Below are 92438 nucleotides of genomic sequence, written 5' to 3' on the forward strand. Positions count from 1 at the left end.
TTACACAGGTGCGCTGATATGGCTCAGTTGGTAGAGCGCACCCTTGGTAAGGGTGAGGTCCCCAGTTCGACTCTGGGTATCAGCACCAGTTATTTGGGTTAATGTTCGGCTTAAAAAAGAATTTACCTGGCGGCGATAGCGCGGTGGTCCCACCTGACCCCATGCCGAACTCAGAAGTGAAACGCCGTAGCGCCGATGGTAGTGTGGGGTTTCCCCATGTGAGAGTAGGGAACTGCCAGGTTTCAATTAAGACAAAAGGCCATCCTTAACAGGATGGCCTTTTGTTTATTTCTATTTCAGGATATTAGCCCTTTCCTTTTACTTGAATAGACTCTGCTTATCTTCTTATTAACTCTCCTCATAATAACGTTTTGTTTATATCTGCTTTATTTATCCCGGTTTCATTTAAGGATAATTAAAAGCACTGCCCGTGTTGTTACATTAATAAATTATTACAATCAGGAACTTTTTGCCTCAGGGTTTAAGTGCTGCTTTACTATAGCGGGCATCGTTTTATGCCCGGAAAAACAGGAGAATAAAATAGGATGACTGATCTAACGGAAAATGCGAAAGATACGCGCCAGCGTATCCGGGCTATAGTTGGCGCTTCATCGGGTAATTTGGTTGAGTGGTTTGATTTTTATGTGTATTCCTTTTGCTCAATCTATTTCGCCCATATCTTTTTCCCTTCGGGAAATACCACCACTCAATTACTACAAACAGCAGGGGTTTTTGCAGCAGGCTTTTTAATGAGACCGATTGGCGGTTGGCTTTTCGGTTACATTGCTGACAAGCATGGTCGTAAAAATTCAATGCTCATTTCGGTTTGCATGATGTGTTTTGGATCTCTGGTTATTGCATGTTTGCCGGGATATGAAACTATTGGCACCTGGGCCCCCTTTTTATTGTTATTAGCCCGCTTATTTCAGGGACTTTCCGTCGGTGGAGAATACGGTACCAGTGCAACATATATGAGTGAGGTTGCCGTTGAAGGAAGAAAGGGATTTTATGCTTCTTTTCAATATGTCACGCTGATTGGCGGACAACTGCTGGCACTGTTAGTTGTTGTGATATTGCAGCAGATTCTGAGTGATGAAGATTTGCATGCCTGGGGATGGCGTATTCCTTTTGCTCTCGGTGCTATTTTGGCGATTGTTGCGCTTTATTTACGCCGCTCTCTGAATGAAACGTCTGATAAAACAACTCGCGAACATAAAGATGCCGGTTCGCTTGCGGGGTTGTGGAAACATCGTCGCGCCTTTATTACCGTACTGGGTTTTACAGCCGGTGGTTCCTTAGCCTTTTATACGTTTACCACTTACATGCAAAAGTATTTGGTGAATACGGCAGGAATGCATGCGAAAACCGCGAGCGGGTTAATGACCCTCGCACTATTTATCTTTATGCTGCTGCAGCCGTTCTTTGGTGCATTGTCGGATAAGATTGGCCGTCGTAGCTCAATGCTCTGTTTCGGCGGACTTGCGGCACTGCTGACGGTGCCTATTCTGACAATCCTACAAAGTGTGACGAGCCCTGTTATTGCCTTCTCGTTGGTGATGCTTTCACTGATTATTGTCAGTTTCTACACGTCCATCAGCGGTATTTTAAAAGCGGAAATGTTCCCGCCTGAAGTCCGTGCGTTAGGCGTTGGCTTATCTTATGCCGTGGCTAATGCCTTGTTTGGTGGTTCGGCGGAGTATGTGGCGCTTTCGCTGAAATCCTTTGGCATGGAAACGACGTTCTTCTGGTATGTCTCGGCGATGGGGGCGATTGCATTTATTGTGTCATTAACGCTGCATCGTAAAGGCAGAGGGATGAAGCTTTAGTGTTCAGATAATTGCCATAGCGCATAGCCGGTGGTTGCACCGGCTACATCCCAAACGAGATCCTGCCAGCTCCATCCTGTTCCGCCTTCCCGACTGTCGTAAAGCTCTTTTGCCATGCCGAGGCTGATTGACAACATAATGCCGAATCCGCCGCTACGATCTGAACTCCAGCGCTGATGCGTGCCATATTCATATCCGGCGGCGCTGATGGCGGCTGAGGCGAGAAAATGTTGGGCTTTATCCTGGCCTGTCCAGCGATCTTGCGCGATGTGGCTACATCCAGAGCAGCACATTATTGCGGCGATGCACAGTAAGCGCATAGAGCTTCCCCATAGATAATAAAAAACCCCGGAAGCCGAGGTTTTTCAAAGTATAGCGTGAGTCTTAGAGAATGCGACTGATGAGCCGATCGATACGAATACGGCGCAGGCGTCGTATTAGCTTACGGACTTTCACTGGGTATTGCGCGATGCTCTCCAGTTCCATATAGCTTTTTACGATGTGGGTGTGCGTCCTGATTTTATCCAGCTCGTCCAGACGTTGCTGCAATAGAACCTGCTGAGGATCGTGAATCAGGATGGCGTTTTCCAGATCCAGACGCCATGCGCGGGGGTTAAGGTTGTTCCCCGTCAGCAGTTGCCATTTGTCATCGATCCACATGCCTTTGAGGTGGAAGCTGTTGTCGCCGTCTTTCCACAGCCTAACAACAAGCTGTTGATTCTCAATGTAGCGCTCCAAACGACTCAGGAAGCGACGCAGGTTGATCTCATAGAGATACGGCAACGCACCGATGATCTTAAAAGGCTGATCTTCTGGAATATAGAAATCGTTAGCGGTCTTATCGCCAATAATAATTTCTACTTTCTTGCCGTCCCGTAATAGCCGGATGATGTTTCTGACCAGCAGCGCGGGCAGGTTGAAATACGGGGTACAGATGACCAGATGCTCGTCGGCGCAATACATCAGATGATGTATGGTCTTATTCAGCGGGCTTTGTTTTCCTAACCCGACCAGCGGCGTGACGGTTAATTCGTTCGCATCCGCGCTGTGTTCCGGAGCCCGATAGCTAGCGGTACGCAACGTTTGGCGGAACTGTTTGATATCATTTTTGATTTCCAGGCTCTTCGGGCGATCGGTATGATCCAACCGCTGCACTGCCGGGGCTGACAGCATTGTCTGGATGTATTGCACCATCGTATCAGCCAACACCGGATTATGAATCAGCTGATAGCGGTCATAGCGGTACTTCTGATGCTGATGCAGATAAACATCATTCAGGCTGGCTCCACTATAGATGACGGTGTCATCGACAATGAACCCTTTCAGATGCAGCACGCCCAAGGCTTCGCGTGTATTGACGGGAATACCATAGATAGGGAAATGCGTGTCTGGATGTTTTTTCGCCATATCGCAATACCAATCGGCATTGGTATTCTCTGCCGCTGCGCCGATCCTGCCACGCTGAGCACGATGCCAGTCTACCAGAACGCGGACATCCAGTTCTGGACACTGCCGTTTGGCTTCATAAATTGCGGACAGAATCCCCATGCCGCCGTCATCACGTTCAAGATACAACGCCACGATATAGATGCGCTTTTTAGCACTCAAAATGGCGTTAATCAGCGTCGTGCGGAAAAGCTCAGGCGAATGCAACGTCTGAACATCGTCTGCGTTCTGAGGGATTCTGGGCAGTTGTGCAAGGTGCTGTTGGTATTTATTGCGTTTAAAATTTGACAGCATCACAGTGCGTTTCTTCTCTCATCAGTTTATACCCACCATACTTCGAGCTGCACTAGGGTATATGACCTTCTGGTCATTATCAAAAGTTAAGGAGTAGCCGAATGGGCGATAATACCATTACTTTCCGGCTGTTGTGACCCTGTTTTGCTATAACAATTCCCGTTGCAAGAGCCATGTCACGTCGTGCGATCAGTCTTTCAGCGGCAACTCCAGCGTCACAATACCCTCTTCTAATTGTACGTCGATGTGAAAACCGAGCTTTTTGGACAGCTGGATCATGCCTTGATTATGCGGCATGGTGATGCCGGTTAAGCGGGAAAGACCGTGCGCCCGAGTGTAATCAATCAGCTTTTCCAGCAACCGTCTGCCAAGGCCCAGCCCTTTTAGATCGGATCGTACCAGCACGGCAAATTCCGCATCCGTATTATCCGGATCGGAAATCGCGCGCGTCACGCCAATGATCTCTGTTTCCTCACCGAGCTGGCGTACGGCAACGAATGCCATCTCACGATCGTAGTCAATTTGCGTCATATTGGCTAAGTCTTCGTGAGTAAATTCATTAATTTCGCTGAAATAACGGTAATACAGGTCTTCTTTCGTCACCCTTGCGATGAACGAACTGAGCAGCGGTTCGTCTTCCGGCAAAATCGGTCTGAACAGGCAATGGTCACCATTTTTGAGGATGACGGTTTCTTCTAGCTCATGGGGATAGGGGCGGATTGACAGCCTTGACTGGGGGTCGCCACTGAACGGCGCCAGATGTAGCGTAACATCCAGCAGCGTAAACGCATCCCCAGATGCCAGCAGGGGATGAATGTCTAGTCGGGAAATTTCAGGGCAGTCGAGAATCAGGTTGGAAACCTGAACCAGCAAGCGGCTGAGCGCGGGAATATCCAGCGGACGCAACGCGCTGTATTCGCGAATCTTGCCACCTTTCACCGCTTGTAGCACCAGATAGCGCGCCAGCGTCATATTCAGTGGAGGCAGTGCGACGGCGGCCTGCTTTTCTCGCCACTCAACGCCACCTTCTCCTAGCATAATCAGCGGGCCGAAAACGGGATCCTGCTCGACGGCAATTCTGAGTTCCTGCGCACCGGCGCGATTTGCCATGCTCTGTACCAGCAGGCCGTAAATGCGTGCCTGCGGGTAGGTGCGTTTTACCCGGTCGAGAATGGCGTCTGCCGCTTGCTGTACCTCTCTGGCAGTTCGCAGGTATAGCATGACACCCTGAACTTCCGACTTATGCGGAATATCTGGCGATCTCAGTTTAATCGCGACCGGATAGCCAATCTGCTCGGCAATGTGGACGGCTTCTGCACTGTCGCCAGCAATCCAGGTGGGTAAGGTATTCAAACCATAGGCTTGCAGGATGGGTTGAACTTCATGCGTATCGAGCTGAGTGACACCATCGGACAGTGCCTGATGAATCAGCGCATGTGCCTGACTGGCGTTGATGCCTAAATCCTGCGGTAGCGCTGGCGTTTCCTTTAACTGTTTCTGATTACGCCGATATTCGACAATATGCATAAATGCTGTTACCGCACCTTCTGGCGTGCGATAGGTTGGGATGCCGGCGTCATTAAACAAACGCCGCGCCTCCTGCGAGGAGAATTCGCCACACCAGTTGGTCAGTAGCGTAATTCTCTTCCCACGCGGATGTTGTTGAAAGAGCGCAATCAACTGCGCCGCGCAATCGGTACTAGGAGCGGCGGCGCTGGGGGCGTGAATGATCAAGAGTGCATCGACGTCGTCGCTGTCCAGCAAGACAGAAACTGCGGCCAGATAGCGGGCGGCCGTCGCATCATCCCGCAGGTCGAGCGGATTACCGATAGTGACGGTCTGCGGTAACGCATCCTGTAGCGCGTGTCGAGTCGCATCGCTAAGCTGTGCGAGCTTGCCCTGTCGGCTAAGAAGCTGATCCAGCGCCTGTGCGGCCGGCGACGCACCGTTGCTCACCAGCATCAAGCGCTCGCCGCGCAGTGGTCGCAGGTGGCTTAAGGTTTCCACCGCAGAAAAAAGCTCGTGCGTATCCCGTACCCGCAGTAAACCTGCACGTTGAATGGCTGCATCGTAGGCGGCATCCAGGCCGTGGCGCTGATCGTTCAGCAGTTGCTGTGCCTGCTGGCTGCGCCCGCTCTTTATCACCAGTATCGGTTTATTTCGGGAGGCACTACGGGAGGCGGAAAGAAAACGGCGTGCATCGCTGATGTGTTCCAGATGCAGCAGAATCGCACTGGTTTTGCCATCACGTGCCAGAAAATCTAACAGGTCGTCGACATCAATATCCAGGCTGTCGCCCAAGGCGATAAAATAGGAAAAGCCAATACCGCGCTGCTGCGCCCAGTCCAGAATGGTGTTGGACACGGCGGCCGACTGCGAGATAAATGCCAGTTTGCCTTTCATAATCGGGACTGGGGAGAAACTGGCATTCAGGCCTTGCCAGGGCGCAAGCAATCCGAGGCTGTTGGGGCCAAGCAAGCGCATGTGGTAGCGCACGGCGCAGGCTTTTAATTCGCTGAACTGGGCTGGTGGCGCGGAGAGAATGATGGCGGTTTTACAGCCTTTTTGCCCCAGATCCTCTAACAGCGTCAGATTACGGCTGGCGTTGGTGCAAATCACGGCAAGGTCGGGCGTCATCGGCAAGCTGGCGACCGTCGGATAGGCGAGCACGCCGCAAACGGCACGATATTTCGGCGTAACTGGCAGCACAGGGCCGCTGAAATGGCCGTCCAGCAGGTTTTTCATCATCAGGAAACCGGCTCGTCCCGGTTTTTCGGATGCGCCGAGAACGGCGATAGACTTAGGGCGTAACAGTGCTTCCAATCCACGTTGGCTCATGCGTCACTCCTTACACATCAATCCCCTTTGATACTAAACGCTTTCTGCCGGTTGTGCTGTGACGAGGGGTAAATTTTCCTGCACGCTGTGGTGCGATTTCCCTGCCAGATAGTGTCGCCGAAAACGGTCGAAATGCTGCGATAGCGCGTCAGCCGCGGCCGTATCGCCTGCCTGAGCGAGCAGAGCGATGGCAATCTCGGCGGTGCAGTGTTGTCCTGCGCAGCTGGCTTCACGCAGTTGATAGCGGGAAAGTGCCTCTACATTCAGCGACAGGATTGGCAGATTGTCCAGATAGGGGCTTTTGCGGAACATCTTGCGCGCTTCCGGCCAGGTGCCATCAAGCAAGACAAACAGGGCGGGCTTTTCCGTTGCGGGGAACTGCTGAAATACCTGACGTCCTTCTTCTGCCGCATCGGCAAGGAAAACCAGATAGGGCTGAACATCCGGATCTTGCAGAGCCGCAAGCAACTGAGGATCGGGATCGGTACGTGACCAGAGAAACGCCTGTGTCTCTGGCAGGATATCGGCGATGAGGCGTCCGGTATTGCTCGGTTTTAGCGGTTCGGTATCAAACATCACCAGGCAGAAGCGGCTACGGGATTGCTGCGCCTGAATGGTGTGGCACAGACAGTTGGTTGCGGGCAGCAAGCACTGCTGGCAGCGTACGACGCGGCAGCCACGGGCGCGGAACGGCTTGGTTGACTGCTCAAGACGCTGCTGGCGCAGGCGGAGTACGGCATTGTCCATGGTAGGACGGTTGACCATTAAAGGATGGTTGATCATGAAATAGGTGACGCCATGAGATTCTGCAACGAACCTGCTTCGTTTTAATGCTTAGGAAGCAGGTTCAGAAAGGCGACATTCTAATCGACAGGCGAGTTGACCAAAAGAGGAGGAGGCAATAATGCCTCACGATCCTATCCCAATTCTCTACAGCGATTCGTCCAGCCAGCTCTCAAACGGTGCTTTTGGCAATGCGCCGTTGAGGATATCGACCATCTGGCCCTGTTTGAAGATCATAAGGGTTGGAATGCTGCGGATGCGGAAACGTGCGCTGAGTGCTGGTTCGGCTTCGGTATTGACCTTAATAAAGCGGATTTTCCCATTACGCTCCTGCGCGACGTTTTCAAACACGGGGGCGAAGTTGACGCAGGGGCCGCACCAGGGTGCCCAGAAGTCGACCACGACGGGAAGATCGTCCTGCAACAGTTTATCGAGCGTTGCCTCTGTGGCATTGATGACGTCACCGCTGAATAAGGTTTCTCCGCAACGACCACATTTTGCATGGTCATCAACACGCTCTTCTGGCAGGCGATTGGTTGTTTGGCAAGATCCACATACCGTATTCATAACAGGGCCTCAGATAAAAGGGCTAAAATAAAGATGTCGCTGATAAAATGCGCGTAATGCGGCATTAGAAAGTCAACGGCATGTTGCTTAAGCGTGAATAAATTATGGTGGGGAGACATTATGGCAACAACGTGGTTTGCCCAATAGCTACAATAGCTTCTGACTGTTAGCGCTCTTTTACCACAAGCGTGTGGCTAAGCGGGTGTACATAAGGTAATCTTCGCGCCCAGCGCGTAGGTGGAGAAAACAATGAGCGATTCATTCAATAGTAAAAGCGGCAAAGTCCGTGTGATGTACGTCCGCAGTGATGATGAGGGCGAGAAAGAGAATAAAAACAAGCGCCCTGCTGACAAAGATCGCCGTGGCGATCGACGTGATGGCGGCGGCTCACGGGATCAGCGTGAAAAGCCGAAGCATCCGCGCGACGTTAACCCGCGCTATGCCCGTGAAAATCCGTCCCGCGACGGCGATAGCAATGCGAAAACGCCGTGGGGCAATAAAGATCGTAACGAACGCAGTGGCGATCGTCCTCGGCGTCCGCGCGGTGAAGAGACGGGCGGTTATGAATCCCCGTGGAAAACCGTGTCTCGTGCGCCGGGCGACAGCGAAACGCCGGATCACGGCGGTATTACGGGCAAAAGCCAGATCGATCCTGAGCAACTGCGTCGCCAGCGTCAGGAAGAAACTCGGGTTTACGGCGAAAACGCCTGTCAGGCGCTGTTTAAAAACCGTTCTGAAGTGATTGTTCGTGCCTGGTTCCTGCAAGAAGTGACGCCGCGTTTCCGCGATGCACTGCGTTGGATGGCGGCAAACCGCAAGGCTTACCACGTTGTGGAAGAGGAAGAGCTGATTAAGGCTTCCGGTACTGAACACCACGGCGGCGTCTGCTTCCTGATTAAAAAGCGTCAGGGAATGGATGTGCGTGAGTACCTGAAAACGGCGGGTGAGCACGACTGTGTACTGGCGCTGGAAGATGTGGGTAACCCGCACAACCTCGGCGGCATTATGCGCAGCTGCGCGCATTTCGGCGTGAAAGGTATTCTGGTGCAGGATGCAGCGCTGCTGGAATCCGGCGCGGCCGTGCGTACGGCGGAAGGTGGGGCGGAACACGTTAAGGCGATTAACGCTGACGATTTCCTGTCCGTGCTGGCAGAATTCCGCCGCGCTGGCTACACCATCGTGACCACGTCGAGCCATAAAGGCACGGCATTGTCGCAAGCGACGCTTCCGGCGAAAACCGTGATCGTGCTAGGCCAGGAAGGGGATGGCCTGTCAGATAGCGCCTGGCAACAAGGGGATGTAAAAGTCTCTATCGGCGGTACTGGTAAGGTTGAAAGTCTGAATATTTCGGTCGCAACGGGCATTTTGCTGTCCGAGTGGTGGCGACAGAATCAGGCTTGATAGTGCGCGTCGGCTCTCAGGGGGAATTCTCTCCCTGAGAAAGCATAACCATGGATGAGAGAACGAGTAATGAAGCAGAAAGTTATCGCGGTATCGTTGCTGTTGGGCGCACTACTGGCAAGCGGTTGCAGTTCGCTACCGCGTTCATCCACTGCTGTTGCCGCTGCACCGGCTACTGAGGCGTGTCAGATTGGCGACAAGCAGGTACAGACCACGCTTTATTTTGGTTTGAATCGTCCTGCTGGCCCGGTGATTTCCGAGGCTGAGTGGAAAGCGTTTCTGGACGGTGAGGTGACGCCGCGCTTTAACGAAGGGTTAACGGTGTTCGATGCCAAAGGCCAATGGCTGGGGAACGATGGAGTGGTTGCTCGGGAGAACAGCAAGGCGCTGATGTTGATTCATGGCGCTGATAAAGAGCGCGATATTGAAGCGCTGCGCACCACCTACAAATCACGTTTCGCGCAGGAATCCGTCATGCGGATTGATGCGCCCGTCTGCGTCGCATTCTGATCCTGAATCAGCCCCTTTTCAGGGGCCGATGATATTGTCAAAAATCATCGCGATGAGATCGAGATACTCGGGGCTACCACGAGGTGAGGCATCCCTGCGGGAACCTCATCCCCGTGTTTCCCCTAATATGTGACTCTGTCATTAGTATGATGGTTTTTAACCCATCTATTTATGATAAAGGACTATAGCACCAGTCCTGCCACTGCCGCAGACAGTAAACTCACCAGCGTAGAGCCATAAACCAGCTTCAGGCCGAAGCGCGATACCACGTTGCCCTGTGCTTCATTCAGCCCTTTGATGGCGCCCGCGATAATGCCAATTGACGCGAAGTTGGCGAAAGAGATCAGGAATACGGACAAAATGCCCAGTCCGCGTGGTGACATCTCTGCCGCGATCTTCTTCAGTTCAATCATGGCAACGAATTCATTCGCCACCAGCTTGGTAGCCATGATGCTGCCCGCGTTCAGGATATCGGAAGAGGGAATGCCGATCAGCCAGGCCAGCGGTGAAAAGACATAGCCCATGATCGCCTGGAAGCTAACGCCGAAGACGGTGCTGAACAGCGCGTTCACGGCAGCAATCAAGGCTACGAAGCCGATCAGCATTGCCATAATAATCATCGCCACTTTAAAACCGGCAAGAATGTATTCTCCCAGCATTTCAAAGAAGCTTTGGTCTTCGTGCAGCTTTTCCAGCTTCAGTTCTGGTTCGTCGTCAGGCTGGTAAGGGTTGATGATCGACAGAACGATAAAGGTGCTGAACATATTCAGAATCAGCGCCGCAACGACGTATTTGGCGTCCAGCATGGTCATGTAGGCGCTGATGATCGACATAGAAACGGTCGACATCGCCGTCGCGGCCATCGTGTACATCCGCCGTGGCGACATGTCAGCGATGATGCCTTTATAGACGATAAAGTTCTCCGACTGCCCGAGCATCAGCGTACTCACGGCGTTAAACGACTCCAGTTTCCCCATCCCGTTGACCTTGGACAACAACGTACCAATCCCTTTGATAATCAAAGGTAAAATTCGCCAGTGCTGCAAAATACCGATCAGTGCGGAAATAAAGACGATAGGGCAGAGCACATTGAGGAAGATAAAAGAAAGCCCTTGTGCGTTCATGCCGCCAAACACAAAGTCGGTGCCTTGATTGGCGAAAGATAAGAGCTTTTCAAACAAACCGGCAAAGGAACTAATCGCGTTAAGCCCAATGCTGGAATGCAAAAGGAAATAGGCCAGCAAAACCTCAATGACCAGCAACTGCACAATAAAGCGCAGTCGAATACGCTTTCTGTCGTGGCTGACGAGTAACGCCAGCAAAAAAATTGCCGCCGTTGCCAAAATGAAATGTAAAACCTGTGACATAGCAGAACCACCATTCCCCGAATAAAAAGAGGCGCATTGTAATCGGAATGTGAAAATATGTTTATCCCGAATCTGTAAATCGTTATTCGCTACAGCGCTATCAGGAGTGTGGCGGGAGGCGCCTGATTAATCAGGGAAGGGGGAGGGTAAAAGAAGGTTCCCCTTCTGCCTGCTGCTGGCGGAAGGGGAAAGACCGTTTGCGAAGTGCTAGTGCGCGCCACCACCGCCACCGCCGGTAGTAAAGGGCGGTTTAGCGAACCAGACCAGCACCAGCAGTATCAGGAATACGGCTGCGGCGGCCCAGAAAATCTCGTTGGCGGAGATAATCAGCCCCTGTGCGGTGATCTGTTCTGCGATGTAGGCCGAGGCCTGTGTTTGGTTCATTCCCATCGCCTGAAGCTGCTGGTACGTTTCCTGCGCGATCGGGTTATACGGCGTGATTGATTCCGTCAGGTGCGCATGGTGCAGCGATTCGCGCTGTGTCCAGAGCGTGGTGGTTATTGATGTTCCGATCGATCCCGCCAGCGTTCGGGCAAAGTTCGACAGGCTCGACGCTGCCGCCAGCCGCTCCGGCGGAAGCCCAGACAGCGTGATGGTGGTCAGAGGCATGAAGAAGCAGGCCACGGCAAACCCCTGAACGAACTGCGGCCAGGCCGAGGCACCGAAATCCATGCCCGGCTCGAAGGTGTAAGCACGCCAATAGAAGCAGACGGCATACATAATAAAGCTGAACGTCACGAGCTTGCGCATGTCCAGACGCGGTGCGAAGCGACCGATAATCGGCGACAGCACCACCGGCATCAGCCCAACGGGTGCAGATGCCAGCCCAGCCCAGGTGGCGGTATAGCCATACACCTCCTGCAACAGCTGCGGCAAGAGTACGATCGCCCCAAAGTAGAACATGTAGGCGAGGCTGATACACAGACAGCCAATGGTGAAGTTGCGCGATTTAAACAGCGACAAATCCACCACCGGGTGATCGTCCGTGAGTTCCCAGACAATCAGGAACGCTATCGCGACCACGGCCACCACGGTCAGGGTGATGATTTCCGTCGAGTTAAACCAGTCCAGCTCTTTCCCGCGGTCAAGCATCATCTGCAGGCTACCGATGCCGACGATCAACAGCGCCAGCCCGATAGTATCGATGGGCTTGATCTCGGTTTTGGTTTCTCGCCCGCGCAGCGTTTGCATGGCAATAAACACCACGGCGATGCCCAGCGGAACGTTGATGAAGAATATCCAGCCCCAGTGATAGTTGTCGCTAATCCAGCCGCCCAGAATCGGGCCACAGATCGGTGCGACGACCACGGTCATTGACCACAACGCCAAGGCGATGCTGCGTTTCGCGGGGGGATAGTTGCTGAGCAACAGACTCTGTGACAGCGGGATCAGCGGCCCGGCGACAATCCCCTGCAACACGCGGGCGAAAATCAGCATTTCCAGGCTGGTGGATACCCCACACAGCCAGGACGTCAGGGCGAAGAGCGCCGTTGACCACAGAAACAGGCGGACTTCACCAAACCGTTTGGCCAGCCAGCCGGTGATAGGGATGGAGATGGCGTTAGCGACCCCGAACGAGGTGATGACCCATGTTCCCTGCGAGTTAGACGCACCCAGATTACCGGCGATGGTCGGAATAGCGACGTTGGCGATGGTGGAATCCAGCACCTGCATAAACGTTGCCAGCGACAGAGCAACGGTCATCCAGGCCAGACTGGCACCTTTAAGCGGTTCTCTCTGCACGTTTCTCTCCTGCCCGATTAACCGGCGTTCGCCTGAATAATGGCGCTGATATCCTGGTTAACTGGGGTGAGATCCAGCGTCAGCGCATCGCTTTGGTAAGCTGGCGTGGTGCGTGAGGTTTCTGATAGCGCGCTGCCTTCGGTATTGGCCGTATCGACATTAACCAGCGCGGACAGGCCGATACGCAACGGATGTTCGGCGACCTGCTGTGGATCGAGTTCAATACGGACGGGCAGACGCTGAACGACTTTGATCCAGTTGCCGGTGGCGTTCTGGGCGGGCAGCAGCGAGAACGCGCTACCGGTTCCCATATCGAGGCCGACCACTTTTCCCTGATACACCACATCATCACCGTAGATATCCGCGACGACGGTAGCGGGTTGACCGATACGCATATTGGCTAACTGCGTCTCTTTGAAGTTAGCATCGACCCACAGGTGATTGGCGGGAACGACGGCCATCAGCGCTGACGTTGAAGAGATACGCGCACCAATCTGCACGCTGCGGCGTGAGACATAGCCGTCGATCGGGCTGACGATTTTGGTACGCTGCAACGCCAGCCAGGCATCGCGCATTTCTACCGAGGCTTGTTGTATGGCAGGCTGCTTCTCAAGCGGCGTATCCAGAATCATTGCCTGATTCGCCTGATATTGCTGTCTGGCGACTTCCAGCGCGGCTTTGGCGGTCGCGACGGCATCACGAGCATGCTGCACTTCTTCACGCCCGATGGCATTGGCGCTGCCCAATGCTTCCCGGCGGCTCAAGTCGCTTTGCGCCTTGTTCAACTCGGTTTGGCGCAGTTCAATATTGGCCTGGTACTGCTTGCTGTTAATAATCAGCTGATGCGTCTGGCGCACGCTGTTGGCCAGACCGGTTTTCGCACGTTCAAATGTCTGCTGAGCATCGGTAGGATCAAGCTCCACCAATACCTGTCCCTGCTTAACAAAATCGGTATTGTCGACGTTAACATGGGTGACGCTGCCGCTGACCTGCGCCATGATCTGAATCTGATTACCTGCGACGTAGGCATCGTCGGTGCTTTGGTGGTGTCTGAGTACCAGGAACCAGTAAACCAGCCAGGCGCAGCCCAGCACGACGCAAATAAACGTCAACAGCGATAACACACGTTTACGCTGCTGTTTCTTGTTTCTTTTGGGCGTCTGCGGCACCTGATTTTCCACACTTTCACTCATGCTGTTCTCTCTCTTTTTATTCTCTTTGTATCGGCTAGTGCACCAGACTGTGCAACCTGGCGATAGTCGCAATGAATTCATCTTGCTGTGCAGCTTCGGGGGAGCTTTCAGATCGCCGCGCCCGGAGCGTGAGATTGCCGTTTTGCCAGGTCGCATGTTGCGACTGCGGGCTGGTCATGCGTATTTTTCGCAGCAAAACCCACCTGCCCGATACATACGCATCGGGTCATTCCGGGTGAAAAAGGTGCCGACTATGATTCTTTGTTGTTGTTTTTCTGTTGCTATTGACTGTCGATGCTATTGGCTATCGACGTTATAGGTTATCGAGATCGTCCATTTCATCGAGCCGGACCAGAAGTTTTCTCATCAGGGTTTCGAGCTGCTTTTGCTCGCCGGATTCAAGGGATGAACAAAGTACATGCAGGCTGCTGTGCTGTGGTGGAAGCAGTTGACCGAGAAACGCTTTCCCTTCTTCCGTCAGGTGCAGGTGCAGGCAGCGTCTATCGCTGTTGCTTTCACGTCGCTCTATCCAGCCTCTTTTCTCCAGATCGTCAGCGATGCGCGTTGCATTCGTACGTGAAGATCCCAGTGCGGCGCTGAGCTCGGAAGGTTGAATACTGTAAGATTCCTGAGATTCCAGCGTCAGCAATGCCATGAAGAGGGTTTCGTTGATTCCCTGATCTTTCAGCATTCTGTTTCTGTGTTCCAAAATTTTGCCCTGAACGTGCATGAATAGACGTAGTAGCAAAACTTCCTGACGTGGAAATCCGGGTTTACGTGAAGCACGTAGGTCGAGCATTTGTTCTATAGGAGTGAATGAACTGTCCATTTTTTATATAAACCTCATTAATCACGGTATGCATAGTAACTAATGTTACTAAATGGGTAAACGGCATTCAGGTGGGAAATTGTGCTTATTTCTGTGACAGAAAGTAAGCGGAGAATCGCATGATGTGGAAATAATTCACCGTTTACTTTATTTAAATCAAAATCTTATTTGATAATCCAGGCTGCGGATTCAAAGCAGCTTAAAAGCAATTCCGTAGCAAAGTGCTCCCAGTAATGTCGATAAGACGATACTGCGGGTTTTATAAAAACAGGCCGTCAACGTAATAAAGCCTACCAGCGTTGGCAGCAGTTTTTCGTGATGCGCGAGAATATCCGGTACGCTGGAAACGATCAGCAGCGCACAGATAGAGGCAATGCCGATGCTGTCCAGTATCAGTGCTTTTTTACCGCGCTGCAGTGAGCCGGAAGCGCGCGAAGCGCTCAGCCGGAGAGGCAGATAGCGGAAGAGGTAGTTCACCAACCCCACAATCAGTCCGATAAGAATGACTTCCGTACTCATGTGTTCACCTGTGACGTACCGTGGTTAACCAGCGACGCCAGACAGCCGCTGAGAATGCCGAGCAGTATTGCGGCTGGAATGGAGGAAAGCAGTAATCCCAGTAGCGCGCCGCCTAGCGCGCAGGCCACGACCAGACTTTGTTTGCGCTTGAAAGAGGCGAGTAAAAAGCTCAGGAAAAGCGCGGGTAACATGAAAGACAGCGCGGCTTCGACAGCCGGGTAGCCATCCAATGGGCCGTTGCCGAATACGGCGCCGATCACCGTGCCGAGCACCCATGAGAGCCAGGCGAGTAGTGATACGCCCATCATCCAGTTTTCTGACCAGCGTCGGTTATCTTTCGCCAGCCGGGTCGCGGCGGCGGCAAAGACTTCGTCCGTCAGGCCGAACGCCCAGAGCGCAGTCTTTCGGGTTGGCAGCCGTTGTGCAATGCGATGCCGTAACGCAGGCCCGTACAGTACATGGCGGACATCCATCGCCATGACGGTCAAGGCCGCCACCCAGATGGACATGCCTGCGCTGAGAAGGGCGGTGATGACGAACTGACTGGCGCCAGCGTAAATGATGCAGGAGAGAAAAATGCCTTCCAGCGGCGTAAATCCTAACTTGACGGCGTTCATGCCAAACGCGAATGCCACAGGCATGTAGCCGATAACTATCGGCAGACTGTCAAAGACGCCTTCGCGAAAAGACGCAGATTTTGTCGGTACCGATGATGCGGGTGTGGTTAATGTCTTCACTGGCCTGATATTTTTTGTACTTAAAGGAAATTAATCGATAACACTAGCAAAGCGTTACCGGAATTTCACGCTATTGCGAAACGGACGTGATGATTTTTGGTGTAATGGTCTCGGGCGGAACTTTCCCGGAGGAAACTTTCTGGAATGAGAAGGTTTCGACCGGGAGAGTGAGCAATGAGAAGGGCTACAGCGCCGCCATGGCTTCCTGTGTCTCGTGATGATGGCTGCGCCACCACACCAGCAGGTTCAACAGGCTGATAATGCCGCCTGCGGCACAGACGCCCAGCCAGCCCCATTGCTGGTAAGCCGAGGCAGAGAGAAGTGAGCCCAATGCGCCGCCGATGAAGTAGCTGGTCATATAGCCAGCCGTCAGGCGATTACGTGCTTCGGGCATCATTCGGTAGATTACGCTTTGATTGGTTACGTGCACGCCCTGAACCGCCAGATCCAGCACGATAATACCAATGAGCAGCGCCGCCACGGACTGAATACCGAGCGCGATAAAGCCCCATGAAAGCAAAAGCAGGATAATCCCCACGCTGGTGGTCGGCTTGGCTTTACCCTGATCGACCAGACGCCCGGCGCGGGAGGCCGCTAGTGCGCCCGCTGCGCCAACCAGCCCGAACAGGCCGATAACGCCTTCGGAGTAACCGTAGGGCGGTGAAGCCAGCAGGAATGCCATCGACGTCCACAGAATGCTGAAATTGGCAAAGGACAGACAGCCCAGAATAGCGCGCGTGCGCAGCAGCGGGGTAGTGGAGAACAGGCGGAAGATTGAGATCAGCAACTGTGGGTAGTTCAGCGTGCTTTGCTGAGGAATGCGCGGCAATGCCCGCCACAGAATCAGCGCCATGATAACCATCAGCGTGCTGGCAACCCAGTACACGGTGCGCCAGTCGCCGAGTGAAGCCAGCGCACCCGCGACGGTGCGCGCCAGTAGAATCCCCAGCAGAAGGCCACTCATAATCGTGCCGACCACTTTACCGCGCGTTTCTGGCGTCGCCAGCGTCGCGGCGAGAGGTACCAGCAACTGGGCGACAACGGAGAACAGCCCGGTTAACGCCGTACCGGCAATCATGATCCAGAGCGTGGGCGCGGAGGCGGTGAGCAGCATTCCGCCTGCGGCGAGTAACGTCATGCCGACGATCAGCGTTCGGCGTTCAAACATGTCCCCCAGCGGAACCAAAAACAGCAGGCCGACGGCGTAACCCAACTGTGCGGCGGTGACAATGAACCCCGCCTGATTGACGGAAAGCTCAAACACTCTGGCAATGGTTTCCAGCAGCGGCTGAGCATAATAGTTACTGGCGACGGCGAGGCCGGTCGCGACAGACATAATCAGAGTCAAAGATAGACTGAGCCCCGGTTGCGGCTGGGGTGATACAGCGTGTTGCGGAAGAGACATAGTGTAAACGTTAATATGATGTTAAAAGCAGAGGCTATAGTATCCGGCAGAGCCTAATGAGATACCAGAATATCTTTACGCTTCTTAAGTTTGTTTTGTTTTTAATGAGATTGATTTAGCTTATCGCCAACGTTATACGACTATCGACAGGGGACAGTATGTTTAAACATTATCGGGTGTTTAAGAAAAAAAGCGTCGCGGTATTAATGGGATGTGCACTTTTCCCAGCCGCCGCGCTGTGGTCGATGGGGGCACAGGCGGTAACTGCCGTCTACGTCTCTGCGGCCACTGACGGCGCAATCGACGCCTACACGCTCAATACCCAAAGCGGCGAATTGACCGCTACCGGGAAAGTGGCCGCAGGGGCGAAAGTGATGCCGATGGCCGTTAGCCCGGATAAATCGTTCCTCTATGCGGCCACGCGCGGCATTCCTTACTCGGCAGTGAGTTATAAAATCAATCCTAAAAGCGGGGCGCTAAGCCCGTTAGGTAAAGCGGAACTGCCGGACAGCATGGCTTACCTCTCGACGGATTTCACGGGCAAGTGGCTGTTCAGCGCCTCGTACGGCGGTAATAAAGTCGCGGTTAACGGCATTGATAACGATGGCAAGGTGAACGCGAGCGTGGTCACGGTGGTGCCAACGGGGGAAAAGGCACATAGCATTATTGCCGACCACAAAAATAAATTCGTCTTTGCCAGCAATCTGGGCAGCGATCAAATCGTACAGTTCCGGTTTGATGCGAAGACGGGCACGTTGACGCCGAATGAACCAGCGGAAATTAAACTGCCTGAAGGTAACGGGCCGCGCCATCTGGTGTTATCGCCAGATAATAAAACGCTCTATGTGAGTAATGAACTGTCTGGCAAAGTTGCGCGTCTGGCACTGGATGAAAAGACGGGGCAGCTTACGTTACTGGATTATACCGACACTATTCCGGCCGATGCAGGAATGCGAGCGGGAACGATGACGCCGGATAAAAATAGCACCGACAGTCGGCCGCAGATATGGAGCGCCGATTTACGTCTGACGCCAAATGGAAAATTCCTGTACGTATCTGAACGCACTAAAAGCACGATTACGCTGCTGCGGGTAGAGCCGAAAACCGGCCAGTTGAAATACATTACGCGCTACCCGACGGAAACCCAGCCGCGCGGTATGCAGATCGATCCGAGCGGGACATTCCTGATTGCCAGCGGTGAAAAATCGACGTCGCTGTCGGTGTATCGCATCAATCAGGATAACGGAGATTTAGTACGAGTCGGGCAATATCCGACCGGAAAAGGCGCGAACTGGGTCGAAATCGTTAACCTGCCGTAATTATCTCCCATCAATGAAAAACGCCCCTTTTCGCGAAAGGGGCGCTCGTCTACCGGTGATTATTTCGCGGCGTCAGCGGCGGTTTTCACCCAGCCATCAAACAGCTGCTGGTGGACTTTGATCCAGCCATCAACATGACGTTCGATATCCTGCTGTGAACCCTGGCCTTCATGCATACGCAGGTTCTGCGCATTCACGTCGGCAATCGGCAATTTCATGATGGCGAATAGCTTCGCCGCCGCCGGGTTTTTCTCTGCCCATGCCTTATTCGCGGCAATTCTCATGTTGTTAACCGGGAAGCCGTAGTCAGCCCCGTTGGGCAGTTTGGTGCTGATGCCCTTCATTTCTCCCGGTTGGGAAGAGAAAGGCACCTGCAACCAGACCACGTCCCGTCCCGGCACCAGCACATCACTCACCCAGTACGGCGTCCAGGTGTAGTACAGAATCGGCTTACCTTCCTTATAACGGGTGATGGTGTCGGCGATCATCGCCGCATAGTTACCTTGGTTATGCTCTACCGTGTTGGTTAAGCCATAGGCGGGAAGGTGGTGATTGATGGCCGCTTCACATCCCCAGCCTGGCGTACAGCCCGTCAGGTCGGCTTTGCCGTCGCCGTTGGTATCAAACAGCTTGGCGATTTTCGGATCTTTTAACTGCGCAATATTGGTAATTTTGTATTTTTCAGCCGTTTTCTTATCGATCAGGTAACCCTGAGCAGCACCGGAGACATATTCACCCTGACGGTAGAACTTCGCGTCCCCGCCTGCGGCTTTATATTGGTCGGCGTGTAGCGGATCCCAGTTCACGGCAATAAATGTCGCATCGCCGGAGGCGATTGAAGTGTAGGCCACGTTGTAGTCCACTTCACGCGGGGGTTGCACGTCATAGCCCAGCTTTTCCAACGCGCGACTGACTAGCAGCGTCTGGAACGTTTCCTCGGAAATAGTGCTTTGCACCGGAATAACGGAAATGCCTTTCCCAGGTTGTGCAGTGTCAGCGGCGTAAACTTGCGTGCTCAACAGTGTGGTCGTCAGGGCGGCAGCCCAAAGTGTGGTGTTACGCATCATGATTCCCTCTGTTTTTATCGTGCGTTACTGCTTGATGAAAGGACGGGTCAGCAGGCCAATCGGGCCGCTGGCGTACCAGCTCTTGTTGCCTTTGCTGCGGCGATCGCGTCCCAGAGATTGAGTCAGGCGGTCAAGAATAATCGCCAGAATAACAATCCCGACGCCGCCGACGGCAGCCAGACCCATATCCAGACGACCAATACCGCGCAGTACCATCTGACCCAGACCGCCCACGGCGATCATCGAGGCGATAACCACCATCGACAGTGCCAGCATCAGCGTCTGGTTAACCCCGGCCATGATGGTCGGCATAGCCAGCGGGAGCTGAACCTTAAACAACATCTGGCGCGGACTGGCGCCGAATGATTCTGCGGCTTCAATCAAATCGGCCGGCACCTGACGAATACCCAGAATCGTTAAGCGAATAATCGGCGGCAGGGCAAAGATAATCGTCACCACGACACCCGGCACGTTCCCGATACCGAACAGCATGACGATAGGCACCAGATAGACGAACGCGGGCGTGGTCTGCATGGCATCCAATAGCGGCCGGATAAACTTCGCGGCCCGTTCGCTACGCGCCAGCCAGATCCCCATGGGGAGCCCGATGAGCACGCAGAAGAACAGCGCGGTCAGCACCAGCGCTAAGGTGATCATGGCCTGTGACCAGGCACCAATCGCACCGATGGCGATCAATGACAGCAGCGTGGCGACACCCATTCCGAGGCTGGACATCTGCCAGGCAAGCAGTGAAAACACCAGAATGGCAATGGGGGCCGGCATCCCCAGCAGAAACTGCTGGAAGCCGCTCAGAATAAAATCGACCGGGACACGAACGCCCTGAAAAACCGGTCTGAAGTGCAGCACAACCCAGTCGATACCGTGAGTAACCCAGCTGTCCAGTGGGATCAGCGTGTCTTTAAACGGATCGAGCAGGTTGAAATGCTCGGGTGTCGCGGGAGCCGCACTGTTTAACCAGTCACTGCCGGACTGGGCAGCCTGATGGGCGGCATCGGCGGAACCATCAGGCGCTGGCGCGCTGCTCCAGGCATCACTGCCGTTAGTCGGTGCATTCTGTGCGGGCGCGCCGGTGGACCAGGGATCGCTCTGCGGTGCGCCGTCTGGCGTCGCGCTGTGTTGGGCTGGAGCTGAATCGGCAGGCGCGTTCTGTGTGCTGGTTGCCCACGGATCGTTCTGCTGCGCGCCATTGGCCTGCTCAGGCGCTGCGCTCTGGTCAGCCGGGTGAGATTGTGCCGTGGTGTTGTCCCACGGGCTGGATGTTGATTTACTCATGGGTCACTCCTTCCTTATCCAGTGCCTGTAGCAACATTCCTTTGGAAATGATGCCAATGTACTCATGGTTTTCGCCGACGACAGGAACGGCACAAGGAGCCTGTGCGACCTGAGAAATCAGCTCGTTGAGTGACATATCTGCGGGCACGGGAGCAGGTTCGGGCAGTAACGCCTGTTCCAGCGGCTGCTGTTCTTTCAGCGCCTGCTTCAGTGAATCAATCGACACGACGCCAATGAAGCGTTTTCCGCCTTCCAGCACATAGCCGTAATCACGGTCTTCGTCCTGAAGGATTTTCAGCGCAGAACGTGGGCCTACGCCGGGTGTTTTACGGATTAGGGTGACCGGGCGACGACGGGCGATATCTTTGGCGCTAAACACGTGGCTGATATCGACACCGCGGAAAAAGGTGCGCACATAGTCATTGGCCGGGTTATTCAGGATCTCATCGGGCGTACCGACCTGAATCACTTCACCGCCGTGCATGATGGCAATCCGGTCACCGATGCGCATCGCTTCATCCAGATCGTGCGAGATAAAGACGATAGTGCGTTGATGACGTGACTGGAGTTTGATCAGCTCATCCTGCATTTCAGTACGGATCAGCGGATCGAGTGCGGAGAACGCCTCATCCATCAGCAGGATATCGGGGTCGTTCGCCAGGGCGCGAGCCAGACCGACACGCTGCCGCATCCCGCCGGATAACTCATCCGGGTAAGACGCGGCGTAGGCTTCGAGGCCGACCTGCTGCAACGCATCCAGCGCTTTTTGCTCACGTTCCGCTTTCGGCACGCCAGCGAGTTCCATACCAAACGCGGTATTGCTGAGAATGTTCAGGTGTGGCATTAGCGCAAAGGACTGGAACACCATACTGATCTTCTTGCGGCGCACGTCGCGCAGCGCGGTATCGGATATCTGGGAAATATCCTCACCGTCGATCAGCACCTGACCCCGAGTGGGTTCTATCAGACGATTGAGAAGGCGTACCATGGTGGATTTGCCGGAACCGGATAATCCCATGATGACAAATATCTCGCCTTCTTCAATGGCCAGACTGGCATCTTTTACCCCGACAGTAAGCCCTGTTTTTTCAAATACCTGATCTTTGCTCAGGCCTTTATCAATCAGTTTAAATGCTCTGTCTGGGTGCTCGCCAAATATCTTATAAAGATTCTTTACTTCAAGTTTAATTGCCATGAAATTATTGTTTTCCTGTGTCGTTTATAATTCTATAACGTAGCCCTGATAATGATTAAACATAATCTACCCTACCATACTCAGATTCTGAGACAACCCTTTATTGCCTTTGCAAGGTTTCTCGTCAGGACAATATTAGTGATATCGGCAACGCTATTATTGCTGTCTTATCTTCATGATTTACGTGATTTTTATGTTTTTCGTTTTGAAGGGTAATTCTTTTTATAACAGTACGTTATCTGTTGGTTTTTACGTGGTTTATTCGCGGGTGATATAACCTTTTCTGATTATGAATAAACCGAGATTTATAGTGAATTTCACTAATGGAATAATATGATAAATAAGTCACAATTTTTGGCTTATAGACACCAAAATAGACCGACGTAAGTACATTTTTTACTTATGCTATCTGTCGGTATTTTATACAGTATAGCAAAGATATAATGGGTGAAATGAGAGTGTTAATTCTCATCAATAAATGGGAGTGTTCTGAATAATATATCTGTCATATTTAGGGAGTAACAACCATCGGTAAGTGGGGATTTTGAGTGTTTTTAAAAATTGCGAAGCAAAACCAGAAATAGAAATAAGGACATTGTCACAAGAAAGGTATTTTGGTTATCTGCTCATCTGATTTCTGCTAAGGAAAAGCTAAACGTGGTCACTTGGGAATACCATGATTTCGAAGACTATACAGGGAATGGTGAGTTGCTTATGCGTCAGTTTATCGTTGGTGGCATGGTATATGCCATTGGTTTCCAGAAACTCCAGTCAGCGGACGAATTGCTTAATAAAGGGATTGATGAGAAACATAACATCCCTGGTTTTCAAATGCCCCAGTCGGGTCTTTGGACGGTTGCTTTTGATAAAGTTGAGAATCAAGAGCGTTTGGAAGCTTATCAGCATGTTGAGCTCAATTCTGGGCAAATTCTAAAGGTGATTACGTCGGTTGCCAGAGCGATTTTTGACCACTACAATGTTTCCCGATCGGGGGCTTACTATTGGTGCGCAGCTCCCGACCTTTCAGGGAAAAGGAAAATCGATCTCGCGGATTTATATGATGGTTTACTGGGGTTAGCAGGGAAAAGCAGATTTAACATTCGTATCCCTGGTATGCAGTCATTTAATCGACTTGGTTCAGATAGGAGAAGCTATGTCATCCTCACACGATATTACGACGTTAAGTCTTCAGGAACAGGCATTTTTCGCCTTGGGGAAAAAGCTGCAAATGGCAGCGCGTGATGTGATAAAGCGTAAGCTGGCTTCTGGTGAATATGTGCTTATTGATGGCAAATATTATCTGGCCTCAGATGCTCCTAATTTGGCGGATAAGTAGATTAGTGGGAACTGAAACAAGCGCATAGATATTGCGCTTGTTTTCTTCATTGTTACTAACTCATCAGGCTGACGTGGGCGGCGACAATGCGCCAGCCTTCCGGCATTTTTACCCAGGTCTGCATTTGGCGGCCGATCTTCGTACTGCCTGCGCGGGTGAACTCCGTACTGGCGACGGCCATATCGTGGCCGTAAGTGGTGATGACCGTATTACGCAGCGTTCTGTCCAGACCGGCTGAAGGGCGAGCGAGGCGAAAAGCACGGATTTCCTCGATCCCGTACAGGTTTTCTCCCGCGCCGTAGCGCACCGTTTTTTCATCGTGCCAGAACAGCTCATCCAGCACCGCAATGTCATTTCCCGTTAGGGCTTTCTCGTAGCGATAGAACGCGTCGGTCACGTCGGCCAACACATCCGGCTGGTTAATATCGTCAGGCAACATATTTTCTTTCCTCATGAAGTATGACGGGTATAAGTTATGTTCTGCTGCTCAAGCGCCCACGCCGTCCGCAAGCAGAGGTCCTCGCGCCACGGTGCGGCAATAATCTGCACGCCTATCGGTAAGCCGTTGGCGGTCGCCACCGGCACCGTTACGACGGGCAGCCCGACGAAAGAGATCGGCTGTGTCAGCATGCCCATACTGGCGCGCACGGGCAGGTCGGTATCATTAATACGCAGGGTTTCCTGCCCGATGAGCGTGGCGGAGCAGGGGGTTGCAGGGGCGATCAGCAGGTCAGTATGTTCAAACAACGCCAGTGTCTGTTGGCGGAAATAGTTACGGAAGCGCTGTGCCTGCACATACCAGGCGGCGGGGATCATCGCGCCAGCCAGTAGCCGCTCACGCGACAGGGGCTCGAAGCGCTCGGGCTGAGTACGCAAGTCAGGCAGATACTGGTTCCCGCCTTCGCTGGCTGACAGAATAAAGGCAGCGCTGCGTGCCAGTGCGGCATCGGTTAGCGTCAGGCTCTCCTGTGCGCCCAGCGCCCGTGCGATCTGGCGCACGGCGGCGTTGGCTTCCTCGCTGGCCCAGGTAGAGAAATAGCCATCCAGCACCGCGTAGCGCAATCCCTCGCTGCCGATTTCCAACTGTGCTGCGGTATGCCGCGTTTCCTGATTAGCCTGAAAACGATCGTGCTCATCGCGACCTTGTAATGCATCGAACACTAATGCCAGATCGTCCGCACGCCGCGCCAGCGGGCCGATGTGATCGAGGCTGGCGACAAACGGGTGGCTACCGTGGCGTGATAAACGGCCAAACGTCGGCTTCAGCCCGAAAATACCGCACAGCGACGACGGCACGCGGATCGAGCCGTTGGTGTCGCTGCCGAGTGTGAAGTTAACCAGTCCGGCCGCGACCGCCGCTGCCGACCCGCCAGACGATCCGCCAGCGATGCGCTGTGTGTCGAGCGGGTTACGCGTGGGGCCGTAATGGCTGTTTTCGGTGGTAAAGCCATAGGCATAGGCGTCCATATTCAACATGCCGGACAGCAGTGCCCCCTGGTTGGCAAGTTGGCGGATGGCAAAAGCATCCTGCGTAGCGGGTGGGCGCTGGCTGAAAAGCTCGGCACCTGCCAGCGTGGTTTCACCGCTGACATCAAACAGGTTCTTGACGGCGTAAGGCACACCGGCCAGCGGCGGTAACGTTTCTCCACGTTGGCGGCGCGTGTCGATACATTCAGCCTCTGCCAGCATGCGTTCGCCGGTGACATGGGTGTAGGCATTGATGGTGGGATTGGCTTGCTCAATCGCGTCCAGCGTCTGCTGTGCCAGTTCTCTCGCAGAGAACGTGCCAACCTGCAAACCTTGTTGTATTTGCCGGATCGAGAGCGATGAGGACGCGCTTCTGGCGTATAAACTCATAACGTATACACCCCGGCAATCTCCTGATGCTCATCAAGAGGAAAAGCCATCAGCGGCTGCGCCATAGTATGAATACGGCTGAACTGCACAAGCAGCTCCTGACGCCGCTCCTGACTGAGTTGCAGCGCCAGTAGCGTTTCCATCTGTTGCAGATAGGCTGCCAGCGCATCGTGTTCGATCATCGTCATCCTGTTTTCTCCCGGTTAAATAAAAAACTAGAAACCTGCCGCGCTGCCGTTGCTGCGTGGATCGAACGCCCCTTCCAGCATGCCGTTGGTGTGTCGCACAATGGCACCGGCGTGGCCGACCGTTTCACTAAAACTGCCCAGCAGCTCGACGTCGTGACCTAACTGACGCAGGGCATCCACCGTGGCGGGCTTAAAGCGATCTTCGATCTTTAGCGTATCGGAGGCCTGTCCCCAGGTTCTGCCCAGCAGCCAGCGCGGAGCGGTAATCGCCTGTTGCAGCGGCATGCCTTGCTGGACGTGGCGGATGAAGAGCGCCGCCTGCGTCTGCGGTTGCCCATCACCGCCCATCGATCCGTAGACCATCGTCCGTCCGTCGGACAGGCGCGCGGCGGCGGGATTTAACGTATGAAAAGGCTGCTTACCCGGTTCTAACGCCAGCAGGTGCTCGGGATCGAGGCTGAACGAGGCACCGCGGTTCTGCCAGAGCACGCCGGTTCCCGGTAATACGACGCCGCTACCAAACTCATGGTAGATACTTTGAATGAAAGAAACGCACAGGCCACTGCTGTCGCAAACGCCCATCCAGACGGTGTCGCCGGGGCCTTTTCCTTCTCCCCACGGTAAGGCTTTGCGAGTATCGACCTGACGCGCCAGCGCGCCGAGCGCATCGCTTTCCAGCAGCGCCTGCACATCCTGTGTCATCAGACGAGGGTCGGTAATAAAGCGGTCGCGCAGGCCAAACGCCAGCTTGGTTGACTCGACAATGCGGTGAATTGTCTGGCTATCGTTCAGATCTTCCATTTCCAGACGATCGGTCAGGCCGAGAATGGCGAGCGACACCAGACCTTGCGTCGGCGGTGCGAGGTTATAGATGTCGCCCTTGCTGTGCTTGAGCACCAGCGGTGCTGTCCGTTTGGCGCGGTAATTCGCCAGATCGTCAGCCGTCAGCGGCATACCGATCAGCGCCATCTGTTTCGATAGCCGGGCGGCGACGGAGCCGCGATAAAAACTGTCCAGCCCTTCAATGCTGAGTGTCGTCAGGGTATCGGCTAGATCCGGCTGCGTGAAACGGCTGCCTGCGCGCGGGACATTCCCCTGCGGCATAAAGAGCTGGCTAAAGGCAGCGAAATCGCTCAGTTCGTGATAGCGCTGGGTAAGCGCGTCTTCCTGCGATTGCGTGACGGGAATACCGTCCGCCGCATAGCGGATCGCGTCAGATAACAGGCGGGCCAGCGGCATCGGGGGGCTGTCTGTTTCTTGTGAATAGGCCAACTCTTGTGAGTACGCCAGCGCTTCCTGCCAGCCGCCTACGGTGCCCGCGACGGTCAGCGCTGCTTTAGGGCCGCGATGCGGAATGTGGCTGTCGCCCTGATAGTATTCACGACAGGCCAGCGACCCGGCGGCACCGCTGGCATCAATGGCGACAGGGTCGCCGTGCGGTGGAACAATCAGCCAGAAACCGTCGCCGCCGATTCCATTCATGTGCGGGTACACCACGGCAATGGTTGCTGCCGCGGCGACCATGGCTTCAATGGCGTTCCCGCCTTCACGCAGAATGGCTAAGGCGCTGGCACTGGCTAAATGATGAGGGGCCACCGCCATGCCCAACGGGGCGGTATTGCTTTGCATCATGCCGGAATTCCTTTTTTAAATGTTATGTAGGGTGAGTGTTATTAACCTTAGCTTTAAGCAAACGGCGTTCCAGTTTTTTACTGCTGTGGAAAGTCCGTCTGCAGGACCGGAAGGGGTATCTGTATCATCCCGACAATCTTGTGCTATGTTCTGCGACATGAAACAAACGTTACAGCAAGCGCAATGGGTGAGAGACGATGATGCAAATAGATGAACGATTACGGGATCGCTACGGCGAACTTTCCCCGCAGGAACAGCGCGTCGCGGATTTCATCTTTGATCACTTTGACGATCTGATTAGCTACAACAGCGCCGAGCTGGCGCGGTTGAGCGGTGTTTCCAAGGCGACCGTCAGCCGGTTGTTCAAACGATTGGGTTACCCCAGCTACCGCGACATGCGCGATGAGCTCAGAACGCTGCGCCAGAGCGGGATGCCGCTGGCGGATAATCGCGATGCCGTGCAGGGCAATACGCTGCTGGCGCGGCACTACAAACAGGAAATGGCGAACCTGACGCAGTGGATAAACCAGATTGACCCTGTGCAGTTTGGCGCGGTGATTCAGGCGTTGATGCAGGGGCAGCGCCTGTGCCTGATTGGGCTACGCAATAGCTATCCGGTGGCGCTACACCTGCGCCAACAACTGCTCCAGATTCGCCAACAGGTCACGCTGCTGGCGCAGCCGGGGCAGACGCTCTCCGAAGAATTGGTTGATCTCACGGCGCAGGATGTCGTGATTGTGGTGGCCTTTCGCCGCCGTCCGCGCCTGATTCAGCCGCTGCTGGCGCAACTGCAAAAACGTGGCGTGCCCGTGCTGCTGCTGTGTGAACCGCAGGCCAGTGCGCTGATGTCGCTGGCAACCTGGTCATTGTGCGTTCCGCTGGACAGCGTCTCGGCGTTTGACAGCTATTCATCCGCCATGAGTTTGGTGAACGTCATCAGTAACGCGCTACTGCATGAAATGCTGCGTGACGGACGCCAGCGCATCCACCAGATCGCGGATCTTTATAGTGAACTGGATGAGCTTGAACAACGCTAATGGGGCGTTAACTTGGTGCTTTCGCACCTTAATGATGCGTTTTTAGGTTGGGTTTGTCTTCTGTTTCTTATTTTATACGAGCACTAACTATTCCTGCTGTTATCTGTTCATAGGCGTAAAAAATTATGATGAGAAATGTGGGGCATCCCGAATGAGCAGCATGGACGCTGCGAAAGCCTGTGCCGCGCCGGGAGCGCGTCACAGGCGGTTCGACAGGATGACACGCGTTTCGAATGTACCGCGTAGCGGCATAATTCACGCCGAAAGCCAGGGTTCGTAGGGCTGCGGCGATTGAGCAGCCCTACGTCGGGCGTGGTGCATGAGTTGCATAAATTATCTTTCTACAATCACGCCCGAAATTTTTCACCGATATCGCATACCTATACCCATATCCACAGCTATGCCATATTTCAGCACGATTCTCTGACCTTCTACGTTGTTCCTTATCGTCAAGGGTAACCACGTAATCTGGCATGCTCCTTGCTTAATATTTGTAACGATAGTTTCAGTATTTGTTTTTAAAGAATCTTTCGTTTCAATTACACTAACCGGGGGCAGAGACGATGTTGATCAATAAACTGGGCATCAAAAAAGGGTTACTGGCGGTGATGGGCGCGGCAATGTTACTGGTTCAGGCCGGTAGCGCGATGGCCGATCAGTTGCAGGATATCGAGAAGCGCGGTGTGCTGCGTGTCGCTGTGCCGCAGGATTTCCCACCGTTTGGATCGGTAGGGACGGATCTGCAACCGCAGGGATATGACATCGATATCGCCCGCTATCTGGCGAAAGAGATGAAACTAAAGTTGCAGCTGGTTCCGGTAACCAGCGCCAACCGCGTGCCTTACCTGCAAACCAACAAAGTTGACCTGGTGATCTCCAGCCTGGGTAAAAACGCCGAGCGTGAAAAAGTGATCGATTTCAGCCGCGCTTATGCGCCGTTTTTCCTCGGCGTATTTGGGCCGAAAGACAGCTCGCTGACATCGTCAGACGCGCTGGAAGGCAAAAGCATCGGCGTTACGCGCGGTGCGGTAGAAGACATGGTGCTGACGGATATCGCGCCGAAGGCCGCGCAGATTAAGCGCTACGAAGACAACAACACCACGCTGTCGGCGTACCTGTCTGGGCAGGTGGAGTATGTCGCCACCGGCAACCTGGTTGTCGCGGCTATCGCCGAGCAGAACCCGACGAAAGCACCGGTGGCTAAATTTATGCTGAAAGATTCGCCGTGCTACATCGGTCTGAAAAAGGATGAACCCGCGCTGAAAGCGAAAGTCGATGCGTTAATTGAGCAGGCGCTGAAAGACAATACGCTCAATACCCTGTCGGAAAAATGGCTGAAAGCGCCGCTGCCGGCCAGCATCAAGGCTTAACGGGAGCATGCCATGACCTATCAGCTTAATTTTTCCGCGCTGTTTCCGTTCTGGCCTGAGCTGCTGGCGGGGTTGTGGGTCACCATTGAGCTGACGGTCATGGCCACCCTCGGCGGTATTGCTATCGGTATCTGCGGGGCGGCCTTGCGCAGCGGTAAACCCACCCTGCTGAGTCGGCTGTGGGGAATCTACGTCGAGCTGATCCGCAATACGCCGTTTGTGGTGCAGCTGTTCTTCATCGTTTTCGGTTTGCCGAGTCTGGGCTGGAAACTCACCGCTGGGCAGGCCGCGCTGTTGGCGATGCTGATTAACCTGGGAGCGTACAGTACCGAGATCATCCGCGCGGGGATTCAGGTGACGCCGAAAGGCCAGTGGGAAGCCGCCCGTGTGCTGGGGCTGACGCGTGTGCAGACCTTTTTGCGTGTGATTCTGCCGCCCGCACTCCAGCGGATTTATCCGGCGCTGGTTAGCCAGTGCATCATCGTCATGCTGGGGTCGTCGGTGGTGTCGCAGGTGTCTTATGAAGAACTGACCTTTGCCGCCAACCTGATTCAGTCCCGTACGTTTCTGAGTTTTGAGGTGTATCTGGCGACCACGCTGTGTTATCTGGCGCTGTCTGTCCTGATGCGGCAACTCTTACTGCTGGCGGGACGGCGTTTCTTAGGGAGTCAGTCATAATGGCATTTACCGACTGGGATATTGTGCGCAACCTGCTGCTGGCGGCGCGCTGGACACTGCTGCTGTCGCTGACGGCCTTCATCGGCGGTGCGCTGGTGACGTTCCCGCTGATGCTGCTGCGGTTGACCAAGCGCAAATGGCCGACGCGCTTTGTCCATCTGTATTCCGAGCTGTTTCAGGGGACGCCGCTGCTGATGCAGCTGTTTCTCGCGTTTTTCGGGCTGGCGCTGTTCGGCATCGATGTGAGCCCGTGGACGGCGGCGGCACTGGCGCTGACGCTGTTTACCAGCGCCTTTCTGGTGGATATCTGGTGCGGCAGTGTGGAAGCCTTGCCGAAAGGGCAGTGGGAAGCCTCGCGCTGTCTCGGTCTGGATTTCGGCCAGACGCTCTATCGGGTGATTGCGCCGCAGGCGATGCGTATCGCCATCGCGCCCACGGTGGGGTTTTCCGTTCAGGTCATTAAAGGCACCGCGCTGGCGTCAATCATCGGATTTGTCGAGCTGACCAAAGCGGGAACCATGCTGAATAACGTGACCTATCAGCCGTTTAAAGTGTTCGGATTGGTGGCGCTGGGCTATTTCCTGATGTGCTATCCGCTCTCTTACTACAGCCGCTATCTGGAGAAGAAATTCAATGCCGCTCATCACCATTAATCAGGTTCAAAAATATTACGGCCAGAACCATGTCCTGAAAGGGGTGGATCTGGATATCGAAATGGGTGAAGTCATTTCGATCATTGGGCGCAGCGGCTCCGGTAAGAGCACGCTCCTGCGCTGCATGAACGGTCTGGAAGGCTATCAGGACGGCAGCATCAAGCTGGGCGGGATGACGGTTACCGACCGAGATTCGCAGGCGCGGGAAATCAGCCGCTCGGTCGGGATGGTGTTCCAGAATTTCAATCTGTTCCCGCATATGACGGCGCTGGAAAACGTGATGCTGGCACCGCGCCGCGTACTGGGGAAAAGCGCGGCGGAATGCCGTGAGCTGGGTGAACAGATGCTCAATAAAGTCGGACTGGGTGAACGCCTTCACTACTATCCTGCCAACCTGTCGGGCGGCCAGCAGCAGCGCGTCGCGATTGCCCGCGCGCTGGCGATGAACCCGAAAGTCTTGCTGTGCGATGAAATTACCTCGGCGCTCGATCCTGAATTAGTCGGCGAAGTGTTGAAAGTGCTGGAACAGTTGGCCGCAGAAGGGATGACGCTGATTCTGGTGACGCATGAAATGAATTTTGCCCGTGAAGTGGGTGACCGCGTGGTGTTTATGCATCAGGGCACCGTCTGGGAGCAGGGCGACAGCAAAACGCTGTTCGCTAACCCGCAGACCCGTGAATTAAAACAGTTTATCGCCTCGGTGCGAGGACTATCAGAAGCGTAATGACGCTTGCCGAATGTGTAAGTCGAAACAAAAGTGTGGAGCATATAACCATGAGCAGCGAACTGTACGCGCAAATTAATCCACCTCATCGCTTACTGATGGGGCCGGGGCCGATCAACGCCGATCCGCGCGTATTAAGGGCAATGGCCAGCCAACTGGTTGGACAGTATGACCCCGCGATGACGAACTACATGAATCAGGTCATGACGCTCTATCGTCAGCTTTTCCGCACGGAAAACCGCTGGACGATGCTGGTAGACGGCACCTCGCGCGCGGGGATCGAAGCGATTCTGCTGTCATCAATCCGGCCTGGCGACAAGGTGCTGGTGCCGGTATTTGGTCGTTTTGGTCATCTACTGTGTGAGATTGCCCGCCGCTGTCGTGCCGAGGTTCATACCATTGAAGTACCGTGGGGCGAGGTGTTCTCGCCTGACCAAATCGAAGACGCGATCAAGGCGGTACGTCCACGCCTGCTGCTGACGGTACAGGGCGACACCTCCACCACCATGCTGCAACCGCTGGAAGCGTTGGGCGAGATTTGCCGCCGTCACGACGTACTGTTCTATACCGATGCGACGGCGTCTTTTGGCGGGAACCCGTTGGAAACGGACAAATGGGGACTGGATGCGGTTTCCGCCGGATTACAGAAGTGTCTCGGCGGGCCGTCTGGCAGCTCACCGATCACGCTCAGCCCGCAGATGGAAACGGTGATCCGCCGTCGTAAATGCGTAGAGCAGGGGATCCGAACGGACGCGCATCAGGATGGCGATGACGAGATGATCTATTCCAACTATTTCGATCTGGGCATGGTGATGGATTACTGGGGGCCGGAGCGTCTGAACCACCACACCGAGGCGACGAGCATGCTGTTTGCCGCCCGTGAATGTGCCCGAACGATCCTCGAAGAAGGCCTGGATCGCAGCATTGCCCGCCATGCGTTGCACGGTAATGCGCTGGTGGCGGGGATTCAGGGGATGGGGCTGGAAACCTTTGGTTCGTTGCCTCACAAAATGAATAACGTACTGGGCGTGGTCATTCCTGACGGTGTGCACGGTGAGCAGGTGCGTAAGTTATTGCTGGAAGATTTCGCCATTGAGATCGGCACCTCGTTTGGCCCGCTTCAGGGCAAGATCTGGCGCATTGGCACGATGGGCTACAACGCGCGTAAAGACTGTGTGATGCAAACGCTGACAGCGCTGGAGGCCGTATTAAATCGGCTGGGTTTCCGCACGGTGCAGGGTGAAGCGTTGCAGGCTGCCTGGAATTGTTACGTGACGGACGAGGGACGTGCATGAGTGAAAGGTTGATGTCGCCCGCTGCGGCACGCGTTGCCGCTGAGCAGATTATGTCGCGTTGCGATGCGCTGGCAGAAATCAGCGAAACGCCCGGCCAGTTGACTCGCGTTTATCTGTCGCTGGAGCACCTGCGCGCCAATGCGCGGGTGGGGGAATGGATGCGCGAGGCGGGGATGAGTGTCTGGCAGGATAGCGTTGGCAACATTTGCGGTCGCTATGAAGGATTAACGCCGGATGCACCCGCGCTGTTGCTCGGTTCGCATCTGGACACGGTGCGCAATGCCGGACGCTATGACGGGATGTTGGGCGTATTGACGGCGATTGAAGTGGTGCGCGCATTTCATCAGCAGGGTACGCGTTTGCCCGTGGCGTTGGAAATTATCGGCTTCGGCGATGAGGAGGGGACACGCTTTGGTATTACGCTGCTCGGTAGTCGAGGGCTAACAGGCACCTGGCCGGAGAGCTGGCTGGAGTGTCAGGATGCCGAAGGCACCAGTGTAGCGCAGGCGCTGACCATTGCGGGGCTGGATCCACTTGAGGTGGCGCTGGCCACGCGTCCGGTCAGCGACATCGCTGCCTATCTGGAATTGCATATCGAACAGGGACCGTGTCTGGAACAGCAGGATCTGGCGCTGGGCGTGGTCACGGCGATCAACGGGGCGCGGCGGCTCAATTGCACGTTCCTTGGGTTGGCGGGACATGCGGGCACCGTACCGATGACGCAACGGCAGGATGCGCTGGCGGCGGCGGCGGACTGGATGGCGCAGGCTGAGCGGACTACGCGTGAAAGCGATCCCCATCTGGTCGCCACGTTTGGTACGTTGCAGTGTTTGCCGGGCGCGGCGAACGTCATTCCCGGTGAAGTGAAGATGACGCTGGATATTCGCGGACCGGAGGATGCACCGCTGGATGCGCTGTTAGAGAAACTCCTGACGCTAGGGCAGGACATCGCGCACCAGCGCGGCTGCCAGTTTAGTGCCGAAGAGTATTACCGTATTGCGGCAACCCGCTGCGATCCCACCTTGCAGTCGATATTAAACGAGGCGGTGACGCAGGTGCAGGGGAAAACGCTGATGCTGCCAAGCGGCGCGGGACACGATGCGATTGCCATCGCCGAACGCTGGCCGGTAGCGATGCTGTTTGTTCGCTGTCGTGGCGGCATCAGCCACCACCCTGACGAATCTGTGACCACCGCGGATGTGGCGCTGGCGCTACAGGCATTTTATCAGGCGGTGTTCTACCACGCCTCTGCACAGTAACGACAGCTACAGCAATGACAGCTACAGCGTAAAACGATCGGCGTCGCGCCAGGCGGGGAAGGATTCCCGATAGCTTTGCAGCGCTTCCAGCGACAGTTCCGCGTCCAGACGGGCAGGCTGGTTGGGGGCGGCAGAAGCCAGGATTTCCCCCTGTGCATTAATAATCAGGCTATCGCCACGGTAGCTGTGACCGTTGCCGTCGGTGCCAACGCGGTTACAGCCTGCAACGTAGGCCTGATTCTCAATGGCGCGCGCTGCTAACAGCGTCTGCCAGTGTGCTGCGCGAGGCGCAGGCCAGTTGGCGACATACAGCGCCAGATCGTAGTCCTGCCGATTGCGCGACCATACCGGGAAACGCAGGTCGTAGCAGATCATCGGACAGATACGCCAGCCGCGCCACTCAAGGGTGACGCGTTCCGTGCCTGCCTGATAATGGTGGTGTTCGTCCGCCATGCGAAACAGGTGGCGTTTGTCGTAGCGATGCACCTCACCGTGCGGATCGACCAGCAGAAAACGGTTCACTGCGCCTTTTGGCGTGTTCACCGCGACGCTACCGCCGATCAGGGCGTTCGTCTTCTGCGCCCACTGGTGCAGCCACGCTTCTACAACCGATTGATCCAGACTGCCTTTGGCGGCTTCCATCGCAAAGCCGGTGGTGAACATCTCCGGCAGCACAATCACATCGCGTCCGCTCATCTCTGCCAATAAGGTATCGAAATGGCGCAGATTGGCTTCCCCATCGCGCCAGACCAGCGGCTGTTGCAGTAATGAAATCTTTAAAGTCGACATAAACGCTCCGCAGCGGCATCCAACGTTGCTTCCTGTTTAGCAAAGCATAGTCGAATCAACGTATGTGGGAACGGATCGGCGCAAAAGACGGACAGCGGAATGGCGGCAACGCCAACGTGTTCGGTCAGCCAGCGGCAGAAGCTGACGTCGTCCAGAGCGGAAATCGCCCGATAGTCCGCCAGCAGGAAGTAGGTGCCTTCGCAAGGCAAAATCTCGAAACGGCTGTTCGCCAGTGCATTGATGAAGCGATCGCGCTTGGCACGGTAAAAATCGGGCAGTTCACGCCAGTGTTGCGGTTGTTCACGCAGCATATCGGCAATAGCAAACTGGGCGGGCGTGTTCACGGAGAACGTCAGATACTGGTGAACTTTACGCACTTCCGCACTTAATACCGCGGGGGCGACGCAGTAGCCGACTTTCCAGCCGGTCATATGGAACGTTTTACCAAACGATGAGACGGCGATGGCGCGTTGGCGCAGCGACGGGTGTGCCAGCACGCTGGCGTGCCCTTCGCTGTCGAAACAGATGTGCTCGTAGACTTCATCGCTCAGCACAAAGATGTTACGCGCGGCAATCGCCTGCCACAGCTGTTCGAAATCTGCCTTCTGCCAGACGGTAGCAGACGGATTGTGTGGGGTATTCAGGATGACCAAACGAGTACGATCGCTCAGCAGGTCAGCAAAATGCGACCAGTCCACGCGAAACGCGGGCGGCTGCAAGGCGATGCGTTTGAGTACGCCGCCAGCCAGCGTAACGGCAGGCGCATAGCTGTCATAGCTGGGATCGAAACAAATGACTTCGTCGCCGGGGCGCACCAGCGCCGCAATAGCGGCAAACAGCGCTTCGGTCGCCCCTGCCGTGACGGTGACTTCACTATCGGCATCCGGCCGCCAGCCGTACAGCGCTTCTGTTTTTTCAGCAATCGCCTGACGCAGCGGCGCGACACCGGTCATCGGCGCATATTGGTTGGCACCCTGACTGACGTGATACGCCAGTCGCTGCTGTAAATAGTCCGGGCCGTCAAAATCAGGGAAACCTTGTGATAGATTGATGGCCTGATGCTGTTGGGCCAGCGCACTCATCTGAGTAAAGATGGTGGTGCCCAGCGAAGGCAGTTTACTGTCGGGGATTAACGCGGCGCTCATAGCGGGTAGGACTCCTGCAAGCCTGTATTGCCTCGTAATATAACATGCTGTTAGTATTTGGCAATCAAGACGCTTGGACGTTTAAACGGCTAAATGCCTTTGCGTGCTAAGACATAATGAAAAGATCTAAACCTGCAACTGCATGCTTTGAAACAGAAAGACCAAAAACGGGAAGCCTCATGACTGAAAATCAACAATTGACGGCGCTGCTTGCGGCCTGCCACTGGATCGGCGAGAAAGGCTGGTGTCCGGCGACGGGCGGCAATATGTCCGTACGCCTTGATGACGCGCAGTGCCTGATTACTGAATCGGGTAAAGACAAAGGCAGCCTTCAGGCAGAGGATTTCCTGCTGGTGGAGATTGCCACTAACCATGTGCCGAGCGGCCGCACGCCGTCGGCGGAAACGGGGCTGCATACGCTGCTGTATCGTCGCGAGCCGACGATTGGCGCGGTGCTGCACACGCACTCGGTGAACGCCACGGTGCTGTCTCGGGTAGAGAAGGGCGCTGAACTGGTGCTGCACGGCTACGAAATGCAAAAGTCGTTGGCGGGGCAAACCTCCCATTTGGATCGCGTGGCGATCCCGATTTTCGATAACGATCAGGATATTCCGGCGCTGGCGCAGCGGGTAACCGAGTACGCCAGCCACACGCCGCTACGCTACGGCTTTCTGGTGCGCGGCCACGGTCTTTACTGCTGGGGCGCGACGGTGAAAGAAGCGCGTCGCCATCTGGAAGGGCTGGAGTTCCTGTTCCAGTGCGAATTGCAACGGCGACTGCTGGAGGCGAAAGCATGATTAAGGCCATTGTGACGGATATTGAAGGCACCACCAGCGACATCCGTTTTGTCCATAGCGTGTTGTTTCCCTATGCCCGCGAGCGCCTGGCTGACACAGTGCGGCAGCACGGTAACGATCCGGAGATCGCGCAGGCGCTGGACGCGCTGCGTCAGGAGCTAGGTCAGCCCGATGCGGATAGCGAGACGCTGATTGCCGCGCTGAACCAGTTTATGGATGAAGATCGTAAATCTACCGCGCTGAAGCTGCTGCAAGGCATTATCTGGCGGTCGGGCTACCGTAACGGCGATTTTCAGGGGCATCTGTACCCTGAAGTGGCGGCGCAGCTCGCCGCATGGCAGCAGCAGGGCCTGCGCCTGTATGTGTACTCGTCAGGCTCGATAGAAGCGCAGCAACTGCTGTTCGGGTATAGCAACGCGGGTGACCTGCGTCCGCTATTCAGCGACTATTTTGATACCCGCGTCGGCGCGAAGCGCGAGACCGATTCTTATCGCACGATTGCGCAAGCCATTGGGCTACCTGCCGAACAACTTCTGTTCCTATCGGATATTCGTCAGGAGCTGGATGCCGCGCAGGAGGCCGGTTGGCACACCTGCCAGCTTATTCGTGATGATGCGGATAGCGTAAGCCGTCACCGTCAGGTGGCACGTTTTGACCAGATCGACTTACCGGAGTACGCCCAATGAGTGGATTAACCATTTTTAGCGACAGCGATGCAAGCCAGCCGATTTGGCAAAGTCAGGATGCCGAGGCGATTCAGAAACAGCTGAACGAAATCGGTGTACGTTTTGAACGCTGGGAAGCCAGCCAGAAGCTGAGCGATGCGCCGTCGTCTGAAGAAGTGCTGGCGGCCTATCAGCATGAGATTGATAAGCTGGTGGCAGAAAAAGGCTATCAGAGCTGGGACGTCATCAGTATGCGTTCCGATAATCCGCAACGTGCGGAGCTGCGCACCAAGTTTTTATCCGAGCATGTGCATCACGAAGATGAAGTGCGCTTTTTCGTCGAAGGCGCGGGGCTGTTCTGCCTGCACCTGAACGGCAAGATTTACCAGATCCTGTGTGAGAAGAACGATCTGCTGTCCGTACCCGCGGGCACCGCGCACTGGTTTGATATGGGGCCGGAACCGCACTTCACCGCCATCCGCCTGTTCGATAACCCGGAAGGCTGGATCGCGCATTTTACCGGCGATAAGATCGCCGATTCGTATCCGAAATTGGAGCGCTAACTTGTTTGTTGTAAAACCTCTTATCAACCTCCACCTATCTCTTAGTCACATTTTTTATGCAGACTAAGAGACGGTTTCGTGCGCGATAATGGCGTTATTTTCATACTACCTTGTAGCACGCGCCCGACCCAGGGCGGCTCAATCGCCGTCGCCCTGGGAACCCTGGCTTTCGGCGGGAAATTATGCCGCTGACGCGGTACCTTCGTCGATATCAGGCTTTAACGGACCGCTTGCGACACGTTCCCGACGTGGCGCAAGCTTGAGCCGCGTCCATGCGGCTCATCCTAAGCCTGCTATCTCCTCAGCATAATTTTTTACGCCGGGTAACGGCAAAATACGAGATACCTCTGTATTGGTGTATTAAGAGGATTTCTTCATAGGGAAGTGCCAAGGTGGTTCTTTACCCCAAAAATATCAGCATTGTTTATCGTCACTTTAACACCGTCTGAAATATCCCTTCTTTCACATCCTGTGGCGTTACCACGCCGGTATCGAGTACCCAACCGCTGATTAATTCGGCGGGGGTGACGTCAAACGCCGGGTTGTAGACTGCCGCGTTCTGCGGTGCCCATTGGCAGTGGCCGAAGCTGCCGGAAACGCCGGTAACTTCAGCGGCGGCGCGCTGTTCGATGGGAATGGCTCGACCGTCCGGGCACGCGGGATCGTGCGTGGTGTGCGGTGCCGCGACGTAAAACGGAATCTGGTGATAGTGTGCCAGCACCGCGAGGCTGTAAGTGCCGATCTTATTGGCGACGTCGCCGTTAGCGGCAATGCGGTCAGCGCCGACCCAAATCGCATCCACCTGGCCCTGTGCCATCAGGCTGGCGGCCATCGAATCACAGATCAACTGATAAGGAATGCCCAGCTCGCCGAGTTCCCAGGCCGTGAGGCGTCCGCCCTGCAAGAGCGGACGCGTTTCATCGACCCATACCTGCGCGACTTTTCCCTGCTGGTGCGCACGTAGCAGCACGCCGATGGCGGTGCCGATGCCGGCTGTTGCCAGTCCGCCGGTGTTGCAGTGGGTTAGCAAGCGGCTGTTGGGTTTCACCAGCGCTGCGCCGTGATCGGCAATGCGCTCACACAGCGCGCGATCTTCTTCTACCAGTCGCAGAGCTTCCTGCACCAGCGCATCGACAAACTGCGGCTGCGCCAGTGCCAGCTTCATGCGATCCAGATTGTTCATCAGGTTCACGGCGGTAGGACGCGATGCCCGCAGCGTCTCCAGCGCCTGCGCCAGTTCGGCCTGCGATAGCCCTCTCTCCGCCAGTAGTGCGAGCAGCAGGCTGGCGGACAGGCCAATCAGCGGGGCGCCGCGTACGCGTAGCGTCTGAATATGTTCAACCAGTGACGCGACATCTGGGCACGGGCTCCAGCGTTTTTCTTGCGGTAGCGCCTGCTGGTCGAGGATCCACAGTTGGTTATCAACGATTTTTAGGCTGGTTGTGTTAAGTGTCTGCATAGGTCGTTAAATCCATGTTGCATCGATATTCTTATTCTGCCAAGATGCCTGATAGATGTATAGACGTCCGAACGTTTTTATGTCCGTATCTTGAATTTAAGCATAGCGAGGAGTTGGAATGTCACTTTACCGCACTTTTACGGCGGATGACGCTGTTGAATATGCCCGCCAGTACGGCGGTGTCAGTCAGCCGCAAACGCTGGTAGCCGCAGAAGAGATCGGCGATGGCAATCTGAATCTGGTGTTTAAAATTAAAGATGAAGCGGGCGTTAGTCGGGTCATCGTCAAACAGGCGCTGCCCTATGTACGGTGTGTGGGAGAATCCTGGCCCCTGACGCTTGACCGCGCCCGGATTGAGGCCGAAACGTTGCTGACGCACGCGCGGTTTTGTCCACAGCATACTGTAACCGTGCTCTATCACGATCCCGAACTGGCGGTGATGGTGCAGGAAGATCTCTCCGATCATCGCATCTGGCGCAGCGAGCTGGTTAACGGCGCGGATTATCCTCAGGCGGCGGCACAGCTGGGAGAATATCTGGCGCAGACGTTATTCCACACCTCTGATTTTCATCAGCACCCGCATGAGAAGAAAGCGGCGGTTAGCCAGTTCACTAACCCTGAACTGTGTCAGATTACCGAAGACCTTTTCTTTACCGATCCTTATATCGATCATGAAAGAAACCAGTTTGACGCGGCGTTGACGCCGGATGTACAGGCGCTACGTGACGATAAGGCATTGAAGCTGGCGGTTGCTGGGCTGAAGCATGGCTTTCTGAGCAAAGCCGAAGCGTTACTGCACGGCGATATCCATAGCGGTTCGATTTTTGTCGCAGAAGGGCGTTTAAAGGCGATTGATGCTGAATTTGGTTTCTACGGGCCGATTGGCTTTGATGTCGGTACGGCAATCGGCAACCTGCTGCTGAATTATTGTGGCCTGCCGGGGCTGCTGGCACCGCGTGAGGCTGCGGCAGGGCGTGAACGACGTCTGGAAGATATCCGTACGCTGTGGCAGACCTTTTCCGCTCGTTTTCTGGCGTTGAGCGACAATGAAAGCCGCGATCCGGCGTTGGCGGAACCGGGCTATGCTGCGCTGTTTTTACAGCAAGTGTGGCGGGATGCCGTTGGCTACTGTGGTACCGAACTGATTCGCCGCACGATTGGGCTGGCGCACGTCGCCGATCTGGACAGCATTCAGGAAACGGAAGCGCGTTTAGCATGCCAGCGTCATGCTATTTCGCTGGGCAGAACCTTAGTACTGGCGGCTCCGCATATTGCGGATGTGGATGCGCTGCTGGCGCGTGTACGGCAGAGTGGTGCCTGATTCGCGTAACGGCGTTATGTCAGTCCTCGCTCCCATCGTGAATCGGATGGGAGCGGTAAACAAACCTATTTCTTCCCTTTATTCATCATCGCTTTTAAATCCGCGAAAGGGTTGTGCGTGGCAACGCCAACATCCTTCTGCGCATCCTCACCCGCGACGACAGTCGAACCGTACATATCCGCATCAGTATATTTTGAATGCTCATTGTCGTGGCAGTAGAGGCACAGCATTTCCCAGTTACTGCCGTCTTCCGGGTTATTGCTGTGATCGTGATCGATGTGGTGAACGGTTAATTCACGCAGGTTGGAATAGACGAATTCGCGTGAACAGCGACCACATACCCACGGGAAAAGTTTGAGCGCTTTTTCGCGGTAGCCGCTTTCAAGTCTGGCGTAGTTCTTGGGGATGTAAGCCATGTGTCGGATTTCATTCAGAAGGAAAGAGGATGTGGATTTTACAACTGATGTGCCTTTAAAGGAAAGAACAGGCCGCCCTATTGGCGGCCTGTTGTTGTTTATGCTGCTTCGGTTTTTCTTTCTGACTGCGAGACCGGTTTAGGTTTGTTGGCGGCCAGTGCGTCGAACGCAAAGTCATCCACGTTGATTGAGCGTAAGCGGCTGGCTTCGGCTTTGGTCAGAATAGCCGCTTCTTCTGCGGTAATCTGACCTTCCACCAGCGCCTGTTCTGCTAACTGATCCAGTCGCATGAACGGCAGCGCTTTGTCGCTGGCTTTTGCCAGACGTTGGTAAATCGGCTCGGCGGCGATGATATCCAGTAAAGCCTCTTCCAGCAGCCCGACCGGGTTGTGTTCGCTGGCAACCAGATATTGGCCGCGTCCCAGACGATTACGCGTTTCTGACGGCGTTTGCAGAATTTTCGCGACCTCATGGTCGAGGCGGTCAGACGGTGCCGGGCAGCGCAGACCCAGTGGGAAGATAATAAAGGTCAGCAGCCCTGCAACAACACGATTCGGGAAGTTACGCAGCAGATCGTCCAGCGCCTGCTCGGCCTGATGCAGGCTATCCTGCACGCCCCAGTGCACCAGCGGTAAATCCGCTTTCTGACGCCCTTCGTCCTCATAGCGTTTCAGCGTCGCGGAAGCCAGATAGAGCTGGCTGAGAATATCCCCCAGACGCGCCGAGATACGTTCACGACGCTTCAGGCTGCCGCCCAGTACCGCCATTGACACATCCGCCAGCAGGGCCAGGTTCGCGCTGAGCCGGTTGAGCTGCTGATAGTAGCGGCGTGTTTTGTCGTTCACTGGCGCACGGCTTAGAAGGCCGTTGGTCAACCCAAGCCAGAAGCTGCGCACCTTGTTGCTGCCAACGTGGCCGATGTGTCCAACCAGCGCACGGTCAAAGCGTGAGACGTCGTTCTCCTGCGCCGCTGCCATCTCTTCCAGCACATAAGGGTGACAGCGGATGGCGCCTTGCCCGAAGATGATCATACTGCGCGTCAGGATATTCGCCCCTTCCACGGTGATCGCAATCGGCGCGCCCTGATAGCTGCGCGCCAGGAAGTTGGTCGGGCCGAGACAGATACCTTTACCACCAGCGATATCCATCGCATCCATCACGCTGCGCTGACCGCGGTGGGTACAGTGATATTTGACGATAGCGGAGAGCACTGCCGGTTTTTCACCCTGCATGATGCCGCTGGTAATCAGTGTTGCGGCGGCGTCCATCACATAAGCGTTACCCGCGATGCGTGCCAGCGGCTCTTCGATACCTTCCATCTTACCGATGGAGATCTTGAACTGGCGGCGAATGTGCGCGTAAGCACCGATGCCGAGAGCAATGGACTTCAGCCCGCCGGTAGAGTTGGACGGCAGCGTAATGCCGCGACCGACTGACAGACATTCCATCAGCATACGCCAGCCCTGACCCGCCATCTTCGCACCGCCAATAATGTAGTCCAGCGGGACAAAAATGTTCTCACCCTGTGTCGGTCCGTTCTGGAACGGCACGTTCAGCGGGAAATGGCGGCGGCCGATTTTAACGCCGTCGGTATCTGTCGGAATCAACGCACAGGTAATGCCGACGTCGTCTTCATCGCCTAAAAGATGATCGGGATCGTACAGCTTAAAGGCCAGCCCCAGCACGGTAGCGACCGGCGCGAGTGTGATATAGCGTTTATTCCAGGTCAGGCGCATACCTAAAACCTGTTCGCCGTGCCAGTTGCCGTAGCAGACAATCCCGGTATCGGGAATTGAACCTGCATCCGAGCCCGCTTCCGGGCTGGTCAGCGCAAAGCAGGGCACTTCCTGACCGCGTGCCAGACGTGGCAGGTAGTGATCTTTTTGTGTTTCCGTTCCGTAGTGTTGCAGCAGTTCGCCGGGGCCGAGTGAGTTAGGCACGCCGACGGTGATTGCCACAATACTGGAGACGCCGGCCAGTTTTTGCAGCACCTGCGCCTGTGCGTAAGCCGAGAATTCCAGCCCGCCGTATTGCTTCTTGATGATCATGGCAAAGAAGCGGTGCTCTTTTAAAAACGCCCACAGTTCTGGCGGGATATCGGCGCGTTCGTGGGTGATTTCAAAGTCGTTTGCCATCCGGCAGGCTTCAGCAACCGGCCCATCGATAAACGCCTGCTCTTCGGCGGTCAACTGCGGACGCGGGTAGTTATGCAGCTTTTTCCAGTCCGGTGCGCCGCGAAACAGATCGCCTTCCCACCAGGTTGTTCCAGCATCAATTGCTTCTTTTTCCGTGTTCGACATCGGTGGCATGACTTTCTGGAACATGCGCAGCGCGGAAGCGGAAACCAACTTTTGGCGCAGAGAGGGAACCGTAATCGGAATCAGCAGGATCACGAGCGGAATCATCAGCCAGACGGGCCACAGCAACATGGCGGACATGGCTGCGAAGTAGGCCAGCAGGATAGCGCTGCCGAGCAGCAGGCTGAGCCGATGATAAAACATCGCTCCGATGATAATCAGTAGGAGGAGGATACTGACAGCAACCATAACGTGTCTCCAGCATTGTGATCGAATGGAGGGTTTTCATTCTTCCCCGAGCGTTGTGTGACGGGAGAAAGCGAGAACCATTTTCATCAGTGAAATAAGGCGTAATAGGTCAATGTTGTAAGAGGTCTGACCTGTTGCTTATATTCGTTGTAGTTTATCTGATTATTTTTATCAATTCGTTTACATCATAATTACAACTCACTTCACAAACCGAACGGCAGTCGTGCGTTTTCTGACGCGTGTCAGCGATCCTCTCGATCCCGTGATTACGCGCTTCTCGCTGTTAGTACGATCCGCTACACTGCATGGCAGAAGATGATACTGTCACCAGACAAAATGAGAGGATTCCATGTATCAGGATTTAATCCGTAGTGAACTGAAAGAAGCGGCAGAAACACTGAATAATTTCTTGAGTGATGATGCGAACATTCAGTCGATTCAAAACGCTGCGGTGCTGTTGGCTAACGCTTTTAAAGCGGGCGGTAAAGTGATTTCCTGCGGTAACGGTGGTTCACACTGTGACGCCATGCACTTTGCTGAAGAGCTGACGGGGCGCTATCGCGAGAACCGTCCTGGCTATCCGGCCATTGCGATTTCCGATCCGAGCCACCTGTCCTGCGTCAGTAATGACTTTGGCTATGATTTTGTCTTCTCCCGCTATGTCGAGTCACTGGGGCGTGAAGGTGATGTGCTGCTGGGGATTTCCACGTCTGGTAATTCCGGCAACATTATTAAAGCGATTGCCGCAGCAAAAGCGAAAGGCATGAAGGTCATTACGCTGACTGGGAAAGACGGCGGCAAAATGGCAGGTTCTGCCGACGTGGAAATCCGTGTTCCGCACTTTGGCTATGCCGACCGCATTCAGGAAATCCATATCAAAGCGATCCACATCCTGATTCAACTGATTGAAAAAGAGATGGCGGATCAGTAAGCCGCATTAATACGCTCTAAAAGGGCAAGAAGGGAAGGGTAGAAAGTCAGATGTGTGAACTGCTGGGGATGAGCGCGAATGTACCGACGGATATCTGCTTTAGCTTTACCGGGCTGATACAACGCGGTGGAAACACCGGTCCGCACCGGGATGGCTGGGGAATCACCTTCTATGAAGGGAACGGTTGTCGTACGTTCAAAGATCCGCTGCCAAGCTATAACTCGCCGATTGCCCGGCTGGTGCAGGATTATCCGATCAAATCGTGTGCGGTGGTTTCACATATCCGGCAGGCGAATCGTGGCGCGGTGTCGCTGGAAAATACCCATCCCTTTACCCGCGAACTGTGGGGGCGGAATTGGACGTACGCCCACAACGGGCAACTGAAAGGTTATAGCACCCTGAAAACGGGGATGTTTCGCCCTGTCGGCCAGACGGATAGCGAATTTGCTTTCTGCTGGCTGCTGTCCCAACTGTCTGAGCGTTACCCGCGCACGCCGGGTAACTGGCCTGCGGTATTCCGCTATATCGCCAAACAGGCGGATGTCCTGCGGGAGAAAGGCGTGTTTAACATGCTGCTGTCGGACGGGCGCTTTGTGATGGGGTACTGCTCAACCAAACTCTACTGGATCACCCGCCGTGCGCCGTTTGGTAAAGCGACGCTGTTGGATCAGGATGTGGAGATTGATTTTCAGCAGCAGACGACACCGAATGATGTCGTCACGGTATTAGCGACGCAGCCGCTAACGGGCAACGAAACCTGGCATCAGATCATGCCAGGTGAATTCGTGCTATTTTGTTTCGGCGAGCGCGTACTTTAAGGTCGGCTGACTGGTCATCAACGGTGGGTTAACGACGTATTGCCCGTTAAATACCGTGATGGCTGGGGGCTGATTGTGCTGATTAAAATAGGCGTACCCCGGCTGAAGCTGTTTCCAGAAGCTGGCGTAGGTGGAATTACGGTGGCGCTGCATGTTCTGTTCCGTCATGCGGAACGGGTAGATAGCGATATCAATCTTCGGCTGACCGTTGCGTAGCGCCGCTTCGGCATAGCGATAAATCTCATCCATGTAGGTGTTGGTCATGGCATAGCAGCCAACCGACACACATTCGCCGTGAATCATCAAATAGCGGCCGGAATATCCCTGTGATTTATCATAGTCGTTGGGGAAACCGATATTGATCGCACGGTAATATTGGCTGTCTGGTTTTAGCTGACGCAGATCGACCTGATAGAAACCTTCCGGGCTTTTTAAATCGCCTTCAACGCGTTTTGGCCCTAATCCGCCTGAATATTTACAGATCGGATATTGTTCCAATAAACGGTATTCGTTGCCGACTTTCGCATACAGTTCGAATATTCGCTCTTCTTTAAAGATCTGAATATAGATCGGAGAGCCTAATAATTGCTGTTTTAATTCTTTTGCTATCGGCGCTAGCGGCGGTGCGGTCTCGCTGGCTGCGCTGGTAACAACAAGAGAAGGCAAAAAAAACAACATCGCAAATGACAGCGCGATTTTTTGCATTATGGTTCCTGATAATAAAATTGCCTGCTACACGCGGCATCCGCGTCGCGCTACTGGTGTTTTAGCAAAAGCGTGGGGACAGCCGTTATCGGTATATATTTCGTCGGCGAATAGATAACGACGAAACCGAAATCACATTATCATTGGTTTCATATTAATCAAGCGTTGAAAAGCGCTAAAAAATAACATTTACAAAAAACAGCCCGAATGGATACGAGCTGCTCAATGTAAGGTTGTTAATAGCAGGGGAAAGCGGCTCAGGCGCGGGTGGCTTCTATCATCATAATGTCGGTGACAAAGGAACCGTCTGTCTGTACGTCAAAATGCTGTACCACCTCGTCCGGCAGCGTTTTTTGCAGTTCACGAATCGCGACCGCGAAATGTTCTGGTGTGCGCATACGGGCGATCCAACTGCTGAACTCCAGCGTCAACCTATCGCTGGTGACGTTACGCACGATAAACCCTGCGTCGGTAAACAGGCTCAGCCATTCGCCCGGCGCGTAATTGCGCACGTGTGAGGTATCGCGCAGCTTCTCTACCGTCTGTAAATAGCTGTCCAACAGCGGATGACCGGGAGACACGACATCCATCATGATCACGCGGCCACCCGGTTTCAGAACGCGCCGCATTTCACGCAGCGCCTGCCCGACATCACGCCAGTGATGCGCAGAGTAACGGCTGATGATGACGTCTGCGCTGCTATCCTCGAACGGTAAAGACTCGGCTACGCCTTGCTGAACGCGGATATTATTCAGCCCTTTCTGCGCCGCAGCCTGACTCACCACGTCCAACATTTGGGAAGACAAATCGTAGGCGACAACCTCCGCGACGGCCTGTGCGGCAACGAAGCTGGCGTGTCCGGCACCGCAGCCAACGTCGATCACGCACGCCTGCGGGAAGGGCGCTAATAACGTGGCCAGTTGGGTTAAATCTTTGCCCTGCGCATGCACCGCGCTGGTCAGGTAGTTCTGCGCCTGTGAGCCGAACTGATGTTCGACGCGATGATTATGGTTCTGTTTTTCTTCCATCATTGCTCTCGCTTTATCTGAATTGCTTTCGTTTCATCATGGGTTAAACGGCGGCGCGCCAGCCACTAAAGAAGACGTCGGTCTGAGAACACTATAGTGAGGGAAAAATACGGGTACAATATGAGCATTTATACGGGTATAAAATACTCCCTGTTTGATTAACACCTCTTTCACTCATACTGTTGTCGTCTTGAGCTTGCCTTGACGAGCGGGATGAAAAGGACACCTGGTTATGTCTGCAAATTCATTTATGTCTGCCAGCTCTCTGAGCGGCCCAAAGGCGCTGGGAGCTTTCTTACGGGCGCTGCGTGAGCGGACCTCGCCGGAAAGGGTCGGCCTGCCCGCGTCCGGTCGGCGGCGCACCAGTGGATTACGCCGCGAAGAGTTGGCGCAAATCGCTCGCATTAGCACCACCTGGTATACCTGGCTTGAGCAGGGGCGTGATGTGTCCGCTTCCGCCTCGGCGCTGACTCGCTTGTCTCAGGCGTTAAAGCTGGAACCCGCAGAGCATGACTATCTTTTTAGTCTGGCTGGCGTACAGGATCCTCAGAAGCAGGGTAGGGCAATGTCGCTCGATGCGCGGGTTGCCGCCAGCCTGCACCATATTACCTGCCCTGCGTATCTTCTGGATGGCAACTGGAACATGCTGGCGTGGAATGCGCCGTCGGAGCAGTTGTTTGCCGGATGGCTGGGAAGCGATCCCGAACCGAATCTGCTGCGCTTTATGTTTCTTAATCCGCTGGCGCGATCGCTGGTGGTCGATTGGCCAGAACGCGCCAGACGGGTGGTGGCGGAGTTTCGGGCGGAGTCCAGTCATTATGCGTCTGTCGAATCTGTCCGACACGTTGTGATGGCGCTGTGTGAAGAAAGTCGCGAGTTCAATCTCTGGTGGTCTCAGCAGGCGGTCACCGCCCGTGAAGGTGGCGAGCGACGCTTCCACCATCCTATGCTGGGAGAGGTAACCTATCATCAACAGACTTTCCATCCTGCCGGACAGGGGGAATTTAAGTTGGTGATGCTGATCGCGCAGTAAACGCGGGCATTATTGCGCTGCTTGTCTATACTGACTTTGATCTGTATATTTATACAGTGTTGTCAGAGGGCCAGTATGCGCAAAATCATTCATGTTGATATGGACTGCTTCTACGCAGCAATTGAGATGCGTGATAACCCGCGCCTGCGCGATATTCCTCTGGCGATTGGTGGAAGTGCCGATCGCCGTGGCGTCATCAGCACCGCTAACTATCCTGCTCGGCGCTACGGCGTCCACAGCGCGATGGCGACGGCAACTGCTTTGCGTCTGTGTCCACACCTCACCTTGTTGCCCGGCCGCATGGAGGTGTATAAATCCACCTCGCGCCAAATCCGTGAGATCTTCGCCCGCTACACCTCGCTGATCGAACCGCTTTCTCTGGATGAGGCTTATCTGGATGTCACCGACAGTCCGCACTGCAACGGCTCGGCGACGCGCATCGCCGAAGAAATCCGTCGAACCATCGCGGATGAACTCAATCTGACGGCATCGGCGGGGATTGCGCCGATCAAATTTCTGGCAAAGATCGCGTCTGAGTTAAATAAGCCGAATGGACAATATGTCATTACACCCGAGCAGGTGGATGATTTCCTGTTGGCGCTGCCGCTGGAGAAAATCCCCGGCGTTGGGAAAGTGACGGCGAAACGGCTGGAAGAACGCGGCCTGCATACCTGTGCGGATGTACGGGGGTATGCGCTGGCGGATCTACTTAAAGAATTCGGCAAGTTTGGTCGTGTCCTGTGGGAGCGATGTCAGGGAATCGATGAACGACGGATTTCGCCGGATAGGCTGAGGAAGTCGGTCGGTGTGGAGAAGACGCTGGCGCAGGATATCCACGACTGGGGACAGTGTGAACATCTGATTGAACAGCTTTATCAAGAGCTGGAAGTTCGCCTGAAACGGGTAAAACCCGATCTGCATATTGCGCGTCAGGGCGTCAAACTCAAGTTTGATGATTTTCAGCAAACCACGCAGGAGCATGTGTGGCCGATGTTGAATAAACAGGATCTGTTGAAGCTGGCACAGCAAACCTGGCAGGAGCGGCGTAAATCCAGAGGCGTTCGGCTGGTTGGGCTACATGTGACGCTGCTCGACCCGCAAATTGAGCGACAGCTGGTGTTTGATTGGGGATAAGGCTGTGTAGTTGAGGATAAAAAAGGGCGACGTTTATGCGCCGCCCTGATTTTTACTCGTGTACGTTTTATTCGTGGGCGATTAAGCGCGTGGCGGAATCGCTTTCAGCAGCGCTGTCAGCAATTTCCAGTACAGATCGACGCTGCCGATATGCACTTGTTCATCCGGCGAATGCGGCCCGGTGATGGTTGGCCCGATGGAAACCATGTCCATGTCCGGGTATGGCTTCTTGAACAGACCACATTCCAGACCAGCGTGAATCACCATGATGTTCGGCGTCTTGTTGAACAGCTTCTGATAGGTTTCGCGAACCAGCGCCATGACCGGTGAATGCGCATCTGGCTGCCAGCCTGGGTAGCCGCCTTTCGGTGACGTTTTCGCGCCAGCCAACTGACCCAGCGCCGTCAGCGTACCAACGACGGCGTCTTTACCGCTGTCGATCAGTGAACGAATCAGGCAGATAATTTCCGCGTGGTCGTCTTCCATCGTCACAACGCCGACGTTCAGCGACGTTTCTACCACGCCTTTGACTTCGTCGCTCATGCGGATCACGCCGTTTGGCGTGGCATTGAGCAGCGCCAGCAGACGATCGCGGCTGTCCTGCGTCAGCGGGTGCTCATTGCTGTCGCTGGCTTCCACCAGCACGGTCAGGTTTTTCTCAACGGCGGACAGTTCATTTTTCAGCACCGCCAGATACTCCTGGCTCAGCGCTTTTAACGACTCGACGTTAGCAGCAGGCAGTGACAGCGTGGCGAAGGCTTCACGCGGAATAGCGTTACGCAATGTCCCGCCGTTCAGATCGAGAATGCGGATATCCAGTGCTTTCGCCTGTTCGAACAGGAAACGTGCCAGCAGCTTGTTGGCGTTGCCCAGCCCCAGATGAATATCGCCGCCGGAGTGGCCGCCTTTCAGCCCTTTAATCGTCAGCTTCAGCGTGTGGTAACCAGCCGGCGGCACTTCTCGCGTCAGCGGCAGACGGGTAATGAAATCAATACCGCCCGCGCAACCCATGTAGATCTCGCCTTCTTCTTCCGAATCGGTATTGATCAGGATTTCGCCCTGAAGCCAGTTTGGTTGCAGGCCAAACGCGCCATCCATACCCGCTTCTTCCGTCATGGTCAGCAGCACTTCCAGCGGGCCGTGCTCGACGCTTGGATCGGCCAGCACCGCCAGCGCAGACGCCATACCGATGCCATTATCTGCACCCAGCGTGGTACCGCGTGCTTTCAGCCACTCACCGTCAACATAAGGCTGGATAGGATCGGTAGTGAAATCGTGTACGGTATCGTTGTTTTTCTGCGGCACCATGTCCAGATGCGCCTGCAATACGACAGGTTTGCGATTTTCCATACCTGCGGTTGCCGCTTTGCGCAGCAGAATATTGCCGACCTGATCGCGCTCGGCATGAATGCCTTTCTCTTTAGCCCATTCCAGAATATGTGCGGCCAGCGCTTCTTCATGATAAGACGGATGTGGAATGGAACAGATTTTGGCGAAAATATCCCACAGCGGCTGGGGGGAAAGTTGAGACAATTCAGACACTATTTCAGTCTCCTTGTTAGCGGCCAGCCTTCGCATCTGGCGGGCAGGGCTATAGGTTAAAAGTTAATCGCAGTTAGCCACATAACATGGCGTGTCGTAACAGAATATCATTTTCCATCAAAGCAGGGGAATTGCCGTCGGCCCTGACTTATTTTTCCTGCTGCAATATGAATCAGCGTGTTTGGCAGAGCGCAGGTTGGCGGGAAAAACTCGGTTCTCACGTTGAGAAAAACTGGTTTTTATGTTGTCGGCTATCTATAATCTCGCGCAACCTTTTTCCCCCCTCAGACTCAAATTAAGCCGGTTTTTATTCGGCTGGGATATATTTTATGAGCGAAAAGTACGTCGTAACCTGGGATATGTTGCAAATTCATGCCCGCAAACTGGCACAGCGTTTACTGCCTGCCGATCAATGGAAAGGCATCATTGCCGTCAGCCGCGGTGGTCTGGTTCCAAGCGCGCTGCTGGCGCGTGAGCTGGGTATTCGTCACGTTGATACCGTTTGCATCTCCAGTTATGACCACGACAACCAGCGCGAAATGAAAGTGCTGAAGCGTGCCGAGGGAGATGGCGAAGGGTTTATCGTGATTGACGATCTGGTCGACACGGGCGGTACGGCGAAAGCAATCCGTGATATGTACCCGAAAGCGCATTTTGTGACCATTTTCGCTAAGCCTGCTGGTAAACCGCTGGTTGACGACTACGTCATTGATATTCCGCAGGACACCTGGATTGAACAGCCGTGGGATATGGGCGTGGTGTTTGTGCCGCCTTTGTCTGGCCGTTAATCGCCTGAGCGAATATTCGTTTCCAACAATGCCCGGTTTAGCCGGGCATTGTTGTTTATGAACTGTGGTAATTTCTAGCGCAGGCTTTGATCCGATCGTGTGTTTCTGCCGTTGGTATTTGTCTTCTCTGGCCTGAGTTCGTTACACTTTAACGGGTGACGAAGAAGTCGTCTGATGTCCGCTAACAGCGGTTTACATTAATGGAGGCTGCTGTGGCGCAAGCTAACCTGTCTGAAACGCTATTCAAACCATCCTTTAAACATCCAGAAACCTCGACGTTGGTCCGGCGTACGCGGAATAGTCAGGATGTGCAGGGGCTGCATTCTACGCTGGAAGGGGAAAAGACCCGCAGCTGGTATCGCATGATTAACCGGCTGATGTGGATTTGGCGTGGCGTCGACCCGTGGGAAATCGAAGACGTGCTGTCGCGTATCGCGGCCAGCAAGGCGGACAGAAGCAACGAGCAACTGCTTGATACGGTGATCGGCTACCGCGGCGGTAACTGGATTTATGAATGGGCGAAGCAGGGCGCAGGCTGGCAGCAGCGAGCAACAGAAAGCGGCGATGACGCGCAAACCGGACAGTTCTGGCTGAACGCCGCCAACCTCTACAGCATTGCTGCCTATCCGCATATTAAAGGCGATGAGCTGGCGGAGCAGGCGCAAACGCTGGCAAATCGCGCCTATGAAGAGGCCGCCAACTACCTGCCTTATGAACTCAAAGAACTGACGTTCCCCATTGCGGGCGGCGGCACGCTGACCGGTTTTCTGCATATGCCATCGCAGGCGAAAGCGCCTTTCCCTACTGTGCTTATGTGCGGCAGTCTGGAAATGTTGCAGAGCGATTATCATCGCCTGTTTCAGGACTATTTTGCGCCGGCAGGCATGGCGATGCTGACGATTGATGTTCCCTCCGTTGGATTTTCTTCCCGCTGGAAGTTGACTCAGGATTCCAGTTTCCTGCATCAGCAGGTTTTGCGCGCGCTGCCGGATGTCCCGTGGGTCGATCACTCCCGCGTTGTCGCGTTTGGTTTCCGCTTTGGTGCCAACATTGCCGTTCGGCTGGCGTATCTGGAATCGCAGCGCTTACGCGGTGTGGCCTGCCTCGGCCCCGTGGTACATCATCTGTTAAGCGATCCGACTCGCCAGCAGCAGGTGCCGGATATGTTTATGGATGTGCTGGCGAGTCGTCTGGGTATGCCCTTCTCGACGGATACCTCGCTGAAAACCGAGCTGGGACGTTATTCGCTGAAAACGCAGGGGCTGTTAGGACGCCGTTGCCCGACGCCGATGCTGGCAGGCTACTGGGATAACGATCCGCTGTGCCCGAAAGAAGAGGCGAGCCTGATAGTGAACTCATCCGCACAAGGGAAACTGCTGCCGGTTAACTTCTCGCCGGTGTACCAGAATTTCGATCGCGCGCTACAGCAAATCAGCGGGTGGTTGCAGGACAAAGTGTGTTGAACATGATGTATCGATGGCAGGCATAGAACCTGCCACTTTTTACCCATTTTGGGATCGTTGAGGGATGCAATGATGTGGGGAATATTATCTCGTCAGCAGCAAAGCCTGTATGACATCTGTTGTTCAGACCTACCGCTGGAAAAGAAAAAACGACAAATCGATTGCTTTCTGGCAAAGGGCGGTAACATCAATGAAAGGCAGACCCATACTGCGAATGTACTCGGTCCGCTAACGATGGATGAAGAAGTACCCGATACGGAATTGGTGCGTTACCTGCTGGATAAAGGGGCTTTTATTGAACAGCCTGGAGGATTTAGCTCATTGCATAGAGCGATCGAGTTCTTCCATCTGGAATTGGCCGAGCTCTATCTTCAGTACGGCGCGGATGTGCACTACCTCAATTTTTTCAGCAATTCATGGCTGAATTATCTGTACTGTCCTCAGGAGCGCTATACCTACACCGACGAGCAGCGTCAGCAAATGCTCGATCTATTGTTACGCTACGGTTTGGATCTTAATCGTGAAACTATTTTCTGGACATCACTGGAAACCAGCTTTCCGATCGAGATCGTGATGTATCAGAAAGATGTCAGTCTGCTGGAGCACATATTTCGACTCGACATTCCGATCCATTTCGCTGAAACCGGCATTTTTGAACGCCTCTTTAACTATAAAAGCGAGTGGCTGCCACTGCCGCTCTTTCAGCAAATCGTGAAACGGGCGGGCGGGTCGGCTTATCGCGAACCTGGTGTCATTCTTTCCGAAGACAAGAAGATCCGTACCGATGGATCGCTATTGGAAATGGCCATTTTTTACGCTGCGGACGAACGGCTCTGTGAATGTTTGCTCGATACCTACCCTGATATCCGCTGCGATTTAAGCAACTACAGCTTTGTTCTGGATGCCTTGCTTAACCGCTATTCGCTTGAATTGGTGGAGCGGATTGTGCAAAAAACGGCGGATATCGATCGTCCTTATTCCTTGTTCATTCCTGCTGGTCGAAAAAAACAGGATGGATGGGAAGCCAATGCCTATCCTGATGTCGGCAGCTCGGCGATGACGCAGTTTGTGGACATCCGCCTCGAAAAGGCGCTGAATGAGCCTGATTATTATCCTTATTTTTACGATGCCATTAGCTTGTTGCTGCAATACGGCGCGTCGCCTCTGGTTGATAAAATGACGGGGGGACGTAGCTATGAAATGCGGAACTGGTCATTGCTTTATCTCGTCTGCGTGGAAATGGTGTTTCAGAATCATTTTCGTCCTGACCTGCTGGATTTACTGGTGGCGCATGGTGCGAATTTCAACGTGAAGAAAAGTGCGGTCAGCGAACCACTCTGCATTACGCTGCTTCAGCGCGGCTATCGTTCGACACATGAAGATGTGCTGCTTCAGGTGATGAACTACCTGTACGAACACGGCATGGATTTGCAGGCGACCAATGCTTACCTGATCAACACGGCAGCCGCGGCGGGAATAGGCTTACGACCACAGGTCTTACAGTGGCTTATTGCGCGCGGTGTAGATATTCACACTCTAAGTGGGTTCGACAATTCTCCCGTTTTGCATAAAACCATCAGCCTGTATAGCGATGAAGCGCTCACGCCGGAGCGGCGTGCGGAAACCGTCGCGGTACTGTTGGATAACGGCGCGAATATTGATGAGTTCTCGATTGATGAGCAGTTCACGCCGCTGATGTGCGCGGCTTACTATGGTGAAGCGAAGTGTGCCGAGGTGTTGCTGGTGCGAGGAGCCAACCCACATGCCCGCAGTGCCAACGGGATGACGCCTCTGCGCTGTGCGCTACACCGCGCCGATGCGGGAGCAGCGCGTATTGTGACCTTGCTTCATCAATATGGCGTGACGATCGCACGGGTGGACGAAGAGGGGAACGATCTGCTGGTCGGCTGTATTCGCAATAAACATGAAGCGATGTTTAAAGCGCTACTGGAGATACTGTCCCCTACTCTGGATGAGACGCATCGGCTTCTGGATTGGCTGGCGCGAGGCAACCGCTACTGCTATTTCTCCGATCAGTTACGCCAACAGATTGCGCGACTAAGCGCAGGCGAGCCGTCTTCTTCTCATCATTCGTTACCGCTATAAGGACGTAGTGTATGTTTGGTTCAACTTCCAAAACGGATACGTTAGAGACGATTTGCTTCTCTGATGCCCCTACTAGCAAGAAACGTAAACTGATCGATCGCTATCTGGCGGCGAAAGGCGACATCAACGCACTGAGCGATGGGCAAACGGTTTTGCATCAATTGAGCCAGGATCGCGACACGGAGATCGATCTTGTCCGCTATTTGTTGGAAAAAGGGGCGAATATCGAAACACCTGAAGGTGAAAGTGCGCTCTTCGCGGCTATCACGTCCTACTCTCCTGAACTTGCTGCGCTGCTTTTACAGCACGGTGCTCGGCTGGATTTTCAGGATAATCAGGGACGCGGTTGGCTACACTGCTTTTTTGATCTGCCCGAAAGCCCGGTCTATACCCATGCTCAGCGCAGTACGATGCTGGGGGTATTACTGGCAAACGGGTTGGATATCAATCAGCCAATCCTGTTTCACCCCGAGGCAGAGAAATGCCACCCGGTCGATGTTCTGCTGGAAAAGCAGGATCGTTTCTTGTTAATGCGGCTGTTCCAGGTCGATAGCACGGTACGCCTGACGGGGACGTCGATACTGGAAGCGGTATTTCGGCACGCCGGATCGTGGATAACGCTGGAGGTCTTCCAGCCGATCGTTGCACAGGCCGAGCGGGAAGGGGGGCGGGAATCGGGTTTTACTCTGTTGTTTAATCAGGAACAGAAAACCCCGGTGACCTGGCTGGAAATGGCGCTGCATTGTGGCCTGTCTGCGCCGTGCTGTGCGTTCTTACTGGATACCTTTCCAGATATGCGCTGCGATGTGCCTTCGCACAGCGTCTTGTTGGACGCGCTGGAAAGGTCGTTTCCTCCTGCGCTGGTACGGCGTATTGCGGAACGGACCGCCGAGCTCGATCGCCGTTATCCGCTGCGTTTTGAACAACACGAATCTGACGATGATGACGCAGAGTATGAACGCGATACTGAGCGGGAAAATGATGTCAATCAGGGGACGGTGCTGGCGCAATATCTTGTGCTGCGAGCCAAAGCAGCGGTAACGGATAGCCGCGTCCATCGCGTGTTTTCTTCCTCTCTCGCACACCTACTGGAATCAGGCGCTTCTCCCAATATTGGCTATACGATGTGGGAGGACGACGACACGCCGACGACGTGGCCAGCGCTTTATGCGCTCTGTGAGGCGATGATTGCCACCGGACAATATCATGCTGACTTGCTCGATCTGCTGATAGCACACGGCGCTGATTTCAATCAACAGCAGGTACTGCAAGAAAGCGGTGCGCTTCCGCTGGGGATGGCGTTACTGCTGTATTTGCAGTCCGGCCCGCACGAAAGCGTACTGCTTGATATTTTCCGGCATCTGAATTCCTGTGGGATGAACCTGCATAGCACGGTACCCGACGGGATGAACATGGTTTATGCCGCTGCGGCAGGGTGTCGTCCGCTGGTGCTGAACTGGTTGATTCAACAAGGCGTTAGTCTGAATGTGGAAACGGCGAGTACCCTTGCACCGCCGCTGCATCGCGTGATTAATAATGTGAGTGTGACGCCCGAACGGCGTAAAGCAACGCTTGAGGTTCTGCTGCAACAGGGGATAGAGAAGGACGTCGCGTGGGGTGAGCCCGCGATGACGCCGCTAATGCTGGCAGCGAAACAGGGCGCACAGCATTGCCTTGAGGTGCTGCTGCACTATGGTGCCAATCCGAATGCACGTGCCACAGGCGGCATGACCCCCGCGCTGTGTGCGATAACAAGTCGCCGCTCTGTTGACTTCCCGCCTCGTCCTGAGTCGGTATCCGCCCGCATGCTGGCGATACTGCATGCCTATAATGCGGATCTCTGCCAAAGCAATGATGACTGCATAACGCCGCTGTTGCTCAGCGTGCAGGAAGAACGGAAAGAGGTCTTTGAAGCACTGCTCAGGCTGACGTCATTTACAGAAGAACAGCTGCGAAGCGTGCTGGACGGCAAACGCCCGATTCACGCTTATTTTGCTGAACGCCTGCAAGCGCTGCTGGCATTGCCTGCGCCACATACTGAAACAGGGCTTTCGCGCTTTGCCGTGCAGCGTCAACCCGCCGCATAGGAACACGTCGGTGTAAAGGCTGAAAAGCCGGGCGTCGGGCAGTAACCTGATGCCAGGTGGTTGATAAATTGCCATTCTCTGCTAAAAAGAAAGTTCAACCAGAGGAGATCGCAGATGATGTTACCGAGTGGACACTCCAAAAGCCGACTGATGAAAAATTTTGCGGCGTTGGGGCCTTATATACGTGAAGCGCAGTGCGAGAATACCGCGTTCTTCTTTGATTGCCTGGCGGTTTGCGTCAACATCAAGCCTGCGCCTGAAAATCGCGAGTTCTGGGGGTGGTGGCTGAATCTGGAAGATACTGGCCAGGCCTTTGCCTATGACTATCACTACGGATTGTTTGATAAACAGGGCAACTGGCGTGAGGAAAAAATCAAGGACAAAGCCGTGATGGAACAGGTGGAAAATGCCAAACAAGCTTTCCATGTCCGACTGGAGAAACTGCTGCACTCGCTCGAACCCGCTACGACCCTCGCTGCACGACCGTGATGCTTCCCTGACGATCCCCCGATTTATTCGCAGGTTTTCGCGTTATGCCTGTTGGCATAACGCGTCTGTCCTGCTACAACGTTTTCCTTATTCTTATTTTTTGACATCCAACGGCAGAGAAATTATGAGCGGCAGCCAGACTTTGGTTGTGAAACTGGGCACTAGCGTGCTAACCGGCGGTTCGCGCCGTCTTAACCGCGCCCACATTGTTGAACTGGTGCGCCAGTGCGCGCAGCAACATGCGGCAGGGCATCGGATTGTTATTGTCACCTCAGGGGCGATTGCTGCCGGGCGTGAACATTTGGGTTACCCCGAACTCCCCGCCACGATTGCGACCAAACAACTGCTGGCCGCCGTGGGTCAAAGCCGCCTGATTCAGCTGTGGGAACAGCTGTTTTCCATCTACGGTATCCACGTTGGGCAAATGCTGCTGACGCGTGCGGATATGGAAGATCGTGAGCGTTTCCTCAACGCGCGTGACACCATGCGGGCGCTGCTGGATAACAATATTGTTCCGGTCATTAATGAAAACGACGCCGTCGCGACCGCCGAAATCAAGGTGGGTGACAACGACAACCTGTCTGCGCTGGCGGCGATTCTGGCCGATGCGGATAAGCTGCTGCTGCTGACCGATCAGGCTGGTCTGTTTACCGCCGATCCGCGCAATAACCCTGATGCGGAGCTGATCCGTGAAGTGACCGGCATCAACGATGCGCTGCGCAGCATTGCGGGTGATAGCGTGTCAGGCCTCGGAACAGGCGGTATGTCGACCAAATTACAGGCTGCCGATGTGGCCTGCCGTGCCGGTATTGACGTGGTGATCGCCGCAGGCAGCAAGCCGGGGGTGATTGGTGATGTGATTGCAGATATCTCCGTCGGAACGCGTTTTCATGCACTGGATGTGCCGCTGGAAAGCCGTAAACACTGGATTTTCGGTGCACCGCCAGCGGGTGAAATCACCGTCGACGACGGCGCGCTTTCGGCGATCCTCGAACGCGGCAGCTCACTGCTGCCGAAGGGCATTCGCAGCGTGGAAGGGAATTTCTCTCGCGGTGAAGTGATCCGCGTGCGTAGTCTGGCAGGCCGCGATGTGGCGCATGCCGTGACGCGCTATAACAGCGATGCGCTGCGTATGATTGCCGGACACCACTCTCAACAAATTGCCGAGATTCTCGGCTACGAATATGGTCCGGTGGCTATCCATCGCGACGATATGATTATCAATTAAGGAGTTCGCGATGCTTGAACAAATGGGTAAAGCGGCAAAAGCGGCCTCTTATCAGTTGGCGGTCCTGAGCACGGCTCAGAAAGATCGCGCGTTGCTGACGATTGCGGATTTGCTGGAAGCTGAGAGCGCGACGATTCTGGCGGCTAACGCGCTGGATTTAGCCGATGCGCGCCAAAATGGCATGAGTGACGCATTGCAGGATCGTCTGCTGTTGACGCAGGAACGACTGAGCGCGATCGCCAGCGATGTGCGTCAGGTATGCCGCCTGACCGATCCTGTAGGGCAGGTGATTGACGGCAGTATGCTGGATAACGGCCTGAAGCTGGAACGTCGCCGCGTGCCGCTGGGCGTGGTCGGTGTGATTTATGAAGCGCGTCCGAACGTCACCATTGATGTGGCCTCCCTGTGCCTGAAAACCGGCAACGCGGTGATTTTGCGCGGTGGAAAAGAGACGTACCGCACCAATGCGGCGACGGTAAAAGTGATTCAGCAGGCATTATCGCAATGCGGTCTGCCAGCCGCTGCGGTGCAGGCGATTGAAAGCCCGGATCGTGAGCTGGTTAATCAACTGCTGAAGCTGGATCGCTACGTGGATATGCTGATTCCACGCGGTGGCGCTGGCCTGCACAAGCTGTGCCGTGAGCAATCGACGATCCCGGTCATTACCGGGGGTATCGGCGTTTGTCACATCTATGCTGACGACAGTATCGATTTCGACAAGGCGCTGACCGTCATTGAAAGCGCCAAGGTGCAACGCCCTAGCGCTTGCAACAGCCTGGAAACACTGCTGGTCAACCAACGTATTGCCGATCGCTTCCTGCCAGAGCTGAGCAAGAAAATGGCGGCGGCAGGCGTTACGCTCCATGCCAGTCCTTCCGCGATGCCTTATCTGACCGATGGCCCGGCAAGCGTCGTTGCCGTGGAAGAAGCCAACTACAACGATGAATGGCTTTCTAACGACCTGAACGTTACGCTGGTTGACTCTCTGGATGCGGCAGTTGCCCATATTCGCGAACATGGTACACAGCACTCTGATGCGATTCTGACGCGCTCGTTGACCAACGCGGAACGCTTCGTGCGTGAAGTGGATTCCTCTGCGGTATATGTCAATGCCAGTACGCGCTTCACCGACGGCGGCCAGTTTGGTCTGGGCGCGGAAGTGGCGGTCAGTACCCAGAAACTGCATGCGCGTGGCCCAATGGGGCTGGAAGCGCTGACCACTTATAAGTGGATCGGTTATGGCGACGATTTGATTCGCGCCTAATCAATGCATTGCTGCGTATATCGAGAGATATGCGCAGCAATATTTTTATTCCGTTTTTTACTTTTCTCTTTTTGTCTACATAAGACATCTCATTCCAACTGTAATTTTTTTCTATGTTGCATTTATTTAAATTAAAATTTAATACAGCAATAGAAACGCAATAAGGTAACCGCATCAGAGAAATATCCTCCAATAGTAACAGACTATGCTTTGTGCGACGTTTCACAAATACATAGCCTGTTTTGCTATCGGAGGATAAAGGGTAATAATTATTTATCCTCTATTACAATAATGCGTTATTTCATATTAACGCTGATGCTTCTCTGCGGCATTGTGGACTGACCGTGCGGTTTCACGAGCCTGTTTTTCCGCACGGCTGTTAAAATTATCCGCCTTGGCTTTGGCATCCGCCCAGCCTTTTTCGGCGTCTTTTCTGGCTTCGGATTCTCTGGCTTTCACATCCGCTTTGACTTTTGCTTCCCTGTTTTTGTTTTCTGATTCTCTTGCCTTTATATCGGCTTTGATGGCATCGGTTTTATCACGGAAATGAGATTCACTGTTGCTTGCCTTCTGCGGTTCACCCACAGTACCGGCATGAGCGCTAGCACCGACGTGGCTGGGCCCTTGACCAGATGATGATTCAGTTTTGGTTACGCGCTCAGTTTTGCCATCATGAGTCGACTGAGCACTGGCGGTTGCTGAGGCAAAGCTATCCGCTGCAGCCATGCCGATATAGCTCGTACCCAATAACAAGCCTAAAAATAGTGTTTTCATCTTCATTATTCACACCCTCTCACGGTACTTTCTGGTCATGCCGAAAATAATATTTTTGATGGTGAAGTATTATTTTGGCATCAACGTATAGACAGTATCCTTATTGCCTTGGCAGTAGTAGAGCAAAATAATAAATAAAAAGAATAGGGATTTCTCCTAAAACAAAATGACCGTTTGGTTGAGACCTATTTCATTTTTATCATAAAGGTAAAAAGTTATTTTTATTGTAACGTTCCTACTCTACGGCGAAATATATTGATTAAAAATGAGCGGTGTTTGTATCGTCAGATATTATCTGTCTGGAACCGACTCCCGAAGCAAGGTGATATAGAAGCCTGAGCCTGGCTTCTCCGTTAAGCCCAAAAGCTATAGCATGCGACATTATTAGTACGGAAAATTATCAGAACCGTATCATCTTCAACAGGATGATGATAAAACCAGCAGACGATCGTCAAACGCTTGACTTGACGTACCATTATCACTAATTTGTCACCCCGTAGTTCACGTCTGGCTCTCGCCACGACGATCCCAAAGCCGATATAGCTCAGTTGGTAGAGCAGCGCATTCGTAATGCGAAGGTCGTAGGTTCGACTCCTATTATCGGCACCATAAAATCAATAAGTTACAGAAACACTCCTCTCTAAAATCTTCATTTCTTGCTCTTGGGTACACTCCGGGGTACACAAGTTACAATGTATAGATCATCTCAGATGTGTTTTTACTAAATTTCCGCCATCTCACTTTGCGATGCTTGCTGGTTTTGTCGAGCAAATCGAACTTTCATCGGCTGATAGGATCAGATCACTCTCTTTCCTGATAGCGCATGGAGGACCGTGGTAAAGCAGAAGTTCAACATCACCCATTGGAAATGCTATAACGATGCGCTCCTACAACGGAGGAAGCTGATGTTTTGGATTAGCGCTGCCGCCTCCGCATGGCAGGATAAGGACGTTCAAGTTTGGCAAACGGATCGCGAGCGTCAACGTTAATATCAAGATGCCAATACGCGGTGAGTATGGCTTTATGCTGCTGTTCAGCAGATATTGTTATTTTATATATTAGTGTTCAAGGTACAGTCATGTGATGATTAAATTTTTTATATTTACAATGCTTTGTAATATCGATAAATTTAAATGATTGATAATCACGCATTGGGGATTTTAATGAAGAAATTTTGCGCTATATCAGAAATTATTAGTCAGTATGATATAGATATCGAATTTATTATTAGTGAATGGATGATGGAGAAATTTTGCATCTTTACTCGTTTTGATGGTGAGTTATGTACAATGAGACATGCTCTGGATTATGAGAGGGAAAATAAAAACTTTAAATCTTATTTGAACCATAAAACTGATCCTTTTCAAAGTAAAGAATACTCAATTCATGAATATCTTTTATTTTCCCCTGAACAACCATTAGATGATCATTTTAGGTCTGAGTATAAGGCGGATTGGTCCGGTCCTTTTTTTAAAGGATATGATGAGATCATGTATGATGGAAGGGCTTATGGATATTGGTATTTAAAACCAACCAAAACTACACATTTTGGTCGAGACTATTATATCTTATCAGATGAAAAAAACTATAATGATTTGAAAAATAAATCTGGAGCGATGTTTGTTTCTGCACTCAAAAAAAATCCATATAACTATTTGGTTTTTCATGATTCTATAAAAATTGATGCAAGTGATTTATTTGTTGAAAAGGAAATGGTTGGCTTTATTGTTGGGTTATATAAGTCATCAAATAATATTGAATGCATGGATAATGGCTTAAGAGATTCTTTAGTTGAAAAGGGAGTTTCCTCACCACCAACTAATAAAATTGCGATATATGTATTAGTGGCTGAAATTTTCTCTCGGAATGGAGGTATTATTCCTAATAAGATATCTGTTTTTTTTGATGATAGAGGGATTTCGATTAATCAAACTACCATAAAAGGGTGGTTAGATAATCGACCAGAGGAAAGAAGTAAACCTTTTAGGGACTCACCAAGGAATAATAAGATAATTAATCTATTGCTGAGGGAATATTTTGAAGGAAAAGACGGTATGAAAAATCATCAAGCAATCGCTGATAAGTTAACATCAATCGCCAACGCTCCCCCTTACAATTTCAACATAAAATTCACTTCGGAAGTTGTTTCTAAATGGTTGAAATTTAAAAAATAAAAGTATTTTTTTTCACCTCTTACTAAGAGCTTAATAAGCTCTTAGTAAGAGGTCGTCTTCTTTTTTTCCATCTTATCCTGGTTCATTCTTCTTCAACCGAAACGAAGGAGGCAAAATGAACACATTATTTACCCCACCGACCCCCATACAGCGATCAAAAATCTTGCAGGACTACGGCGAGCCTTGTGATCGATTGGTTCGTGAAAGAGAGCGTCAGCATATCACATCGGTATCTCGCTCCACGGCTTGGAAACTGGAGAGAGTTGGTCTTTTCCCACAACGAAAGTCAATAGGTTTGAAATCCTGCGCTTGGTTGTTAAGCGATCTTCTTTGTTGGATAAATGAACGTTAATAAATTTTATTACTGAGTGCTCATCTTGCTATTTCTGCTAAAAATAGCGGAATAGCCACTAAGGGCGGGCATTTTCAACGTTAAACTGATTATGAGGTGCTTTATGTTCGATGAACATCCTTTCCCTGTGCAGGTGTTTCCACCCGTCATTAGAAATGTAATTCATGAAGTTGGGCAACATACACAGGCACCGCTGTCTTTGATTGCTGCATCTGTTCTCGGAGCGATTTCTCTTGCTTGTCAGAACAGGATTGATGTGTGCAGACCTCGCGATTTACGTGGTCCGGCATCTCTTTTTCTACTGACGCTGGCAGAATCAGGGGAACGAAAAAGTACAGTGGATAAATTACTGATGAAGCCACTGTACCAATTGGAAGAGAAACTGTTTGTAAAATATACGCAGGAGTTTGAGACTTGGCGAAATGATGAAGTCGTTTTTAATGCGGAAAAAAAAGCTTTGATATCAAAACTGAAATCTGATGTTCGCCTTAATAAAGATTCTTCCGTAACGAATGAACGGTTAAAAGAGCTATTGGCGACTCATCCGACTGGGCCAACCAGGTATAAGCTAATGTTCAATGATGCCACTCCAGCGGCGCTTAAAGACTATCTCTGTGGAGACTGGCGAGCAGTTGGTATCATGTCTGATGAGGCTGGCACTATATTTAATGGCTACACGCTGAATGAATTGCCATTTATTAACAAAATGTGGGATGGCTCAACGTTCTCAGTGGAAAGAAAAAGCTCACCAGAGCGGTTGATTAAAGATGCCAGACTAACCTTGTCTTTGATGGTACAGCCAGATATTTTTAAGGGATATCTGGAGCGGAAAGGTGATACGGCAAAAGGCATCGGATTTTTCGCTCGTTGCCTAATTTGCCAGCCAGATTCAACACAGGGTTCCAGAAAAATTACTAGCCCTGTTAGCTCAAGTGAACATCTTCCGGTATTCCATCATCGATTACTGGAGATTGTTCACGATAGCATCGATAGACATGTGGAAAATGAAAGAATCTGCCTGCATTTTACTCCCGATGCAGAGCAACGATGGATTAAATTTTATAATGATGTTGAATCCGACATGGGGTGGTTCGGGAGCTTATCTGATTTTAAGGATTATGCCTCCAAAGTGGCAGAAAACACGGCGAGAATTGCTGCACTCATACACTATTTCAATGGTGATAAAGAGAATATTTCTCTTGCCGCAACAAACGCTGCTGTGAAGATAAATTTATGGTTCATAGATGAATATGTGAGATTGTTTTCTAAACCTCAGGAACTGACTCTACTGGGTTCAGATGCCGATGAACTTTACTGGTGGATAAAGGAATATTGTGTCAAATGTTTTGTTCCATACATAAGGAAAACAACTATTCTGCAATATGGTCCGAACCGGTTCAGGAATCGAAGTAAAGCGAATGAACTACTGAGTACGCTTTACTCACAAAAAAGAATAGACACAGAAAAAAGAGGGAAAACCCTTTTTATAAAGCCTATAGATAATCTTACGTTATAAACTTATCATGGCTAACTAAAGAATAATCGCTTTGTTAAGTCGTAATTATTTAAACTAATTATAGAGTTTATTTAAATCAGTCATCGCAGGATGGGGCTATTCTTTTCCCGAAATAGAATGTCGGATAGTTATTATATCTTTCCTCATTAAGAGGATATATGAATCTATCACACTAATAAACCATATCCAGTAATTTGGTGACTGCTATCCATTGAGGAGAAAATCATTATGAACATCTACCATAGCGAATATGGGAGCCATGTTAAATTATACAAAAATAAGATCATCGGTGTTATTAATAATGCCGTTAAAGAATACCCTAGAACACTGGTTTTACGGATGGATCTTCATGACCCTGTTATTCTGGACAATGGTGATAGCATTTCCTGTTTCGCTAATACTGATTCAGGTGCTATATCAAGATTTACTAACTCCCTAAAAGCCAAACTGGCAGCAGATGAACAGCGCAAACGCAAAGAGGGTAAACGGGTACATCCTAATACGCTTAGGTATGTATGGGTACGGGAATTTACCCAGAATGGTAAACGTCATTTTCATGTACTCCTGTTTCTGAACAAGGACGCTTATTTCCATCTGGGGGATTTTAATCTGGATGAAGATACACTCAGAACCATGATCACCTCGGCATGGTGTAGTGCATTAAACCTGACCCCCGAAGAGGGACAGCACTTGGTGCAATACCCTACTAATGGTAAATATATCCTGAATCGTGATGATATTCTTAACGACATTTATCCTGGCGATTTGCTGAATCGGATTGACTATCTCACCAAAGTGAAAAGTAAGATTTTTGGTGAGGGCGATCGTAATTTTGGTTGCAGTCTAAGCTAATTTATTTCTACAGCATTGGCCTTTCTTATACGAGAAAGGCCAAACTAAAGTGGATATCGATTTAGCCAACTAATTCATCTGTTGAGGTTTTCCTCTCAGAAGAAAAAATAGCATCCATAACTTCAGTAGAGTGCAATAATGTCTCAAGGGCTGCTCGAAGCGGAGAAAACACTTCATGTTCCACAGGAAATTCACCATAATCCTGCCAGCACTCAGTAAGTAAATGAGGTTCAATCGTGACAGGTAGGAAATAGTTACCTTTCCCCTGGTCCAAGAACCCTAAATAGCTTCGCATATTACCGTTCCACTTTAGCCAGACTGACCTGCTCCCCATTGATTAACACACGACGATGTTAGTAATGTCTTCATCAGCAACATGAGGACAACTCCATGAAGAAGCGTTTTTCCGACGAACAGATCATCAATATTCTTCGCGAAGCCGAGGCGGGTGTTTCCGCCCGCGAACTTTGCCGTAAGTACGCCATCTCCGACGCCACGTTTTATACGTGGCGTAAGAAGTTTGGTGGCATGGAAGTACCTGAAGTAAAAAGGCTTAAGTCACTTGAAGAAGAGAACGCCCGCCTCAAGAAGCTGCTCGCCGAAGCCATGCTGGATAAAGAGGCACTACAGGTGGCTCTGGGCCGAAAGTACTGACGACAGACCAGAAGCGGGAAGCCGTGACAGTGATGTGCAAAGCAATAGGTCTGTCGCAACGGCGTGCCTGCAGGCTGACAGGTTTGTCCCTGTCGACCTGCTGTTATGATGCGCACCGTCCGGCTACTGATGCGTATCTGTCTGCACGTATCACCGAACTGGCAATGGAACGCCGACGTTTCGGTTACCGGCGTATCTGGCAGCTTCTGCGTCGTGAAGGCCTTTGCGTTAACCACAAACGGGTCTACCGCATTTATCATCTCAATGGCCTGGGCGTAAAACGCAGACGGCGCCGTAAGGGGCTGGCAACTGAGCGGATTCCGCTGTTGCGTCCGGCAGGTCCCAACCTGACGTGGTCAATGGATTTTGTCATGGATGCGCTGGCCAGTGGTCGCCGGATTAAATGCCTGACCTGCGTTGATGATTTCACGAAGGAGTGTCTGACGATCAGCGTTGCTTTCGGGATTACAGGCGTTCAGGTATCACGCATTCTGGACAGCGTTGCGCTGTTTCGTGGCTATCCGGCGACGATAAGAACAGATCAGGGGCCTGAGTTTACCTGCCGTGCGCTGGATCAGTGGGCCTTTGAACATAATGTTGAGCTGCGGCTTATTCAGCCGGGCAAGCCGACACAGAATGGCTTTATCGAGAGTTTTAATGGTCGTTTTCGCGATGAATGCCTGAATGAGCACTGGTTCCACGATGTTGTTCATGCAAAAGAAATTATAAGCGCATGGCGGCAGGACTATAACGAATGTCGGCCTCATTCTTCGTTGAATTATCAGACCCCTTCAGAGTTTGCAGCGGGATGGCGAAACGGAGAATACGGGAGTAAATCAACCGACATTACTAACTGATTATTGTGTTTAATACTGGGGGCAGGTCAAGACCATGCTGATTACCAGGGAACGGCGAAGCGGCATTCATAAATAGCTTTACCCGTTCCAGTAACTGCTACATATACCGGCACTGATGGTTACGCGTTATGGTCTCGTGTAACGACAACCACAGCAACTCGATTGGATTCAGCCACGGCGAATACGTAGGCAGGAACAACAAACGGAACTTCGTATTTTTTTCCAGCCACTGTTCCACCTTGCGGCTTTTATGAATGATGTCGTTATCAACGACCAGCGTAATGGTTTTCGCTCGCCGATATGTCCTCCGTAATACCTCTAACAGATTGATAAATAAATCAGAACACTTTTTACTGCCGCCGACGTAATGGACTCGTCCCGTATCCGAATGCAGTGCCCCTGCCAGATAATACTTTTGGTTATGTCCCGGCGTAGTGATACGTTTCTGCTGCCCTTTGGGCATCCAGTCCGCGCCGATTTTCGGGTTCAGGTCGATATCCACTTCATCCTGATAAAATACCGGATGGGTCGGCTGCTTCCGGACGACCGCCTGCTCGTCTCAGGTAGCGGTGCAACGTGGCAGGATGAAGCGCTACGTTAAAAAGCCGATTAACGATAAGTGCCAACAACTCGGTGCTCCAGCGGGAGCGCAGCCAGCCAAAATCCTGAGGAGAACGCTGAACCAGAAGCGGTAGAGTATGCAGGATATCCTCGACCGGCCAGCGTGGTGTTCGTCCATACTTGAGGCTCTTTAGTCCTTCAATATCCTGTAAAGTAAACCAATTTATCCATCTTCCAACGGATGAGCGAGCCGCACAGAGCAGTCTGGCGACATCGGTGACGGTCATTCCCTTATGTAACATCAATATGGCGATGAGTCGTCTGGAATGGTTTTTATCGCGAGTCTGTTGGGCTTCCTTACGCATTAGTCGTCGTTCTTCATCAGGGATTGCTGCTAGGATCGGCATCACTCAGTCCGGTTAGTGATATTGGTTGGTTTGGCGATTGATCAGTTCGCACAATTCGGGCTGAGTTCCCTCAAAGTGATGTGATGGACGTCCCTCCTCAACATAATCCTGCCACACTTATGTTGAGCCGTCTCATTTATAGAGGAACAACATCATGAACACGATAAAAGTTGTCGGTATCGATCTGGCTAAATCCGTTTTTCAGCTTTGTGTCTGGATGAATGATGGGACCGTTGCCTGGAATCGAAAAATTTCTCGTAGCAAGCTATTAGATACTGTTCGTCAATTCCCGCCGGATACACTTATTGCAATGGAAGCTTGTGCAACCTCGCATTACTGGGGGAGGACTTTCCAATCCATGGGATACGCCATCCGGCTCATCCCAACCCAACATGTAAAGGCGTTAACTCGTCATCAGAAAAATGATGCCAATGATGCTCTGGCAATATGTGAGACGGCATTTCGTCCGGGGATTCACTTTGTTGCCATAAAGACGGTTGAGCAGCAGGATACCAAAGCGCTGCGTTGTGCCCGTCAGTTGATGGTCGAACAGCGCACCGCCGCTGCCAACCAAATTCGTGCTCTGGCCGCCGAGCAGGGCTTCGAGTTCCCGGTTGGGATACACACTTTGCAACAGCGATTACCCGATTTGATTGAAGATGCGGAAAAGCCAGTGTCTCCGGTATTACGCCATTTGCTTTCCACTTTATTGGAAAACATCCACACATTGAATGAATATATTCGTTCAACAGAATATGAAATCGCAGCATTGTGTCAACAGCAGCCCCGGTATCGAGCACTGATGACGATACCGGGTGTTGGCCCGCTCATCGCCGCCGCTTTTTTAAGTGAGGTTGATGCAGAACAATTTGCTAACGGAAGACAACTTTCCGCCTGGTGTGGTCTGGTTCCCCGGCAACACAGTTCCGGCGGGAAACACATCCTCACTTCGATGACTAAAAATGGTAACTGCGACCTTCGGACACTTATCATTCATGGCGCCAGAGCGATCATGCGCTGTGCCCAAAAACGGGATGATCGCCTCGGAAGATGGCTTAATCATGTCACTGAGCGCAGGGGAAAAATGAAAGCCACCGTGGCGCTGGCAAATAAGTTAACACGTATTGTCTGGCGGTTGCTGTCTGAACCGGTTGATTTCAATATGGACGAGGCATTTGCGATGAAGTAATGATTTAGTTCGGCACAAAGTAAAATTTTTCCTGAGTTTGCAGGCACTGATGAGAAAACGGTAAACCAACCCTGTAATAACCTGAAGTAGATCCAGGTAGAAAATACCGGCCAAGTGATAAGGAAACAGGGTGCGGATGACATCATGGCGCGGGCAAGTTTTTCCCCAAAAGACGCCGGATATATGACAGCAAACCGTATCACGTCAGTACTTGTACACCCCGGGACGTCCATATATGATCTACTATTTGGCGAAGCTATTTAGAGCGTGTCCCTTAACCTCTTTGCTCGCTAAAAAGCGCTGCAAGAATCATTTTACAAAAGGTAATTTCGGGTTAATAATTGAGTAGTTATGGCATTCGTTATCGCTTAAAAGAAATTTTTGCATAGCTATAACGATGCTGAACTGTACAAGAAATAGTTACGGACACACCCTAGTTGCTGATTTTTCAGTTCTTCCGTCATTTCGCCATGAGCGGCAAGAAAACGCGCACGCCAGTCAGTATCGGAAAGCTGATTTTTCGCTTCCGTATTGGCTTTCTGTTCTTTGGCACGCGCAATGGCGGTATCGATGTTATTCAGCCCACCCGCATTAACGGTGTGCGTTTCCCGCATTCTCAGGTAATAGTCAGTTGCCCTTTTCAGCGTATCCGGCAGGGGATTAACTGGTTTCGTTTCTGGTGGCTATTGTGCAATTCACCACACAACTCCCGTTATCTTAGCCTGTTGTGCCATTATATCACACAAAACAATCTCTGCCGCAGGTCGTTCGGGAGCGTCGATACCATCCGCATATCGCAGTAACGACTGCGTTTGCGTATGATCCTGTGATCCAGAAAGATAAAGCCGTCGCTTACATGGCTAAGATCAATATCGCCAGCCCACTTCTGATTCGAGCCTCCGGCACTAAAGTCCTGCTGTAACAGGTTTTCTGATACCGGAAGGTGATGTTCACGGTAACTCATTAGCCACTTGGGTTTTGCTATTCCTGGAAGCACCGGTGTGCGGAACCCCGCGAACAGATCCCTGTTTCATTCAGTGCGTTTCTAGCGGGTGGCTGGTTTTATGTTCAGGAATAAGCGGAGCGATTTTTTCCCAGAGTTCATCACTAATCCGCCACTTGCTGCCAGCCATACTACGTTCTCAAAAATTCTCAGTTACTTATATTCTAACAATCCCTATTGGGATGCAGGGCGGGATTCCACTTTGTTAAAAAAATATACAAAACAAAGGTTTTGATAATCACCGCATATTGATAACTCTTTATCAATCGATAATCACACCTATTGCGTGCATTTTTTGAACTTGAATTGTATTTATTTTGATCATTACAACCACATAAAGTGAGTTAAATTTCACCCTGATTGGGATAGCACTCTTAGTGTTTACATTAATTATCAAGATAATTATTTTTTTTAAATTAAAATAGTTCGCTATTTTAATTATTACTGATGGTTTTTTATTCTTCATTCAATTTTTCAATTGGATTATTATTTTATTGTGAATGTAATTTTTAAAAAAGTAGTTAAATTGTTGACTGGGAAGTTGTCATTTTGTAAAATTTCCACCATGGGATTGAATTTGTAGGGACAAATTCATGAAATATAAAGTCTGAACTAAAACTTTAGCTTCATCGATTCCCATCCTATGAGAATAATTAAAGCTTTTCTTTGAAAAGCCTCAGGATTATAAAATAACAAGGATGATGTGATTATGATGTCAAATACTCTCCTTTCATCCCCCCTTAGTTTGAAATGTTTTTGTAATAATGATTTTATTATAATTTTTCTGTTTAATGGTTCAGGGTTTTAAATTAAAGGTAAAATATGTAAATGGAGTGTCCAGACGGTCACTCTTCTCACCTGCGTGCAATCCTTGGGGATATTATGTCTGATAATGTGGAACTGATCGTAACAATCAAAAATATTCTGGCGAAAGAATTAAATATCGAGTCTCTCGACGAGTTAAATGAGTCAACATCATTACGTGATGATTTAGGTCTCGATTCAATGGCCACACTGACCTTTCTTATGTCTCTTGAAGATAATGTCGATAACTTCACTATTGATGCTAATACTCTTGAAGGGCATCACGTAGAAACAATTGGAGCCATCTGTAGCTATGTGAATGCGCGGCTAGAGGAAGCAGCATGATATGTTCTATATAAATCAGGTTTTTTGTAAGGTCATGGACAGGCGTGAATTAAGACGTATACCCAGAGACCGATTTACCATTTACCAGAAAGATTTACACCGAATAGCTCAGGATATCCTCACTGAATCAACGTTGCTTGAGGGTGACCAGTATTCCTATACGGAGCTGGGCGATGCGGTGTTGCAGGATGTGGAAAAGGAGGAAGCCCTTGATGGTGTTGACATGGCGATGTTCTGCTACTGGACGCCCGAGTTCGACCCTGACTATTCTGCCTTTGGTCCGTATTTTATGGATCGTTATAAAATAAAGGGGCATTCTTTTGATATCTGTGATAACGGCAGTCTTGCCTCAGCCACAGCATTAAACGTTGCTGGCAGTTATCTGAAAAATGGCAGTGTGCAGAAAATACTACTGCTGGGTATGGAGCAAAATACGATACCTCGAAATTTAGCGCAGGGCTTTTCCGTTCCATCAAGATCCTGTTCTGTTGCCGCATTATTAACGGCGGAGAAAAGACCTGAAAGTCAATGGAAGCTCATTAATTCTGGTCACATTACGGAATGGGATTCAGGGAAATTAGAAGACAGCTATGGTTTGCTTGTCGATATTCTTAATCAGTCAAATACCAATGCAGATGATGTCGTATTGTTAACACAGCGCAGTGGGTATTTCTATAAGAAACTCCGTTTTCATCTGGAGACCACCTCGCAGGAATTACCAATAGACTATGTATTTCTTCGCCCTGACGTCACAGGAATGAATACTTTACTGACACTCGCAGGTGAAACGCTTGCGCCACTCAACAAGCGAACCGTATTACTTATCGAGCATGATATGGAAAGTCTGAGGATGGCATGGTCTCTTTTACAGAAAGTTCAGGAGGTGGATCATGTTTGATATTAATTACCCCTTCGGGTCTAAGCATTATCAGCCGTTTTCCTGGGACGCTGAGGAAATATCCCTAAAAGCCTATTCAAACCGACAGAAAGTCGCTGCGCGCGGCGGATTTGCTGTGGTTTCAGAGCATCAATTAGCCCATCAACAGTTAAGTTTTATTACAGAAAGTGGTGCTGTCTGGCAGGACACTGCCGCGCTGAAAATTTACCCGAGCAGTGCTGTCATAACGCGCTATCACCTGGTGGTGTGCCAGCTTCCACAGCAGGCTACTGGGTCTGCCGCGTTTCACGAACGGACGCCCCTGTTTGCTTGGCAGCATGAAATCGTGCGCAGTCAGTTGGAGTGGATTGGGCGCTGGACACAAGTCCTGATGGAGCATGCTGCACAGCGCAAAGTAGGATCATCCACGCTGTTGTCTGTCCCCTCCATTCGCCTGCGTCTCGGGCAGATCATGCAACGCCACGACTTACTGGAGCAATGTCTGGTTCTGGACAACTGGTCGGCACAGCAGGCGCTGACTGATATCGAAGGCATGGTGGATGCCCTGATCAAGACTGCGGGCGGTCGGGCCATGCTGCAACACGGGCTGGTAGAAATGAATAGCTTATTCGCCGTGTTAAACCACATTTATCTCGGAACCTCCCATGATGAATTTTGACCGTTCAGTCGCCCTGACTCACTACGACGAAAAATGGCTGGATCTGGCGCAGCTGTTTCGTTCTCTCTCCCTAGAAGTACTCAGCGATCGTGATGTCGTGCTGGCACATCTGGACAGGCCGTATTTTGATGAAGTTTACGCTGACCGTACCAGCACCTGCTTCGAACGTGCCCGTATGTATGAAAGCCTCTCTTATGGCGATCCGAGCGTATTGCTCTCCTGTCCCGGACCTTCGCTTTCAGGAATCGTGTTGCGTGAGTTAGGTTCACCGGAACAACAGGACCAGTTCTTTGAACATGTCTCGCGCCAGCGTGCACGTACTTGCATGGCTGTAACGGAACCGGAAAAAGGGTCGGATGCTGGTAATCCGACTTCCAGCCTGAACGCTGACCATCTTCTTCTGGCGGAAAAATGGCTGGTGGGCAATGGCCGTGAGGCCACGATGGGCACCATCGTGGTGAGAACCGGTCCGGGCCCCTACAGCATCGTGGTGGTGATGCTTACCCCTGAAACTCTCTCTCATACAGGCACGTTCCGCCAGCTCTTGCCTCTGGCGGGCCTGCAGGGCGCCGGTTTGAGCCATCTGCATTTTGACAATGTGCCCGTCAAACCAGAGCAGGTGCTGGGAATGCACCGCCGCCCCCTGGAGCGCGGTATGCATGCCGTGATCAAAACCTTCTATCGTATGCGCCCCTGCGTTTGTGCAATGGCGCTGGGTAATGCACAGGCTCTGCTGGATCATGCGCTGCCGTATTTGCAAACGACATCGGCGCGGGAACTTCATCGCTCGCTGCAAAGCCAGGTAGACGGCGCGCGTGCATTGAACCTCCGTGCTGCACAACGTATTGACGACCAGATTTTTGATGGCGCCGCCGTGTCTCTGGCCAAAGCGTGCGCGACGGAACTGGCTGAGAAAGTGGCACGCAATATGCCGCTACTGACCGGAACCGCTCATTACCTGACGGATGCCTGGCTGCAGAAAGCCACGACGGATGTCCATGGTTATGAATGGATGGAAGGCAGCCTCGATATGCAGCGTCTGAATATCGTGGCGGGTTATCACTCCCCGGCGAAATAGCCCAACAAACGGATAAACGCGATGGCAATGCAACCTGTGCTCAACCAACCACCGGCTCGCCGTTATCAGGGGTTGAAGTTGTTGAACACGCTTTGGGACACCACCTTCACGCTCTGGGTCACGATGCTGGTATCGTCCATGGCGGTATTAATCAACATTGGCATCATCAGCCAGAATGCTCCTCAGACGCTGTACGCATTAGGGTTATTTCTGCCGCTGAACTACGTAATGATGGCCATCCACGAAGGGTTGCGAATTCCGGCACTGCGTTACAGCTCACAGCACCACAGCGAAGCACGTAAAGTGCTGGGAACGCGTCTGGTATTGCTGTTCAGCGCGATGGTTGTGTTGATGGCATTACTTGTTGGCTGTGTCTGGCTGTTCCAGTCAGGCATTGCCGGGCTGTTCCATATTGCAGCGGAACGTCAGAACGATGTCATGGCGTTTATTCTGCCGATGTTACTGGCAGGTATTCCGATTGGCTGTGCAACGCTGATTCTCTCCACCTTATTTGGCAGTGGACTCAATCGTTTTGCCAGCCTGCTGGGTATCAGCGGAACCGCGCTTAACCTGGTGGCGACATGGCTGGCCGCCACGCACTGGCATCAGGGGCTCCAGAGCCTTATCTGGGGGGCATTGATCGGCAGTAGCTACCTGACGCTCAGCGGTAGCACACTGCTGTATAGTCGCGGGATCCGGCTCTCACTCACTGGTGTCCGCCGTGAAGCCATGCAGGTATTGAATGATATTGCTTTTATTGGTACGCCGGTGGCAGGAAGTTTTCTGCTGTTGTTCGGCTTCCTTTTTTCTTTCAACTACCTAGTGTCGTTTTACGGTGCCAGTGAAATCGCCGGTTTTGGCATCGCATTCCGCATCCAGTCATTCGTCATCCTGCCCGCAATTGCCCTCGGAACGGCCATGGCGATACATGCTAATAACGCGATTGCGGATCAAAATTTTTCCCGTATTCGCCAGATCCTCTTTGCCGGGATAGGACTCTCCGCCGCACTTTATCTGGTCATCAGCGTGCTCGTGTTTCTGTTACAGGAACGCCTGGTGATGCTGTTCACCCGGGATGAAACCGTCATTGTTTCGGCGTTGCGCTACCTCAACTGTGTTGCGCCGTCCTATCTCAGTCTGGGTGTGGTTCTGGTACTGATGACTGCGCTGGAACAGACCGGGCAGGGACTGCGGATATTGCTGATCAATATCGTCTTTTACGCGCTGGAAATTGGCATTGCCGCCTTACTGGGGCTCAACCACGTCGATGCAACGCGGCTCTACCTCGTGATTGCGATTATGAACTGGTTATCCGCGCTTTACGTGGTTTACGAACTGAATAAACGCCTGGCTCCCCAGGTCAGGTTGCCCCCGCGGGAAATGCAATCTTAACCGTGATGGAACAGGTTCTTATCTTACCGAATGCTCAGGAGTTATGCATGAAGCACAGCTTGGCAGAATTGATTCGCGATGCAGATACAAATTACCCAGACAGAACCGCCATGATCTTCAAAGATCATCACTATAGTTACCATGATATCTGGATGCGGGTATGTGCTATCGCTGCCGGGATGCGCCAGCGCGGACTGCAGCCGGGTGAAAGGGTTGTGATTTGTCTGGGCAATCATCCGGACAGTCTTGCCGCATTCTGGGCTGCGCAGAAGCTCGGTGCCTGTCCTTCTCTGGTCGCTATCGATACGGCCGTGAATAAGCTGGCTTATATTCTTAATAACAGCGGAGCCAGACAGCTGTTAACCTCTCCGGCAATCTCCGGCGCGCTGATGGCGTTTGGCTTGCAGCAGATCCCGGAGCTCAGCACTGTTATTGTGGCGGGAGAACTGAGCAGGACGGAAAACGGTATATCGCTGGAAGATTTCATTGCCGATCCGCTAGCAGAAGCGCACATCCCGTTACAGGCCATCAGCGTTGATCTTGCATCGATCATTTACACCTCAGGTTCAACCGGCGAACCAAAAGGCGTGATGCTGAGTCATCAGAATATGCTGGCTGCCACGGACTCTTTAGCGACATACCTGGGCTATCGGCAGGACGATGTCATTATTGCGGTTCTCCCGGTCGCATTTGATTATGGTCTCTACCAACTTATCCTGAGTTGTTACATCGGCGCCACTGTGGTGCTGGAGCCCGATGGTGTTTTACCTACTCTGGTGTTGCGTCATATCCAGCAGTATGGCTGCACTGTGATGCCAGGTCTCTCTTCTCTCTACAGTTTGCTGGACACCTATGCCAGCAGAGGCAAGTTTGACCTGAGCCGCGTGCGTCTGGTTTCCAACACCGGTATGGCACTACGTAGGCAGCATATCGATATGATAAAGCGCCTGTTCCCGCAGGCGGACATTTTCTCAATGTATGGTCTGACGGAGTGCAAGCGCTGCACATGGCTCCCGCCAGCAGACCTGGAACGTAAACCTGACAGCGTTGGTATCGCGATCCCCAACACGCAAATTCTGGTGGTGAATGATCAGAACCAGCCTTGCATGCCAGGTGAAGTGGGGCAACTGGTCATACGCGGCGCTACCGTGATGCAAGGTTACTGGCGCAATTCTGAAGCGACAGCGAAAAAAATTGGCGTGCATCCGCTGTATGGTGACCGTTGCCTGTACTCGGGTGACTACGGCTGGCTGGATGATGAAGGCTATTTTTACTTTGCCGGACGCATGGATGAAGTTGCCAAAATCCGTGGCCGCAAGGTTATTTTCAGTGAGGTGGAGAAGGCTTTATTCCGTCATGAGGCGGTCATCGAAGCGGCGGTCATTGTTCACAATGATGAACAGGATCCAGAGGATCGTATCGTGGCTTTCGTCGCCACATCATCGCCTGCCGCACTGACTGAAGCCGAACTGCGTCAGTTCTGTCTGACGCAACTGGAGCAGTATCAGGTTCCTCACGTATTCGTTTTGCTGCCGCGATTGCCGAAAAATGCCAACGGAAAATTTGATAAGCATAAGTTGCGCTTAGACTTTAACGATTCCGCACGGAGGTTGCCGGCATGAGGAACAAGCAGGCACTGGTATTGTTGTGCGCGGTCCTTGCGGTGATTTTTGCAGGCGTGTCCGTCAGTATCACCACCGCACGCACGACGGCGCCGGCCGAAACGGGCAGCGGTGCGCCACCCGCAGCGTTACAGGGACCACCACCGGCACTGGTTGAAACTGCACAGGTGAAAACCATGTCCTGGCAGGATAAAAAGAACGTGGTGGGAACCGTTAAAGCTGTGCATTACCTCGATGTGCGCACAGAAGTGGCGGGAACTATTCTGCAGGTGGCGCCGGCAGGTGGCCAGGTAGTGGCAAATGGCATGCTGTTTCGCATTGATGACCGCGCTGAGCGTGCGCAACTGAAGCAAAAAGAGGCTAATCTGGCAATGGTGCGGCAAAACGCTCACCGTGCCGATCTGCTGGTCAACAAAGCCATTTCACAGGCAGATCAGCAGGCGGCTCATGTCAACCTCGCTCAGGCTGTCAGCGATCAGGAAGAGTTGCGCAGCATGTTGCGCAAAATGACGATCACCGCCCCCTTCTCCGGTGTGGTCAGTCTGCACGATTTGGCACCAGGCCAGTCCAGTCAGGCAGGACAGACGCTGTTTTCCTTTTATGATCCCGCAAAACTTTATGTCGAGTTCAGCGTGCCGGAAACGGATATCAGTGCGCTGCATCCCGGCGTGAAAATCACGGTTGATGATACGGTGTCCGGATATACCGGTAGCGCGACCATCACGCTGATCAATACTGAAGTCAATACGACCAACCGCACGCTGACATTACGCGCGGTGCTGGACAGCGGCAAGTTCCGCCATGGTTCCAGCGTCCGTGTGACTTATCCAACCATGACACCGCAGTCCAGCCTGGTGCTGCCGAACGTCGCCGTAAACTACTCTGCCTACGGACAATCCGTATTCGTGGTACAGGATCGCCGGGCGAAATTACGCTCCATTGTCACTGGTGATGAGCGTGACGGTTTGGTTCAGGTACTACAGGGTCTGGATGCGGATGAAACGGTGGTCACCGCCGGACAAATCCGTCTCTATCCTGATGCTCCGGTGCGTCTGGGGGATAAATCGTGAAGATCACCGAACTCTGTTTACGACGGCCGGTGATTGCCACGGCGCTGAGTGCCTTGCTGTTTATCAGCGGATTGTTTTCTCTTGGCCAGCTACCCGTCGGTCTTTATCCTACGGTTGATGCGGATGCTATCAGTGTCAGCGCCTGGTATCCCGGCGCATCCGCGGAGCTGATGGATGGACGAGTGACGTCAGAGGTGCTGTCCGCTGTATCCGGCGTGGAAGATGTCAGCTACGTCACCAGCAATTCCGAAACGGGTCACAGTGAAGTGGTGCTCAATTTGCGCCTCGGAAGCGACACGCAAAAAGCACTGACGAATATAATGGAACGAGTTAATGCCATTTCGCGCTTTCCTGCCGATATGGATCCGCCACAAATTCTGCGAAAAGAGCCGGATCGTGCGCCAGACTTTGCTTTAACATTCACCAGCGATGCGATGCAAAGCGCTCAGGTGTCCGACTACCTCACCCGGGTGGTGAAACCACGTCTGGAAGCCCTGAACGGGGTAGGCAGTGTGGAGATCCTTGGCAGTGAATATGCCATGCGTATCTGGCTGGACCCACAGCGGATGGAGCGCTACGGCGTAACCGCCGTGGACGTCAGCGCCAGCCTGAAGTCTGAAAATACGCAGCTCAATGCAGGTGTGTTGCGGGAAAGTAATCAACGATTTCAGTTGATGCCTCATACCGGCCTGTCGACGGTCAGCGACTTCAGCCGTCTGCCCATCGTGACCGCCGCGGGCACGCCACCCGTGCGACTGGGAGATGTGGCCAGAGTCGAGCTGGGAGGCTCCCAGCCCCAGGTCAAATCGGTCTTTAATGGCAAACCTGCGACAGTGGTGTTTATTCACTGGCAGCGCGGCAGTAATCCACTGCTGGTGGGTGAGGAGCTGCGTCGAACACTTGATGAATTAAAACCTAATTTTCCTTATGACTTAAAAGCCAATTTACTTATCGACAGCAGTGAATATATCAGTGGGGCAGTCCATGAAGTATTTCTGACCATTCTGCTGACCTGTGCAGCGGTGACACTGGCGATCTTCTTTGGCACGGGGACACTGCGCGCTGTCAGCATTCCGGTTGTGGCTATTCCGCTGTCACTGGTCAGTGTTTGCCTGTTGATCTGGCTTTGTGGTTTCTCCATTAACACGCTCACGCTGCTGGCGATGGTTCTGGCTACCGGGCTGGTAGTGGATGATGCCATCATCGTTTTGGATGTGGCGCTCCACCGGATGCGTGAGGGCGACTCTCCCTGGCAGGCCACGTTAAAAGGGGGACGTGAGATTGCCAGCTCACTGGTGACCATGACATTGACTCTGGCCATCGCCTATCTGCCGCTGGCGTTTATCGGCGGCATTGTGGGTAAGCTGTTTTCTGAGTTTGCCGTGACGCTTGCGGGGGCCGTCATCATCTCCGGTGTTCTGGCGCTGACGCTAACGCCGGTAATGTGCGCGCGGCTGCTGTCACAAAACCATCAGCAGTCCCGAATGGTGATACGGGTTGAAAATCTGTTCGTCGTACTGCGCCGCCGCTATGAGCGCTGTCTGGTAAAGGTATTACGAACCGGGAATATTCCTCTGTGGATCTGGGCTGCAACACTTGTTGGTGGCGTAACGCTGTTCTTGATGTTGCCGCATGAGCTGGCGCCGAAAGAAGATCAGGGCAGCCTGATGGTCATTGCGGAAGGTCCCAGCGCAATGGATAGCTCGTATCTGGAGCAGCAGGCGCCTGCGCTTGAAGCTATTTACCACTCGTTTGCCGAAATCAGCAACTTTAACTACGTGCTGGGTGTACCCAATGACAACCAACTTCTCTCCTTTGCCCGCCTGACAGACTGGTCACAGCGACAGAGATCTGCGATGGAGCTGCAACCAGAGTTACAGAGCAAGCTGGCGACGATCCCGGCGTTACAGTCCGTAGCGATCCTGCCGTCTTCACTGCCTGGCGTGGGAGGATTGCCTTTCCAGTTTGTTCTCAAACATGAGGATAAGGATTACACCAAACTGGACGCACTCAGTAACGCCATGCTGCGTCGCATGCGCACCAGTGGTCTGTTCCTGTTTGTGACCAAAGATCTCAAATATGACGCCCCGCAAATTGCTCTGCAGCTCGATCGTGAGCAGTTGGCACAGTCCGGTATTGCCTCCTCAGATGTCGGCTATACCCTCAATCTGGCGTATGCCAATACCAAACTGCAGCCCTTCACTTACGAAGGACGCACCTATGATGTCATCCTGGGTCTGGATAAATCTTCTCAGTCGGCAATGAAAACCTTGCTGGACCTGCAGGTCAGAAGTACCAACGGCAGCCTCAGTCGTCTGGGCAGTTTTATGACACCGCAAAATCAGGTTGTACCAGCCTCGCTGAAGACCTTCCAGAAACAGGCATCAGTCACCTTGCAGGGCGTTTTAATGCCAGGCGTTGGTCAGTCACAGGCGGCAGAGTTCAGTCGCCAGATACTGGCGGACTTCAAAGCGCGAGGTGTTTCCTACGACCTGGCCGGTGAAACCCGGCAAAGCGAGGAAGAGGGGCAGCGTCTGTTGATCACCTTTGCTATTGCACTGATTGGAATCTACTGCCTGCTGACGTTGCAGCTCACCAGCCACTGGGACCCACTCATTGTCCTGTTCGGCAGCATCCCATTCTCAGTCTTTGGCGCGTTGCTGGCACTGCTTTGGTTTGGCATGCCGCTGGATCTGTTTACGCAGGTCGGCATGCTGACGCTGGTCGGCCTGATCAGCAAGCAAGGCATTCTGATGGTGCATACCGCAAATACCTTGAGTGAACGTGGAGTGACAAATATCTGGTTCGCCATTACACGTGCGTCTGCTTCCCGTCTGCGAGCCATCATTCTGACCTCACTGACGATGGTGCTGGGCGCTCTGCCATTGCTGTTTGCTTCAGGCCCTGCGGCGGAGTCTCGCTTTGAGCTGGGATTGGTCATTGTCGCAGGGATGTTGCTGGGCTCGTTCCTGACCCTCTTCCTATTGCCATCACTGTATCTCTTCGTGCACAGAAATCGAATGGAGCCACGTCTGTGAACCTTACCATCAATGATATTGGTATTTATCTGCCGGAAACCACGCTTGAGCTGGATCAGATTCGCATGGAGCCGCGGTTATCAGACGCGGAGATCAAAGTTTATCAACGTTTCTATGGCCTTAAGCGGGTCGCGATCAGTGATATTTCACTGGAGGACATGATGTTCCGCGCTGCCCAAGATGCCCTGATACGCAGTGGCGTGGCAGCAGAAAGCATCAGGCTGCTGGCGCATGTCCACACCTCTCCAGAAACCTGCGCCTGGCCCAATGGTATGTTGACCCGGTTGTGTCGCCGCCTGGGCTTGCAGCACGCAGCATCTCTGGCGGTACATACCAACAACTGCGCGTCTACCCTGAGCGGATTGATGCTCAGTCAAAACTACCTAGCAGGGAGCGGTGAAGAGGGCTACGCACTATTATTGACCGCAGATCTGACGTTCAGCGGGATTTTGCAGCAAATACCCAATACTACCTTGTGCGGCGACGCGGCCACAGCCTGTGTTATCAGCCTGAACGGCAGCGGAGCAGTGATGAAATCCCTTGAACTGGACTATTTTGGTGAACATGCCAAAGGAGCCTGGCAGTCGGAGGAGGAACAGGCACGGTTTGAAAGCGACTACGTGCAACGTCTGGCAGAGGTGATACAGCGCAGCCGTCAGCAGGCCGGTCTGGAATGGGAGCAAATCCGCTGGATCTTTCCCCACAACGTTAATCTTATCTCTTGGCGCAATGCCGCCGCCAAACTGAATATCCCGTTAAGCAAAATCTATCTGGATAAGTTGCCTGAACTGGGGCACTGCTTTGGTGCGGATATCTTTATTAACTGGCGTTTTGCCAGTCAAACACTTCAGCCTGGGGATCACATCATGGTGGCAACAGTAGGATTGGGCGCCGTGTTTGGCGCGGCCGTCTTTCAGCTTGCGCAACAGGAGTTCGCATCATGACGACGAACCACCATTTGGGGCAGTTACTGCGGCTTACGGCCACGAAGTATGCGCACCTTGAGGCGCTGTCGATAAAAGATGACAGTTGGAGTTATCAGCAACTGCATGAGTTTGCTGCGCTGCTGGCTAGAGGGTTTGCTTTGTCGACGGGAAAATATTGCGCGTTACTCGGACCCCGCCACATCGGCACTCTGGCCGGTGTGATCGCCGCATTATGCTACGGCAAAACCTATCTGCCTCTTAATGAGGAGGAGCCTGCGGAGCGGCTTGGATTGCTGTTACGCAGCACGGGTTTCGATCTGCTGGTCACGCGTGAGCAGGAGCGAGCGCTGCTGCAAACCCTACTGACGCAGAGTGAATTTCCATTGCTTATTATTCTCACTGATTGCGAGCGCAGTCCGCACTGGTGTTGCGACTACCCGCAGCATCGCTTCCTAGGGATGGCCGATCTTGTCGCACTCCCAACTGTCGAGCCGCGCAGTGATAATCCCCATGCCTATCTGATGTTCACCTCGGGTAGTACCGGTACGCCCAAGGGCGTCGAGGTCTCACACGCAAATGTGGTTCGTTACGTTGAAAATACCGTCGCACTGTACCAGCCTAACCATAATGATCGTTTTTCCCAACTGGCGCCATTAAGTTTCGATTTTTCCGTACATGACCTGTTTGTCCCCTGGGGAGTGGGTGCATCAACTCATGTATTTGACAGCAGCCAGAGTATGGCGCTCGGGCGTTTAATCGATGAGAAACGGCTGACGTTCTGGGCTTCAGTACCCTCAACTGCTCTCTGGCTGAAGCGGTTGCGCCAACTGACGCCTGGGGCATTCCCGCATTTGCGGGAGTCGCTGTTCTGCGGTGAGCCCCTGCTGCATGGTGCCGCAGAGAGCTGGCAGGAGGCGGCACCACACTCGCGTATCGACAATATTTATGGTCCCACTGAAGCCACAGTCGCGGTATGCGGTTACCACTGGAAAAGTGATCCCTCTCAGGCTGCGGGCACAGTCGTGCCGATTGGCCGTCCCTATCCGGGAACCGTTCTGAAAATTGGCCGATCGCGTCAGGCTGGGCATGCCAGTAATGAAGGTGAACTGTGGATCGGCGGAGAACAGGTTGTGCAGGGCTACTGGTTCGGTTTGCCGGTGAAGGCAGACAACTTCGTGATCGAAAATGGTGAAGCCTGGTATCGCACAGGGGACTGGGTCACGCTGGATTCAGAGGGGTGTCTGCATTTTCTTGGCCGCTGTGACGATCAACTGAAAGTTCAGGGACAGCGCATCGAACGGCTGGAAATTGAATCCATGCTGCGACAGGTATCAGGCACCGAAGACGTTGCGGTGGTGGGCTGGCCGATCATTGAAGGCAACAGTGTTGAGGGGCTGGTGTTTTTTGTTAGCACACACCACAAAAGTAACCTGGAATTACGCAAATTATGTCAGGAGTCGATGCCACGCATTATGTGGCCAGGCAAGCTGGTACTGGGCGCGATACCGAAAAACCGCAATGGCAAAACTGACTATAAACAGCTGCGCGCTGAACTGGAGGCAGAAAGTCATGCCAGCAGTGGCACAGAACAACGTGTCACTGGACAGAGGTAAAAATGTTCATTCAACACGTTAGTGCACGGCTGCCGGGGATGTCAGTCAATCTGCTTGAACAGCCAGAGCGGTTTAACCTGACCTCATTCAAGGCGCTGATCTATAAAAAATTCATCGGTATCGAACATGTGCCGGTAGCCGTTCCCGGCGAAATGGAAACTCTGCTTGAACAGACCGTGTCCGCTGCTGTGCCGCTCGACAGCCGCGAGCGTATCAAGCTGGTAGTGCATGCCCATACCTGCCCGGTGGTCGGCAATTACGGCGCACTATCAATGCAGCGTGTCTTACGGCGGCAGCGATTACACAATGCACTGTTTGTCGGTATGTGCGCTAACCGTTGCGCATCAATTTTCGACGCGATGAGGCTTATCCGGCAGCGTTTGCAGGAACAGCCCGATGCCCTGGCTCTGCTCGTCACGGGCGAGAGTGCTGTAACCCAGGAACTGAGGCTGGTGGAGAATACCGCAGTGATGGGCGATGCTGCAGGCGCGATGCTGTTTGGTACTCGTGGGCAAGGGAATGAGCTGCTGGCGTGTTGTTCACATACTTATGGTCAGTATGCGCGAGGTGTCTGGCTGGAAGGGGCACCACGCGCCAGTTACGAGACAAATTATCCCGCCATGATGCTGCAGATTATTCAGCAGACACTCGCAGAGGCGGGGATGACGCTGGATCAGGTGCGCTGGGTTATTCCCCATAACGTAAACCGTAAAAGCTGGATCGAACTGGCGCGGACTATCGATCTGCCACTTTCCCGTCTGATGCTGGCAAACATCCCGTTCACGGGGCACTGCTTTGGCAGCGATATGATGCTTAACCTGTCTCACCTGACATCCACGGGGGCGCTGGAGAAAGGCGACGCTTATCTGATGATAGCCGTAGGATTAGGAGGTTCATTTGGTGCAGCTCTCTTCCGTTACTGAAAATGATGCTCCTCTGTTTATCCGGCGGGTTGAGGAGATTGCCCGACATTATCCTGAGCATGTTGCTCTATGGGTGGCCGGAGAAACCTACAGTTATGAGCAACTGTGGCAGGCATCGACGCTGATAGCCGGGACACTAATGCATAAAGAGGGTGAGTTCTGTGCCCTGATCGCCAGTAAAAGCTTCGCCAGTTATGCCGCCATACTGGGTATCATGCGCGCCGGTAAAGGCTACCTGCCCGTGGCCTCGGACGATCCTGTCGAGCGTATCGTTGCCGCACTTGCGCAAATCCACTGTTCCAGCTTGCTCAGTGACAATGACGGTATGGCATTCGCTGGAGTGATTGCCAGCAGATGTCCGGATTTAAAGCCTGTGTCATTGCCGGAAATCATGACGTCTGCTGAAGCAGCCACCGGGCATAATCTGCCCAGCCTTCAGAAACATGGCCCGTGCAGCTTATTGTTCACATCAGGTTCTACTGGCGTGCCGAAAGGCGTTGTTACGAGCCATACGGCCTTTGCAGCGTATCTGGATTCTGCGCTGGCAATTTTGTGTCCGCGCCCTAATGACCGCATCTCACAGCTCACTCCGTTGACCTTTGATTTTTCACTCCACGATATCGGGCTGGCGTGGTGCAGCGGAGCGGCACTGTATGCGATTGACCGTAACGACAGCTACAGCCTGCCTGGGTTTGTCAGCAGACACCAACTGACATTCTGGTCATCGGTTCCTTCAGGCTGGCTGAGCATCGAACGGCTGGGCGCTTTACGGCCCGGTAGCCTTGCTTCTTTGCACACCGTCGTGCTGGGTGGTGAACCGGTACCGCTGGGCCTGATTGCACGTTGTCGTCAGGCTTCGCCTCAGGCTGAGTTTTTCAACATTTATGGGCCTACCGAATCGGCGGTGGCAGTCACCATCAGCCGCTGGAGCGATGACTACCAGGCGCTTGGCGAGTGGCCGCTTGGCATACCATTAATGGGAAACCGCCTGTTACTGATCGATGATAATCAGCAACCTGTAACTCCGGGAGAGCGAGGCCAAATCTGCATTAGTGGCGTTCAGGTCGCGCAGGGATATGTCGGCGTGCAACCTGCTGGGGCATCGAGATTTATCACGTTACCCGGGCAGCAGGGCATGTGGTATTTAACCGGCGATGATGGCATCCAGGATGCCCGGCATGGTCTGTTGTTCCGTGGCCGCCGCGATGCGCAGTGGCAGGTACGTGGTTGCCGAGTTGAACGGGGAGAAATTGAAGATCTGATGCGTAAAGTGGCGGAAACGCCGCACGTCGCGGTACTCCCCGTCACTGGAGAAAATGCCCTGGTCATCAGTATGGCCGCATTTGTCGAAGGTTCTCCCTTCTCAGTAAAAGAGATGCGTCAGCGCTGCCACCAATTTTTGCCTGATTACCTTTTCCCCGGACAGATCATCGAAATGTTGTTACCGCGCAACCGCAATATGAAAACGGACTATCTCGCGCTGCATCACCATCTGGCGCAGGTTTCCTGTGGCGTAAAAACACTGGAGGTACCTGATGCAACATGCTCTGACTGACACCTTTCCTGACAGGGGGGGCGGTGTGGCGCATTATACCTGGCATTCGGTTCTGGGTGACGTATCAGCCAGTCTGTGGTACCCGGCATTCACCGGAACCGGCAAAGCGGTACATTACCTGCGAGTCCTACAGGCTCAGGCTGAGGAGGGGGCGATCCCCTGCGGCGAGTGCTGGCCGCTGGTCATCATGTCACATGGCGCGGGTGGTTCGCGGTTTGATCAGTATTATCTCGCGGAGTGCCTGGCGGCACGGGGATTTGCCGTGTTGACTGTCGATCACCGCGATATTCAGGACGGGCAACAGCGCTGGCGCAATTTATTGACGCGTCCACTGCGTCTGGCTCTCGCTCAACAGGCACTGCAGCATGAAGCGCTGGCGGAAAATATCGACTTTTCACGACCTCTATTAATCGGACACTCAGCGGGCGCGTACGATGTGTTGGTGAAGTGTGGCTGTATACCACGTTTTGAACTGGAAGAAGAGTTCAGCACCGTGCTGACTGAACTGGGTGCTTTTGACGCCAGCGCATGCCGTCTGTCTTCGCCGCTTGGCGTCGTGTTAATGGCGCCTGCACTCTCGAACCTGTTTCCGGCAGAATCATTGTCTTCACTGGACATCCCTGCACTGATCCTTTCCGCAGACCAGGATTCCGTACGCATGCTGGGTACACCGGCGGATTATGCGGCGCGTCTGCCGGCTGTCATTCACCACACATTGTCCGGTGCCGGCCACTATGCGTTTGTTCATGAGAGTCCTCCGATACTCAGGGCGCTGAACCCCGTGGTGAGCGGTGGGGACGTGCGGCCACGCAAACAACTGCATGAAGAGATCATCAGCCATTTAACGGCTTTCTGCGATCGGTTATGCCATGGAGAGCCAACATTTACACAGGGAGCAACACACTATGTTTGACCCAGTCAGTCATTACAGACAGCACACTGCCGTGACCCAGCCGGGGCGTTTTATCGCTGCGCTGGATGCTTTACCTGACGATGTGGATGGATTGATTGGCGCGGTGCAGAATCTACTGGTTCATTACCAGACAGATAAAGCGAAACTCTCGCCAGAGATTATCGCTGCCCGCAGCGCAGAGGTGGATTTACGCTGGGCAGAAGCAATGTTTAGTCGGCTGATGCAATTACAGGATGGAAACCTGCTTTCACCTCGTGAACCCGCGAAACGCCTGCTGTGCACCTGCCGCGATTTTGCCGTGTTGTTGTGTACCTTTATGCGCCAAAAACAGATACCGGCCCGTGTTCGCTATGGCTTCGCGCACGATCAATACAAGCCTGAACGGCCAATGCATGACCATGTGCTGGTGGAATACTGGGATGGGCAGCACTGGCGCTATGCCGAAAGTCGTCTGAATGTGCTGCCGGAACCCTTACTGAATATTGAGCAGAAAAATTTTCCGCGCGATCTGTTCTTTAGCGGCGGAGAAATATGGCGAAAGATCCGGGCCGGCATCCTCAGTGAGCGTGCTTTTAGTGGTTACCACTTTAATGACGACTATGGACAGTGGACCGTACGTAACCTGTTTCTGCTCGATATGACTTCATTATGCGGCTACGAGCCCCTGATGTGGGATGGATGGGGCGTATTACTGGAAGAAAAGCCTGGTGCACGGGTTACACACGTTGATCAGTTGGAGCTGCTCGACAGTCTGGCTCAGCTTGATGTGTGTGATGCATCAGACTGTGCGTCACTACGTACCACTTTGTTGTCGTGCCCTGAACTCTGCTGTCAGCGTGACGTTCACAGTTTCAGCCCGGTGAAAGGGGCTTACCGCGTCAGTATCCATGAAATCAGGGAGGAGGCATGCGTCCGATGATAATGGAGGGACTGACCAGCTATCTGCCCGCCACGACGCTGGTGCTTGAGCGCGATTATGAGCGCCTCGGCATTTCGCAGAATCAGGCGCGGGTGTTCAGCCGTATGTATGAACTGCCCAACTGTCCGGTGGAAGAGGGGGATGAACTTAGCATGCTGGTGCAAACCTGCGAGAGTCTGCTGGCAGACGTCCCCCAGTTGCGTCAGCAAATCGACGTTGTGATATATGCTCATACCGGAGCCGTCAGCGGTGTATGGGGGCAGAGCATCGTGACGCAACTGGTGCGAACCTTGGGGCTGAAACATGCACAGCCGCTGGCGACCTGCAGTAATAACTGCGTGGCGATCTTTTCTGCTCTGGATTTGGCGAGACATCATCTGCAGAACGCAGGCTCTGACGCAAAAGCGCTGATTGTGGTGGGAGAAATTGCTGACAATGTTGAATTACGTGTTGTGGCAAACGTGGCGATTGTTGGCGATGGTGCCGGTGCCGGTATTTTCTCACTGTCAGGTTGTGGCCCGAAGATGCTGGCTCATGCCATTCACAGCTGGCCAGGCTATGCCCATGGTATCTGGCTGCCGACAAATTCTGATTGCTACAAAGATTTCGAGCTGCACTATCAGCCTCGTCTGAAAGCGGTAATCGACGATGTATTGCGGAAGGCGGACACGACACTGGACCAGATCAACTGGATTGTTCCCCACAACGTTAACATCTGGATGTGGCGCAAGGCGGCAGCATACCTTGATTTTCCGCTGGAAAAAATATTCCTGAGTAATATTCGCCGAACCGCTCACTGTTTAGGCGCAGACATGTTTATCAATTTTCACTCCCTGCAGGAGAGTGCTGAATTTTCTGTCGACGATAAAGTGCTGATGGTTTCAACAGGCGTTGGCGGAGTATTTGGCGCTGCACTTTTTCAGTATTAATTCACTATTAAATAAGGGCATAAAGATGACTGGTGAAATAAGCCAGGTGGCGACTTACGGGCTAACCCCACTGACGATTATAAAATTATTTACGCTTGCATGGTTATTTGGTGAAGTGCTTATTATCACTTTATTGTTTACCGTCAGATCGCGCAAAGTGATGCGTGTTTCGCTGCCCGGCGGTGTCAATGTTGATAATTCCAGCCGGAAAGGATCGTTAATCGTATTATCTCTCTTTTCACTGCTTGCATCTGCAGGACTGGCGCTGTGCCTGATCGTGGGGCAGTGGTTACTGACATTATTCACATCGATTGACGTCAGTTTCTATCTGTAATTGTTTTATTTTCAATCACATTACTGATATTCAAACTAATTTAAGGATAAATTATGACTCAGAACCATAGCGACACATCATCAAGTCTTTCCCGGCAAATGGCAGAAAAATTTACTATTAAGAATGACTGCCTGACCATTGGTGGCATCCCTCTTACCCGGCTGGCACAACAAATTGGGCAGACGCCTTTTTTTGCCTACTCTCGTGAGCTTATAGACCGTCAGGTACAGTTATTAAGAGCCCACATCCCGGAAAAGATTAGTATTCACTATGCTATTAAAGCTAACCCGTTTGTCCCTGTCATTCATCATTTGTCACGACTGGTTGAAGGGTTTGATGTTGCATCGGCGAATGAAATGTCACTGGCGCTGAACAGCGGTGTTTCGCCCGAAGACATCAGTTTTGCCGGTCCAGGGAAGACGGTAGAAGAGTTGCAACGTGCAGTGGCTGCCCAGGTATTGCTGAATGTTGAATCAATCACCGAGCTACAGAGAATTAAAGATATTGCAATGGAATACGCTATCGCCGCGCGCATCTCGCTCCGGATCAATCCTGATTACAATCTCAATTCATCTGGCATGAAAATGGGCGGTGGGCCGCGCCAGTTTGGTATGGATGTGTCCTGTGTGCAAGATGCCATGATGGTGATCCGTGACAACCCTGAACAACTGCATTTTGAAGGCTTTCAGATCTTCCCAGGCTCACAAAATCTGCGCGCTGATTTCCTGATTGAAGCACAGAACAAGGCACTGGATCTGGTGATTGAACTGGCGAAAATTGCGCCCGGCTCGGTACGCCGCTTTAATCTTGGTGGCGGGTTTGGTGTTCCTTACTTCCAGGGTGACAAAGAGCTGGATGTGGCATCCGTAGGGGAAGCCATGCATGCCCTGGTCGCCAAAGCAGAGCAGCACCTGCCTGAGGCCGAGATCATTCTGGAATTGGGCCGTTTTCTCGTTGCACCTGCGGGGATCTATATCGCAAAAATTATCGACCGCAAGGTGTCGCATGGCGTGACCTATCTGGTTGCTGATGGAGGGATGAACCATCACCTTGCAGCATCGGGCAATTTAGGACAGCTCATCCGTCGCAATTATCCGGCCGTCATCGGCAACAAAGTGCAGGGGAAGCAGCGCGAAGTGGCCAACGTGGTGGGGCCGCTGTGCACACCGCTGGATATTCTGCTGAACCAGGGTGATCTCGCTGTAGCAGATCCGGGGGACTATATAGCCATTTTCCAGTCCGGTGCCTACGGTTTGACCGCCAGCCCGAACGGTTTTCTTAGCCAGAAAAGCGCGGCAGAAGTATTAGTCTGAGTCAAGACACATGTAATTAAACAAAAGGCGACGATTTTAATGAGTAAATTACTCAGCGATACATTTAAGTTTATTCGCTACAGCGCATTAAGTATCCTCTTTTCGGGCTGTGTGTTCCAACCTGCTGACGAGGCGGGTTTCCGGCGGCTGACTGTCATTGACCCGGTTGCGAAGAAGCCAATGGAGGCTGTTTATTTTTATCCCAGTAATACGGTGGGCAACACTCTGAGTAGCTTCGGCCCCTATCACGTATCAGCACGAAATGCAGTGAAAATGGCTCTAGGAAAATTTCCTCTGATTGTGATTTCGCATGGCAACTCTGGTAGTTTATGGAGCCACCATAATCTGGCAACCGCACTTGCCCGACAGGGCAATATCGTGATCACCCTCAGTCATCCGGGTGATAATTATAAGGATCAGTCAGGTGCGGGTGCTACAAGCACTATATACGGTCGCCCCCTGCAAATCTCCGCTGCGATCACGGCTGTGCTGAATAACCCAGATATTAGCCAGCATATTGATGCTAACAAAATTGCTTTTATCGGCTTCTCGTCAGGGGGAGAAACGGGGCTACTACTGGCCGGTGGCAGGATTGATCCTTCTCGCTATGCCAGCTATTGCGAAAGTCATCAGGCAGAAGCCATGTGTCTGGCAAAGGGACATATCAAGAATGACATTCCTGCATTAATACCTGAATCTGACCCGCGAATTAAAGCCTGGGTGCTGATGGCGCCAGTGAGCGCACCGTTCTCCCTAGAGTCCCTTAAAACATTCAACAAACCGGTGTTAATTTTTACCGGCGATAAAGATGAAGAGCTGTCCTGGCATCAGAACGCCGGTGAGCTAGCGAAAACACTGCCCTCAAAACCGCAGTTGAAAGTTATCCCAGGCGCCGGACATTTTGTCTTCCTCTCCCCCTGCTCAGCGGAACTGCGGGCAGTAACTCCTGTATTATGTGAGGATTCTCTGGGAGTCGATCGAACGACTGTGCACAGCATGATAGGTGAGGATATATCCCGTTTTCTTAACGGGATCTGGCAGGAAAATGGGGCTTAATAAGGTATCGTTCTGGATAACGTACACCTTCGGGG

80 protein-coding genes, 2 tRNA genes, 1 rRNA gene and 4 pseudogenes are annotated in these 92438 nt (G+C 52.8%); 54 read left to right on the plus strand and 33 right to left on the minus strand.

Going from position 1 to position 92438, the window contains the following annotated elements:
* Positions 1-12: 12 nt before the first annotated feature.
* The 3 genes from WCT94_RS16945 (at position 13) to WCT94_RS16955 (ending at position 1826) form a co-directional block, all read left to right on the plus strand.
* Positions 13-88 (plus strand) — tRNA-Thr (locus WCT94_RS16945).
* A 37-nt stretch (positions 89-125) separates the two neighbouring features.
* Positions 126-241, plus strand: a 5S ribosomal RNA gene (rrf, locus tag WCT94_RS16950).
* 304 nt (positions 242-545) lie between these two features.
* Positions 546-1826, plus strand: a complete 1281-nt coding sequence (locus tag WCT94_RS16955; protein WP_336870531.1) for an MFS transporter — start codon at positions 546-548, stop codon at positions 1824-1826.
* On the opposite strand, the gene WCT94_RS16960 is transcribed toward WCT94_RS16955, so the two are convergent.
* The 5 genes from WCT94_RS16960 to trxC form a co-directional block, all read right to left on the minus strand.
* The gene (locus tag WCT94_RS16960) at positions 1823-2146 is read right to left on the minus strand and encodes a YfiM family lipoprotein (RefSeq protein ID WP_336870532.1); all 324 of its coding nucleotides are present in this window, start codon (positions 2144-2146) and stop codon (positions 1823-1825) included. The genes WCT94_RS16955 and WCT94_RS16960 overlap by 4 nt on opposite strands.
* A gap of 64 nt (positions 2147-2210) precedes the next feature.
* Positions 2211-3566: a CDP-diacylglycerol--serine O-phosphatidyltransferase gene (gene pssA, locus WCT94_RS16965; protein WP_336870645.1), complete on the minus strand. Its 1356-nt coding sequence runs from the start codon at positions 3564-3566 to the stop codon at positions 2211-2213.
* Positions 3567-3755: 189 nt separating this feature from the next.
* Entirely contained in the window at positions 3756-6404 is a 2649-nt protein-coding gene (locus WCT94_RS16970; protein WP_336870533.1) for a bifunctional acetate--CoA ligase family protein/GNAT family N-acetyltransferase, read from the minus strand.
* A 33-nt stretch (positions 6405-6437) separates the two neighbouring features.
* Positions 6438-7151, minus strand: a complete 714-nt coding sequence (locus WCT94_RS16975; RefSeq protein ID WP_336870647.1) for a tRNA-uridine aminocarboxypropyltransferase — start codon at positions 7149-7151, stop codon at positions 6438-6440.
* Between the two features lie 183 nt (positions 7152-7334).
* A complete protein-coding gene (gene trxC / locus WCT94_RS16980; protein WP_336870534.1) occupies positions 7335-7754 on the minus strand; it encodes a thioredoxin TrxC in 420 nt (139 codons plus the stop codon).
* Positions 7755-8003: 249 nt separating this feature from the next.
* Between trxC and WCT94_RS16985 the strand changes: the two genes are divergently transcribed.
* Together WCT94_RS16985 and WCT94_RS16990 are read left to right on the plus strand one after the other, a co-directional pair.
* The gene (locus WCT94_RS16985; protein ID WP_319850357.1) at positions 8004-9155 is read left to right on the plus strand and encodes a tRNA/rRNA methyltransferase; all 1152 of its coding nucleotides are present in this window, start codon (positions 8004-8006) and stop codon (positions 9153-9155) included.
* Positions 9156-9224: 69 nt separating this feature from the next.
* The gene (locus WCT94_RS16990; RefSeq protein WP_336870538.1) at positions 9225-9665 is read left to right on the plus strand and encodes a DUF3574 domain-containing protein; all 441 of its coding nucleotides are present in this window, start codon (positions 9225-9227) and stop codon (positions 9663-9665) included.
* A 182-nt stretch (positions 9666-9847) separates the two neighbouring features.
* Here the strand turns inward: WCT94_RS16990 and WCT94_RS16995 are convergent, their stop codons facing one another.
* From WCT94_RS16995 to WCT94_RS17025, 7 genes are all read right to left on the minus strand, one after another.
* Positions 9848-11032 (minus strand): NupC/NupG family nucleoside CNT transporter, encoded by a 1185-nt coding sequence (locus WCT94_RS16995; RefSeq protein ID WP_015841479.1) that lies wholly within the window; start codon positions 11030-11032, stop codon positions 9848-9850.
* Between the two features lie 207 nt (positions 11033-11239).
* Positions 11240-12775, minus strand: a complete 1536-nt coding sequence (gene emrB, locus WCT94_RS17000; protein ID WP_336870541.1) for a multidrug efflux MFS transporter permease subunit EmrB — start codon at positions 12773-12775, stop codon at positions 11240-11242.
* A gap of 17 nt (positions 12776-12792) precedes the next feature.
* Entirely contained in the window at positions 12793-13968 is a 1176-nt protein-coding gene (gene emrA, locus WCT94_RS17005; RefSeq protein ID WP_336870543.1) for a multidrug efflux MFS transporter periplasmic adaptor subunit EmrA, read from the minus strand.
* 313 nt (positions 13969-14281) lie between these two features.
* Positions 14282-14797 carry a transcriptional repressor MprA gene (gene mprA, locus WCT94_RS17010; protein WP_336870545.1) on the minus strand — a complete coding sequence of 172 codons (516 nt, stop codon included), beginning with the start codon at positions 14795-14797 and terminating at the stop codon, positions 14282-14284.
* Between the two features lie 189 nt (positions 14798-14986).
* Positions 14987-15316, minus strand: a complete 330-nt coding sequence (gene ygaH / locus WCT94_RS17015) for an L-valine transporter subunit YgaH (RefSeq protein ID WP_336870547.1) — start codon at positions 15314-15316, stop codon at positions 14987-14989.
* Positions 15313-16053 carry an AzlC family ABC transporter permease gene (locus WCT94_RS17020; RefSeq protein ID WP_336870549.1) on the minus strand — a complete coding sequence of 247 codons (741 nt, stop codon included), beginning with the start codon at positions 16051-16053 and terminating at the stop codon, positions 15313-15315. The genes ygaH and WCT94_RS17020 overlap by 4 nt, the downstream gene beginning before the upstream one ends.
* A gap of 184 nt (positions 16054-16237) precedes the next feature.
* Positions 16238-17458 carry an MFS transporter gene (locus tag WCT94_RS17025; protein ID WP_336870551.1) on the minus strand — a complete coding sequence of 407 codons (1221 nt, stop codon included), beginning with the start codon at positions 17456-17458 and terminating at the stop codon, positions 16238-16240.
* A gap of 158 nt (positions 17459-17616) precedes the next feature.
* Here WCT94_RS17025 and WCT94_RS17030 point away from each other — a divergent pair, with 158 nt between their 5' ends.
* A complete protein-coding gene (locus WCT94_RS17030) occupies positions 17617-18777 on the plus strand; it encodes a lactonase family protein (RefSeq protein WP_336870552.1) in 1161 nt (386 codons plus the stop codon).
* 59 nt (positions 18778-18836) lie between these two features.
* Here WCT94_RS17030 and proX read toward each other — a convergent pair whose 3' ends face one another.
* The 3 genes from proX to proV are packed head-to-tail and all read right to left on the minus strand — an operon-like array spanning position 18837 to position 22332.
* The gene (gene proX, locus WCT94_RS17035) at positions 18837-19841 is read right to left on the minus strand and encodes a glycine betaine/L-proline ABC transporter substrate-binding protein ProX (protein ID WP_336870648.1); all 1005 of its coding nucleotides are present in this window, start codon (positions 19839-19841) and stop codon (positions 18837-18839) included.
* 27 nt (positions 19842-19868) lie between these two features.
* Positions 19869-21137, minus strand: coding sequence for a glycine betaine/L-proline ABC transporter permease ProW (gene proW / locus WCT94_RS17040; protein ID WP_336870554.1), 1269 nt, complete (start codon positions 21135-21137; stop codon positions 19869-19871).
* The gene (gene proV, locus WCT94_RS17045; RefSeq protein WP_336870556.1) at positions 21130-22332 is read right to left on the minus strand and encodes a glycine betaine/L-proline ABC transporter ATP-binding protein ProV; all 1203 of its coding nucleotides are present in this window, start codon (positions 22330-22332) and stop codon (positions 21130-21132) included. The genes proW and proV overlap by 8 nt, the downstream gene beginning before the upstream one ends.
* A gap of 657 nt (positions 22333-22989) precedes the next feature.
* Here proV and WCT94_RS17050 point away from each other — a divergent pair.
* Positions 22990-23574, plus strand: coding sequence for a hypothetical protein (locus tag WCT94_RS17050; protein WP_336870558.1), 585 nt, complete (start codon positions 22990-22992; stop codon positions 23572-23574).
* 149 nt (positions 23575-23723) lie between these two features.
* Here WCT94_RS17050 and hpxZ read toward each other — a convergent pair whose 3' ends face one another.
* The 4 genes from hpxZ to WCT94_RS17070 are packed head-to-tail and all read right to left on the minus strand — an operon-like array spanning position 23724 to position 27345.
* The gene (gene hpxZ, locus WCT94_RS17055; protein WP_336870559.1) at positions 23724-24107 is read right to left on the minus strand and encodes an oxalurate catabolism protein HpxZ; all 384 of its coding nucleotides are present in this window, start codon (positions 24105-24107) and stop codon (positions 23724-23726) included.
* An 11-nt stretch (positions 24108-24118) separates the two neighbouring features.
* A complete protein-coding gene (locus tag WCT94_RS17060) occupies positions 24119-25525 on the minus strand; it encodes an AtzE family amidohydrolase (protein ID WP_336870560.1) in 1407 nt (468 codons plus the stop codon).
* A complete protein-coding gene (gene hpxX / locus WCT94_RS17065) occupies positions 25522-25713 on the minus strand; it encodes an oxalurate catabolism protein HpxX (protein WP_180786463.1) in 192 nt (63 codons plus the stop codon). The genes WCT94_RS17060 and hpxX overlap by 4 nt, the downstream gene beginning before the upstream one ends.
* A 27-nt stretch (positions 25714-25740) precedes the next feature.
* Complete coding sequence (locus WCT94_RS17070; RefSeq protein ID WP_336870561.1) at positions 25741-27345, minus strand: gamma-glutamyltransferase family protein; 1605 nt, start codon at positions 27343-27345, stop codon at positions 25741-25743.
* A 197-nt stretch (positions 27346-27542) separates the two neighbouring features.
* Between WCT94_RS17070 and WCT94_RS17075 the strand changes: the two genes are divergently transcribed.
* From WCT94_RS17075 to hpxK, 7 genes are all read left to right on the plus strand, one after another.
* On the plus strand, positions 27543-28382 hold the full coding sequence (locus WCT94_RS17075; RefSeq protein WP_336870563.1) for a MurR/RpiR family transcriptional regulator: 840 nt from the start codon (positions 27543-27545) through the stop codon (positions 28380-28382).
* 563 nt (positions 28383-28945) lie between these two features.
* On the plus strand, positions 28946-29752 hold the full coding sequence (locus WCT94_RS17080) for a transporter substrate-binding domain-containing protein (RefSeq protein WP_336870565.1): 807 nt from the start codon (positions 28946-28948) through the stop codon (positions 29750-29752).
* A 12-nt stretch (positions 29753-29764) separates the two neighbouring features.
* Entirely contained in the window at positions 29765-30430 is a 666-nt protein-coding gene (locus tag WCT94_RS17085) for an amino acid ABC transporter permease (protein WP_319850341.1), read from the plus strand.
* Positions 30430-31083: an amino acid ABC transporter permease gene (locus WCT94_RS17090; RefSeq protein WP_155116522.1), complete on the plus strand. Its 654-nt coding sequence runs from the start codon at positions 30430-30432 to the stop codon at positions 31081-31083. The genes WCT94_RS17085 and WCT94_RS17090 overlap by 1 nt, the downstream gene beginning before the upstream one ends.
* Entirely contained in the window at positions 31064-31807 is a 744-nt protein-coding gene (locus WCT94_RS17095) for an amino acid ABC transporter ATP-binding protein (protein ID WP_015841457.1), read from the plus strand. The genes WCT94_RS17090 and WCT94_RS17095 overlap by 20 nt, the downstream gene beginning before the upstream one ends.
* A gap of 50 nt (positions 31808-31857) precedes the next feature.
* Positions 31858-33102 carry a pyridoxal-phosphate-dependent aminotransferase family protein gene (locus WCT94_RS17100; RefSeq protein ID WP_336870567.1) on the plus strand — a complete coding sequence of 415 codons (1245 nt, stop codon included), beginning with the start codon at positions 31858-31860 and terminating at the stop codon, positions 33100-33102.
* Positions 33099-34361, plus strand: coding sequence for an allantoate amidohydrolase (gene hpxK, locus WCT94_RS17105; RefSeq protein WP_336870568.1), 1263 nt, complete (start codon positions 33099-33101; stop codon positions 34359-34361). Before WCT94_RS17100 ends, hpxK begins: the two co-directional genes overlap by 4 nt.
* Positions 34362-34382: 21 nt before the next feature.
* Here hpxK and WCT94_RS17110 read toward each other — a convergent pair whose 3' ends face one another.
* Positions 34383-35150, minus strand: a complete 768-nt coding sequence (locus WCT94_RS17110; protein ID WP_336870570.1) for an amidohydrolase — start codon at positions 35148-35150, stop codon at positions 34383-34385.
* On the minus strand, positions 35138-36295 hold the full coding sequence (locus WCT94_RS17115) for a pyridoxal phosphate-dependent aminotransferase (RefSeq protein WP_336870571.1): 1158 nt from the start codon (positions 36293-36295) through the stop codon (positions 35138-35140). The genes WCT94_RS17110 and WCT94_RS17115 overlap by 13 nt, the downstream gene beginning before the upstream one ends.
* A gap of 179 nt (positions 36296-36474) precedes the next feature.
* On the opposite strand from WCT94_RS17115, the gene WCT94_RS17120 reads away from it, so the two are divergent.
* From WCT94_RS17120 to WCT94_RS17130, 3 genes are read left to right on the plus strand one after another with little or no spacing between them, the layout of a single operon-like run.
* On the plus strand, positions 36475-37092 hold the full coding sequence (locus tag WCT94_RS17120) for a methylthioribulose 1-phosphate dehydratase (RefSeq protein ID WP_336870572.1): 618 nt from the start codon (positions 36475-36477) through the stop codon (positions 37090-37092).
* On the plus strand, positions 37089-37778 hold the full coding sequence (gene mtnC / locus WCT94_RS17125; protein ID WP_336870574.1) for an acireductone synthase: 690 nt from the start codon (positions 37089-37091) through the stop codon (positions 37776-37778). Before WCT94_RS17120 ends, mtnC begins: the two co-directional genes overlap by 4 nt.
* A complete protein-coding gene (locus tag WCT94_RS17130; protein WP_336870575.1) occupies positions 37775-38320 on the plus strand; it encodes a 1,2-dihydroxy-3-keto-5-methylthiopentene dioxygenase in 546 nt (181 codons plus the stop codon). Before mtnC ends, WCT94_RS17130 begins: the two co-directional genes overlap by 4 nt.
* 430 nt (positions 38321-38750) lie before the next feature.
* Here WCT94_RS17130 and mtnA read toward each other — a convergent pair whose 3' ends face one another.
* Positions 38751-39779, minus strand: coding sequence for an S-methyl-5-thioribose-1-phosphate isomerase (gene mtnA / locus WCT94_RS17135; RefSeq protein ID WP_336870576.1), 1029 nt, complete (start codon positions 39777-39779; stop codon positions 38751-38753).
* Positions 39780-39897: 118 nt separating this feature from the next.
* On the opposite strand from mtnA, the gene mtnK reads away from it, so the two are divergent.
* Positions 39898-41100 carry an S-methyl-5-thioribose kinase gene (gene mtnK, locus WCT94_RS17140; protein ID WP_336870577.1) on the plus strand — a complete coding sequence of 401 codons (1203 nt, stop codon included), beginning with the start codon at positions 39898-39900 and terminating at the stop codon, positions 41098-41100.
* A 65-nt stretch (positions 41101-41165) separates the two neighbouring features.
* Here the strand turns inward: mtnK and yajD are convergent, their stop codons facing one another.
* Both yajD and fadE read right to left on the minus strand, forming a co-directional pair.
* On the minus strand, positions 41166-41516 hold the full coding sequence (yajD, locus tag WCT94_RS17145) for an HNH nuclease YajD (protein WP_039277633.1): 351 nt from the start codon (positions 41514-41516) through the stop codon (positions 41166-41168).
* Positions 41517-41614: 98 nt separating this feature from the next.
* Positions 41615-44062 (minus strand): acyl-CoA dehydrogenase FadE, encoded by a 2448-nt coding sequence (gene fadE / locus WCT94_RS17150; protein WP_336870579.1) that lies wholly within the window; start codon positions 44060-44062, stop codon positions 41615-41617.
* A gap of 349 nt (positions 44063-44411) precedes the next feature.
* Between fadE and lpcA the strand changes: the two genes are divergently transcribed.
* Together lpcA and WCT94_RS17160 are read left to right on the plus strand one after the other, a co-directional pair.
* Positions 44412-44993, plus strand: coding sequence for a D-sedoheptulose 7-phosphate isomerase (lpcA, locus tag WCT94_RS17155; RefSeq protein ID WP_005975726.1), 582 nt, complete (start codon positions 44412-44414; stop codon positions 44991-44993).
* Between the two features lie 50 nt (positions 44994-45043).
* Entirely contained in the window at positions 45044-45811 is a 768-nt protein-coding gene (locus WCT94_RS17160; protein ID WP_336870580.1) for a class II glutamine amidotransferase, read from the plus strand.
* Here the strand turns inward: WCT94_RS17160 and dpaA are convergent.
* Positions 45782-46516, minus strand: a complete 735-nt coding sequence (gene dpaA / locus WCT94_RS17165; RefSeq protein ID WP_336870581.1) for a peptidoglycan meso-diaminopimelic acid protein amidase — start codon at positions 46514-46516, stop codon at positions 45782-45784. The two genes, WCT94_RS17160 and dpaA, sit on opposite strands and share 30 nt — an antisense overlap.
* Positions 46517-46773: 257 nt before the next feature.
* Positions 46774-47556, minus strand: a pseudogene (locus WCT94_RS17170) (class I SAM-dependent methyltransferase); the annotation flags it as partial.
* Between the two features lie 220 nt (positions 47557-47776).
* On the opposite strand from WCT94_RS17170, the gene WCT94_RS17175 reads away from it, so the two are divergent.
* On the plus strand, positions 47777-48577 hold the full coding sequence (locus WCT94_RS17175; protein ID WP_336870583.1) for a helix-turn-helix transcriptional regulator: 801 nt from the start codon (positions 47777-47779) through the stop codon (positions 48575-48577).
* 75 nt (positions 48578-48652) lie between these two features.
* On the plus strand, positions 48653-49711 hold the full coding sequence (gene dinB / locus WCT94_RS17180) for a DNA polymerase IV (RefSeq protein WP_336870585.1): 1059 nt from the start codon (positions 48653-48655) through the stop codon (positions 49709-49711).
* 81 nt (positions 49712-49792) lie between these two features.
* Here the strand turns inward: dinB and pepD are convergent, their stop codons facing one another.
* On the minus strand, positions 49793-51253 hold the full coding sequence (pepD, locus tag WCT94_RS17185; RefSeq protein ID WP_336870587.1) for a beta-Ala-His dipeptidase: 1461 nt from the start codon (positions 51251-51253) through the stop codon (positions 49793-49795).
* Positions 51254-51582: 329 nt separating this feature from the next.
* Here pepD and gpt point away from each other — a divergent pair, with 329 nt between their 5' ends.
* From gpt to proA, 7 genes are all read left to right on the plus strand, one after another.
* On the plus strand, positions 51583-52041 hold the full coding sequence (gene gpt / locus WCT94_RS17190; protein ID WP_010282559.1) for a xanthine phosphoribosyltransferase: 459 nt from the start codon (positions 51583-51585) through the stop codon (positions 52039-52041).
* A gap of 212 nt (positions 52042-52253) precedes the next feature.
* A complete protein-coding gene (gene frsA / locus WCT94_RS17195) occupies positions 52254-53504 on the plus strand; it encodes an esterase FrsA (RefSeq protein ID WP_336870590.1) in 1251 nt (416 codons plus the stop codon).
* Between the two features lie 69 nt (positions 53505-53573).
* A complete protein-coding gene (locus tag WCT94_RS17200) occupies positions 53574-55610 on the plus strand; it encodes an ankyrin repeat domain-containing protein (protein WP_336870592.1) in 2037 nt (678 codons plus the stop codon).
* Positions 55611-55621: 11 nt separating this feature from the next.
* Complete coding sequence (locus tag WCT94_RS17205; RefSeq protein ID WP_336870593.1) at positions 55622-57697, plus strand: ankyrin repeat domain-containing protein; 2076 nt, start codon at positions 55622-55624, stop codon at positions 57695-57697.
* A gap of 114 nt (positions 57698-57811) precedes the next feature.
* Positions 57812-58186: a sigma factor-binding protein Crl gene (gene crl, locus WCT94_RS17210; protein WP_180778717.1), complete on the plus strand. Its 375-nt coding sequence runs from the start codon at positions 57812-57814 to the stop codon at positions 58184-58186.
* A gap of 124 nt (positions 58187-58310) precedes the next feature.
* The gene (gene proB / locus WCT94_RS17215) at positions 58311-59414 is read left to right on the plus strand and encodes a glutamate 5-kinase (RefSeq protein WP_336870595.1); all 1104 of its coding nucleotides are present in this window, start codon (positions 58311-58313) and stop codon (positions 59412-59414) included.
* Between the two features lie 10 nt (positions 59415-59424).
* Positions 59425-60678 carry a glutamate-5-semialdehyde dehydrogenase gene (gene proA / locus WCT94_RS17220; protein WP_336870597.1) on the plus strand — a complete coding sequence of 418 codons (1254 nt, stop codon included), beginning with the start codon at positions 59425-59427 and terminating at the stop codon, positions 60676-60678.
* Positions 60679-60984: 306 nt separating this feature from the next.
* Here proA and WCT94_RS17225 read toward each other — a convergent pair whose 3' ends face one another.
* The gene (locus tag WCT94_RS17225) at positions 60985-61458 is read right to left on the minus strand and encodes a hypothetical protein (RefSeq protein ID WP_193399171.1); all 474 of its coding nucleotides are present in this window, start codon (positions 61456-61458) and stop codon (positions 60985-60987) included.
* Positions 61459-61985: 527 nt separating this feature from the next.
* Here WCT94_RS17225 and WCT94_RS17230 point away from each other — a divergent pair.
* The 5 genes from WCT94_RS17230 to WCT94_RS17250 all read left to right on the plus strand — a co-directional run bounded on the left by WCT94_RS17230 (position 61986) and on the right by WCT94_RS17250 (position 66346).
* Positions 61986-62061 (plus strand) — tRNA-Thr (locus WCT94_RS17230).
* Between the two features lie 524 nt (positions 62062-62585).
* Positions 62586-63626, plus strand: coding sequence for a hypothetical protein (locus WCT94_RS17235; protein ID WP_336870599.1), 1041 nt, complete (start codon positions 62586-62588; stop codon positions 63624-63626).
* A gap of 115 nt (positions 63627-63741) precedes the next feature.
* Positions 63742-63978, plus strand: a complete 237-nt coding sequence (locus WCT94_RS17240) for a helix-turn-helix transcriptional regulator (protein WP_103808587.1) — start codon at positions 63742-63744, stop codon at positions 63976-63978.
* A 103-nt stretch (positions 63979-64081) separates the two neighbouring features.
* Positions 64082-65494: a YfjI family protein gene (locus WCT94_RS17245; RefSeq protein ID WP_336870601.1), complete on the plus strand. Its 1413-nt coding sequence runs from the start codon at positions 64082-64084 to the stop codon at positions 65492-65494.
* 228 nt (positions 65495-65722) lie between these two features.
* Complete coding sequence (locus tag WCT94_RS17250; RefSeq protein WP_336870604.1) at positions 65723-66346, plus strand: inovirus Gp2 family protein; 624 nt, start codon at positions 65723-65725, stop codon at positions 66344-66346.
* A 61-nt stretch (positions 66347-66407) separates the two neighbouring features.
* Here WCT94_RS17250 and WCT94_RS17255 read toward each other — a convergent pair whose 3' ends face one another.
* The gene (locus WCT94_RS17255; RefSeq protein ID WP_336870606.1) at positions 66408-66641 is read right to left on the minus strand and encodes a hypothetical protein; all 234 of its coding nucleotides are present in this window, start codon (positions 66639-66641) and stop codon (positions 66408-66410) included.
* Between the two features lie 95 nt (positions 66642-66736).
* Between WCT94_RS17255 and WCT94_RS17260 the strand changes: the two genes are divergently transcribed.
* A protein-coding gene (locus WCT94_RS17260; protein ID WP_336870609.1) for an IS3 family transposase occupies positions 66737-67857 on the plus strand; the annotation gives its coding sequence in 2 pieces (ribosomal slippage) (positions 66737-66995 and positions 66995-67857; 1122 coding nt in all).
* Here WCT94_RS17260 and WCT94_RS17265 read toward each other — a convergent pair.
* A pseudogene (locus tag WCT94_RS17265) lies at positions 67850-68825 on the minus strand (IS630 family transposase). The gene WCT94_RS17260 and the pseudogene WCT94_RS17265 overlap by 8 nt on opposite strands.
* Before the next feature lie 154 nt (positions 68826-68979).
* Between WCT94_RS17265 and WCT94_RS17270 the strand changes: the two are divergent.
* Positions 68980-70014, plus strand: a complete 1035-nt coding sequence (locus WCT94_RS17270) for an IS110 family transposase (RefSeq protein WP_336870611.1) — start codon at positions 68980-68982, stop codon at positions 70012-70014.
* A 389-nt stretch (positions 70015-70403) separates the two neighbouring features.
* Here the strand turns inward: WCT94_RS17270 and WCT94_RS17275 are convergent, their stop codons facing one another.
* The 3 genes and pseudogenes from WCT94_RS17275 to WCT94_RS17285 form a co-directional block, all read right to left on the minus strand.
* Positions 70404-70628, minus strand: coding sequence for a hypothetical protein (locus WCT94_RS17275; protein WP_336870614.1), 225 nt, complete (start codon positions 70626-70628; stop codon positions 70404-70406).
* A 218-nt stretch (positions 70629-70846) separates the two neighbouring features.
* A pseudogene (locus WCT94_RS17280) lies at positions 70847-70978 on the minus strand (IS3 family transposase); the annotation flags it as partial.
* A 20-nt stretch (positions 70979-70998) separates the two neighbouring features.
* Positions 70999-71147 (minus strand): annotated as a pseudogene (locus WCT94_RS17285) (IS5/IS1182 family transposase); the annotation flags it as partial.
* 752 nt (positions 71148-71899) lie between these two features.
* On the opposite strand from WCT94_RS17285, the gene WCT94_RS17290 reads away from it, so the two are divergent.
* From WCT94_RS17290 to WCT94_RS17375, 18 genes are read left to right on the plus strand one after another with little or no spacing between them, the layout of a single operon-like run.
* The gene (locus WCT94_RS17290) at positions 71900-72166 is read left to right on the plus strand and encodes an acyl carrier protein (RefSeq protein ID WP_119872550.1); all 267 of its coding nucleotides are present in this window, start codon (positions 71900-71902) and stop codon (positions 72164-72166) included.
* Between the two features lies 1 nt (position 72167).
* Positions 72168-73064, plus strand: a complete 897-nt coding sequence (locus WCT94_RS17295) for a hypothetical protein (RefSeq protein WP_336870618.1) — start codon at positions 72168-72170, stop codon at positions 73062-73064.
* Positions 73057-73722: a hypothetical protein gene (locus WCT94_RS17300; protein ID WP_336870619.1), complete on the plus strand. Its 666-nt coding sequence runs from the start codon at positions 73057-73059 to the stop codon at positions 73720-73722. The genes WCT94_RS17295 and WCT94_RS17300 overlap by 8 nt, the downstream gene beginning before the upstream one ends.
* The gene (locus tag WCT94_RS17305) at positions 73709-74800 is read left to right on the plus strand and encodes an acyl-CoA dehydrogenase family protein (RefSeq protein WP_336870621.1); all 1092 of its coding nucleotides are present in this window, start codon (positions 73709-73711) and stop codon (positions 74798-74800) included. The genes WCT94_RS17300 and WCT94_RS17305 overlap by 14 nt, the downstream gene beginning before the upstream one ends.
* Before the next feature lie 21 nt (positions 74801-74821).
* Positions 74822-76192 carry an MATE family efflux transporter gene (locus WCT94_RS17310; RefSeq protein ID WP_336870623.1) on the plus strand — a complete coding sequence of 457 codons (1371 nt, stop codon included), beginning with the start codon at positions 74822-74824 and terminating at the stop codon, positions 76190-76192.
* A gap of 47 nt (positions 76193-76239) precedes the next feature.
* Positions 76240-77814: a class I adenylate-forming enzyme family protein gene (locus WCT94_RS17315; protein ID WP_336870625.1), complete on the plus strand. Its 1575-nt coding sequence runs from the start codon at positions 76240-76242 to the stop codon at positions 77812-77814.
* The gene (locus tag WCT94_RS17320) at positions 77811-78884 is read left to right on the plus strand and encodes an efflux RND transporter periplasmic adaptor subunit (protein WP_336870628.1); all 1074 of its coding nucleotides are present in this window, start codon (positions 77811-77813) and stop codon (positions 78882-78884) included. Before WCT94_RS17315 ends, WCT94_RS17320 begins: the two co-directional genes overlap by 4 nt.
* Entirely contained in the window at positions 78881-81922 is a 3042-nt protein-coding gene (locus tag WCT94_RS17325) for an efflux RND transporter permease subunit (protein ID WP_336870630.1), read from the plus strand. The genes WCT94_RS17320 and WCT94_RS17325 overlap by 4 nt, the downstream gene beginning before the upstream one ends.
* Positions 81919-82866 (plus strand): ketoacyl-ACP synthase III family protein, encoded by a 948-nt coding sequence (locus WCT94_RS17330; protein WP_336870632.1) that lies wholly within the window; start codon positions 81919-81921, stop codon positions 82864-82866. The genes WCT94_RS17325 and WCT94_RS17330 overlap by 4 nt, the downstream gene beginning before the upstream one ends.
* Positions 82863-84461: an AMP-binding protein gene (locus tag WCT94_RS17335; RefSeq protein WP_119872531.1), complete on the plus strand. Its 1599-nt coding sequence runs from the start codon at positions 82863-82865 to the stop codon at positions 84459-84461. Before WCT94_RS17330 ends, WCT94_RS17335 begins: the two co-directional genes overlap by 4 nt.
* A gap of 2 nt (positions 84462-84463) precedes the next feature.
* Entirely contained in the window at positions 84464-85384 is a 921-nt protein-coding gene (locus WCT94_RS17340) for a 3-oxoacyl-[acyl-carrier-protein] synthase III C-terminal domain-containing protein (protein ID WP_336870634.1), read from the plus strand.
* Positions 85362-86939 (plus strand): AMP-binding protein, encoded by a 1578-nt coding sequence (locus tag WCT94_RS17345; RefSeq protein WP_336870636.1) that lies wholly within the window; start codon positions 85362-85364, stop codon positions 86937-86939. Before WCT94_RS17340 ends, WCT94_RS17345 begins: the two co-directional genes overlap by 23 nt.
* Entirely contained in the window at positions 86920-87852 is a 933-nt protein-coding gene (locus WCT94_RS17350; protein ID WP_336870637.1) for an alpha/beta hydrolase family protein, read from the plus strand. The genes WCT94_RS17345 and WCT94_RS17350 overlap by 20 nt, the downstream gene beginning before the upstream one ends.
* Entirely contained in the window at positions 87845-88771 is a 927-nt protein-coding gene (locus WCT94_RS17355) for a transglutaminase domain-containing protein (RefSeq protein ID WP_336870639.1), read from the plus strand. The genes WCT94_RS17350 and WCT94_RS17355 overlap by 8 nt, the downstream gene beginning before the upstream one ends.
* Positions 88759-89700, plus strand: coding sequence for a ketoacyl-ACP synthase III family protein (locus WCT94_RS17360; protein WP_336870640.1), 942 nt, complete (start codon positions 88759-88761; stop codon positions 89698-89700). The genes WCT94_RS17355 and WCT94_RS17360 overlap by 13 nt, the downstream gene beginning before the upstream one ends.
* A gap of 25 nt (positions 89701-89725) precedes the next feature.
* Positions 89726-90034, plus strand: coding sequence for a hypothetical protein (locus WCT94_RS17365; RefSeq protein WP_336870641.1), 309 nt, complete (start codon positions 89726-89728; stop codon positions 90032-90034).
* A gap of 53 nt (positions 90035-90087) precedes the next feature.
* Complete coding sequence (locus tag WCT94_RS17370; protein WP_336870642.1) at positions 90088-91347, plus strand: pyridoxal-dependent decarboxylase, exosortase A system-associated; 1260 nt, start codon at positions 90088-90090, stop codon at positions 91345-91347.
* A 39-nt stretch (positions 91348-91386) separates the two neighbouring features.
* Positions 91387-92403 (plus strand): alpha/beta hydrolase family protein, encoded by a 1017-nt coding sequence (locus WCT94_RS17375; protein WP_336870644.1) that lies wholly within the window; start codon positions 91387-91389, stop codon positions 92401-92403.
* The last annotated feature ends 35 nt before the right edge of the window (positions 92404-92438 follow it).

Source organism: Pectobacterium sp. 1950-15, from assembly GCF_037136835.1.
In the GTDB taxonomy this organism is placed as follows: domain Bacteria; phylum Pseudomonadota; class Gammaproteobacteria; order Enterobacterales; family Enterobacteriaceae; genus Pectobacterium.

Excerpts from the sequence above, each read along its gene's own strand:
- WCT94_RS16955 (WP_336870531.1), top strand. The coding sequence starts at position 546 with ATGACTGATCTAACGGAAAATGCGAAAGATACGCGCCAGCGTATCCGG.
- WCT94_RS16960 (WP_336870532.1), bottom strand. The coding sequence starts at position 2,146 with ATGCGCTTACTGTGCATCGCCGCAATAATGTGCTGCTCTGGATGTAGC.
- pssA (WP_336870645.1), bottom strand. The coding sequence starts at position 3,566 with ATGCTGTCAAATTTTAAACGCAATAAATACCAACAGCACCTTGCACAA.
- WCT94_RS16970 (WP_336870533.1), bottom strand. The coding sequence starts at position 6,404 with ATGAGCCAACGTGGATTGGAAGCACTGTTACGCCCTAAGTCTATCGCC.
- WCT94_RS16975 (WP_336870647.1), bottom strand. The coding sequence starts at position 7,151 with ATGGACAATGCCGTACTCCGCCTGCGCCAGCAGCGTCTTGAGCAGTCA.
- trxC (WP_336870534.1), bottom strand. The coding sequence starts at position 7,754 with ATGAATACGGTATGTGGATCTTGCCAAACAACCAATCGCCTGCCAGAA.
- WCT94_RS16985 (WP_319850357.1), top strand. The coding sequence starts at position 8,004 with ATGAGCGATTCATTCAATAGTAAAAGCGGCAAAGTCCGTGTGATGTAC.
- WCT94_RS16990 (WP_336870538.1), top strand. The coding sequence starts at position 9,225 with ATGAAGCAGAAAGTTATCGCGGTATCGTTGCTGTTGGGCGCACTACTG.
- WCT94_RS16995 (WP_015841479.1), bottom strand. The coding sequence starts at position 11,032 with ATGTCACAGGTTTTACATTTCATTTTGGCAACGGCGGCAATTTTTTTG.
- emrA (WP_336870543.1), bottom strand. The coding sequence starts at position 13,968 with ATGAGTGAAAGTGTGGAAAATCAGGTGCCGCAGACGCCCAAAAGAAAC.
- mprA (WP_336870545.1), bottom strand. The coding sequence starts at position 14,797 with ATGGACAGTTCATTCACTCCTATAGAACAAATGCTCGACCTACGTGCT.
- ygaH (WP_336870547.1), bottom strand. The coding sequence starts at position 15,316 with ATGAGTACGGAAGTCATTCTTATCGGACTGATTGTGGGGTTGGTGAAC.
- WCT94_RS17025 (WP_336870551.1), bottom strand. The coding sequence starts at position 17,458 with ATGTCTCTTCCGCAACACGCTGTATCACCCCAGCCGCAACCGGGGCTC.
- WCT94_RS17030 (WP_336870552.1), top strand. The coding sequence starts at position 17,617 with ATGTTTAAACATTATCGGGTGTTTAAGAAAAAAAGCGTCGCGGTATTA.
- proX (WP_336870648.1), bottom strand. The coding sequence starts at position 19,841 with ATGCGTAACACCACACTTTGGGCTGCCGCCCTGACGACCACACTGTTG.
- proW (WP_336870554.1), bottom strand. The coding sequence starts at position 21,137 with ATGAGTAAATCAACATCCAGCCCGTGGGACAACACCACGGCACAATCT.
- proV (WP_336870556.1), bottom strand. The coding sequence starts at position 22,332 with ATGGCAATTAAACTTGAAGTAAAGAATCTTTATAAGATATTTGGCGAG.
- hpxZ (WP_336870559.1), bottom strand. The coding sequence starts at position 24,107 with ATGTTGCCTGACGATATTAACCAGCCGGATGTGTTGGCCGACGTGACC.
- WCT94_RS17060 (WP_336870560.1), bottom strand. The coding sequence starts at position 25,525 with ATGAGTTTATACGCCAGAAGCGCGTCCTCATCGCTCTCGATCCGGCAA.
- hpxX (WP_180786463.1), bottom strand. The coding sequence starts at position 25,713 with ATGACGATGATCGAACACGATGCGCTGGCAGCCTATCTGCAACAGATG.
- WCT94_RS17070 (WP_336870561.1), bottom strand. The coding sequence starts at position 27,345 with ATGATGCAAAGCAATACCGCCCCGTTGGGCATGGCGGTGGCCCCTCAT.
- WCT94_RS17075 (WP_336870563.1), top strand. The coding sequence starts at position 27,543 with ATGATGCAAATAGATGAACGATTACGGGATCGCTACGGCGAACTTTCC.
- WCT94_RS17080 (WP_336870565.1), top strand. The coding sequence starts at position 28,946 with ATGTTGATCAATAAACTGGGCATCAAAAAAGGGTTACTGGCGGTGATG.
- WCT94_RS17085 (WP_319850341.1), top strand. The coding sequence starts at position 29,765 with ATGACCTATCAGCTTAATTTTTCCGCGCTGTTTCCGTTCTGGCCTGAG.
- WCT94_RS17090 (WP_155116522.1), top strand. The coding sequence starts at position 30,430 with ATGGCATTTACCGACTGGGATATTGTGCGCAACCTGCTGCTGGCGGCG.
- WCT94_RS17095 (WP_015841457.1), top strand. The coding sequence starts at position 31,064 with ATGCCGCTCATCACCATTAATCAGGTTCAAAAATATTACGGCCAGAAC.
- WCT94_RS17100 (WP_336870567.1), top strand. The coding sequence starts at position 31,858 with ATGAGCAGCGAACTGTACGCGCAAATTAATCCACCTCATCGCTTACTG.
- hpxK (WP_336870568.1), top strand. The coding sequence starts at position 33,099 with ATGAGTGAAAGGTTGATGTCGCCCGCTGCGGCACGCGTTGCCGCTGAG.
- WCT94_RS17110 (WP_336870570.1), bottom strand. The coding sequence starts at position 35,150 with ATGTCGACTTTAAAGATTTCATTACTGCAACAGCCGCTGGTCTGGCGC.
- WCT94_RS17115 (WP_336870571.1), bottom strand. The coding sequence starts at position 36,295 with ATGAGCGCCGCGTTAATCCCCGACAGTAAACTGCCTTCGCTGGGCACC.
- WCT94_RS17120 (WP_336870572.1), top strand. The coding sequence starts at position 36,475 with ATGACTGAAAATCAACAATTGACGGCGCTGCTTGCGGCCTGCCACTGG.
- mtnC (WP_336870574.1), top strand. The coding sequence starts at position 37,089 with ATGATTAAGGCCATTGTGACGGATATTGAAGGCACCACCAGCGACATC.
- WCT94_RS17130 (WP_336870575.1), top strand. The coding sequence starts at position 37,775 with ATGAGTGGATTAACCATTTTTAGCGACAGCGATGCAAGCCAGCCGATT.
- mtnA (WP_336870576.1), bottom strand. The coding sequence starts at position 39,779 with ATGCAGACACTTAACACAACCAGCCTAAAAATCGTTGATAACCAACTG.
- mtnK (WP_336870577.1), top strand. The coding sequence starts at position 39,898 with ATGTCACTTTACCGCACTTTTACGGCGGATGACGCTGTTGAATATGCC.
- yajD (WP_039277633.1), bottom strand. The coding sequence starts at position 41,516 with ATGGCTTACATCCCCAAGAACTACGCCAGACTTGAAAGCGGCTACCGC.
- fadE (WP_336870579.1), bottom strand. The coding sequence starts at position 44,062 with ATGGTTGCTGTCAGTATCCTCCTCCTACTGATTATCATCGGAGCGATG.
- lpcA (WP_005975726.1), top strand. The coding sequence starts at position 44,412 with ATGTATCAGGATTTAATCCGTAGTGAACTGAAAGAAGCGGCAGAAACA.
- WCT94_RS17160 (WP_336870580.1), top strand. The coding sequence starts at position 45,044 with ATGTGTGAACTGCTGGGGATGAGCGCGAATGTACCGACGGATATCTGC.
- dpaA (WP_336870581.1), bottom strand. The coding sequence starts at position 46,516 with ATGCAAAAAATCGCGCTGTCATTTGCGATGTTGTTTTTTTTGCCTTCT.
- WCT94_RS17175 (WP_336870583.1), top strand. The coding sequence starts at position 47,777 with ATGTCTGCAAATTCATTTATGTCTGCCAGCTCTCTGAGCGGCCCAAAG.
- dinB (WP_336870585.1), top strand. The coding sequence starts at position 48,653 with ATGCGCAAAATCATTCATGTTGATATGGACTGCTTCTACGCAGCAATT.
- gpt (WP_010282559.1), top strand. The coding sequence starts at position 51,583 with ATGAGCGAAAAGTACGTCGTAACCTGGGATATGTTGCAAATTCATGCC.
- WCT94_RS17200 (WP_336870592.1), top strand. The coding sequence starts at position 53,574 with ATGATGTGGGGAATATTATCTCGTCAGCAGCAAAGCCTGTATGACATC.
- WCT94_RS17205 (WP_336870593.1), top strand. The coding sequence starts at position 55,622 with ATGTTTGGTTCAACTTCCAAAACGGATACGTTAGAGACGATTTGCTTC.
- crl (WP_180778717.1), top strand. The coding sequence starts at position 57,812 with ATGATGTTACCGAGTGGACACTCCAAAAGCCGACTGATGAAAAATTTT.
- proB (WP_336870595.1), top strand. The coding sequence starts at position 58,311 with ATGAGCGGCAGCCAGACTTTGGTTGTGAAACTGGGCACTAGCGTGCTA.
- proA (WP_336870597.1), top strand. The coding sequence starts at position 59,425 with ATGCTTGAACAAATGGGTAAAGCGGCAAAAGCGGCCTCTTATCAGTTG.
- WCT94_RS17225 (WP_193399171.1), bottom strand. The coding sequence starts at position 61,458 with ATGAAGATGAAAACACTATTTTTAGGCTTGTTATTGGGTACGAGCTAT.
- WCT94_RS17235 (WP_336870599.1), top strand. The coding sequence starts at position 62,586 with ATGATTGATAATCACGCATTGGGGATTTTAATGAAGAAATTTTGCGCT.
- WCT94_RS17240 (WP_103808587.1), top strand. The coding sequence starts at position 63,742 with ATGAACACATTATTTACCCCACCGACCCCCATACAGCGATCAAAAATC.
- WCT94_RS17245 (WP_336870601.1), top strand. The coding sequence starts at position 64,082 with ATGTTCGATGAACATCCTTTCCCTGTGCAGGTGTTTCCACCCGTCATT.
- WCT94_RS17250 (WP_336870604.1), top strand. The coding sequence starts at position 65,723 with ATGAACATCTACCATAGCGAATATGGGAGCCATGTTAAATTATACAAA.
- WCT94_RS17255 (WP_336870606.1), bottom strand. The coding sequence starts at position 66,641 with ATGCGAAGCTATTTAGGGTTCTTGGACCAGGGGAAAGGTAACTATTTC.
- WCT94_RS17270 (WP_336870611.1), top strand. The coding sequence starts at position 68,980 with ATGAACACGATAAAAGTTGTCGGTATCGATCTGGCTAAATCCGTTTTT.
- WCT94_RS17275 (WP_336870614.1), bottom strand. The coding sequence starts at position 70,628 with ATGCGGGAAACGCACACCGTTAATGCGGGTGGGCTGAATAACATCGAT.
- WCT94_RS17290 (WP_119872550.1), top strand. The coding sequence starts at position 71,900 with ATGTCTGATAATGTGGAACTGATCGTAACAATCAAAAATATTCTGGCG.
- WCT94_RS17295 (WP_336870618.1), top strand. The coding sequence starts at position 72,168 with ATGTTCTATATAAATCAGGTTTTTTGTAAGGTCATGGACAGGCGTGAA.
- WCT94_RS17300 (WP_336870619.1), top strand. The coding sequence starts at position 73,057 with ATGTTTGATATTAATTACCCCTTCGGGTCTAAGCATTATCAGCCGTTT.
- WCT94_RS17305 (WP_336870621.1), top strand. The coding sequence starts at position 73,709 with ATGATGAATTTTGACCGTTCAGTCGCCCTGACTCACTACGACGAAAAA.
- WCT94_RS17310 (WP_336870623.1), top strand. The coding sequence starts at position 74,822 with ATGGCAATGCAACCTGTGCTCAACCAACCACCGGCTCGCCGTTATCAG.
- WCT94_RS17315 (WP_336870625.1), top strand. The coding sequence starts at position 76,240 with ATGAAGCACAGCTTGGCAGAATTGATTCGCGATGCAGATACAAATTAC.
- WCT94_RS17320 (WP_336870628.1), top strand. The coding sequence starts at position 77,811 with ATGAGGAACAAGCAGGCACTGGTATTGTTGTGCGCGGTCCTTGCGGTG.
- WCT94_RS17335 (WP_119872531.1), top strand. The coding sequence starts at position 82,863 with ATGACGACGAACCACCATTTGGGGCAGTTACTGCGGCTTACGGCCACG.
- WCT94_RS17340 (WP_336870634.1), top strand. The coding sequence starts at position 84,464 with ATGTTCATTCAACACGTTAGTGCACGGCTGCCGGGGATGTCAGTCAAT.
- WCT94_RS17350 (WP_336870637.1), top strand. The coding sequence starts at position 86,920 with ATGCAACATGCTCTGACTGACACCTTTCCTGACAGGGGGGGCGGTGTG.
- WCT94_RS17355 (WP_336870639.1), top strand. The coding sequence starts at position 87,845 with ATGTTTGACCCAGTCAGTCATTACAGACAGCACACTGCCGTGACCCAG.
- WCT94_RS17360 (WP_336870640.1), top strand. The coding sequence starts at position 88,759 with ATGCGTCCGATGATAATGGAGGGACTGACCAGCTATCTGCCCGCCACG.
- WCT94_RS17365 (WP_336870641.1), top strand. The coding sequence starts at position 89,726 with ATGACTGGTGAAATAAGCCAGGTGGCGACTTACGGGCTAACCCCACTG.
- WCT94_RS17370 (WP_336870642.1), top strand. The coding sequence starts at position 90,088 with ATGACTCAGAACCATAGCGACACATCATCAAGTCTTTCCCGGCAAATG.
- WCT94_RS17375 (WP_336870644.1), top strand. The coding sequence starts at position 91,387 with ATGAGTAAATTACTCAGCGATACATTTAAGTTTATTCGCTACAGCGCA.